102 protein-coding genes, 3 rRNA genes and 4 riboswitches (1 of these 109 running past the window's edge) are annotated in these 112,805 nt (G+C 72.5%); of the genes, 65 read left to right on the top strand and 40 right to left on the bottom strand.

Going from position 1 to position 112,805, the window contains the following annotated elements:
* Positions 1 to 760: the 3' portion of an SDR family NAD(P)-dependent oxidoreductase gene (locus NBW76_RS00525; RefSeq protein ID WP_162237317.1), read on the top strand. It extends 137 nt beyond the left edge of the window; 760 of the gene's 897 nt are visible here — the last part of the coding sequence; its start codon lies off the left edge, out of view; its stop codon occupies positions 758 to 760.
* Positions 761 to 812: 52 nt separating this feature from the next.
* Here the strand turns inward: NBW76_RS00525 and NBW76_RS00520 are convergent, their stop codons facing one another.
* Positions 813 to 2,510, bottom strand: coding sequence for an endo-1,4-beta-xylanase (locus NBW76_RS00520; RefSeq protein WP_056551933.1), 1,698 nt, complete (start codon positions 2,508 to 2,510; stop codon positions 813 to 815).
* A 217-nt stretch (positions 2,511 to 2,727) separates the two neighbouring features.
* Between NBW76_RS00520 and NBW76_RS00515 the strand changes: the two genes are divergently transcribed.
* The gene (locus NBW76_RS00515; protein WP_156364622.1) at positions 2,728 to 3,801 is read left to right on the top strand and encodes a hypothetical protein; all 1,074 of its coding nucleotides are present in this window, start codon (positions 2,728 to 2,730) and stop codon (positions 3,799 to 3,801) included.
* Between the two features lie 8 nt (positions 3,802 to 3,809).
* Here NBW76_RS00515 and NBW76_RS00510 read toward each other — a convergent pair whose 3' ends face one another.
* Positions 3,810 to 4,814 carry a hypothetical protein gene (locus NBW76_RS00510; RefSeq protein ID WP_056551931.1) on the bottom strand — a complete coding sequence of 335 codons (1,005 nt, stop codon included), beginning with the start codon at positions 4,812 to 4,814 and terminating at the stop codon, positions 3,810 to 3,812.
* Between the two features lie 33 nt (positions 4,815 to 4,847).
* Here NBW76_RS00510 and NBW76_RS00505 point away from each other — a divergent pair, with 33 nt between their 5' ends.
* Positions 4,848 to 6,014 (top strand): DUF4185 domain-containing protein, encoded by a 1,167-nt coding sequence (locus tag NBW76_RS00505; RefSeq protein ID WP_056551929.1) that lies wholly within the window; start codon positions 4,848 to 4,850, stop codon positions 6,012 to 6,014.
* On the opposite strand, the gene NBW76_RS00500 is transcribed toward NBW76_RS00505, so the two are convergent.
* The gene (locus tag NBW76_RS00500) at positions 5,978 to 6,742 is read right to left on the bottom strand and encodes a hypothetical protein (RefSeq protein ID WP_055961242.1); all 765 of its coding nucleotides are present in this window, start codon (positions 6,740 to 6,742) and stop codon (positions 5,978 to 5,980) included. The genes NBW76_RS00505 and NBW76_RS00500 overlap by 37 nt on opposite strands.
* 75 nt (positions 6,743 to 6,817) lie before the next feature.
* Between NBW76_RS00500 and NBW76_RS00495 the strand changes: the two genes are divergently transcribed.
* The gene (locus tag NBW76_RS00495) at positions 6,818 to 8,509 is read left to right on the top strand and encodes an acyl-CoA dehydrogenase family protein (protein ID WP_082480864.1); all 1,692 of its coding nucleotides are present in this window, start codon (positions 6,818 to 6,820) and stop codon (positions 8,507 to 8,509) included.
* Between the two features lie 36 nt (positions 8,510 to 8,545).
* Here the strand turns inward: NBW76_RS00495 and NBW76_RS00490 are convergent, their stop codons facing one another.
* Together NBW76_RS00490 and NBW76_RS00485 are read right to left on the bottom strand one after the other, a co-directional pair.
* On the bottom strand, positions 8,546 to 9,940 hold the full coding sequence (locus NBW76_RS00490; RefSeq protein WP_235492839.1) for an FAD-binding oxidoreductase: 1,395 nt from the start codon (positions 9,938 to 9,940) through the stop codon (positions 8,546 to 8,548).
* Positions 9,907 to 10,293: a universal stress protein gene (locus tag NBW76_RS00485; protein WP_056551926.1), complete on the bottom strand. Its 387-nt coding sequence runs from the start codon at positions 10,291 to 10,293 to the stop codon at positions 9,907 to 9,909. The genes NBW76_RS00490 and NBW76_RS00485 overlap by 34 nt, the downstream gene beginning before the upstream one ends.
* Positions 10,294 to 10,487: 194 nt before the next feature.
* Here NBW76_RS00485 and NBW76_RS00480 point away from each other — a divergent pair, with 194 nt between their 5' ends.
* The 4 genes from NBW76_RS00480 to NBW76_RS00465 all read left to right on the top strand — a co-directional run bounded on the left by NBW76_RS00480 (position 10,488) and on the right by NBW76_RS00465 (position 13,949).
* Positions 10,488 to 11,837: a family 16 glycosylhydrolase gene (locus NBW76_RS00480; RefSeq protein ID WP_250246807.1), complete on the top strand. Its 1,350-nt coding sequence runs from the start codon at positions 10,488 to 10,490 to the stop codon at positions 11,835 to 11,837.
* A gap of 28 nt (positions 11,838 to 11,865) precedes the next feature.
* Positions 11,866 to 12,321: a type II 3-dehydroquinate dehydratase gene (gene aroQ / locus NBW76_RS00475; protein ID WP_082480578.1), complete on the top strand. Its 456-nt coding sequence runs from the start codon at positions 11,866 to 11,868 to the stop codon at positions 12,319 to 12,321.
* The gene (locus NBW76_RS00470) at positions 12,318 to 12,695 is read left to right on the top strand and encodes a hypothetical protein (protein ID WP_056551921.1); all 378 of its coding nucleotides are present in this window, start codon (positions 12,318 to 12,320) and stop codon (positions 12,693 to 12,695) included. Before aroQ ends, NBW76_RS00470 begins: the two co-directional genes overlap by 4 nt.
* Positions 12,696 to 13,352: 657 nt before the next feature.
* On the top strand, positions 13,353 to 13,949 hold the full coding sequence (locus NBW76_RS00465; protein WP_055961231.1) for a hypothetical protein: 597 nt from the start codon (positions 13,353 to 13,355) through the stop codon (positions 13,947 to 13,949).
* Here NBW76_RS00465 and NBW76_RS00460 read toward each other — a convergent pair.
* Positions 13,891 to 14,754 carry a S9 family peptidase gene (locus NBW76_RS00460; RefSeq protein ID WP_055961228.1) on the bottom strand — a complete coding sequence of 288 codons (864 nt, stop codon included), beginning with the start codon at positions 14,752 to 14,754 and terminating at the stop codon, positions 13,891 to 13,893. The two genes, NBW76_RS00465 and NBW76_RS00460, sit on opposite strands and share 59 nt — an antisense overlap.
* Before the next feature lie 94 nt (positions 14,755 to 14,848).
* Here NBW76_RS00460 and NBW76_RS00455 point away from each other — a divergent pair, with 94 nt between their 5' ends.
* Positions 14,849 to 16,339 carry a potassium/proton antiporter gene (locus NBW76_RS00455; protein WP_056551918.1) on the top strand — a complete coding sequence of 497 codons (1,491 nt, stop codon included), beginning with the start codon at positions 14,849 to 14,851 and terminating at the stop codon, positions 16,337 to 16,339.
* Between the two features lie 43 nt (positions 16,340 to 16,382).
* On the opposite strand, the gene NBW76_RS00450 is transcribed toward NBW76_RS00455, so the two are convergent.
* Together NBW76_RS00450 and NBW76_RS00445 are read right to left on the bottom strand one after the other, a co-directional pair.
* Positions 16,383 to 16,907, bottom strand: coding sequence for a LytR C-terminal domain-containing protein (locus tag NBW76_RS00450; RefSeq protein ID WP_056551915.1), 525 nt, complete (start codon positions 16,905 to 16,907; stop codon positions 16,383 to 16,385).
* Positions 16,904 to 17,206 carry a type II toxin-antitoxin system VapB family antitoxin gene (locus tag NBW76_RS00445; RefSeq protein ID WP_055961218.1) on the bottom strand — a complete coding sequence of 101 codons (303 nt, stop codon included), beginning with the start codon at positions 17,204 to 17,206 and terminating at the stop codon, positions 16,904 to 16,906. The genes NBW76_RS00450 and NBW76_RS00445 overlap by 4 nt, the downstream gene beginning before the upstream one ends.
* Before the next feature lie 49 nt (positions 17,207 to 17,255).
* On the opposite strand from NBW76_RS00445, the gene NBW76_RS00440 reads away from it, so the two are divergent.
* From NBW76_RS00440 to NBW76_RS00430, 3 genes are all read left to right on the top strand, one after another.
* A complete protein-coding gene (locus tag NBW76_RS00440; RefSeq protein ID WP_056551912.1) occupies positions 17,256 to 19,025 on the top strand; it encodes a helicase HerA-like domain-containing protein in 1,770 nt (589 codons plus the stop codon).
* A gap of 125 nt (positions 19,026 to 19,150) precedes the next feature.
* Positions 19,151 to 19,921, top strand: a complete 771-nt coding sequence (locus NBW76_RS00435) for a phosphatase PAP2 family protein (protein WP_156364620.1) — start codon at positions 19,151 to 19,153, stop codon at positions 19,919 to 19,921.
* Between the two features lie 10 nt (positions 19,922 to 19,931).
* Entirely contained in the window at positions 19,932 to 20,489 is a 558-nt protein-coding gene (locus NBW76_RS00430; RefSeq protein ID WP_055961209.1) for an antibiotic biosynthesis monooxygenase, read from the top strand.
* Between the two features lie 4 nt (positions 20,490 to 20,493).
* On the opposite strand, the gene NBW76_RS00425 is transcribed toward NBW76_RS00430, so the two are convergent.
* From NBW76_RS00425 to NBW76_RS00405, 5 genes are all read right to left on the bottom strand, one after another.
* A complete protein-coding gene (locus tag NBW76_RS00425; protein ID WP_055961205.1) occupies positions 20,494 to 20,958 on the bottom strand; it encodes a universal stress protein in 465 nt (154 codons plus the stop codon).
* 31 nt (positions 20,959 to 20,989) lie between these two features.
* Positions 20,990 to 22,378: an APC family permease gene (locus tag NBW76_RS00420; protein ID WP_082480862.1), complete on the bottom strand. Its 1,389-nt coding sequence runs from the start codon at positions 22,376 to 22,378 to the stop codon at positions 20,990 to 20,992.
* Positions 22,379 to 22,454: 76 nt separating this feature from the next.
* Positions 22,455 to 22,640, bottom strand: a complete 186-nt coding sequence (locus NBW76_RS00415; protein ID WP_055961200.1) for a CstA-like transporter-associated (seleno)protein — start codon at positions 22,638 to 22,640, stop codon at positions 22,455 to 22,457.
* Positions 22,637 to 24,829 carry a carbon starvation CstA family protein gene (locus NBW76_RS00410; RefSeq protein WP_056552116.1) on the bottom strand — a complete coding sequence of 731 codons (2,193 nt, stop codon included), beginning with the start codon at positions 24,827 to 24,829 and terminating at the stop codon, positions 22,637 to 22,639. The genes NBW76_RS00415 and NBW76_RS00410 overlap by 4 nt, the downstream gene beginning before the upstream one ends.
* Before the next feature lie 173 nt (positions 24,830 to 25,002).
* Positions 25,003 to 26,667 (bottom strand): LPXTG cell wall anchor domain-containing protein, encoded by a 1,665-nt coding sequence (locus tag NBW76_RS00405; protein ID WP_056551909.1) that lies wholly within the window; start codon positions 26,665 to 26,667, stop codon positions 25,003 to 25,005.
* 140 nt (positions 26,668 to 26,807) lie between these two features.
* Between NBW76_RS00405 and cobU the strand changes: the two genes are divergently transcribed.
* Genes cobU through NBW76_RS00390 form a run of 3 tightly spaced genes read left to right on the top strand, consistent with a single transcriptional unit; the run spans position 26,808 to position 30,287 of the window.
* Positions 26,808 to 27,350, top strand: coding sequence for a bifunctional adenosylcobinamide kinase/adenosylcobinamide-phosphate guanylyltransferase (gene cobU, locus NBW76_RS00400; RefSeq protein ID WP_055961195.1), 543 nt, complete (start codon positions 26,808 to 26,810; stop codon positions 27,348 to 27,350).
* Positions 27,351 to 27,402: 52 nt separating this feature from the next.
* Positions 27,403 to 28,755: a M20/M25/M40 family metallo-hydrolase gene (locus NBW76_RS00395; protein ID WP_056551906.1), complete on the top strand. Its 1,353-nt coding sequence runs from the start codon at positions 27,403 to 27,405 to the stop codon at positions 28,753 to 28,755.
* Positions 28,752 to 30,287: an MFS transporter gene (locus NBW76_RS00390; RefSeq protein ID WP_235492837.1), complete on the top strand. Its 1,536-nt coding sequence runs from the start codon at positions 28,752 to 28,754 to the stop codon at positions 30,285 to 30,287. Before NBW76_RS00395 ends, NBW76_RS00390 begins: the two co-directional genes overlap by 4 nt.
* Here the strand turns inward: NBW76_RS00390 and NBW76_RS00385 are convergent, their stop codons facing one another.
* The gene (locus NBW76_RS00385; RefSeq protein WP_056551903.1) at positions 30,288 to 31,124 is read right to left on the bottom strand and encodes a hypothetical protein; all 837 of its coding nucleotides are present in this window, start codon (positions 31,122 to 31,124) and stop codon (positions 30,288 to 30,290) included.
* A 105-nt stretch (positions 31,125 to 31,229) separates the two neighbouring features.
* Between NBW76_RS00385 and NBW76_RS00380 the strand changes: the two genes are divergently transcribed.
* The 6 genes from NBW76_RS00380 (at position 31,230) to NBW76_RS00355 (ending at position 38,989) form a co-directional block, all read left to right on the top strand.
* Positions 31,230 to 32,711, top strand: coding sequence for an aspartate aminotransferase family protein (locus NBW76_RS00380; protein WP_056551900.1), 1,482 nt, complete (start codon positions 31,230 to 31,232; stop codon positions 32,709 to 32,711).
* Complete coding sequence (locus tag NBW76_RS00375; RefSeq protein WP_082480859.1) at positions 32,708 to 34,072, top strand: lysine N(6)-hydroxylase/L-ornithine N(5)-oxygenase family protein; 1,365 nt, start codon at positions 32,708 to 32,710, stop codon at positions 34,070 to 34,072. The genes NBW76_RS00380 and NBW76_RS00375 overlap by 4 nt, the downstream gene beginning before the upstream one ends.
* 41 nt (positions 34,073 to 34,113) lie before the next feature.
* Positions 34,114 to 34,716 (top strand): GNAT family N-acetyltransferase, encoded by a 603-nt coding sequence (locus NBW76_RS00370; protein ID WP_056551895.1) that lies wholly within the window; start codon positions 34,114 to 34,116, stop codon positions 34,714 to 34,716.
* Positions 34,713 to 36,560, top strand: coding sequence for an IucA/IucC family siderophore biosynthesis protein (locus tag NBW76_RS00365; RefSeq protein WP_056551889.1), 1,848 nt, complete (start codon positions 34,713 to 34,715; stop codon positions 36,558 to 36,560). Before NBW76_RS00370 ends, NBW76_RS00365 begins: the two co-directional genes overlap by 4 nt.
* A gap of 94 nt (positions 36,561 to 36,654) precedes the next feature.
* Complete coding sequence (locus NBW76_RS00360; RefSeq protein ID WP_056551886.1) at positions 36,655 to 38,454, top strand: penicillin acylase family protein; 1,800 nt, start codon at positions 36,655 to 36,657, stop codon at positions 38,452 to 38,454.
* A 1-nt stretch (position 38,455) separates the two neighbouring features.
* Positions 38,456 to 38,989 (top strand): GNAT family N-acetyltransferase, encoded by a 534-nt coding sequence (locus NBW76_RS00355; protein ID WP_056551884.1) that lies wholly within the window; start codon positions 38,456 to 38,458, stop codon positions 38,987 to 38,989.
* Here the strand turns inward: NBW76_RS00355 and NBW76_RS00350 are convergent.
* The 5 genes from NBW76_RS00350 to NBW76_RS00330 all read right to left on the bottom strand — a co-directional run bounded on the left by NBW76_RS00350 (position 38,986) and on the right by NBW76_RS00330 (position 44,796).
* Entirely contained in the window at positions 38,986 to 39,576 is a 591-nt protein-coding gene (locus NBW76_RS00350; RefSeq protein ID WP_056551881.1) for a hypothetical protein, read from the bottom strand. The genes NBW76_RS00355 and NBW76_RS00350 overlap by 4 nt on opposite strands.
* Positions 39,573 to 40,532, bottom strand: a complete 960-nt coding sequence (locus NBW76_RS00345) for an NADPH:quinone oxidoreductase family protein (RefSeq protein ID WP_055961164.1) — start codon at positions 40,530 to 40,532, stop codon at positions 39,573 to 39,575. The genes NBW76_RS00350 and NBW76_RS00345 overlap by 4 nt, the downstream gene beginning before the upstream one ends.
* An 80-nt stretch (positions 40,533 to 40,612) precedes the next feature.
* Positions 40,613 to 41,872, bottom strand: a complete 1,260-nt coding sequence (locus tag NBW76_RS00340) for an NADH:flavin oxidoreductase/NADH oxidase family protein (protein ID WP_056551879.1) — start codon at positions 41,870 to 41,872, stop codon at positions 40,613 to 40,615.
* Between the two features lie 58 nt (positions 41,873 to 41,930).
* Positions 41,931 to 43,328, bottom strand: coding sequence for a cytochrome P450 (locus tag NBW76_RS00335; RefSeq protein ID WP_235492836.1), 1,398 nt, complete (start codon positions 43,326 to 43,328; stop codon positions 41,931 to 41,933).
* Between the two features lies 1 nt (position 43,329).
* On the bottom strand, positions 43,330 to 44,796 hold the full coding sequence (locus NBW76_RS00330; protein ID WP_056551876.1) for an NAD(P)/FAD-dependent oxidoreductase: 1,467 nt from the start codon (positions 44,794 to 44,796) through the stop codon (positions 43,330 to 43,332).
* 67 nt (positions 44,797 to 44,863) lie between these two features.
* Here NBW76_RS00330 and NBW76_RS00325 point away from each other — a divergent pair, with 67 nt between their 5' ends.
* Complete coding sequence (locus NBW76_RS00325) at positions 44,864 to 45,478, top strand: TetR/AcrR family transcriptional regulator (protein WP_055961153.1); 615 nt, start codon at positions 44,864 to 44,866, stop codon at positions 45,476 to 45,478.
* Positions 45,479 to 45,677: 199 nt separating this feature from the next.
* Here NBW76_RS00325 and NBW76_RS00320 read toward each other — a convergent pair whose 3' ends face one another.
* Entirely contained in the window at positions 45,678 to 46,169 is a 492-nt protein-coding gene (locus NBW76_RS00320; RefSeq protein WP_055961150.1) for an inorganic diphosphatase, read from the bottom strand.
* Positions 46,170 to 46,268: 99 nt separating this feature from the next.
* On the opposite strand from NBW76_RS00320, the gene dacB reads away from it, so the two are divergent.
* The 6 genes from dacB (at position 46,269) to NBW76_RS00290 (ending at position 52,221) form a co-directional block, all read left to right on the top strand.
* The gene (dacB, locus tag NBW76_RS00315) at positions 46,269 to 47,702 is read left to right on the top strand and encodes a D-alanyl-D-alanine carboxypeptidase/D-alanyl-D-alanine-endopeptidase (protein ID WP_056551872.1); all 1,434 of its coding nucleotides are present in this window, start codon (positions 46,269 to 46,271) and stop codon (positions 47,700 to 47,702) included.
* Positions 47,703 to 47,836: 134 nt separating this feature from the next.
* Positions 47,837 to 48,988, top strand: coding sequence for a peptidoglycan-binding protein (locus NBW76_RS00310; protein ID WP_056551869.1), 1,152 nt, complete (start codon positions 47,837 to 47,839; stop codon positions 48,986 to 48,988).
* Positions 48,989 to 49,049: 61 nt separating this feature from the next.
* Positions 49,050 to 49,736, top strand: a complete 687-nt coding sequence (locus NBW76_RS00305; RefSeq protein ID WP_056551866.1) for a hypothetical protein — start codon at positions 49,050 to 49,052, stop codon at positions 49,734 to 49,736.
* Between the two features lie 79 nt (positions 49,737 to 49,815).
* Positions 49,816 to 50,058: a hypothetical protein gene (locus NBW76_RS00300; protein ID WP_055961137.1), complete on the top strand. Its 243-nt coding sequence runs from the start codon at positions 49,816 to 49,818 to the stop codon at positions 50,056 to 50,058.
* A 3-nt stretch (positions 50,059 to 50,061) separates the two neighbouring features.
* Positions 50,062 to 51,285, top strand: a complete 1,224-nt coding sequence (locus NBW76_RS00295; RefSeq protein ID WP_082480858.1) for a cupin domain-containing protein — start codon at positions 50,062 to 50,064, stop codon at positions 51,283 to 51,285.
* A 27-nt stretch (positions 51,286 to 51,312) separates the two neighbouring features.
* Positions 51,313 to 52,221, top strand: coding sequence for a sucrase ferredoxin (locus NBW76_RS00290; RefSeq protein ID WP_055961134.1), 909 nt, complete (start codon positions 51,313 to 51,315; stop codon positions 52,219 to 52,221).
* Between the two features lie 6 nt (positions 52,222 to 52,227).
* Here the strand turns inward: NBW76_RS00290 and NBW76_RS00285 are convergent, their stop codons facing one another.
* Complete coding sequence (locus NBW76_RS00285) at positions 52,228 to 53,106, bottom strand: SDR family oxidoreductase (RefSeq protein WP_055961131.1); 879 nt, start codon at positions 53,104 to 53,106, stop codon at positions 52,228 to 52,230.
* 301 nt (positions 53,107 to 53,407) lie between these two features.
* Between NBW76_RS00285 and NBW76_RS00280 the strand changes: the two genes are divergently transcribed.
* Positions 53,408 to 54,262 (top strand): exonuclease domain-containing protein, encoded by an 855-nt coding sequence (locus NBW76_RS00280; protein ID WP_056551865.1) that lies wholly within the window; start codon positions 53,408 to 53,410, stop codon positions 54,260 to 54,262.
* Between the two features lie 7 nt (positions 54,263 to 54,269).
* Here NBW76_RS00280 and NBW76_RS00275 read toward each other — a convergent pair whose 3' ends face one another.
* From NBW76_RS00275 to NBW76_RS00260, 4 genes are read right to left on the bottom strand one after another with little or no spacing between them, the layout of a single operon-like run.
* The gene (locus tag NBW76_RS00275) at positions 54,270 to 55,121 is read right to left on the bottom strand and encodes an alpha/beta fold hydrolase (protein ID WP_055961125.1); all 852 of its coding nucleotides are present in this window, start codon (positions 55,119 to 55,121) and stop codon (positions 54,270 to 54,272) included.
* A 32-nt stretch (positions 55,122 to 55,153) separates the two neighbouring features.
* Positions 55,154 to 55,954 (bottom strand): 1-acyl-sn-glycerol-3-phosphate acyltransferase, encoded by an 801-nt coding sequence (locus tag NBW76_RS00270; protein ID WP_055961122.1) that lies wholly within the window; start codon positions 55,952 to 55,954, stop codon positions 55,154 to 55,156.
* A gap of 1 nt (position 55,955) precedes the next feature.
* Positions 55,956 to 56,666, bottom strand: coding sequence for a lysoplasmalogenase family protein (locus tag NBW76_RS00265; protein ID WP_055961120.1), 711 nt, complete (start codon positions 56,664 to 56,666; stop codon positions 55,956 to 55,958).
* Positions 56,667 to 56,675: 9 nt separating this feature from the next.
* On the bottom strand, positions 56,676 to 57,662 hold the full coding sequence (locus NBW76_RS00260) for a GGDEF domain-containing protein (protein WP_055961117.1): 987 nt from the start codon (positions 57,660 to 57,662) through the stop codon (positions 56,676 to 56,678).
* 128 nt (positions 57,663 to 57,790) lie between these two features.
* On the opposite strand from NBW76_RS00260, the gene NBW76_RS00255 reads away from it, so the two are divergent.
* The 3 genes from NBW76_RS00255 to NBW76_RS00245 are packed head-to-tail and all read left to right on the top strand — an operon-like array spanning position 57,791 to position 60,489.
* On the top strand, positions 57,791 to 58,930 hold the full coding sequence (locus NBW76_RS00255; RefSeq protein ID WP_055965965.1) for an acyl-CoA dehydrogenase family protein: 1,140 nt from the start codon (positions 57,791 to 57,793) through the stop codon (positions 58,928 to 58,930).
* Between the two features lie 18 nt (positions 58,931 to 58,948).
* Positions 58,949 to 59,710 (top strand): SDR family NAD(P)-dependent oxidoreductase, encoded by a 762-nt coding sequence (locus NBW76_RS00250; RefSeq protein WP_055961114.1) that lies wholly within the window; start codon positions 58,949 to 58,951, stop codon positions 59,708 to 59,710.
* Entirely contained in the window at positions 59,707 to 60,489 is a 783-nt protein-coding gene (locus NBW76_RS00245) for an enoyl-CoA hydratase/isomerase family protein (RefSeq protein WP_056551861.1), read from the top strand. The genes NBW76_RS00250 and NBW76_RS00245 overlap by 4 nt, the downstream gene beginning before the upstream one ends.
* On the opposite strand, the gene NBW76_RS00240 is transcribed toward NBW76_RS00245, so the two are convergent.
* Positions 60,461 to 61,135: a TetR/AcrR family transcriptional regulator gene (locus tag NBW76_RS00240; RefSeq protein ID WP_056551858.1), complete on the bottom strand. Its 675-nt coding sequence runs from the start codon at positions 61,133 to 61,135 to the stop codon at positions 60,461 to 60,463. The two genes, NBW76_RS00245 and NBW76_RS00240, sit on opposite strands and share 29 nt — an antisense overlap.
* 76 nt (positions 61,136 to 61,211) lie before the next feature.
* Between NBW76_RS00240 and NBW76_RS00235 the strand changes: the two genes are divergently transcribed.
* Positions 61,212 to 61,847: a hypothetical protein gene (locus tag NBW76_RS00235; protein WP_156364618.1), complete on the top strand. Its 636-nt coding sequence runs from the start codon at positions 61,212 to 61,214 to the stop codon at positions 61,845 to 61,847.
* Positions 61,848 to 61,939: 92 nt separating this feature from the next.
* Here the strand turns inward: NBW76_RS00235 and NBW76_RS00230 are convergent, their stop codons facing one another.
* A complete protein-coding gene (locus NBW76_RS00230) occupies positions 61,940 to 62,518 on the bottom strand; it encodes a TetR/AcrR family transcriptional regulator (RefSeq protein ID WP_055961103.1) in 579 nt (192 codons plus the stop codon).
* Positions 62,519 to 62,643: 125 nt separating this feature from the next.
* Between NBW76_RS00230 and NBW76_RS00225 the strand changes: the two genes are divergently transcribed.
* Together NBW76_RS00225 and NBW76_RS00220 are read left to right on the top strand one after the other, a co-directional pair.
* Complete coding sequence (locus NBW76_RS00225; protein ID WP_162239192.1) at positions 62,644 to 65,661, top strand: BTAD domain-containing putative transcriptional regulator; 3,018 nt, start codon at positions 62,644 to 62,646, stop codon at positions 65,659 to 65,661.
* 133 nt (positions 65,662 to 65,794) lie between these two features.
* Positions 65,795 to 66,376: a M23 family metallopeptidase gene (locus tag NBW76_RS00220; RefSeq protein WP_056551850.1), complete on the top strand. Its 582-nt coding sequence runs from the start codon at positions 65,795 to 65,797 to the stop codon at positions 66,374 to 66,376.
* 61 nt (positions 66,377 to 66,437) lie between these two features.
* Here NBW76_RS00220 and NBW76_RS00215 read toward each other — a convergent pair whose 3' ends face one another.
* Positions 66,438 to 67,277 carry an NAD(P)H-binding protein gene (locus NBW76_RS00215; RefSeq protein ID WP_056551847.1) on the bottom strand — a complete coding sequence of 280 codons (840 nt, stop codon included), beginning with the start codon at positions 67,275 to 67,277 and terminating at the stop codon, positions 66,438 to 66,440.
* 81 nt (positions 67,278 to 67,358) lie between these two features.
* Here NBW76_RS00215 and NBW76_RS00210 point away from each other — a divergent pair, with 81 nt between their 5' ends.
* Complete coding sequence (locus tag NBW76_RS00210) at positions 67,359 to 67,790, top strand: Rrf2 family transcriptional regulator (RefSeq protein ID WP_056551844.1); 432 nt, start codon at positions 67,359 to 67,361, stop codon at positions 67,788 to 67,790.
* Here the strand turns inward: NBW76_RS00210 and NBW76_RS00205 are convergent.
* Positions 67,787 to 68,497: a TetR/AcrR family transcriptional regulator gene (locus NBW76_RS00205; RefSeq protein ID WP_056551842.1), complete on the bottom strand. Its 711-nt coding sequence runs from the start codon at positions 68,495 to 68,497 to the stop codon at positions 67,787 to 67,789. The genes NBW76_RS00210 and NBW76_RS00205 overlap by 4 nt on opposite strands.
* 101 nt (positions 68,498 to 68,598) lie before the next feature.
* On the opposite strand from NBW76_RS00205, the gene NBW76_RS00200 reads away from it, so the two are divergent.
* Positions 68,599 to 70,062: an MFS transporter gene (locus NBW76_RS00200; RefSeq protein WP_056551838.1), complete on the top strand. Its 1,464-nt coding sequence runs from the start codon at positions 68,599 to 68,601 to the stop codon at positions 70,060 to 70,062.
* Positions 70,063 to 70,108: 46 nt separating this feature from the next.
* On the opposite strand, the gene cobF is transcribed toward NBW76_RS00200, so the two are convergent.
* The 4 genes from cobF to NBW76_RS00180 form a co-directional block, all read right to left on the bottom strand.
* Entirely contained in the window at positions 70,109 to 70,831 is a 723-nt protein-coding gene (gene cobF / locus NBW76_RS00195) for a precorrin-6A synthase (deacetylating) (RefSeq protein WP_235492834.1), read from the bottom strand.
* A 44-nt stretch (positions 70,832 to 70,875) separates the two neighbouring features.
* Positions 70,876 to 74,469, bottom strand: coding sequence for a cobaltochelatase subunit CobN (gene cobN, locus NBW76_RS00190; RefSeq protein WP_056551834.1), 3,594 nt, complete (start codon positions 74,467 to 74,469; stop codon positions 70,876 to 70,878).
* Positions 74,470 to 74,498: 29 nt separating this feature from the next.
* Positions 74,499 to 74,611, bottom strand: a riboswitch (cobalamin riboswitch).
* 4 nt (positions 74,612 to 74,615) lie between these two features.
* Positions 74,616 to 75,254 (bottom strand): (2Fe-2S)-binding protein, encoded by a 639-nt coding sequence (locus NBW76_RS00185; RefSeq protein WP_056551832.1) that lies wholly within the window; start codon positions 75,252 to 75,254, stop codon positions 74,616 to 74,618.
* The gene (locus NBW76_RS00180; protein ID WP_055961072.1) at positions 75,251 to 75,778 is read right to left on the bottom strand and encodes an SRPBCC family protein; all 528 of its coding nucleotides are present in this window, start codon (positions 75,776 to 75,778) and stop codon (positions 75,251 to 75,253) included. The genes NBW76_RS00185 and NBW76_RS00180 overlap by 4 nt, the downstream gene beginning before the upstream one ends.
* A gap of 80 nt (positions 75,779 to 75,858) precedes the next feature.
* On the opposite strand from NBW76_RS00180, the gene NBW76_RS00175 reads away from it, so the two are divergent.
* From NBW76_RS00175 to NBW76_RS00130, 10 genes are all read left to right on the top strand, one after another.
* Positions 75,859 to 76,365 (top strand): hypothetical protein, encoded by a 507-nt coding sequence (locus NBW76_RS00175; protein ID WP_156364616.1) that lies wholly within the window; start codon positions 75,859 to 75,861, stop codon positions 76,363 to 76,365.
* Positions 76,366 to 76,398: 33 nt separating this feature from the next.
* Positions 76,399 to 77,478: a nicotinate-nucleotide--dimethylbenzimidazole phosphoribosyltransferase gene (gene cobT / locus NBW76_RS00170; RefSeq protein WP_235492832.1), complete on the top strand. Its 1,080-nt coding sequence runs from the start codon at positions 76,399 to 76,401 to the stop codon at positions 77,476 to 77,478.
* 11 nt (positions 77,479 to 77,489) lie between these two features.
* A riboswitch (cobalamin riboswitch) is annotated at positions 77,490 to 77,613 on the top strand.
* A gap of 52 nt (positions 77,614 to 77,665) precedes the next feature.
* On the top strand, positions 77,666 to 78,700 hold the full coding sequence (locus tag NBW76_RS00165; RefSeq protein ID WP_056551825.1) for an ABC transporter substrate-binding protein: 1,035 nt from the start codon (positions 77,666 to 77,668) through the stop codon (positions 78,698 to 78,700).
* Positions 78,697 to 79,782, top strand: a complete 1,086-nt coding sequence (locus NBW76_RS00160; protein WP_235492831.1) for an iron ABC transporter permease — start codon at positions 78,697 to 78,699, stop codon at positions 79,780 to 79,782. Before NBW76_RS00165 ends, NBW76_RS00160 begins: the two co-directional genes overlap by 4 nt.
* A complete protein-coding gene (locus tag NBW76_RS00155) occupies positions 79,779 to 80,546 on the top strand; it encodes an ABC transporter ATP-binding protein (protein ID WP_056551822.1) in 768 nt (255 codons plus the stop codon). The genes NBW76_RS00160 and NBW76_RS00155 overlap by 4 nt, the downstream gene beginning before the upstream one ends.
* Positions 80,547 to 80,784: 238 nt before the next feature.
* Positions 80,785 to 81,687, top strand: coding sequence for a hypothetical protein (locus NBW76_RS00150; protein WP_056551819.1), 903 nt, complete (start codon positions 80,785 to 80,787; stop codon positions 81,685 to 81,687).
* The gene (locus tag NBW76_RS00145) at positions 81,684 to 82,340 is read left to right on the top strand and encodes a precorrin-8X methylmutase (protein WP_055961054.1); all 657 of its coding nucleotides are present in this window, start codon (positions 81,684 to 81,686) and stop codon (positions 82,338 to 82,340) included. The genes NBW76_RS00150 and NBW76_RS00145 overlap by 4 nt, the downstream gene beginning before the upstream one ends.
* Positions 82,341 to 82,343: 3 nt before the next feature.
* A complete protein-coding gene (locus tag NBW76_RS00140) occupies positions 82,344 to 83,849 on the top strand; it encodes a precorrin-2 C(20)-methyltransferase (RefSeq protein WP_056551817.1) in 1,506 nt (501 codons plus the stop codon).
* A gap of 272 nt (positions 83,850 to 84,121) precedes the next feature.
* Positions 84,122 to 85,528, top strand: a complete 1,407-nt coding sequence (locus NBW76_RS00135; RefSeq protein WP_055965960.1) for a hemolysin family protein — start codon at positions 84,122 to 84,124, stop codon at positions 85,526 to 85,528.
* Complete coding sequence (locus NBW76_RS00130; RefSeq protein ID WP_055961047.1) at positions 85,528 to 86,532, top strand: hemolysin family protein; 1,005 nt, start codon at positions 85,528 to 85,530, stop codon at positions 86,530 to 86,532. The genes NBW76_RS00135 and NBW76_RS00130 overlap by 1 nt, the downstream gene beginning before the upstream one ends.
* 24 nt (positions 86,533 to 86,556) lie before the next feature.
* On the opposite strand, the gene NBW76_RS00125 is transcribed toward NBW76_RS00130, so the two are convergent.
* Together NBW76_RS00125 and cbiE are read right to left on the bottom strand one after the other, a co-directional pair.
* Complete coding sequence (locus NBW76_RS00125) at positions 86,557 to 87,309, bottom strand: cobalt-precorrin-4/precorrin-4 C(11)-methyltransferase (RefSeq protein WP_055961043.1); 753 nt, start codon at positions 87,307 to 87,309, stop codon at positions 86,557 to 86,559.
* Complete coding sequence (gene cbiE, locus NBW76_RS00120) at positions 87,306 to 88,529, bottom strand: precorrin-6y C5,15-methyltransferase (decarboxylating) subunit CbiE (RefSeq protein WP_056551814.1); 1,224 nt, start codon at positions 88,527 to 88,529, stop codon at positions 87,306 to 87,308. The genes NBW76_RS00125 and cbiE overlap by 4 nt, the downstream gene beginning before the upstream one ends.
* A gap of 61 nt (positions 88,530 to 88,590) precedes the next feature.
* Positions 88,591 to 88,723, top strand: a riboswitch (cobalamin riboswitch).
* 21 nt (positions 88,724 to 88,744) lie between these two features.
* On the opposite strand from cbiE, the gene NBW76_RS00115 reads away from it, so the two are divergent.
* The 9 genes from NBW76_RS00115 to NBW76_RS00075 all read left to right on the top strand — a co-directional run bounded on the left by NBW76_RS00115 (position 88,745) and on the right by NBW76_RS00075 (position 98,470).
* Entirely contained in the window at positions 88,745 to 90,808 is a 2,064-nt protein-coding gene (locus NBW76_RS00115; RefSeq protein ID WP_056551812.1) for a VWA domain-containing protein, read from the top strand.
* On the top strand, positions 90,808 to 91,422 hold the full coding sequence (gene cobO / locus NBW76_RS00110; RefSeq protein WP_055961035.1) for a cob(I)yrinic acid a,c-diamide adenosyltransferase: 615 nt from the start codon (positions 90,808 to 90,810) through the stop codon (positions 91,420 to 91,422). Before NBW76_RS00115 ends, cobO begins: the two co-directional genes overlap by 1 nt.
* Positions 91,419 to 93,878, top strand: a complete 2,460-nt coding sequence (locus NBW76_RS00105; RefSeq protein WP_056552103.1) for a cobyrinate a,c-diamide synthase — start codon at positions 91,419 to 91,421, stop codon at positions 93,876 to 93,878. Before cobO ends, NBW76_RS00105 begins: the two co-directional genes overlap by 4 nt.
* Positions 93,875 to 94,876, top strand: a complete 1,002-nt coding sequence (gene cobA, locus NBW76_RS00100; RefSeq protein WP_055961033.1) for a uroporphyrinogen-III C-methyltransferase — start codon at positions 93,875 to 93,877, stop codon at positions 94,874 to 94,876. Before NBW76_RS00105 ends, cobA begins: the two co-directional genes overlap by 4 nt.
* A gap of 4 nt (positions 94,877 to 94,880) precedes the next feature.
* Complete coding sequence (locus NBW76_RS00095) at positions 94,881 to 95,312, top strand: histidine phosphatase family protein (protein WP_056551809.1); 432 nt, start codon at positions 94,881 to 94,883, stop codon at positions 95,310 to 95,312.
* Between the two features lie 69 nt (positions 95,313 to 95,381).
* A riboswitch (cobalamin riboswitch) is annotated at positions 95,382 to 95,449 on the top strand.
* Between the two features lie 59 nt (positions 95,450 to 95,508).
* On the top strand, positions 95,509 to 95,730 hold the full coding sequence (locus tag NBW76_RS00090) for a CbtB-domain containing protein (protein WP_055961027.1): 222 nt from the start codon (positions 95,509 to 95,511) through the stop codon (positions 95,728 to 95,730).
* Positions 95,731 to 95,860: 130 nt separating this feature from the next.
* A complete protein-coding gene (locus tag NBW76_RS00085; protein WP_056551805.1) occupies positions 95,861 to 96,694 on the top strand; it encodes a CbtA family protein in 834 nt (277 codons plus the stop codon).
* Between the two features lie 28 nt (positions 96,695 to 96,722).
* The gene (locus NBW76_RS00080) at positions 96,723 to 97,490 is read left to right on the top strand and encodes an adenosylcobinamide-GDP ribazoletransferase (protein WP_056551801.1); all 768 of its coding nucleotides are present in this window, start codon (positions 96,723 to 96,725) and stop codon (positions 97,488 to 97,490) included.
* The gene (locus NBW76_RS00075) at positions 97,487 to 98,470 is read left to right on the top strand and encodes a cobalamin biosynthesis protein (RefSeq protein ID WP_055961014.1); all 984 of its coding nucleotides are present in this window, start codon (positions 97,487 to 97,489) and stop codon (positions 98,468 to 98,470) included. The genes NBW76_RS00080 and NBW76_RS00075 overlap by 4 nt, the downstream gene beginning before the upstream one ends.
* Here NBW76_RS00075 and NBW76_RS00070 read toward each other — a convergent pair.
* Together NBW76_RS00070 and NBW76_RS00065 are read right to left on the bottom strand one after the other, a co-directional pair.
* Positions 98,412 to 99,161, bottom strand: coding sequence for a cobalt-precorrin-6A reductase (locus NBW76_RS00070; protein WP_056551798.1), 750 nt, complete (start codon positions 99,159 to 99,161; stop codon positions 98,412 to 98,414). The genes NBW76_RS00075 and NBW76_RS00070 overlap by 59 nt on opposite strands.
* Positions 99,158 to 100,666 carry a cobyric acid synthase gene (locus tag NBW76_RS00065; RefSeq protein ID WP_056551794.1) on the bottom strand — a complete coding sequence of 503 codons (1,509 nt, stop codon included), beginning with the start codon at positions 100,664 to 100,666 and terminating at the stop codon, positions 99,158 to 99,160. The genes NBW76_RS00070 and NBW76_RS00065 overlap by 4 nt, the downstream gene beginning before the upstream one ends.
* Before the next feature lie 39 nt (positions 100,667 to 100,705).
* Between NBW76_RS00065 and NBW76_RS00060 the strand changes: the two genes are divergently transcribed.
* Positions 100,706 to 101,245: a GNAT family N-acetyltransferase gene (locus NBW76_RS00060; RefSeq protein WP_056551791.1), complete on the top strand. Its 540-nt coding sequence runs from the start codon at positions 100,706 to 100,708 to the stop codon at positions 101,243 to 101,245.
* A gap of 7 nt (positions 101,246 to 101,252) precedes the next feature.
* Here NBW76_RS00060 and NBW76_RS00055 read toward each other — a convergent pair whose 3' ends face one another.
* Positions 101,253 to 101,648: a pyridoxamine 5'-phosphate oxidase family protein gene (locus tag NBW76_RS00055; RefSeq protein ID WP_055961001.1), complete on the bottom strand. Its 396-nt coding sequence runs from the start codon at positions 101,646 to 101,648 to the stop codon at positions 101,253 to 101,255.
* A gap of 101 nt (positions 101,649 to 101,749) precedes the next feature.
* Here NBW76_RS00055 and NBW76_RS00050 point away from each other — a divergent pair, with 101 nt between their 5' ends.
* Positions 101,750 to 102,898, top strand: coding sequence for a zinc-binding dehydrogenase (locus tag NBW76_RS00050; RefSeq protein ID WP_055965957.1), 1,149 nt, complete (start codon positions 101,750 to 101,752; stop codon positions 102,896 to 102,898).
* A 14-nt stretch (positions 102,899 to 102,912) separates the two neighbouring features.
* On the opposite strand, the gene NBW76_RS00045 is transcribed toward NBW76_RS00050, so the two are convergent.
* Both NBW76_RS00045 and NBW76_RS00040 read right to left on the bottom strand, forming a co-directional pair.
* Entirely contained in the window at positions 102,913 to 103,506 is a 594-nt protein-coding gene (locus NBW76_RS00045) for a flavin reductase family protein (protein WP_235492830.1), read from the bottom strand.
* Positions 103,503 to 104,552: an NAD(P)-dependent alcohol dehydrogenase gene (locus NBW76_RS00040; RefSeq protein ID WP_055960999.1), complete on the bottom strand. Its 1,050-nt coding sequence runs from the start codon at positions 104,550 to 104,552 to the stop codon at positions 103,503 to 103,505. Before NBW76_RS00040 ends, NBW76_RS00045 begins: the two co-directional genes overlap by 4 nt.
* A 139-nt stretch (positions 104,553 to 104,691) precedes the next feature.
* Between NBW76_RS00040 and NBW76_RS00035 the strand changes: the two genes are divergently transcribed.
* The 7 genes from NBW76_RS00035 to rrf all read left to right on the top strand — a co-directional run bounded on the left by NBW76_RS00035 (position 104,692) and on the right by rrf (position 112,771).
* On the top strand, positions 104,692 to 105,225 hold the full coding sequence (locus NBW76_RS00035) for a DinB family protein (protein WP_056551788.1): 534 nt from the start codon (positions 104,692 to 104,694) through the stop codon (positions 105,223 to 105,225).
* Between the two features lie 49 nt (positions 105,226 to 105,274).
* On the top strand, positions 105,275 to 105,454 hold the full coding sequence (locus tag NBW76_RS00030) for a hypothetical protein (protein WP_055960993.1): 180 nt from the start codon (positions 105,275 to 105,277) through the stop codon (positions 105,452 to 105,454).
* A 73-nt stretch (positions 105,455 to 105,527) separates the two neighbouring features.
* Positions 105,528 to 106,007: a hypothetical protein gene (locus NBW76_RS00025; protein WP_056551786.1), complete on the top strand. Its 480-nt coding sequence runs from the start codon at positions 105,528 to 105,530 to the stop codon at positions 106,005 to 106,007.
* Positions 106,008 to 106,080: 73 nt separating this feature from the next.
* Entirely contained in the window at positions 106,081 to 107,046 is a 966-nt protein-coding gene (locus NBW76_RS00020; protein ID WP_056551783.1) for an NAD(P)-dependent oxidoreductase, read from the top strand.
* Positions 107,047 to 107,580: 534 nt separating this feature from the next.
* Positions 107,581 to 109,099: ribosomal RNA gene (locus tag NBW76_RS00015) — 16S ribosomal RNA — on the top strand.
* Positions 109,100 to 109,433: 334 nt separating this feature from the next.
* Positions 109,434 to 112,541 (top strand): 23S ribosomal RNA (locus NBW76_RS00010).
* 113 nt (positions 112,542 to 112,654) lie between these two features.
* Positions 112,655 to 112,771, top strand: a 5S ribosomal RNA gene (rrf, locus tag NBW76_RS00005).
* The 16S, 23S and 5S rRNA genes sit together here, the layout of an rRNA operon.
* Positions 112,772 to 112,805: the final 34 nt, after the last annotated feature.

Below are 112,805 nucleotides of genomic sequence, written 5' to 3'. Positions count from 1 at the left end.
CGTGGCAGCGGGGCAGGCAGCGGCGGACGAGATCGGCCGCGGTGCCCTCGTGGAGCATCTCGACCTGGCGTCGCTGGACTCCGTGCGTGCGCTCGTCGACCGATGGGGCGGGCCGCTCGACCTCCTGGTGAACAACGCCGGGGTCATGGCCCCGCCGACGCGGCGGTCGACCCAGGACGGCTTCGAGCTGCAGTACGGCACGAACCACCTGGGCCACGTCGCGCTCACGGCCGGACTGCTCCCCGTGCTGCTGGAGTCCGAGCGGGCACGCGTGGTCACGGTCGCGTCACTGGCGCACCACGCAGGAGACGGCTCCATCCTCGAGGCCGGCCATCCCGCGTCCTACGACGCGCGGCGCGCGTACGGCAACAGCAAGCTGGGCAACGTGTTCCTCGGCCGCGAGCTGCACCGCCTCGCCGCGGAGGCCGGGGCGCCGCTCGCGTCGGTGGTGTGCCACCCGGGCGTCTCCTCGACGCGGCTGTTCTCCAGTCGCGACGGCATGGGGGCGCGGGCCGCCGTGCGCATCGCCGCCCGCCTGGCCGGACCGGTCTTCCTGCAGTCGTCGGCGCAGGGGGCGACGGCGATCCTCGACGCCGCCACGACGGCGCCCTCGGGCGCCTACCGCGGTCCGCAGCGGCTCAAGGAGACCCGCGGCCCGATCGGCGACGCCAGGCTCAGCGACCACGCGCTCGACCTCGACCTCCAGCGGCGGGCGATCGCACTGGCGCTGGAGCAGACCGGGTCGACTCTCGCGCTGTAGACGGCCGGCGCCGTGCGGTCCCCCCGCCGAGACAGCCCGCACTGCTCGACGGTCAGTCGGCGAGGACGCTCATGACCGCGTCGTACGCGGGCGTCGGCTCTCCGTCGTCGAACAGGAGGTCGTGGCCCTGCTGCACGCCGTCGTCGTCGAGGTACCAGTCGTACCGATCGTCCACCCCCCATGTCGTGTAGGAGACGCAGGCGTCCGATCGGAGGCAGGAGGCGAGGACCGTGGCGTACTGCTCCGCCTGGGCGTCCTGCCCCTCGCTGTCCGTGACGTCGTTCTCGGAGATCCGGACGTCCAGCCCGGCATCGTCGAAGCTGTCGAACGTCGTGGCGAGGTCATCGGCCGAGATCGCATCGGTGTCGAGGTCGTAGACGTGAGCCTGGAGGCCCACGCCGTCGATGTGTCCACCCCGAGCGTTCGTGTCGAGAGCCAGCTGGAGGAGGGCGTCCTGGCGGGGACCCGGCACGTCGGCGCCGTTCTCGTTGATGAACTGCCTGACGTCCGGGTCGGCGTCGTGAACCGCCTGCGAGACGACCACCGGGTAGGTCGGCCCGAAGACACGGTGCCAGACGTTCTCCTGCAGGAAGGTTCCCTGGTCGACGTCGAACGGTTCGTTGACGACGTCGAGCGACTCGAGCCGACCCTTGAAGTGCGTGACGACGGTGGTCACGTAGTCGAGCAGGACCTCGGCACTGGCCTGGCGCTCCTCCTCGGAGCCGGTGGGGAGCTCCCGCATCCACCGGGGCATCGCCTCGGTGAAGGCGATCGTGTGGCCGTGCACGGCGATTCCCTTGCTCTCCGCGAGGTCGAGGAGGGCATCGGCCTCCTCGAAGCGGTACTCCCCCTGCCGCGGGGAGAGCGCCTGCGGCTTCATCGCGTTCTCCGGGGTGAGGGCGCCGAAGTTGCCCACGAAGCTGCTCGCGTAGTCCTCGTCCGAGGCGAGCGGACCCAGTGCCACGGCCGCGCCGATCAGGAAGTCCGGACGAGAACGGGCGGCACGAGCCTGCAGCCCGTCGGGAGCCACGCTCGCGTCGGCCGCCACGGGAGCTGCGGTGCTCAGGGAGGCGCCACCCGGCGCCGCGGCCGTGAGCGAACGGACCGCGAAGGACCCCTTCTCGCTCGACAGGCCCAACCACAGCGCGCCAGAGTCGAAGACGTCGCCGAGGGGCAGGGAGGACACCGTGTCCCCACCGCTCGCGATGTCGAGCCGGTCGCCGTAACGGTGCACGGAGAGCTCCGCCTCGGGGTCGGGAACCGTGGCGCGCACGTCCCGCACAGGCTGAGGGTCGGCCACGTCCTGCTGGGGGGAGCCGTCGAAGAGTGCGATCCGCAGGTCGTCGCCGCGGAGCGTGAGGTGAAGTCCCGCGGGCTCGATCCGGAACTCGTCGGCGATCACCGGTGGGCTGTCGTAGAGCGACAGGGTGGCATCGGCGGTCACCTCCGCGAACGACACCCCGAGCGTGAAGTCGTCCGCGGTCGCCAGATGCGTTCCCAGGTCGACCGGCGGGTTCGCCTGCCTCCTCCCGCCGTCCTGCTCGACGATGCTCCTCCCCGTCGCCGTCACCTGGAGACCGTCGGTGTCCTCGACGATCCCGGGCACGTGCCGCCAGTCCTCCTGCAGCAGGTCGATGACGGTGCCCGGTCTGGTCGCCATGTCCGGCGAGCTGCCGCCGGCCAGGGCGAGGACCAGGCTCGCCGACGCCAGGCTCGCGACGCGCCATCGCCGAGCGGTCAGGACCGTCATCGACGAACACCGTCATGGGAAGCCGGAGACGTCGCGTCAGTCGACGTGCAGCGCCGCGTCCTCATCGGTGGTGAACACGCACCGACACCACGAAGGCGAGCCACGAGGAGAACCTAGCAAGCCTCGATCGTGCGATCGCCCGGGTCGCGTCTGGTGGTCAGCACGTCGACCGTGACCCCGGACGCATCGCGGGCCGACGGCGGGGAACGTCCGTGACATGAGCAGCTCTCCCGCTGGACGAAGCCGACTGGCCGCGCAGGTCCGCGACGGCGTCGCGCGCCACCCCCGCGTACCGAGAGCGGCCAAGGCGGCGGTGGCCGCCGTGCTGGCGTGGCTCGCGGTCCAGCCCCTCGGCGGTGCTGCCGACGAGTACCCGTACTACGCCCCGCTGGGCGCGGTCATCGCCGTCTCCGCGACGGTGGCCGACTCCGTCAAGGCGTCCGTGCAGGGGGTGATGGCCATCCTGCTCGGGGCCGCGCTCGCCGTCGTGGCTGCCGCCGTGGTGCCGACGGTGCCGGGCCTGGCCGTCGTGGTGCTCCTCGGCACGCTCGCGGCAGGGTGGTGGCGCTTCGGCGAGATGGGCGACTGGGTGCCGATCGCAGCCCTGTTCGTCCTCATCATCGGCAGCAGCGGCCTGGTCGACTACCTCATCGGCTACGTGCTGCTCACCGGGCTGGGCGCGGCCGTCGGGGTCGCGGTGAACGCAGCCCTTCCGCCGATGCCGCTGGCGCCGGGGGACCGTCAGATCATCGTCGCCCGCGAGGCGCTCGCCGCGCAGCTCGACGACCTCGCCGACGCACTGCGCAGCGACCCGCCGCTGGACCGCGAGCAGTGGCTCGCCCGGCACCACGACATCCGTCCGCGCGCGCAGGCCATGGGACGGCTCGTCACCCAGGCCACGCAGGTGCGTCGGGTGAACTGGCGCGCCCGCCGGTGGCAGGAGTGGGCCGACCGCCAGGTCGAGCACGCACGGGCGCTCGAGCGCCTCTCGCTGGTGGTCGACGACCTCGCCGGCCTGCTGGCGATGACCGAGCACGCCGACCGCGAGGACGTCGCGCTCGGTCCGCGTCTGCGGCAGCCCGCGGCCGAGGCCATGGAGGCGGTCGCCGTGATGCTGCGTGAGGAGAAGGACGAGGACGGTCCGCCGTCCCAGGACGTGCGCGACCGCGCCGACGCCGCCGTCGAGGTGCTGGCCGACTCCGTGACGGAGCGGGTGCGGGCCGGGGTCACCGGGGTGCTCGCGGCCGGGGCCGTGGTCACCGCCCTCCGGCAGCTGGTCGCATCGGTGTGACGGTGCGGCTACCGGGTCCGGCGGTGCTCGACGCGGCCGTCCCCGCGGTCGTCGGACCCGGACGACTCCTCGTCCCGCCGACGCTCCCGCCGCGCCAGGGCCGACGTGGCGAATGAGGCCGCCACCCAGGCGACGAGCACGCCGAGCGACGTCGCGACCCCCGATCCCTGGCGGAAGGCCACGGCGCGGGCAGCGTCGAGGCCGGCCGCGTGCGGCAGCCACGACGTCACCGAGCGCCAGGCGACGGGTTGCTGCCACGGGTCGGTACCGGCCAGTGCGGGCAGCGCGGTCAGGAGCAGCACGGCGACCGCGAGGGCCAGGCCCCAGACGTCGAGCACGCTGAGCAGGGCCTGCGTCACTGCGCAGGCTGCCAGCGTCGTGGCACCCAGCACCAGCCACCATCCGAGCCAAGGGCTGGACGTGGCCGTGGCCGCGGCGATGGCGAGCGCGAGCCCGACCACGGCGCTGAGCACCACCGAGGCCGCGGCCCGACGGACCCCGTCCTGCGCGGTGCGCGCCTGCGGTCCGCGCCACCAGGCGAGGGCCGCGACGCCGAGCATCCCCGCCGCCACCGCCGCCAGCGGGGCGAGGTCGACCACGCGTCGATCGAGCACGGAGGCCCTCGGTGGCACCTCCTCGACGTCGAGGGTTCGACCCAGGGACGCGGAGAGGGCTCGCACGTGCGCCACCACGGCAGCGGTCAGCTGAGGATCCTGCGACCCAGGGACCAGCACGAGGTCGCGCTCGGTCGCCAGGTCCACGACCACCACGGCCGTGGCTGCACCCGACTCCAGTCGGTCCACGCCCTCGCGACGGTCCTGCGTGGTGGACGCGTCGAGGGTGCCCGCGGCGTCGGCGCGGTCGGCGAGGGCCTGCCCCACGACGGCCGGCGCGACGATCGTCACCGGCGCCTCGTGGGGGGCGTCGCCGACCACGAGCGTCGAGACGAGGACCAGGCCGACCACCTGGGTCACCACGACGAGGACGAGCGGCACCCAGCGTCGTCCGGACATGGCTGGACCCTACCGACGTGAGATCGTGACGGCATGGTCCTGCCGCGTGCCCCGTGGCGCGTACGGGTCCTCGCCGTCACGGTTCCCGCCCTGGTGGCCATGCTGGCCCTCGCCTCGCTCGCCGCCCCCGACGTCGAGGAACCGCCGCGCGTGGGCGCGGCCGAGCAGACCCGGTGCCTGCCGATCGAGCCGATCCGCTCGGTCGCGGACCTCAACGACCTGGTCACGAAGGTGCGGGGACGCGGGGAGTTCGAGGGCGCCGACGTCGGCGCGGACGTCACGCTGCAGGACGGCCGACGGCTCTGGGTCTTCGGCGACACCCTCCGGTCGGCCGACTTCGTCGGACAACGCTTCGTGCGCAACTCCATGCTGGTCTTCGACGACGAGTGCGCCGAGGTGGTGCTGCCGCCTGACAAGGGCGCGCTGATCCCGGACCGCGCCGACGGCGTGGGCTACTGGCCGATGTCGATCGCGAAGGTCGAGCGCACCGGCTACGACCTGGTCGGCGTGAGCGCCCAACGGGTCCAGGGCGCCTCCGCCCCGGACGGTGAGCTCGCGTTCGACAACCTCGGCCCCGCGATCGCCCTGTTCATCGTGCCGCGCGGCCGCACGCCGCAGCTGCTGTCGGTCCGCGACGTCGGCGCGGACCGGTCCGGAACCGAGCGGCCCACGTGGGGTGCCGCCGCGACGGTCCACGACGGCTGGGTCTACCTCTACGGCACCGCGAACCCGGGCGAGCGGCTGGTGTTCGGCTTCGACCTCCGCGTGGCGAGGGTGCGTCCCGACGACATCCTCGACGTCGGTCGGTGGCGCTACTGGGACGGCGAGTCGTGGAGCCGCAGGGCCGAGGACGCCGCGGTGCTGGTTCCTGCGCAGGGTGGGGTGTCGCAGACGTTGAGCGTGTTCGAGCGCGCCGGCCGGTGGTACGCCGTGAGCAAGCGCGACGAGTTCCTGGGCACCGACCTCGTGATCTGGTCCGCGCCCTCGCCGACCGGTCCCTTCACGGCGGGGCCGCCGCTGGCGTCGATCCCGTCGTCGTCGAAGGGGCGGCTGCGCTACATGCCGTTGGCGCACCCGGACCTGCTGCCCGAGGAGGGCAGCGTGGTCGTCTCCTACAGCCAGAACGACACCGATCCCGCGGTCGTGGCCGAGGACCCGTTCCTCTACCGGCCGCGGTTCCTGCGGGTTCCGCTGCCCTGACGCGTGGCGGGAGGCTCGCTGACCGGGGCCAGCACCGCTGCCAGCTCCGCCTGGTAGGCGGCGTAGGCGGTCGCCAGGGCCGGACCGTTCCAGGTCTTCGGTCGCAGCGACGGGGGCAGGGCGGGGTCAGTCCGCAGGTGCCGAACCAGCGCGGCAGCGACGGCGAGCCGGTCGGCGGGCGAGAGGTCCTCTGCGAGCGCCGCGAGCAGTGCATCGCCGGTGCGCGTCCAGGAGTCGAGGTCCCACAGCCGGCCGACGAGCGCGCGGACGTCGGACGGGTTCGACGTCGCGACCACGGCCAGGTCCGCCGACCAGTCGGGCAGGGGGCGGTCCAGGTTCGCCGGCCGCGTCCACACGCCCTCGCGCAGCTCCGCCAGCCGCAGCTGCTCCATCTCCAGGCGGAACGCCACCCGGTCGCTGGCCGCGCGGCCCGTGGCCACCACGACGACGGTCTCCCAGGTGCCGTCCCACGAGCGGTAGGGCGGGTCGAGCGCGGCGTCCTGGAACCGTTGGCGCGCCCGGAGCCGTTCGCCGATCCTGTGCACCCCGTCGGTGCGCTCGAGGTCGCCGGCCGCCACCAGCCGGGTGAGTGCCGCCCGCACCGTGGACTCGGGGACGTCGAAGACCTCGCCGAGGGCGACGAGCTGGGCGGCCGTCAGCTCGGGAGGGTGTACGGCGAGCAGCAGGCTGAGCACGATCGACCGCGCGCTGAGGGGGCGGACCTCCATCGGTCTCCCCCCTCGGTCGAGCGACTGGACATTGCACTTTCTTGACAACTGTAGCGATGATGCAATGCTTGGTGCATGACCACCACGCCGTACCCCGCCGCCGACGGCCACGCTACTGCTCCGACCGGTGTGCAGGACGCCAACCAGGCCCCGCCCCTCGCGCCCTACGACGCCTCCGCCGACGTGGCACTCCTGGAGACCCTGCACCGCGAGGGAGCCGGCTGGAACGAGGCCGACGTCCGGCGCGTCGGGCAGCTGGCGGGCGGGGTCGAGGCCCAGCAGTGGGCCGAGGACGCCAACCGGTTCGACCCGGAGCTGCGCACCGTCGACCGCTACGGGAACCGCGTGGACGAGGTCGAGTTCCACCCGGCCTGGCACCACCTCATGCGCACCTCGATCGCCGAGGGGATGGGCGGCGCGGCCTGGGTCGACGACCGGCCCGGCGCCCACGCGGCCCGCACCGCGAGGGGGCTCGTGTGGGGTCACACGGAGGCGGGGCACGGCTGCCCCGTGACCATGACGTACGCGGTCGTGCCGGCGCTGCGCCACCAGCCCGAGCTCGCCGCCGTGTACGAGCCGCTGCTCACGTCGCGCATCTACGACCCGGGGCTGCGGACCCCCTCGACGAAGCGCGGCCTGCTCGCCGGCATGGGCATGACGGAGCGCCAGGGCGGGTCCGACGTGCGCACCAACTCCACGGTCGCCCGACCCACCGGCGAGCCGGGTGTCTTCACGCTGCACGGCGCCAAGTGGTTCACGTCGGCCCCGATGTGCGACGTCTTCCTCGTGCTCGCGCAGTCGCCCGGCGGCCTGTCCTGCTTCCTGGTGCCGCGGATCCTGCCCGACGGCACGCGCAACCCGTTCCACATCGTCCGCCTCAAGGACAAGCTGGGCAACCGGTCCAACGCGTCGTCGGAGCCGGAGTTCGACGGCACGGTCGCCTGGCTCGTGGGCGACGAGGGGCGTGGTGTCCGCACCATCATCGACATGGTCGGCTGCACCCGTCTGGACTGCGCGGCCGGCACCAGCACCCTCATGCGCAAGGCGCTGGTGGAGGCCGGGCACCACGTGTCGCACCGCTCCGCCTTCGGCGCGCTGCTCGTCGACCAGCCCCTCATGCGCAACGTCCTGGCCGACCTCGCCGTCGAGTCCGAGGCTGCGACGTCGCTGACCATGCGGCTGGCGGGTGCCACCGACCGGGCGCTCCGGGGCGACGAGCAGGAGCAGGCGTTCCGGCGCATCGGCACCGCCCTCGGCAAGTACTGGATCACCAAGCGTGGCCCGGCCTTCACCGCCGAGGCCATGGAGTGCCTCGGAGGCAACGGGTACGTCGAGGAGTCGGGCATGCCGCGGCTCTACCGCGAGGCCCCGCTCAACTCCATCTGGGAGGGCTCGGGCAACGTGAACGCGCTCGACGTCCTGCGCGCGCTCGGACGGGAGCCGGTCGTGGCCGACGTGCTCATGCACGAGATCGGGCTCGGGAAGGGTGCGAACCGCCACCTCGATGCCGCGGCCGACCGACTGGGCGCCGACCTCACCGCGGCAACGGCCGACCTCTCGAGCATCGAGTTCCGTGCGCGTCGGCTCGTGGAGCAGATGGCACTGGCACTCCAGGGCTCGCTGCTCGTGCGGCACTCCACGCCGGCCGTGGCCGACGCCTTCTGCTCGTCGCGCCTCGGCGGGCAGGGCGGGCTGGCCTTCGGGACGCTCGACGTCGGGGTCGACACGGCCGCGATCCTCGAGCGCGCGCTCCCCGACGCCTCCTGAGCCCTCCCACGTCGGCCGGGCGGCGGTGGCCGCGGCTCAGCCCTCTGGGCGTGGCGACAGGACGTTGCCGGGGTTGAGGCGCCCGGCGGGGTCGAACGCGGCCTTCACGGCGTGGTGCACGTCGAGGGCCACGGGGTCGAGCTCGCGCGTGAGCCAGCCGGACTTGAGCCGGCCCACGCCGTGCTCGCCGGTGACCGTCCCACCCAGCTCGAGGGCCAGGGCGGTGATCGCGTCGAAGGCGCGGTGCGCCGCCGCCACGTCGGCCGGGTCGCGCCGGTCGAAGATGATCGTGGGGTGCATGTTGCCGTCGCCGGCGTGCCCGAACACCCCGATCCTCAGGTCCTCGTCCGCGGCGACCCGCTGGATGCCGGTGACCAGGTCGACGACGGCCCGCCGCGGGACGCACACGTCGTCGAGCAGCCAGTCGCCCAGGCGCTCGAGAGCAGGAAGCGCCTGGCGTCTGGCCTCGAGCAGCTGCGCGCCCTCGGCGGCATCCGTGGTGAGCGCCACGTCGACCGCTCCGGAGGCGTCGCAGATGCGGCGCACGGCCTCCACGGTGGTCTGCGCCTCGGGCAGGTCGGTCTGCACCAGCAGCATCGCGGCGGCGTCGATGCCCATGTGGGTGTGTGCGTCGACGGCCGCGAGCGTGGTGGCGTCGAGGAGCTCGAGCATCGAGAGGTCGATGGCGTCGGCGGAGAGCCGTTCCACCGCCCGGCCGGCGTCCTCCAGGTCGGCGAAGGTCGCGACGACGGTCGAGGGTGGAGGGGGAGCGGGTCGCAGGCGGAGCGTGACCTCGGTGATCACGCCCAGCGTGCCCTCGGAGCCGACGAGCAGGCTGGTCAGGTCGTAGCCGGCGACCCCCTTCACGGTGCGTCGCCCGGTGCGCATCACGCGTCCGTCGGCGAGGACCGCCTCCAGGCCGAGCACGTAGTCACCGGTCACCCCGTACTTCACGCAGCACATGCCGCCGGCGTTCGTGGCCACGTTGCCGCCGATGGTGGAGATCGCGACGCTGCCCGGGTCGGGTGGGTAGAACAGCCCGACGTCGGCCACGGCCGTGCGCAGGTCGGCGGTGATCACGCCGGGCTGCACCACCGCGACACGCTCCTCGACGTCGATCGAGAGGATCCGGTCGAGCCGACGGGTGCTGAGGACCACCGACCCGGCGGGAGCGTTGGCGCCGCCGGCCAGTCCGGTGCCGGCCCCGCGGGTGACGACCGCCAGGCCTGCCTCGTCGGCCGCGACCACGCAGGCCGCGACCTCGCGGGTCGTGCGTGGCGACAGCACCGCCACCGGCAGCGCGCGCTTCACCAGCTGGGCCTCGTCGTGCGCGAACCCGGCCACGACGTCGGGGTCGGTCTGCACCACCTCGGCGGGCAGGCGGCCGAGCGCGGAGGTCAGCGTGGTGCCTTGACCGCCACGACGGGGCACTCGGCCTCGAGGAGGATCCGCTGCGACGTGGAGCCGAGCACGAGCTTGCCCACGGGCGAGCGGCGTCGCTGACCGATCACGACGAGCGAGGCGTCGTGGCGGTGGGCGTTGTCGAGGATCGAGTCCGCGGCACCGCTGGAGCCCACGAAGTGCACCACCTCGTGCTCGACGCCGGCGTCGGCCAGGCGCGACTCGAGCTGCTCGACGACCGACTCGGGCGTGACGTCGGGGTGGGGCGTGTCCGAGGCGATCACCACCACCTTCGCGCCCACGGCGGCAGCGTGCTCGACACCCCAGCTCCAGGCGGCCTCACCCTCGGGCGTGGCGACGTATCCGACGACGATCGTGGTCATTCGCTCCTCCTTCGCGCTGCCTCCACGGTACCGGTCGAACGTCTTCCGCGATCGGGATGCGAGATGGGGCCGAAAAGGACTAAAGTCCCGATTGAAACCGGGACAACGTCCGCATGTGGTGGTTGGGAGGCCGCCATAGGGCACGAGTGACGCGCAGAGCGTTGGGCGTTGTTCCGCAACAGAGGGAGAACACCATGCAGACCGCCGTCAGGCGGCGCTGCGCGGGCGGGGCGACACGTGTCGTCCTGCTCGTCGTCGGCGCCTTGTTGATGTCCACGCTCGTGGCGCCGAGTGCCGACGCCGCCCGTCGGTACACGGTGACGGCGAAGAAGAGCGCCACCGCCACCTCGACCGTGACCCGGTCGGCCGTCCACGACGGGTACCGGGGCACGGCGACGATCCGACGGACCGCCCGCGCGGTCGCAGCCGCCAAGGCGACCAGCACGAGCAAGAAGAAGGCCACGTCCTTGGCCCGGTCGCGGGCTCTCTCGCGGGCACGGGCCACGGCCAGGAAGCGGGCCACCGCCAGCGCCAGTGCAGCGGCCACCTCGCTCGCGCGGTCGCGCGCCGTGGCCGCTGCGAAGGCCAAGCCCGCGCCGAAGCCTTCTGCCTCGCCGACCCCCACTCCGACGCCGACCCCCACGCCGACCCCGACCCCGACGCCGACCCCGACCCCGACGCCGACCCCGACCCCGACGCCGACCCCGACCCCGACGCCGACCCCGACGCCGACGCCGACGCCTGTCCCGACCACCGGGTCCGACGCGTCCGCCGATGCCTGCGGCCCCACGCGGCTCAAGACCGACGGCTCGGCCTGGAGCTGCACCTTCAGCGACGACTTCGACGGCGACGCCCTCGACAGCAGCAAGTGGCTCGTCGCCACGAGCGAGGCCACCGGCCTCACCTACGGCGACTGCTGGGTCGACCGCCCGGAGAACCTGAGCGTCGCGGACGGCAGCCTGCGCCTGACCACGCGGATGGAGGACGAGCCGGTCACGTGCACCGCCGAGGGCAAGACCGTGACCACCCGCTACACGTCGGGCTCGGTCACCACCTGGGGCCGGTACACGCTCGACCGCGGACGCGTCGAGATCCGGGCCAAGATGCCCACCACCACGCAGCCCGGCGTGCAGAGCGCGCTCTGGCTCTTCCCGGAGACGATGAAGTACTGGGACGTCGCCGGCTCGGGCGAGATGGACATCGCCGAGTTCTACTCGCAGTACCCGGACCGGCTCATCCCGACCATGCACTACGCCACGACGTCGCCCGGCTTCACGAACTACTACTGCATGGTCCAGGACCCCACCCAGTGGCACACCTACTCGCTGGAGTGGGACCGCGACCGGATCCGGGTCGAGTACGACGGCGCGGTCTGCCTCGACCACAAGATCACGCTCGTGGGCCAGCTCCTCCAGGGCCAGCCCTTCGACCAGGACTACACGATCAACCTCACCCAGATGCTGGGCTCGGGAGCCAATGCGCCCACGTCGGACACGCAGCTCCCTGCGACGATGGAGGTCGACCACGTGCGGGTCTGGCAGTGAGGTGAGCAGGGCCCGATAGCGTGACCACGTGAACGACGTGTCTGCGCGCCGCCTGCTCCTGGTCAACGGTCCCAACCTCAACCTGCTCGGCACCCGCGAGCCCGAGGTCTACGGCAGCGCCACGCTCGCGGACGTCGTCGCGCTCGTGGAGCGCACGGCCGACGAGCTCGGGTACGCGGTGAGCGCGCTGCAGAGCAACCACGAGGGTGTGCTCATCGACGCCGTCCACGACGCGCGAGGCACCTGCGCCGGCATCGTCATCAACCCCGGTGGCCTGACGCACACGTCGGTGGCGCTGCGTGACGCGCTCACCGGAGTGGCGCTCCCGTTCGCCGAGGTGCACGTGTCCGACGTGCACGCCCGCGAGGAGTTCCGCCACTTCTCGTACCTGACCGACGTCGCCGCCCTGACCGTGGTGGGCGAAGGGGTCGACGGCTACGCCCGCGCCGTGCGCGAGCTCGTGGCGCAGCTGGAGTCCCGGTGAGCGGCCCGCGCAACGTCCCGCACAAGAAGCAGCTGGCGGTCTCGCGGCGGGTGCGGGTGCCCGGCCCCGACGCGGACTGGTCGGCGCTGCACGGGTTCGCCCAGACCTTCGACGCGGCGTTCTTCCTGTCCTCCTCGACCGCGACGATCGTGCAGACCGCGTACCGGCCCGCCTTCGACGCGGTGGAGCGCGGCGAGGACCTCGACGGCTCCCTGGGCATCGCGCTGCTGCGTGCGGCGCTGTGGTTCCAGGCCCGATCCGACACCTTCTCCGGGGCCACGGACTTCTCCGGCCCCGAGGTCGAGCGCTTCTACCGGGCGGTCTGCGCGGAGCTGCACTCCCGCACCCACGGCTGGGTCGACGACCAGTCCTGACCGGCGACGCTCCCGCGCCGGGTCTGCGCTGCGCCCGAGGTCACCGCTCGCGGGTGCATCGGTGGATCGTCAACCGCAGAAGCCGTCCTGAGGTTGAGGATCCACCGATGGCGGGTGGGCGGCGTGCTCGGTCGGGCCGGGCGTCGTGGGTCGGGGCTGCGCAGCTGCGGTTCGTCGTCAGGTCGGTCTCCGAAAAGGCCTCGACCGGGCGGCACCTCGCGCAGCGGGCAGGGTTCGCGGGCTGCCGCCGCGCTGTCCCGCCCCGGGCGGTGACTTCTCCACCGAATGACGGCGATGCCGCGGGCCGCCGGTGACTTCTCCACCGTCTGAGCGCTGAGACGGTGGAGGACGCGCCGCTCGGGCGGGGATTCGGTGGAGAAGTCACCGCTCGGGGGAGTCATCGGTCGATCGTCAACCGCAGAAGCCGTCCTGAGGTTGAGGATCCACCGATGGACGGCGTGCTCGGCCGCACCAGGCGCCCCTGTTCCGTCGAGGCCTCTCGGGGACCGAGCCCGCACGGAGCGGAGGCAGCGCAGCCGCAGGTCCAGCCCTAGGGGAGCCAGCGCAGCTGCAGGTCGAGCCCGAGTGGAGGCGGCGCAGCCGCAGGTCCGGCCCGCTCGTCCGGCGGGAGGGGCCGATCCTGCCTACCGTGGGCGGATGAGCCGCTACCTGATGATCGTCGCCGTGGCCGTGCCGCCGTTGTTCACGGCGGTCCTGGGGCTGACCCACCCGGCCGTGCTCACCGTCGAGGACGCCGGGCACTGGCAGATGATGCACACCGTGCTGCTGCCGGTCTTCCCGCTGCTCGCCCTCGGACCATGGCTGGTGGCGCGCACCCACGATCGCGTGGTCGGGGTGGTCGTGGGCGTGCTCGCCTACGTCTACGCCTGCTTCTACACGAGCCTCGACGTGCTGGCCGGCATCGCCGGCGGTGCCATCAAGGACGCGGAGGCCGGCGGACTGGGCATCGTGTTCCCGGTGGCGGGTGACCTGGGGGCCATCGGGTCCTACGCCTACATCGGCGCCACCGCGCTGGCCGTCGGGGTGGCCAGCCGGGCCGGGGTCGTGCGGGCGCTGCCCGGTGCCGTCCTGGTGCTCGTCGGGTCGGTCATGTTCTGGCAGGAGCACGTCTACCGTCCGTGGGGCGTGCTCTCCATGGTGCTGCTCGCCGCGGGCTGGACGTGGCTCGTGGTCGCTACAGCCCCTCGAGCACGGTCAGCGTCGACGCCCACGCCTCGCTCTGCGGGTCGATGACGACGAAGTGGTCGCCGTCGACCGGCGCGAGGTTCGCGTCGGCACCGGCGGCCCGCGCCGCGTCGACGTAGGTGCGCGACTGCGAGTACGGCACGTTCGTGTCGGCGCGACCGTGCACGCACCACACCGGCACGTCGAGAGGGACCTGCTGCAGGGGATCGGCGTCGGGGACGTCGGCGACCGGTGCACCGAGGAAGGCCTCGACCGCTCCGGCCCCCAGGTCCTCGCGGACCGCTCCCACGAGGTCGAGCACGCCCGCCTGCGAGACGGCCGCCGTCACCGGCACGCGCGCGTCGCGCCAGCGGTCGAGGCGCTGACGTCCCGCGGCCCACACCGCGAGGTGCCCGCCGGCCGAGTGCCCGAGGGTGACCACCCGGCTGAGGTCGAGGTCCTCGACGTCGGCCAGCGCGTCGATGCCGGCGCTCACGTCGTCGGGCGTCTGCGGCCAGCCACCGCCGGAACCCTTCCCGCTCCCGACCCGTCGGTACTCCAGGTTCCACGCCGTCCACCCCTGCGCCGCCAGCGACGCGGCGAGCGGACGTCCGAGGGACAGGTCGTACTCCGCCCGCCAGAAGCCGCCGTGGATCACGACGACGACGCCTCGTGACTCGCCGGTCGGCCGGGTCAGCTCCGCGAACTGCGCGGGGTCGGTGCCGTAGGTGATGCGCTCCACGGAGCCCATCGTCGCACCGCCGTCCCCACCGCTGGGGCCGCCTCCGGACGAGCAGGCCGCGAGCACGCCTCCGCCCAGCACCGTCGAGCCGACGACCGCGGAGCCGAGGGACAGGAACCGACGTCGACGCATCCGTCCATCCCACCGCACGCAGCTCGTCCCTGCAGGTCAACGGGCGGTCGGCGGCCGATAGGATCAGCACTCGGCGAGCGCGGGAGGCCCGGAGATGGACATCCACGACCTCGACGCGTTCCTGCTCGTCGGGTCGGCCGTCCTCATCGCCGCGATCCTCGCCGTGCGGCTCTCGGTCACCGCCGGCCTCCCCTCGCTCCTGGTGTACCTGGGCATCGGCCTGCTCATCGGCGAGGAAGGTCTCGGCGTGCAGTTCGACGACGCCGACCTGGCCCTGGCCATGGGCTTCGGCGCGCTCGTCCTGATCCTCGCCGAGGGCGGTCTCACCACCCGCTGGGAGCACGTGCGCCCGTCGATCGGCCTGGGCCTGCTGCTGGCCACGCTCGGCTCCGTGGTCAGCGTGCTGGTGGTCGCCCTGGCGGCCCACTACGTGCTCGACCTGCGCTGGGAGATCGCGGTGCTCCTCGCCGCCGTCCTCACCCCCACCGACGCGGCCGCGGTCTTCTCGGTGCTGCGAGCCGTGCCGCTCACCCCGCGCGTCAAGGGGGTGCTGGAGGCGGAGTCCGGCCTCAACGACGCTCCCATCGTCGTGCTCGTCACCGCGATCAGTGCAGGCCAGATCGCCGACGGGGGCATCGCGTCGTTCGCGGGACTGATCGCGTTCGAGATCGTCGTCGGCGGCATCGTCGGCCTGGTCGTCGGCTTCGGCGCGGGCCGGCTGCTGCGCAGCATGGCGCTGCCCGCCTCGGGCCTCTACCCGCTCATCGTGCTCGCGTTCACCGTCCTGGCGTACGGGCTCGCGGTGCTGGGCCACGCCAGCGGCTTCGCGGCGGTCTACCTGTGTGCCCTCGTGCTCGGCAACACCGAGCTGCCGCACCGCGTGGCGACCCGCTCCTTCGTGGAGGGCGTCGGCTGGCTCGCCCAGATCGGGCTGTTCGTCATGCTCGGCCTGCTCGCTAGCCCCTCGGAGTTCACCCTGTGGCACATCTGGACCGGTCTGGTCGTCGGCGCCGTGCTCACCTTCGTGGCCCGGCCGCTCTCGGTCGCCAGCTGTGCGGTCTGGTTCCGCGTGGGCTGGCGCGAGCAGCTGTTCGTGGGGTGGGCCGGCCTGCGTGGCGCGGTGCCGATCATCCTGGCCACCATCCCGCTCGCCGCCGACGTGCCCGGCTCGCGCGACCTGTTCGACATCGTGTTCGTGGCCGTCGTGGTCTACACGCTCGTCCAGGCCGCACCCCTGTCGCGGCTGGCCCGCTGGTGCGGGGTGCTCCACGACGAGGTGCGCGACGTCGAGGTGGAGGCGGCACCGCTCGAACGGATCTCGGCCGACCTGCTGCAGGTGCACGTCCCGAGGAAGTCGCGGCTCGCCGGCGTCGAGGTGGGCGAGCTGCGGCTGCCGCAGGGCGCGTCGGTCTCGCTCGTCGTCCGCGACGGTGAGCCGTTCGTGCCGCACCGCACCACCCGCCTGGTCCGGGGCGACGACCTGCTGGTCGTTGCCACGCGTGACGTGCGCGAGGCCACGGAGCAGCGGCTGCTCGCCGTCGGGCGCCACGGTCGGCTCGCGGGCTGGGACCGCGAGGAACCCTGACCGGGTCGGGCGGCGGGTACGACGGCTGGGTCAGACGGCTGGGTCAGACAGCTGGGACGGTGGGCAGGCAGACCGTGAAGCGGCGGTCGTTCTTCGTCGTGCGCACGTCCTTGCCGAGCTTCTTGAAGTCGTCGCCGACGATCACCGTCACGGAGTCGCCGTCGACCTCGATGTCGGGCTCGGCGTACTGGACCTTGGAGCCGAACTGCGCGGCCACCAGCCGGACCCGCGGGTCGTCGCGGTCGTTGGTGAGCACCACGGCGACGTCGGCGTCGACCTTGCTCGTGGAGTTGCCGATCTGGCCGGCCAGGAACCCGCGACGCTGGAGGTTGATGCTGACCCGGTTGGCCAGGCCCGCGCGGGAGCTGGCGTTGTAGACGTCGACGGTGATCAGGTTGCTCGTGACCTCGTCCTCGGCCGCGACCACGCGCGTCTCGCACGTGGGCCCGGCGTCGATCGTCTCGGCCGACGCGGTCAGCAGGCGGAAGCCCACGAAGAGCCCGGCGACGAGCACCACGACGCTGCCGAGCAGCACGAGCGGTCCGGCGGCACCGCTGCGGGCGTTCATCGGGACCCGCTCAGGGTGTAGACGCGGGCGTGGAGCATGGCGCGCTGCTGGAGCGCTGCGCGGACCGCACGGTGCAGGCCGTCCTCGAGGAACAGCTCGCCCTTCCAGGCCACGACGTGCGCGAACAGGTCGCCGAAGTAGGTGGAGTCCTCGTCGAGCAGGTTCTCGAGGTCGAGCTGCGTCTTGGTGGTGGTGAGGTCGGCGAGCCGGACCTGGCTGGGCGAGACGTCGGCCCACTCACGCTGCGACAGGCCGTGGTCGGGGTACGGCCGCCCGTCGTTCACCCTCCGGAAGATCACCCCGTCAGTGTAGACAGGTGTGCCGTCGCCGAGCGGTAGCCTGACCGGCATGAGCAGCCCGGACGAGGTCGGAGCCCCGAAGTCGGCGCAGCAGGCCGCCGAGGAGGCCGCGCAGGCCGCTGCCGCCGCCGAGACCGCAGCCGCGGAGGCCAGGCGCCGCGCCGACGAGCTCGCTCGCGCCGCCGCGGAGCAGGAGCAGCAGCGGGCCCAGACCGAGCCGACCCAGACCGCGCCGGCCGTCGCCGGCGACCTGAGCGAGCACGCGGAGCTCGTGCGCAGCGGCTACGCCTTCGAGGGCTCGGTGCTGGAGATCGGCGCCCTCGTGGAGGCCGACGTCGCCGTGCCGGGAGCCCAGGTCCGGATCCCGCTCGGCATGCTCAACCGGCACGGCCTGGTCGCCGGAGCCACCGGCACCGGCAAGACCAAGACCCTCCAGGTGCTCGCCGAGCAGGTGGCCGCCCAGGGCGTGCCGGTGTTCGCCGCCGACATCAAGGGCGACCTCTCGGGCATCGCCGTCCCGGGCACGCCGAACGAGAAGCTGGCCGCACGGTGCGAGAGCATCGGTCAGACCTGGCAGCCGACCGCCTCGGCCACCGAGTTCTTCACCCTCGGCGGCCTCGGCACGGGGGTCCCGATCCGCGCGAGCATCGACTCGTTCGGGCCGCTGCTGCTGTCGAAGGTGCTGGGCCTGAACGCCACCCAGGAGTCGTCGCTGGCGCTCGTCTTCCACTACGCCAGGAACAAGGGGCACGCCCTGGTCGATCTCGGCGACCTCCGGTCGGTGCTCACCTGGCTCACCGGCGACGGCAAGCCGGAGCTCAAGGAGCTGGGAGGGCTCTCGGCCTCCACCGCCGGGGTGATCCTCCGCGAGCTCATCGCCTTCTCCGACCAGGGCGCCGACGTGTTCTTCGGTCGACCCGAGATCGACGTGTCCGACTTCCTGCGCACCGCGCCCGACGGCAGGGGGATCGTCTCGCTGCTCGAGGTCCCGTCGGTCCAGGACAAGCCGGCCCTGTTCTCGACCTTCCTGCTGTACCTGCTGAGCACGCTGTTCGAGACCCTGCCCGAGGTCGGCGACGCCGACAAGCCGCGCCTGGTGTTCTTCTTCGACGAGGCCCACCTGCTGTTCAAGGACGCCTCGAAGGACTTCCTCGACCAGGTCACGCAGACCGTGCGGCTGATCCGGTCCAAGGGCGTCGGCGTGGTGTTCGTGACCCAGACCCCGAAGGACGTCCCGTCCGACGTGCTCGCCCAGCTCGGATCGCGCATCCAGCACCAGCTGCGGGCGCACACCCCCGACGACGCCAAGGCCCTGCGCTCCACCGTGTCGACCTACCCGACGTCGACGTACGACCTGGAGGAGGTGCTCACCCAGCTCGCCATCGGCGAGGCCATCGTCACGGTCATGAACGAGAAGGGGGCACCCACGCCGGTCGCGTGGACCCGGGTGCGGGCACCGCAGGGCTCGATGGATCCGGCGCCGGCCGCTCACGTCGCCGCCGCGGTGCAGGCCTCCTCGCTCATGGCCCGCTACCGCACGCCCGTCGACCCACCGTCCGCGTCGGAGTCCATCGACGCCGCCCGCGCCGCCGCAGGAGCCCAGGCCGATGCCGACGCCCGGGCCGAGCAGGCGTCGAAGGAGGCCGAGCGGGTCGCGCGCGAGGCCGACCGGATCGCACGGGAGTCGGGAGGTCGTGCACCGCGGTCCCGGCGCACGACCCGCTCGAGGCGGTCCGAGCCCGGTCAGTCCGCCCTCGACGAGGCGTCCCGCGTGATCGCCCGCGAGATCGGCAAGCGGATCTTCGGTCGTCGGCGCTGACCTCCCTGCGCCGTTGCTGCGGCCTCGACCCCGACGGACCCTGAGGCGTCCCGGGGTCGGTGTCGGTGGTGGATCGGGGGTCGTCCCCGAGGTGCGATCGTGGACGGTCGCGCCATGCTGGAGCGGTGAACAGGACGCGACTCGCCCGTGGATCGCGGGTGACGCCACGCTTCGTGGTGCTCGAGGTGTCCCTGCTGGCCGTGCTCTACGTCGGCTACAGCGCGTCGCGGCTGCTGGCGTCGGACGACCGGGCCGAGGCGCTCGACCGGGCGCGCGCCCTGCTGGGGCTCGAGCAGACGTGGCACCTCGACCTCGAGCGGGAGCTCAACACCTGGCTCGCGCAGCACGACCTCCTCGCCGTCGCCTCGAGCTACTGGTACGCCACGGCGCACTACGTGGTCACCGCGGCCGTGCTCGTGTGGTTGTTCGTGCGTCGCCCGGGGCTCTATCCGCGCGCCCGGACGGCCCTGGTCGTGGCCTCGCTGGCCGGCCTGGCGTGCTACCTCACCATGCCGATGGCGCCGCCGCGGTTCGTCGAGGGCTACTCCGACGTGCTCGCGCTGCACTCCCAGGCCGGGTGGTGGGGCGGCGACGCATCGGCGCCCAAGGGCCTGGGCGACATCACCAACCAGCTCGCCGCGTTCCCGTCGCTGCACGCGGGCTGGGCGCTGTGGGTGGCGATCGTGGTCGCGAACGCCGGGGTGCACCGCGCCTGGCGGGCCGTCGGCGTGGTCTACGCCCTCGTCACGGCGTTCGTGGTGGTCGCCACCGGCAACCACTGGGTGCTCGACGTCGTGGCGGGCTGGGCGGTCGTCGCCGTGGCCTGGGTCGTCGTGGAGATCGTGGTGCTTCGGCGCGGGGCGGTCGGCGAACGCGTGGAGTCAGCGACTTCCTAGGCTGGGGTGCATGAGCGTCCCCGTCACCGTGTCCGTCACGCGCCACGTCGACCCGGCGCACGAGGACCAGATGCTCGCCTGGCTGCGCGCCGGCTCGGAGCTGGCCGAGCGCTTCGACGGGTTCCTGGGCTCGGGCTGGGTGCGGCCGGCGCCCACGTCGAGCGAGTGGCACATGCTGTTCCGCTTCGCCAGCGCCGACGACCTGGAGGTGTGGATGTCGTCGAGCCAGCGTCGCTGGTGGCTCGACAGCGCCCAGGGCATCGTCGACGAGTCGCGCCTGGAGAAGCGCACCGGCATCGAGGGCTGGTTCGACGAGCCGTCGGGGGTCGACGTGGAGGACCTGCGTCCGCCCGTCTCGGCACCGCCGCGCTGGAAGCAGATGGTCTCCATCTTCCTGGTCTTCTTCCCGCTGAGCCTGGCGGCCAACGCGCTGGGCGCGCACTTCGTGCCGGACCTGTGGCTGCCGTGGCGCGTGCTGCTCACCGTGTGCGTCATGACGCCGCTCATGACCTACGTGCTGCTGCCGTGGATCACCCGGCTGCTGGCGCCCTGGCTGCACCGGACCTGAGGCGCTACGCCTTCTTCTTGGTGCGTCGGGCGGGCTTGGGTCCGGGACGGTGCACGAGCACCGGGCAGGTGGCCTGGTTGAGCACCTTGTGCGACACCGAGCCCATGAGCACGGCCTGGGTGCGGGTGCTCTGGCTGGCCAGCACGATCAGGCCGGAGTCGAAGCGCTTGGCGGCCTTGATGATCTCGTTGGCCGGGGAGCCGCTGTAGACGTGGGTGGTGACCGTCGGGCCCCAGCCGTCGAGCGCCTCGGCGACCTTGAGAGTGGCCTGCTCGGCCTCGCGGCGGAACGACATCTCCACGCCGCCGCCGTCCTTGCTGCCCTCGGTGGCGAACGGGACGGCCGCGAGCGGGCTCACGACCGCGACCACGCTGACCTTCGTGACGGCCTCGTGGTCGACGAGGTTGCGCAGGTACTTGGCGGACTCGAGGGACTGCTTCGAGCCGTCGGTGGCGACGAGCACGTGCATGGCTACTCCTGAGTGGGTCGGTGCGGGGAGACTATCCGGCGAGGTCGCTGGGGTCGAGGGGCTCGGGATCGACAGAACGTGGATCGGCCTTCATGGCGAAGGCGTTGACGAAGTACATGGCCACGCCGATCGCGAGGATGGCGGCGCACCACACGATCGACCCGGGGTCGTCGATCATCGTGTGGATCAGGATGCCGAGGTTGGCGACGACGCCGGCGTACAGGATCAGGGTCGGCGCGGAGTAGTGGTCGTGGTCGACGGCGGTGCCGCGGAGCTTGAGCGCCGCGAGGCACACCATGCCGTAGACGACGATGAGGAACAGCACCGTCACCGTGGCCAGGCGGTCGACGTCGGCGATGGCCAGCAGCAGGCAGACCAGCGCGGCGGTGAAGATGATCGAGACCCACGGGGTGCGCCGCGTGGCGTGCGTGCGGGCGAAGACGCGCGGCACGATGCCCTGGCGGGCCATGCCGTACATGATGCGGGACTGCGCTACCAGCGAGACGAGCGTCGTGTTGGTGACCGCCACCAGGGCGATGGCCGAGAACACCATCTCGGGCACGGGGATCGGCCCGGCCTGCACGACGGTGAGAAGGCTGCCGTCCTCGCCTCCGTTGGCGGCCAGCTCGTCGATCGGCGCCACCATCGAGGCGATGAACGCGATGACCATGTAGAGGACGCCGGCGAGCGTCATGCCGCCGAGGAGCGCCTTGGGGAACGTCCGGCTCGGGTCCTGAGTCTCCTCGGCGATGTTGGCGGCGTTCTCGAAGCCGGTCATCGCGAAGAAGGCCAGGGCCACGCCGCTGAGCACCACGATCGCGGGGTTGCCGTCGTTGAGCTGGAACGGCTGCTCGAGGTTCGCGTCGCCCTCGGCCACCACGACGGCACCGACGGCCAGGATGATGAGCAGGCCGGCGGTCTCGATGATCGTCATGATCATGTTGGTCCACACGGACTCGGTGATGCCGCGGAAGTTCAGCAGCGACAGCGCGACGATGAACAGGATGGCCACGAGCGTGACCGGCACGCCCTCGACGAACGACGTGAAGTAGGTCCCGCCGAACACCCGCGCGAGGGTGCCCGCCGCGGCGATCGTGGCCGCGAGCAGCGAGAACGTGACCATGAAGGTGAGGAACCGGTTGCCGAACGCCTTGTGCGTGTAGAGAGCGGCGCCGGCGGCCTGCGGGTACTTGGTGATCAGCTCCGCGTAGGCGAACCCCGTCAGCAGGGCGACGGTGACGCCGACGACGAACGAGAGCCAGAACGCACCACCGACGGTGAACGCCATGACGCCGATGAGCGCGTAGATCCCGGAGCCGAGCACGTCGCCCAGCACGTAGAAGAACAGCAGGCGGCCGGAGATGGAGCGCTTGAGCTCCTCCTGCTGGCCCCCCGGCGTGGTGTCGGTCCGCTCGGACATGACGCCCCTCCCGCATCGCGTGTTCCGATGATCGTGGCCCCACCCGTGCGGGTCCGCAACCCCAGCCGCGGCCGAATCAGCAGCAGCGCGCCATGGGGGCGTGCTCCACCTGGTCGGCACGGTGCCGCTCGAACGCCCGCCGGGTGGTGGGCTCGACCCCGTCGCGCTCGCACGCGTCGAGGTAGTCGTCCCACGCCGCCTCGCCGGTGAACTCGCGGACGAGGCGGCGCAGGCCCGCGAGCCGCTCGCCCAGGCGGCTCATCGTCGGCCTCCCACGCGGGAGGGGTCGCGCTCCTTCTCCCAGGCGGCCACGGCCTCCTTCTCCTCGCGGGTGGCGATGAAGTCGGCCGGTGCGACGATCTGCGACGGGGTGTGCGGCACCTCCGTCGTGGGCAGCGACCCGGCCTTGATCGCCCGCACCCAGATGACCACCGCGTTGGCCACGATCACGATCACCAGCAGGGCGAAGGTGGCCTGGATGACGCCGTTGGTCGTGGAGTTGCGGATGATCTGGTCCATCTGGCTCGCGTCGGCGGCCGGGGCCAGCACCTCGCCGGAGTCGCGTGCGGTGCGGTAGCGGTCGGCCTGGGCGAAGTAGCCGATGGCGGGGTTGTCGCTGAACACCTTCTGCCAGCTGGCCGTCATCGTCACGATCAGGTCCCACGCGAGCGGGATGCCCGGGACCCAGGCGTACTTCACCTTGCCGTGCTTGATGAACAGCGTGACGCACAGCGTGAGCGCGATCGCGGCGAGCAGCTGGTTGGCGATGCCGAACAGCGGGAACAGCTGGTTGATGCCGCCGAGGGGGTCGCTGATGCCGATCCAGAGGAAGTAGCCCCAGGCGCCCACCGTGACCGCGCTGGCCGCCCAGGCGGCGGGACGCCAGGAGACGTCGCCGAAGCGGGTCCACACGTTGCCGATCGTGTCCTGCAGCATGAACCGACCCACGCGGGTGCCGGCGTCGACCGCGGTGAGGATGAACAGCGCCTCGAACATGATCGCGAAGTGGTACCAGAACGCCCGGAGCCCGCCGCCGAACGCGTCGGAGAAGATCTGCGAGAGACCGAAGGCGAGGGTCGGGGCGCCGCCGGTGCGCGAGATGATGGTCGACTCCTCGATCGAGGCCGCGGCCGCGGTGAGGTCGCCCGGGGAGAGCGTGAAGCCGAGCTGGCTGACGAACGCCGCGGCCCCCTCGGGCGTGCCGCCGGTCGCGCCGGCGGGGGCGTTCATGGCGTAGTAGAAGCCCTGGTCGATGACGACCGCGGCGATGAGCGCGCTGATGGCGACGAACGACTCCATCAGCATGCCGCCGTAGCCGATCATCCGGACGTGGCTCTCCTTCTGGATCATCTTCGGCGTCGTGCCGGAGGCGATCAGCGCGTGGAAGCCTGACAGTGCGCCGCAGGCGATCGTGATGAACACGAACGGGAACACCTTGCCCGCGAACACCGGGCCGTCGCCGTCGGTGGCGAAGCTCGTGACCGCGTCGGCCTGCAGGGTGGGCGCGGCGATGACGAGGCCGACGGCCAGCAGGACGATGACGCCGATCTTCATGAACGTCGACAGGTAGTCGCGGGGCGTCAGGAGCATCCACACCGGCAGGATCGAGGCGACGAAGCCGTACACGACCAGCGCGACGACGAGGCTCTCCTTGCTCAGGGTCAGCGTGTCCGCCAGGCCGGTCTGGTCGATCCAGCCGCCGCCGATGATCGCGAGCAGGAGCAGGACGACACCGATGACCGTGACCTCGAGGACGCGCCCGGGCCGGATGTAGCGCAGGTAGAAGCCCATGAACAGGGCGATCGGGATGGTCAGGCCGATGGAGAACACGCCCCACGGCGACTCGGCGAGCGCGTTGACCACCACCAGGGCGAGGACCGCGAGGATGATGATCATGATCGCGAAGACGGCGATGAGCGCGGCCGTTCCGCCGATCACGCCGATCTCCTCGCGCACCATCTGGCCGAGGCTCTTGCCGTCGCGGCGCATCGAGAGGAACAGGACGACCATGTCCTGGACGGCGCCGGCCAGGATCACGCCGACGATGATCCAGATCGTGCCGGGCAGGTAGCCCATCTGCGCGGCGAGCACGGGCCCGACGAGCGGCCCGGCGCCGGCGATGGCCGCGAAGTGGTGGCCGAACAGCACGCGTCGGTCGGTGACCTCGTAGTCGACGCCGTTGTCGAGGCGCTCCGCCGGCGTGGCGCGGGTGTCGTCGACCTCGAGCACCTTCCTCGCGATGAAGCGGGAGTAGAAGCGGTAGGCGATGGCGTACGACGACAGGGCGGCGAACAGGATCCACAGGGCCGACACGTCCTCGCCGCGCGAGAGCGCGAGGACGGCCCAGCAGACCGCTCCCACGAGGGCGACGGCCGACCAGACGACGATCGTGCGGACCCGGCTGCCGCCGGTGTCGGCGGGGCTCGGTGCGGACGGAGCTCGGGTGCTCATGGGTTCCCCCTCAGGACGCGTGACGGCGCGCAGGACCACCGCGCCGACCCATCCGACCACGGGTGACGCCGCTCACGCCAGTTGCGTACGTTGCGTCGCGCCGAGCGGCACCGTCCCCGCGGCGAGCGGCCCCCATCGGTGGATCCGCAACAGCTGGCGTCGGGGGCGCAGGGTCAGGCGCTGCGGCGTCGACGCGCGACGAAGGTGGCACCGCCGGCGAGGAGCAGGCCGCCGCCGAGGGCGAGGAGTGCCGGCTGCACGGGCGCGCCGGTGTCCGGCAGGGCCGAGCCGGACCCACCCGGGCCGGACCCGTCCGAGCCCGCGGCGACGACGTCGAAGGGCTGCCAGGCCGTCACGATGCCGGTGGACGGGTCGATCGCTCCGACGTGATGCCGACCCGAGAAGCCGGTGGGCACGTCGACGCTGACGGCGCCGGACGGCAGCGGGCCGGTGAAGACGACCTCGATCGTCGAGGCGCGGACGATCACGCGGAGCTGGTCCTGCTGGGCTTGCTGCATCTCCGTGATGAAGCCGATGATCTGCCGCATCATCTCCTCCAGCGCCTGCTGCTGCTCCTTGGTCGCGTCCCCCAGCTGCTGCTCGTAGGCGGCCTTGGCCTCCTCGAGCTGCGCGTCACGTTCATCCTCCACGGGCCGGGGATCGAAGCCGATCGAGCCGCCGGCGCGCGAGCCGATCGGCGCCCGGGTGGGCATCTTCGCGCCGACGACCTGCTCGGTGAGCTCGAGCTGCGCGTCGATGGACTTCTTGAGCTCGTCTGCCAGCCGGGGGCCGGGACTCGCCGCCAGTCTCGCGAGCTGCTCCTGCACGTCCTGCGCCGCCTGCTTGGCGTCCTGGGTGGCCTGCCCCACCTGCTCGAGGCGGCGCACCTGCGACTCGCTGAGGCCCGGCCCCGCGGGATCGGTGCCGCCGGATCCCCCGGGGTCGAGGGTGCGGGTGATGCTGCCTGCCGTGCCGGTGAGGGTGAGGGCACGGCTGCCCGCCAGGGCGCTGAACTCGACCCGACCCGAGCTGTCGGACTGCGCGCCGCGCCGGGTGCTGCCGTCGACCAGCGTCACGTCGGTGCCCGGCTCGAACCCGGTGCCCACCACGGCGCCACCACCCTCGCGCACGGTCAGGCCGAGCACGGTGGTGCGCACCTCGGTCGATCCCACGGCGCCGTTCTCGAGCTCGAGGATCGCGCGGTTCACGCCGGGCTGGGCGAGGAACTCGTCGCCGTCGTTGCGGACCGTGACGTCGACCCGTCCATCGCCACCGGCCGTCCCTCGGGCGACGTTGTCACCCAGGTAGCCGCTCGCGCCGATCGCGGCCGGCAGGCCCTGGGCCGAGAGGCGGACCCCGTCGGCGGCGAGCTTGTCGGCGGTGACCCAGGCCGGGGAGGCCGTCACGACGAAGGGGTCGGGCAGCACCTCGATGGTCTGCGCCGCCAGCTGCGCGTCGCCGTCGTGGAGGGTCAGGCGGTGGGTTCCGACGCTGATGGTCGGGAAGGTGACGTACTCGTCGAACTCGCCTCCCGTGACGCCGAACGTCTCGACCGCGGTGCCGTCGAGCCTCAGCTCCACGGACTCCGCCCGGACGTCGGAGGCCGACACCGGGACGCCGAGGTACCGGTAGCGGGTGAGGCCGTCCGGCGTGCGCGCGTCCAGGCTCGCCTGTGCGGGCAGGGGTGCCGTCGTGGTGGGGGACGAGCTCGCCGACGCGACGGCCGCCCTCGGGGCGGACCCGTCGTCGGGAGCGGTGGCGGCCGAGGTCACGGCCGGGACGGCGACCATCACGAGACCGGTCAGGACGACGAGGACGAGGGCACGCAGGAACGACACGGAGTCTCCAGGGACGAGGCAGACGCCGGCCGGGTGCTCGACCGGTCGCTCGAAGCCTAGGGAACCGAGGCTCCCGGCGTCCGCCGAACGCACGAAGAACTTCCAGGTTCGGCGGGACCGCGCGGGAGTAGGGTCGCGGCATGAAGGCTCTGGTCACAGGTGGGGTGCGGTCGGGCAAGTCGTTCCACGCGGAGTCGCTGGTGGTCGCGCACGAACGGGTCGTCTACGTGGCGCCCGGCCCGGCGGCCGACCCCGACGAGGACCCCGAGTGGGCGCAGCGGGTGGCTCGGCACCAGGAGCGACGGCCCTCGCACTGGACGACCGTCGAGACCACCGAGCTCGTCGGCGCGATCGAGGGCGGTGACGCCGACGCCGACACGGCGGTGCTCATCGACTGCCTCGGCACCTGGCTCACGAGCCAGATCGACGAGCTCGACGGCTGGGACGCCATCCGCGAGGAGTGGGAGCAGGTGCTGCTCGACCGCGTCGACGCCGCGGTCGAGGCCCTCGCCCGGACGCAGCGCACGGTGGTGCTCGTGACGAACGAGGTGGGGCTCGGCGTGGTGCCCGAGCACCGGTCCGGCCGGATCTTCCGCGACCTGCTCGGTGTCGTGAACCAGCGCTTCGCCGCCGAGTGCGACGAGGTGCTGCTCGTCGTGGCCGGCCGGGTCATCACCCTCTGACGCCGTCCGGCTCGCGGGGCGGGTGACCCCGGCCGCGGGCTAGCGTCGGGGAGTGCATCCTGACGTCGAGGTCCTGCGCGCGACGATCCGCGTGCCCACCGTCGCCGAGCGTGACCCTGACCTGACCGACCCGGCGCCCTTCGACCAGCTGCACGCGCTCCTCGCCGAGCACTTCCCGCTGCTGCACGAGCGGCTCGAGCGGGTCGACCCGGGCGAGGCCGCACCGCGCGCGCTGCTGTGGCGGTGGGCCGGGACGTCCTCGGACCGTCCGGTCGTGCTCATGGCCCACCAGGACGTGGTGCCGGTGACGCCCGACGACCCGTGGACGCACCCCGCCTTCGCCGCCGACGTCGTCGAGACCCCCGAGGGACCAGCGATCTGGGGCCGAGGCACCCTCGACGACAAGGGGCAGCTGGTGGCGATCTGCACCGCCGTCGAGCGTCTGCTCGCCGACGGTCTCACGCCGGCGCAGGACGTGTGGCTGTCCTTCGGTGCCGACGAGGAGGTGTCCGGACCGTCGGCACCCGCGGCGGTCGACGAGCTGCGGCGACGCGGCGTCGAGCCATGGTTCGTCCTCGACGAGGGCGGTGCCGTGGCGGGCCAGGCCTTTCCCGGCGTGGGTGCGCCGGTCGCCGTCGTCGGCGCCACGGAGAAGGGCACCACCACGCTCTCGCTCACCGTCACCGGCCGCGGGGGTCACTCGTCCACGCCCGCGCCCAAGGGCCCGACCGCCCGCCTCGGACGCGCGCTGTGGCGCCTCGACCAGAAGCAGTTCCCGATCAACGTCCCGGGCCCCACGGTCGACCTGCTGCGTCGGCTGGCCGGCCACCTGCCGCTGCCGCTGCGTGCGCTCCTGACCGGCGCCACCCGGACCCCGCCCGGCGTGCTCGGTCGTGCGCTCGTCGCGGCCGGGCCCGAGACCGCCGCCATGGTGCGGACGACCATGGTGGCCACCACGCTGTCCGGTGCGCCCGCCCACAACGTCATCGCCGCCCGGGCGCGGGCCGAGGTGAACCTGCGGATCATGCCGGGGGAGAGCGTGGCGTCGGCGCTCGACCACGTGCGCGACGCCGTCGGCGACCGGCAGGTGGCGGTCGACGTGGTCGAGGCCAACGAGCCGAGTCCCCTCTCGCCCACGACCGAGCCCGAGGCCCTGGGTGCATTCGCGCTGCTGGAGCGCACGATCGCCGACGTCTTCCCCGACGCGATCGTGACGCCCTACGTGATGATGGCCGGCACCGACAGCCGCTTCTTCTGCGACATCTGCCCCCGCGTCTACCGGTTCGCCCCGCTGCGGATGAGCAAGGAGCAACGCGCCTCCATCCACTCCTTCGACGAGCACGTGCACGTGGCCGCCTGGCTCGAGGGCGTCGACTGGTACGTCGCGCTGCTGAGGTCGCTGTGAGCACCCCGGCGGGGGTGCCGGGCCGTGGGCGGCAGAGCACCCCGGCGGGAGTGCCGGGCCGTGGGCGGCAGAGCACTCCGGCGGGAGCGCCGGGCCGCGGGCGGCAGGTCAACACCGGCCTGTGGGCGGTGGTCGGCTTCCTCGTGGCCGTCGAGGTCGTGAGCGGCATCCTGCAGGGCTTCTACACGCCGATCTTCTCCGACATCGCGCGTCACCTGGGCATCCGCGACGCCGACGTGAACTGGTTCGAGGCCGCGCAGCTGGTGCTGTCGGCGCTCGCGGTGCCGCTGCTGTCGCGGCTGGGCGACCTGTGGGGCCACCGCAACGTCCTGCTCGTGTCGACGGCGGTCACGGCGGTCGGCTCCTGGGCCCTGGCCTTCGCGCCCGGCTTCTCCACGTTCCTCGTCGGCTGGGCGCTGCAGGGTGCGTACGTGGTGTGGCTGCCCGTGGAGGTGGCGATCATCCACCGCCGCACGGCCGGCTCGCCCGACCAGCACCGCCTCACCCGTCGGTCGGCCGCCTTCCTGGTGGCGGCGCTCGAGACCGGCGTGATCGTCGGTGCGCTCACGTCGGGCGCCCTGGTGGAGTCGACGTCGATGACGGTGCTGCTGTCGCTGCCCGCCGTGGCCGTGACGGTGTGCCTCGCGATCGTGTGGTTCGGCATCGAGCGTGACCGCGGACAGGCGTCGGGCGGGTACGACTACGGCGGGCTCGCGTGGCTCACGGTGACCCTCGGGCTGCTCATGGGCGGGCTCATCGCCATCCGGCTGATGGGCGTCGGCTCCCCGGTCCCGTGGTCGCTCGTCCTGCTCTCGTTCGCGGCGCTCTCCGTGCTCGTCCGGTACGAGCAAGGGCTGGCCGCCCGACCCGAGGACGGGGTCGCTCCGCTCATCGACGTTCACACGTTCGTCCGCGCGGCCCAGTGGCCGGTGCAGCTGACCGCGTTCCTGTTCGGCATGTCGGTGCTGGGCGCGCAGATCCCGCTGTCCACCTTCGCGCGGACCGATCCCGACGTCGCGGGCTTCGGCCTCGGTGCGTCCGCGGCCTTCGTGTCCACGCTCATCGGCGTCTACGTCGTGACGATGGTGGTGGGTGCCCTGCTCCTGCCGGTGCTCTCGCGCACGCTCGGCCCGCGCGGGGCGATGGTGGCGGGCTGCACCGTCGTCGGTGTCGGCTACGGGCTGTTCCTGCCGCTGCACGACACGACCACCCAGACGCTCACCAACATGGGCGTCGCCGGCGTCGGGTCCGGGCTGCTCGTGGCGGCGCTCCCGGCCGCGGCCGCTGCAGCCGCGCCGCCGGAGGCCACCGGCTTCGCGACCGGCATGACCAACGCGACCAAGACGGTGGGTGGCGCGATCGCGTCGGCCGTGTTCGCCATCGCCCTGGCGTCGACCGGGTCGATCGACGACCCGACGCTCGGCACCGCGCCCCTCTCGGGCTACCTGACCGTGTGGGCCGTGTGCTCGGTGAGCGCCTTCGCGGCCGCCGTCGTGCTGACCCTGACCCGCAGGACGTCCGAGACGCGGTGACTAGGGGGCCTGGGCGCCGATGGGGTTGGGGTAGGTGATGGCACCGGCGGCGACCACGGCGCGGGCGGCGGCGACCAGGTCGGACTCCACCGACACCGCGTGCGCCGTGGCCTCGGTGTCGAGGGCGGCGTCGACGGCACGGTCCGTGGCGTCCTCGAGGCGCTCGCGGGCGGCCCGGCCGGTGTCGGTGGGTGCGCCGTCGGCGTCGACCCAGCCGCGACGGCGCAGGTCCTCCAGCGCCTCGGCCCACTCGTCCTCGGTCCAGCCTCGGACCGAGCGCTGACGCTCCGGAGCCCGGCCGAGCGCCACCTGCAGGGCGTTCGAGGCGGCCCCGCCGAGACCGGCGGTGACGAGCACCGACACGTGGGCGTCGCCGCGCAGCTCGCGCAGCACGCTCGCGTGGCGCCACAGGGCACCGACCGCGTCGTCGGGCACGGCCAGCGACGACTCGGCCGCGGCCAGCGGCTTCCCCGCGAGGTCGGCGCGACCGACCACCTGCGCGAGGCGCGCGGCCAGACGCTCGACGTCGTGCCCGGCGAGGGCGGGACCGAGCACGTCACGGGCGATCGCGAGCCGCTCCGCCAGCACCGCCTGCGGGTCGGCCATCCGCCACGCGTCGGGGACGGCCCGCTCGACGAGTCGCGGGGCGAAGCCGTGGAAGGTGGCCACGACCACTGCGGCGGCGGGAGTGCCGAGGGCGCCGGCGCGCGAGGCGGCGTAGCCCATCCAGTAGCCCTTCAGCCCCAGGGACTCGTAGCGGGACTGGGCATCGGGGGCGAAGTAGACCACGGAGTGCAGGGCCTCGATCGAGCGCCAGAAACCGGTGAGCGGGTGCACGGGCGTCTCCGAGGGGTGAGGTGTGACGTGGCTCCCAGCAGGTTGCCGGGGCGGTCCGGGTTTGCTTAGGTAAGGCTTGCCTACACGATCTTCGGGGGAAGGAGCATGGTGGACGACCACCTGTTCAGCCCGGCCAACGCCGAGCACTATGCCACGACCATGCGCGCCGGGCTCGACGTGCTCACCGAGCACCTCGGCAGCGTCCGGACGCCCTTCAGCGGTCGCTCGGTCACCGACGTCGCACGCGCCGTCGACGCCGTCGACCTGGACCGGCCCGTCGACGTCGACGCCGCGCTCGCCGAGCTCCGCGACGTGTACCTCGACGACGCCGTCTGGTTCCACGACCCCGGATACGCCGCCCACCTGAACTGCCCCGTGGTCGTCCCGGCGCTGCTGGCCGAGCTCTTCGTCTCGGCCGTGAACTCCTCGCTCGACACCTGGGACCAGAGCGCGGGCGGCACGCTCATCGAGCGCCGGCTGGTGGACTGGACCGCCGGACGCATCGGGTTCGCCGTCCCCGCCGAGGGCGGGACCGCCGATGGCGTGTTCACGTCGGGCGGCACGCAGTCGAACCTGCAGGCGCTGCTCATGGCACGCGGCGAGACCTTCCTGCGCGGCCACGTCGACCCGGGGCTCGCCTACGCCGACTCGCTCGCTCGCTTCCGGGTGTTCTGCTCGGCCGACGCGCACTTCAGCGTGCAGAAGTCGGCCACGATCCTCGGCCTCGACGCCGACGCGGTGGTGCCCGTCGACGTCGACGCCCGGCATCGGATGGACCCCGTCGCCCTGGAGCGGGCGCTGCACGACTGCCTCGCCCGCGGCCTCGTCCCCATGGCCGTGGTCGCCACGGCCGGCACGACCGACCTGGGTGCGATCGACCCGCTCGGTGCCGTCGCAGACCTGTGCACCGAGCACGGCGTGTGGATGCACGTCGACGCCGCGTACGGGGGTGGTCTGCTCGCGTCGCCTCGACGTCGGCACCGGCTCGACGGCATCGAGCGGGCCGACTCGGTCACCGTCGACTTCCACAAGACGTTCTTCCAGCCCGTGAGCGCGAGCGCCGTCCTGGTGCGCGACACGGGGGTCCTGCGGCACGTGACCTACCACGCCGAGTACCTCAACCCGCGGACGGCCGACCTGCCGAACCAGGTCGACAAGAGCCTGCAGACCACCCGCCGGTTCGACGCGCTCAAGCTCTGGCTCACGCTGCGCGTCATGGGTGCCGACGCGATCGGGCAGGGCTTCGACACCGCGATCGACCTCGCCCACGCGACGGCGGACTGGGTCCGCGAGCAGGACGACCTGCAGCTGCGGGCCGAGCCCGAGCTGAGCACCGTCGTGTTCCGCTACCGGCCCGACGGCCTCGCCGACGACCTCGCCGACGACCTCAACCCCCGGATCCGGCGCACCCTCTGGGGCGACGGTCGCGCGGTCGTCGCCGGCACGAAGGTCGACGGGCGGGCGTGGCTCAAGCTCACCCTGCTCAACCCGGCGGCCACGCTCGACGACGTCGTGGCCGTGCTCGAGCGGGTGCGCTCGACCGGTGAGGACCTGCTCGAGCTCGACCGCGAGGAGGTCGACGCATGACTGTGCCGGATCGCCGCCCACGGCCCGGCACCCCCGCCGGGCGGGGCCGGCAGGAGGTCCTCGACTTCGTGGCTGTCGGCGCCGGACCGTTCAACCTCGGACTGGCCGCCCTCGCCGAGCCCACCGGCCTGCGGGGCGTGGTGCTGGAGTCCCGCGACGACGTGTCGTGGCACGCGGGCATGATGCTGCCCGAGGCCACGCTGCAGGTGCCGTTCATGGCCGACCTCGTGACCATGGCCGACCCGACGTCGCCCTACTCGTTCCTGGCCTACCTCAAGCAGGTCGGGCGGCTGTACCCGTTCTACATCCGCGAGAGCTTCTACCCGCTCCGCCGCGAGTACGACCGCTACCTGCGCTGGGCCGCCGAGCGGCTGCCCGTGCGCCTGGGTCACCACGTCCAGTCGGTCCGCCGCGACGGCGAGCTGTTCACGGTGACCGCCTTGACGGCCGACGGCCCCACCACGCTGACGGCCCGCCACGTGGTGCTCGGCGTGGGCACGCGTCCGCACGTGCCCGACGCGGCGCGCGCGCTGCTCGAGGGTGGGCACGGTGGGACCGTCGTCCACACCGCCGACTACCTGCCGCGCAAGGAGGCGCTCCAGGCCACCGACTCCATCACGGTCGTCGGCAGCGGGCAGAGCGCCGCCGAGGTGTACCGCGACCTGCTGGAGGACGCCGGGCGGTGCGGCTACCACCTCACGTGGGTGACCAGGTCGCCGCGCTTCTTCCCGATGGAGTACACGAAGCTGACGCTGGAGATGACGTCGCCGGAGTACACGGCGTACTTCCAGGCGCTGCCGACGCAGGTCCGCGACCGGCTGGTCGGCGAGCACAAGCCGCTCTACAAGGGCATCAGCGGCGACCTCGTCGACGACATCTACGACACGCTCTACCGGTTGAGCGTCGACGGCCCGGTCACGACCGACCTGCTGGCCGGCACCACGCTCACGTCGGCGTCGTGGGACACGCAGGCGGGTCGGGTCGGCCTGGAGCTGCGCCACGACGAGACCGACGTGCCGTTCCGCACCACCACGGCGTCGCTCGTGCTGGCCACCGGGTATCGGGCCGGCCTGCCCGACCTGGTGGAACCGCTGCACGACCACGTCAGGTGGGACGAGCGCGGCCGGTACGCCGTCGCGTCGGACTACACGATTGACGCCGACCACCGGGTCTTCGTGCAGAACGCCGAGGAGCACACGCACGGCTTCGTCGCCCCCGACCTGGGCATGGGGGCCTTCCGGTCGTCGGTGATCGTCAACGCGATGGCGGGCCGGGAGGTGTACCCGGTGGAGGAGCGCATCGCCTTCCAGACGTTCGGGGCACCCGCCGACGACCGCGCCCTGTCGGGGGTGGACCGATGAGGCCCGGGTCGATGAGGCCCGGATCAATGAGGCCCGGATCGATGAGGATCGGGCTGGAGCCGCTCGACGTCGACCGCCACGCCCCGCTGCTGCACGCGTGGGTGACCCACCCGCGGTCGGTGTTCTGGATGATGCAGGGCGCGAGCGTCGACGACGTGCGACGCGAGTACGCCGACATCGTCGCGAGCCCCCACCACGACGCCTGGCTGGGCCGGACCGGCCCCGGCGGGGGTGCCGGGGCGTGGCCGGCAGAAGGTACCCCCTCGTTCCTGGCCGAGACCTACGACCCGGCGCACTCTCCCCTGGCGTCGATCCACAGGACGCAGCCGGGCGACCTCGGCATGCACGTGCTGGTGGCGCCGACGGACACGCCGGTGCACGGCTTCACGGCGGCCGTCTTCGCGGCCGTCGTGCGGCACTGCTTCACGCTCCCGGGCCACGACGGCGTCACGACCCGCCGGGTGGTGGTGGAGCCCGACGCCCGCAACGCCGCCATCCACGACCTCAACGCCCGCGCCGGCTTCGTGGCCGAGCGCGAGATCGACCTGCCCGACAAGAGGGCGCTGCTGAGCACCTGCACGGCGGAGGGCTTCGCCGCCAGCGAGCTCGGCGCGACCGACGACCCGACGGGAGACGTCGCATGACCCCCACCGCCCTGCTGGAGACGCCACACATCCTCGACCCCCAGGCCCTGGACACCGCCGACCACCTGGAGCCGGTGACGCTCGAGCGCGCCCAGCGTCGGCTCGTCGCGAAGGCCCTGGGCGAGCTCACGCACGAGCGCCTCCTGTCGCCCGAGCCGGTGGCCGATGCGGGGGGCTGGTGGGAGGTGCGCACCACCTCCTCGACGTGGCGGTTCCACGCCCACGTGCACGAGCCGGAGCACTGGTCGGTCGACCCGTGGTCGGTGCTGCGGTCCGACGACTCCACCGAGGGGGGCGAGGCGACGCTGCCGGTCGACGTGCTCGAGCTGGTGGCCGAGCTGCACGACGAGCTCGGCATCCCCGACCACCTGGTGGCGGTGTACTTGGAGGAGCTGAGTGCCACGCTCGCGGCGGCGTGCTGGACCGACACCCACCACGCGCACACCGTCGAGGACCTGCTCGACGCGGACCTCGCCACGGTCGAGGCCGCCATGCACGAGGGGCATCCCGCGTTCCTCGCCACGAACGGTCGGATCGGGTACGGGCTCGACGACTACCGCGCGTTCGCGCCCGAGACCGGCAGCGACGTGCAGCTGGTGTGGCTGGGCGTCCGCCGCGAGCACGCCGTGCTGGCCCTGGGGGAGGGCCTCGACGAGGACGCGCTCTACGCCGACGAGCTCGACGCGGACCAGCGCGACGCCTTCGACACGCGGCTGCGCGACCTCGGCCTCGACCCCCGCGACTACCTCCTGGTGCCGGCGCACCCCTGGCAGTGGACGAACAAGCTGGCCGTGACCTTCGCGGCCGACGTCGCCCGACGTGACGTGGTGCCGCTCGGCACGAGCCGCGACGCCTACCGTGCGCAGCAGTCGGTGCGGACGTTCCTCAACGTGACCGACCCGTCGCGCATGTACGTCAAGACGGCGCTGTCGGTGCAGAACATGGGCTTCATGCGGGGGCTGTCGCCGCACTACATGCGCGGCACGCCCGCCATCAACGACTGGGTGCACGCCCTCGTCGAGGACGATGCCGAGCTGCGTCGGTGCGGGTTCACGGTGCTGCGCGAGCGGGCCGCCGTCGGCTACACCGGTGGGGTCTACCAGCGCGTGGCCGTCGCACGCCGCGGGCCGTACCAGAAGATGTTCGCCGCGCTGTGGCGCGAGACGCCGCGGCTCGGGGCAGGGGAGCGGGCCGCGACCATGGCGTCGCTCCTGCACCGCGACCGCGAGGGGCGGAGCCTGGCCGCAGCGACGATCCGGGCGTCGGGGCTGGCGCCCGCGGACTGGGTGCGCCGCTACCTCGACGCCTACCTGCGGCCGGTCGCGCACTGCCTGTGGGCGCACGACCTGGCCTTCATGCCGCACGGGGAGAACCTGATCCTCGTGCTGCGGGACCACGTGCCCGTGCGCGCGGTCATGAAGGACGTGGGCGAGGAGGTCGCGCTGCTCGCGGCCGACGGACCCGAGGCACACCCGCTCGACTCCCTGCCCGAGGCCGTGCAGCGGATCCGGGCCCGGGTGCCGGAGGGCCAGCAGGCGCTGGCCGTGCTCACCGACGTGCTCGACGGCTTCCTGAGGTTCCTCGCGGCGATCCTCGCCGACGACGGGGTGCTGTCGGGAGAGGAGTTCTGGACCGTGGCGGCCGCGTGCCTGCGCGACCTGCAGGCCGACCACCCCGAGCTGGCCGCCCAGCACGCGCGGTACGACCTGCTGGCACCCGACTTCGAGCACTCGTGCCTGAACCGGCTGCAGCTGCGCAACACCCTCGAGATGGTCGACCTCGCCGACCAGGCGCAGTCGCTGCAGCTCGTCGGACGCCTGGCCAACCCCCTCCACGGCCGATGACCCCGGCCCCCACCCCGCGTCCCGAAGGGTTGTCGACGGCTCTCTCGGGCGGGAACCGTCGGCAACCCTTCGGGACGCGGGTCGGGGGTGTGGCGTGACGGTGCTGAGGGTGGAGGCGACGTCGCTGGAGGGGCTGGCGTTCGCGCAGGGTCGGGCGACGGCCGAGGTGTCGCGGGAGCGTCTGCTCGAGGACCTCGCGCACGTGGAGTCGACCACGAGCACGCCGTGGGACGCGTTCTGCGCGCGGTCGCTGCTGGCGCGGACGGCCCGGCGCGCCCACGAGCGGCTCGACGACGAGACGCGGGCGTTCGTCGACGCCTACGCCGCGGGCGTCCGCGCGGGTGGGCTAGACGCCTGGCGTGACTGGACGTCGCTCGGTGTGATGGCCGTGCACCACGCACTGTTCGGCAGCCTCGGCCACCACCTCTGGCGTCGGCACGTCGCGCGGGTGCTCGGACCCGATGCCGTCGGGACGCTCGCGCAGGAGGTGCCGGCCCTCTCGGGCAGCAACGCCTGGGTCGTCGGTGGACGGCGATCGGCCGACGGTCTGCCGCTCGTCGGTGCCGACCCGCACCGCATCGTCACCGTGCCGGGCGTCTACCAGCAGGTGCGGCTCGTCGCCAGGAACGAGGACGTCGACGTCGTCGGCCTCACCTTCCCGGGGGTGCCGGGCGTGCAGCACTTCGGGCACACCGGCACGGTGGCGTGGGCCATCACCAACGCGATGGCCGACACCCAGCAGCTCACCGACGTGTCGGCGCAGGAGCCGCGCGACGTGGTCGACGGCGTCCCGGTGACGGCGCACGGTCCGCTGGTCCTCGAGCACCCGGACGGCTCCGGCGTTGCCGTGCGCACCGTGCCCTGGCTCGTCGACGACCTCGGCCTCGCCGCGCTGCTGCCGCTGCTGCGGGCCCGGTCGGTGGCCGACGTCGACGCCGCGCTCGACCACTGGGTGGAGCCGGTCAACGACGTGCTGGTGGCCGACGTCGAGGGTGCGGTCCTGCACCGCGTGGCCGGCCGGGTTCCTTGGCGCGCTGCCTCGGGGGAGTGGGCCGGATGGGTCGTGCCGCACCGCCGCGAGGTCGGGGCCGACGAGCACCAGGTGACGGCCAACCACCGCCAGGGCGAGCACAGCGCGGCGCTGGCCGACGAGCTCGCCCCGCCGCACCGTGCGCGCCGGCTCGAGCAGCTGATCGACGAGCGCCCCGTGCTCGACGTGGAGCAGGCCGCGGCCCTGCACGCCGACACGCTGCTGCTGCCGGCCGAGCACTGGCAGCGCCGGCTCGCCGGCCTGGACCTCGCAGGCGAGCCCGAGCAGGTGCGCGAGCTGCGTGACCGGATCGTCGCGTGGGACCGGCGCATGGACGCCGACTCGGTGGACGCCGCACTCTTCGCGGCGCTGCGCTCGGCCGCGGTGCGTCGCCTCGTCGAGCACCCGGCGCTCGCCCCGCTGCGGGAGCCGTCGGCAGACCTGTGGACCGGGCCCGGCGAGCTGTTCGCCCCCTGGCTGCGCCCCGAGCCGCGGGTGGCGCTGGCCCTGGATCGATGGCTGGAGACCGCCGGTGTTCGGGTGCCGGGAGTGGACCTGGAGGAGGTCCTGCGCCTGGCACTGCGCGAGGCGGCTCCGCAGCTGTCGGCGCCGACGGCGTGGGGGGACGTGCACACCTTCACCCCGCTCGGCGGGCCGGCCCTTCGACTGGGCGGTGACGAGGGGTGCGTGCTGTCGACGTCGTCGGTGCCGGGCGTCGACGACCGCGTGTGGCGGGGGCCGGTCGCGCGCCTCGTGTGGTGCTTGGCCGACCGGTCCCGCAGCCGGTGGACCGTCCCCGACGACCTGGAGGTGTGGGCCGCCGGGTCCACGTCGCCGATGCAGCCCGACCACGAGGAGCCCTGACATGGCGGAGACGCCCCCCTTCGCGCCCCCCTTCACGCACAGACCCGTCGACCCCGTGGGCGACCTCGACCTGCTGCACGGCTGGGTGACGCAGGAGCGTGCCCGGTTCTGGGGCATGACCGACCACACCCGCGACGAGGTCGGCGAGGTCTACGCCTACCTCGACTCCCTCGGGACGCACCACGCCTACCTGGTCCACGAGCACCGGGCCGACACCGTCCCGGTCGCCGTCTTCCAGACCTACGAGCCCGAGCACGACCCGGTGGGGGAGGCCTACGACGTGCAGCCGGGTGACCTGGGGGTGCACCTGTTCGTGGGCCCCGGGGAGCGTCGGCCGGGCTTCACCGGCTCGCTCGCGAGGTACCTGCTCGGCGTGGTGCTCGAGGATCCGTCGGTGCGGCGCATCGTCGTGGAGCCAGACGTGCTCAACGAGCGGTCGGTGGCCCGGTTCCGTCGTGAGGGCTTCGAGGTCGGTCCCGTGGTCGACCTCGGGCACAAGACGGCGCAGCTCGCGTTCCTCCCGCGTCCCCGCTAGGGCGTGTGGGCGAACGGGTCCCCGGTGGCCGCGTCGTAGAGCTCGACGTCCGACAGCGGGACGGTACGGCGGGAGACGCCGACCTTCGTCCAGGCGAAGCCCTCCGGCGGGTCCTCGCCGACGGCGACCAGGTGCACGCCGTCGACACCGTCCTCGAACGCGGCCACGTAGTCACCTCCACCCGCGTAGCGGGCCCGCAGGCCGACGTGCTGCGCGGGCCGCACGTCGCCGCGGCCGTTGCGCCAGCCGTAGGCGGGGGTGTCGTAGTACGAGACGACTCGTCGTCGACCGTCGGCCTCGAGCCGCCAGAGCTCGGTGCCCGACGGCGCGCGCGTGTCGGTGAGCACGCCGTCGCGCACCTCGACCCCCGGCAGCTCCGGGACCACGAGGAAGTCGACGAACCGACCCGCGCCCGGAGCCGGCGCGGGGTGGCCGAACGCCGCCCGTGCCGCGTCGGCGTCGGCGTAGGTGGCCTCCGCGAGCGGCACGACCGGACCGCCGACGACGTCGAGGCCCGCGAGCATGATCCCGGTGGTCTGCCCCGGGGTGAGCAGCGCGAACCAGCGGCGTCGGGCGGAGTGCGTCACGGGGTAAGCAGCACCTTGCCGGTGGCGCGTCGCTCGTCGATGGTGGCGAGTGCCTGAGCCGCCTCGTCGAGGCCGAACGTGGCGCCGATCGGCGGCGTGAGCGCACCCGACTCCAGGTGCGGGGCGATGGCCGCCCACTCCTGGGCGACGTGCCCGGGACGGGCGAGCGCGTAGGCGCCCCAGCCGACGCCCACGACGCTGAGGTTGTTGAGCAGCAGCCGGTTGACCTTCACCTCGGGGATGTCGCCGGCGGTGAAGCCGATGACGAGCAGCCGGCCGTCCTCGCGGAGGCTGCGCAGGGAGTCGGTGAAGCGGTCGCCGCCCACCGGGTCGACGACGAGGTCGACCTTGCCGGACGCCTTGACCGCGTCGAGGAAGCCGTCGGCCAGCACGAACTCGTCGGCGCCGGCGTCGATGGCCACGGCGCCCTTCTCGGCGGTCGACGTGACGGCGATGACGTGGCCGGCACCGAACGCCTTGGCCACCTGGATGGATGCCGTGCCGACGCCTCCGGCGGCCCCGTGCACGAGCACGCGCTCACCCGGTGCGATCCGCCCGCGCTCGACGAGGGCGAAGTAGGCCGTGAGGTAGTTGAGTGGCACCGACGCGCCCTGCTCGAAGGAGACGGCGTCGGGGAGGTGGAACGTCATGTCGGGCTGGGTGACGGCGTACTCGGCGAACCCGCCCAGCATGCAGAACCCGGCCACCCGGTCGCCGGGGGAGAAGCCGGACCCCTCGGGGGCGGTGACGACCTCGCCCGCGACCTCCGAGCCCGGCACGAACGGCAGCTCCGGCTTGAGCTGGTACAGCCCACGGGTCTGCAGCACCTCGGGGAACGAGACGCCGGCGGCCCGCACCCGCACGAGCACCTGCCCGTCGGCGGCGGTGGGGTCGGGGAGCTCGGTGACCTCGACGGCCGAAGGCCCGTCGAGCGTCGTGATCTGCACGGCACGCATGGCCCGACCCTAGGGCCGCGGAGCACCGCTAAGCAAGCGCTTAGTGAGAGTTCGTGGCGTCGCGCCGGAATCGCTCGGGCTCAGTGCCCGCGACGCAGACGGATGCTGTCGCGGCCGTTGGTCGCGAGGTACCGGGTGACGTTGAGCAGCGCGTGCCGGTCGGGTGCGGGCTCCTTGCCGTCGGCCATCCGCCACATCTGCACGGTGTAGTAGGTCAGCTCGGTGAGGTTGTCGAGCATGCGGATCCCGCTGCGCCGGGGGCGGACCGTGCTCGCGTCGGCCCGCCCGTCGAGCAGCCGGCCGGGGACGTCGGGCTCCACCGTGAGCGGGCGGCCGAGCCCGACGAGGTCGATGCCGCCGTCGCCGAGGGCGTCGGCCATGCCCTCGACGGTGCGGAACCCACCGGTGACCATGAGCGGGAGGTCGGGGAGCTCGGCGCGGACCTGCTCGGCGAACGCGAGGAAATAGGCCTCGCGCCGTCGGGTGGAGTCCTTGAGGCTGGGGTCGACGCCGAGCATCGCGGCCGAGGCGTACGTGCCGCCGGAGACCTCGAGCAGGTCGATGCCCTCCGCGGCGAGCGCGTGGACGACGGCGAGCGACTCGGCCTCGTCGAAGCCGCCCTTCTGGAAGTCGGCGGAGTTGAGCTTGACCGAGACCGGGACGTCGGGACCGACGGCGGCGCGCACGGCGCGGACGACCTCCAGCAGGAAGCGACGGCGCTTCTCGGGCGTCCCGCCCCACGCGTCGGTGCGGCGGTTCGACAGCGGCGACAGGAACTGGCTGACGAGGTAGCCGTGCGCGCCGTGGATCTGCACGCCGTCGAATCCGGCCTGCGTGACGACGCGGGCAGCGGTGGCGAACCGGGCGACGACGTCCTCGATCTCGGCGCTCGTCAGCGCGCGCGGCTCGGCGAAGACGCCCGCCGTGCCGGGCACCGCGACGTCGGACGGGGCGACCGGGTGCGCGGACAGCGAGCGCGGGACCTGGCGGCCGGGGTGGTTGAGCTGCACCCAGGCCGCGCTGCCGCCGGACTTCATGACCTGCGCCCACGCGGCGAGGTCGGCGGCGTCGCGGTCGTCCTCGACGACGACGTTGCCGGGCTCGCCGATCGCGCGGCGGTCGACCATGACGTTGCCGGTGATCGTGAGCCCCGTGCCGCTGTGGGCCCAGCGGGCGTAGAGGCGACGCAGCCGACTGCCCGGCGAGTGGTCGCGGCGGGCGAGCCCCTCGCTCAGGGCGGCCTTGACCAGCCGGTTGGGCAGGGTCGAGCCGCTGGGCAGCGTGAGCGGCGCAGTGAGCACCGACCGGTCGACGGTCGCGGGGGCAGGGTTCGTGGACATGGGTCCTCCGACGCAGTGGTCTGTCAGGGATGCGGGTCAGCGGGAGCGCAGCACGGTGTCATCGCGCGCGGAGCACGACGGGCGCCTTGTCGTCCGGGACGTTCGTGATGTTGCGCAGGCGCGGCCCGGTGGGCTTCTCGGTGTGCACCTCGAAGCGCTGCAGCACCTCGCGCAGCACCACCGTGCCCTCCATGAGCGAGAACGCGGCGCCGATGCAGCGCCGCACTCCACCGCCGAAGGGGATCCAGGTGCCGGCCGTGACCTCGCCGTCGAGGAACCGGTCGGGACGGAACGCGTGGGCGTCGGCGAACGAGGACTCGCGGCTGTGCGACAGCATGATCGACGGGGTGACCGTGGTGCCCCTCGGGAGCCGTCGGCCCGCGACGACCTGGTCGCTCTGCAGGGACCGCGCCACGAAGTCGATGATCGGGTGCAGGCGCATCGCCTCCTTCAGGCACGCCTCCAGGAAGGTCTCGTCGCCCTCGTCGGCGGCCCGCGTGGCCCGGGCCAGCAGCACCGGGTCCTGGCCCAGCTCGTGCAGCGTCCACGACAGCGCCGACGCCGTCGTCTCGTGCCCGGCCAGCAGGAGTGTGACGAGCTGGTCGCGCAGCTCCTCGTCGCTCAGCCCGTCGGTGCCGTCCGCCGCGCGTGGCCCGGCACCCCCGCCGGGGGCGGCCTCGGGGTCGTCACCGGCGCGCAGCAGCCGCGACAGCACGTCGTCGCGACCCTCGAGGTCGCCCCGTTCGTGCTCGGCGCGACGCTCCCGGATCTCGGCGTACAGCAGGTCGTCGACCTCGCGCAGGTTGGTGAAGAAGCCGCGCCACGGCGGGATCCTGCGCAGCCGCGGGAAGATCCACGACAGCAGGATGCCCGCGTCGATGTCGACGATCCGTGTGACCTTGGGACGCAGCACCGAGAGCCGCTCCTCGTCGGTCACGCCGAAGACCACCTGGAGGATGACCTCGAGGGTGATCGCGTTCATCGCGTCGAGCGTGACCAGCCGCTGCCCGTCGTGCCAGCCCTGGACGGCCTCCTTCGCCAGACCCTCCACGAGCGGTCGGTAGCTGCGCATCGCCGGGCCCGTGAACGCCGGCATCAACAGCTTGCGGCCGCGCTGGTGCTCGGCGTCGTCGGTGAGCAGGAGCGAGTGCTCGCCCATCACCGGCTTGAGGATCGCGTTGCCCTCGCCGGCGTGGAACTGCGCCGGGTCGGCGGCGAAGATCTCCTTCACGTCGGCGGGGTCGGAGTGGATCACGAGGGTGCGCGGTCCGGGCAGGATCTGCACCGAGAACGTGTCGCCGTACGTGGCGTGGGCGTCGCGGATCAGCGGCCCCCGCTTGCGCATGAACCGCATGGTCATGAGCAGCGGGTTCCCGCGCGGACCCGGAGGAACGTCGTAGCTCTGCTGGTCCGCCGCCCCGGCCGGTCGTGGGGTCCCGGCACCCCCGCCGGTCACGTCAGGCCGCCTTCTCCCACGCGAAGTCCTGGGCCTCGACCTTCCGGGTCACCCACCAGTAGCGGAAGGTGAAGCCCGGCCAGATGGTGCGGTTCTTGCCCTGGCTGTCGAGGTACCAGCTGGTGCAGCCACCCTGGCTCCACACGCCCTTGCTGACCTTCTCCTGCAGGGCGTCGTTGAACTGGCGCTGCGCCTGCGGCGTGGGCTCCACGGCCTGGGCGCCGCGCTCGTCCATCTCGTCGAGCATCGACAGGATCCACTTCGTCTGCTGCTCGATCATGAACACGACCGAGTTGTGGCCGAGGGCCGTGTTGGGGCCGAGCAGGAAGAAGAAGTTCGGGAAGTCGGTGACCGAGATGCCCAGGTAGGTCTCGATCCCCTTCTCCTTGAACGTCTTCGACAGGTCGCGGCCACCCTTGCCGGTGACGTGCACCCACTCGAACGCGTCGGTCACGTGGAAGCCGGTGCCGTAGATGATCACGTCGGCCTCGCGGAACGTGCCGTCCTTCGCGCGGATGCCGTCGGCGGTGATCTCCTCGATGCCGTCGGTGACGAGCTCGACGTTCTCGCGGTTGTAGACCGGGATGTAGTTGTCGGTCTTCAGCACGCGCTTGCAGCCGAGGCGGTAGTCGGGGATGAGCTTCTCGGCCACCGCGGGGTCCTTCACCGTCCTGCGGATGTAGCCGGAGACCTTCTTCTCCATGACGCTGGTGATGTTCTGCAGCGGTCCGGTGAAGCCGAGCTGCTGCGCCTCGTTGAGCCAGTACATGGCGTTGCGGTAGGCACGCGTGCCGCCGGGCAGCTTCTTGATGAAGGCCTTCTTGCGGCCCTCGATGTCGTGGTTGTGCTTCGGGACGACCCAGGGGGCGCTGCGCTGGTAGACGTCGAGCTGGGCGACGTCGCCGACGATCTGCGGGATGAACTGGATGGCGCTGGCGCCGGTGCCGACGACGGCGACCTTCTTGCCGGTCAGGTCGACGTCGTGGCGCCACTGCGCGGAGTGGAAGCGCGCACCCGCGAAGCTCTCGGCGCCCGGCAGGTCGGGGATGTTCGGGATGTGCAGGCCGCCGATGCCGGACACGACCACCCGGGCGTCGTAGGTCTCCTTGGAGGTGCTGACGGTCCAGCGCAGGCGCTCCTCGTCCCACTCGGCGCCGGTGACCTCCGTGCCGAAGTGGATGACGTCGTAGAGGTCGTGCTTCGTCGCGACGCCGCGCATGTACTGCCAGATCTCCTGCTGCCCGGAGTACTCGCGGCTCCAGCCGGGATTGAGCTCGTAGGAGAAGGAGTACATGTGGGACTGGATGTCGCACTCGGCGCCGGGGTAGGTGTTGTCGCGCCAGGTGCCGCCGACGTCGTCGGCCTTCTCGATGACGACGAAGTCGTCGCGTCCGGCCTCGCGCAGCTTCATGGCCATGCCCATGCCGCTGAAACCGGTGCCGATGACCAGGATGTCCGTGGAGATCATGTTTCGGATACTATCGGTATCTGAGTCCCGTGACCAGGTGGTGCGGGACACGTCGAGGGAGGCAGCGATGACCGTCGAGAGCGAGCGCACCGTCACACGGGCGCAACGTCAGGCGCAGACCCGCGAACGCCTCGTCGAGGTCGCCCGCGAGCTGTTCCTCGCCGACGGCTACAACGCCACGTCCCTCGACAAGGTGGCCGTCGCGGCCGGCTTCTCCAAGGGTGCGGTGTACTCCAACTTCTCCGGCAAGGAGGAGCTCTGCATGGCGGTGCTCGACACGATCCACGAGGAGCAGATCTCCGGGGTCGTCGCCGCCTTCACGGTCGACGCCGACCTCGACGGCCGCATCGACGCCTTCGCCTCCTGGGCCCGCGAGAAGCTGGGCCACCCGCGCTGGACCGCGCTCGAGGTGGAGTTCGCGGCCGTCGCGCGGCAGAGCCCCTGGGTCGCCACCGAGCTGGTCAAGCGGCACCGCATGCTCGTGGCCGCCAGCGCCGACCTCATCGAGCGGGTCATGGCCGACGCCGGACTCGCCCTCGGCATGGAGGCCCGCAAGGCCGCCACCGCCCTGCTCAGCCTCGGCATCGGTCTGGGCGCCATGCGCTCGCTCGACGGCGAGCTCGACGTCGACGTCTTCGCCGAGACCATGCGCGCCCTGCTCCGCGGCTCCACGTCGGCCTGACGCGACCAGGCTCAGTCCCTCCGTTTCGGACAGTTCCGGGGCGGTTCGGGACCCATCAGTGCCCCGGAAGTGTCCGAAACGGGAGGCGCAGCCCGGGAGCCCACCCACGTCGCTGGGCCTGCTCCGGTCGAGGCCCTTTCGGAGGCCGCCTCGAGACGTACCCGAGCCGACGCAGCCGCAGGGCCGCGCCGGAGGAAGGTCAGTAGCCGCCGTTGTCCTTGAAGCGGTCGAAGCTGCGGTTGACCTCGGCCTCGGCCTCGACGCGGCCGGTCCAGGTGGAGCCCTCGACGGACTTGCCGGGCTCGAGGTCCTTGTAGACCGTGAAGAAGTGCTCGATCTCGAGGCGGTCGAACTCGGGCACGTGGTGGATGTCGCGCAGGTGCTCCTGGCGCGGGTCCGTGGCCGGGACGCAGAGGACCTTGTCGTCGCCGCCGGCCTCGTCGGTCATGCGGAACATGCCGATCGCGCGGCAGGTGATGACGCAGCCGGGGAACGTCGGCGACGGCAGCAGCACGAGGGCGTCGAGCGGGTCGCCGTCGAGGCCGAGGGTGTCGTCGATGAAGCCGTAGTCGGCGGGGTACTGCGTGGCGGTGAACAGCGTGCGGTCGAGCCGGATGCGGTGGCTCTTGTGGTCGACCTCGTACTTGTTGCGCTCACCCTTGGGGATTTCCACGGTGACATCGAAGATCACGGGTCGGGCCTCTCGTCGCTGCTGGTTGCCTGAGCGCACCGGGCGACCGCCGTCGGGCGGGACCGCAGGGATGGGCGCTTCGTGCATAGTCTGGCCCATGTGACGCGACGAGATCGAGGCAGGGTCGCTCTGCCGTGGGCGCTGGGCGGGCTGTTCCTCGCCGTCGTGCTCGTCGCCGGAGTCGGCCTCGGCTGGACGTCGGGCCGGCTCAACCCCGTCGTGTGCGGCGGCCCGTGCGGGCCCGAGGCGGTCGCCCCGCCGGAGGCGCTCACCCTCGATGCCGCCCCGCAGCGCGTCCAGCCCGATCCCGTCATGACCGGCGCCCTCGACCCCGACGCCGTGCGTGCCGCCGTCCAGCCGCTCCTCGAGGACCCTGCCCGCCGCGCCGAGCTGGGCGACCGGCTCGGCGTCGCCGTGGTGGGGCTCGACGGCACGTCGGTGTTCGCCCGCGACGCCGCCGAGGCGTTCGTGCCGGCCTCGACGACGAAGCTGCTCACGGCGTACGCCGCGCTCTCCCTTCTCGAACCCGGATCGCGCTTCAGCACCTCGACCGTGCTCGACGGCAACGAGGTCGTGCTCGTCGGCGGCGGTGACCCGTACCTGGCGTCGAGCCGACCCGAGCGGCCCACGCGCGTGGACCGCGCCGACCTGCGCACGTTGGCCGAGCGCACCGCCGCGGCGCTCGACGACGCCGGCGTCGGTGAGGTGTCTCTCGGCTACGACGCCGGCCTCTTCACGGGTCCGTCGGCGAGTCCGGGCTGGGAGGACTCCTACGTGCCCGGGCAGGTCGTCACGCCGGTGAGTGCGCTGTGGGCCGACCAGGGGGTGCGCGACGGGCTCCGGTCCGGGGACCCGGCCCGCGCCGCGGCCGACCGGTTCGCCGGCTACCTGCAGGACGAGGGCATCGACGTCGACGGCGACCCGGACCGGGCCGACGCGCCGCCGGACCCGCAGCGGGTGCTCGCTGCCGTGCAGAGCGCCACCGTCGCCCAGATCGTCGACGCCACGCTGGTCCGCAGCGACAACGAGGCCGCCGAGGTCCTCCTGCGCCACGTGGGACTGGCGGCGGGCGGCCCGGGCAGCTTCGAGGGCGGCACCGACGCGGTGGCGGCCACGCTCACCGAGGCGGGCGTGCCCGTCCAGGGCCTGCGGCTCGACGACGGCAGCGGTCTGGCGCGGTCGAACCGGATCGCCCCCGAGACCCTGGCCGGGGTGCTGCGCGTGGCGGCGTCGCGCGCCTCCACGTCGGAGCTGCTCGCCGACCTGCCGGTCGGCGGACTCACCGGCACCCTCGAGGACCGCTTCGACGAGGACTCCGCGGGTCGGGGTCTCGTGCGCGCGAAGACCGGCACGCTCACCGGTGTGCACTCGCTGGCCGGGTACGCCACCGACGCCAGAGGGGTGCCGATCGTCTTCGCGGTCATGGTCGACGACACCGAGGGCGTGAACCCGTTCGTCACGCAGGCCGCGATCGACGACGTGGCGGCGGCGCTGGCGGCCTGCACCTGCGGTCCCGACGCGACCCAGTCCTGATCTCGGCCGCCCTGACCCCACTGCCCCGCGAAGAACAGTCCTGTAGTTCACGCGAAGCCGTGACACGTGTGACGGATGAGACGCACGATGGTCGTCCGCCGGGTGGGGAAGCCCGACGGGCGAGGGAGATCATCATGCGCAGGCTCGGGCTCGCGTGCGCCGCCGCACTCATGTGCGCGGCCACGCTCACCGCCGTCGGTGGCACGTCGGCGGCGGCCCAAGCCGCGACCGGGACGACACCGGTGCCGCTCCCCGCGAAGCCGAAGGGGCTCAAGGCCCCCGTCGCGCTGCCCAAGGCCGTCGACCCGCCGTCGGCGTACGCGCCGCAGGTCGCGTGCCAGCCCGGCACGCCGGCCGGTGTCGCGAAGACACGCGACCTCGTCATGCGGACCTACGGCGTCGGGGGGAAGGGCAACACGGCGCGAGGCTGCTCCGAGGGGGTCTCCGAGCACGCCGACGGGCGGGCCTGGGACTGGATGGTGGACGTGAAGGACGCCGAGGAGAAGAAGGCGGCTGCCGACTTCCTCGCCTGGCTGACGAGGGACGGCGGCACCAACGCCCGGCGTCTCGGCATCATGTACGTCATCTACAACGAGAAGATCTGGGCCGTCTACCGGTCCAAGGAGGGCTGGCGCTCGAGCTCGGGCCACCGCGACCACGTCCACCTGTCGTTCAGCTGGAACGGCGCCCGAGGAACCACCAGCTTCTGGACGGGGAAGGTCCACCCCGTCGACCACGGGCCGTGCTCCCGCTTCGCCGGGCAGCCGGCCGTCATGAACTCGAAGGCGCGCACCACCCGCTGCTACGCGGCCGTCCCCCTGGTCAAGAGGACGTCGTGGGCCACGATCGCGCTCGGGTCCCGCGCGGGCACCGTGAAGACCGCCCAGAAGGCGCTCGGCGTCAAGCAGACCGGGACCTTCGACGCCGTCACCCGCGAGGCCGTCAAGGCATACCAGAAGAAGCACGACCTGCCCTGGACCGGGACCATCGACCAGCCGACGTGGGCCTCGCTCGTGCCCGCGAAGGTCACCTCGGACGTGGCCAAGGGCCTCTCGGCCGCCGAGGCCGCGGCCTACGGTGCGGAGCGCTACACCTCCTCGATGCCCGAGCGGACCACCGGGAAGGCCGTGCTGGTGCTGCAGGTCGCGCTCGGCATGAAGCGCGCGGACCGCAACGGGTACTACGGACCCCTCACGGTCGCGGCGGTCCGGACCCGGCAGAAGGCGATGGGCCGCTCCCAGACCGGCACCTGGACGAAGGGCGACTGGGCGGCCCTCGCCTCGTGACGTGGCCGACAGCCCCGTCGTTGGAGTGGTGCGGCGAGGCGGTGCGCGGGATCATCGAGGCATGAGCGAAGACCAGGGACGTCAGCCAGACGAGCGCGCCGGCGAGCGCGATCGCACCCACGGCAAGGACGAGCGCCGGTACGTCCCGTCCGACGTCGACCCCCAGCGGTGGGTCAAGCGGCTCGTCTGGGCCCTCGTGCTCGTCGCCGTCGTGTACGCCGGGGCCCTGGTCGCGTCGGCGTTCTTCCCGCGGTGGTGGGCCCAGCGCATCGGCGACCAGGTGAACGGCGACCTCACGAGCGGCATCCTGTGGGGCCTGTTCTACGGGTTCGTCTTCACGATCGTCCCCCTGATGATCGTCGTGCAGCTGCGTCGCCGGTTCTTCAACTGGACGTGGCGGGGCATCCTGCTGGTCGTGGCGATCGTCCTGGCGGTGCCGAACTGGCTGACCCTCGCGGTCGTGCTGGGCACGGGCAACGCGGCGCACGCGGGCGAGCGCATCATGGACGTCGAGGCTCCTGGGTTCCGGATCGCGACGGCGATCGGTGCCGTGGGTGCTGCCGGACTGGTGGTGGTGCTGCTCGTGACGGGTGTCGTCGCGACCCACCGACGCAAGCAGGTGCGCACGCTGAAGGGCCGGCTCGACGAGCGCGAGAGCGGCCCGGTCGACGGTTCCCGCGACGGCACCGGCGCCGGCCCGGGGACTGGCACCGGGACTGGCGCCGGGCGACGCACCGACCGGTCCTGACGCCGAGTTGCGAGCCGCGGCCACGGTGCCAATGTGGGAACCGCGGCACCCGCCGCACAGTCGACCCCAGGAGGAACACATGAGCGAGCTCAACCCAGAAGGTCCCGCTGACGGTGGCGCCGAGGGCACGCCGGGCGTGCAGGACGGTGGCGCTGACGGTGGCGCCGAGGGTCCTGCCGACGGTGGCGCCGAGGGCACGCCGGGCGTGCAGGACGGTGGCGCTGACGGTGGCGCCGAGGGTCCCGCCGACGGTGGCGCCGAGGGCACCCCGGGCGTCCAGGACGGTGGCGCCGACGGTGGCGCCGACGGTTCGGCCCAGTAGGTCGTGACCACCACCGAGCAGGGAGGGGTGGCCGGTCTGCGGACCGGTCACCCTGCCCTGCGTCGTCTCGTCGTCGACCCCGTCGGCTTCGCCGCCGACACGTGGGGTCGGGCGCCGCTGCTCACCCGCGCGGCCGACCTGCCCGCGCGGTTCGACGACCTGTTCGGCGAGTCCGCCGTCGACGAGCTCGTGTCGACGCACGGGCTGCGGACACCGTTCCTGCGCGTGGCCAAGGACGGCACGACGCTGAACACGCGCGCGTTCACGTCGGGCGGTGGCGTGGGGGCCGGCATCGCCGACCAGGTCGACGACACCCGCCTCACGTCGTTGTTCGCCGACGGCGCCACGCTCGTGCTGCAGGCGCTGCACCGCACGTGGCCCGCCGTCGTCTCGTTCTCCCAGGCCCTGGTGGCCGACCTCGGGCACCCGGTCCAGGTCAACGCCTACGTCACGCCACCGCAGTCGCGCGGGTTCGACGACCACTACGACGTGCACGACGTCTTCGTGCTGCAGATCTCCGGAGCCAAGCACTGGCGGATCCACGCCCCGGTGCACGAGGCGCCGCTGCGTGACCAGCCCTGGACCGACCGTCGTGACGCGGTGCGGGTCGAGGCGGAGCGTGAGCCGCTCATCGACGCCGTGCTCGAGCCCGGCGACGTGCTCTACCTGCCGCGCGGCACGCTGCACGCTGCCACCGCGCTGGGCGACGTGAGCACGCACCTGACCTTCGGCGTCCACACCTGGCACCGGCACCACGTGGCCGAGGAGCTGGTCACGGCCGCGCTCGCGGTGGTCGCTGACGACCCCGACGTTCGTACGTCGCTGCCCCTGGGCGTCGACGTCGCCGAGGCAGGCGACCTCGAGGCGCACGCCGAGCTGGTGCGCGACCGGCTGCTGTCGGCGCTGCGCTCCGTGCCCGTCGAGACCCTGGCGGCCGCTCTCGGGGCGCGCGACGACGCATCCGGGCGCCCTGAGCCGGTGGGCCCGCTGGCCCAGCTGCGCACGGCGCAGGGCCTCCACGACACCACGCCGCTGAGGCTGCGCGAGCAGCTGGGCGCACGCCTCGACGGCACCACGCTCACCGGCCGCGCCGGAGCGGTCGACGTGTCCGCCGTCGACCCCGGGGCGGTCGCCGCCCTGCTCGACGGCCAGGCCGTCCCGGCCGGGTCGCTGGGTCTCGACGCAGCCCGCCGGCTGGTGTCGGCCGGCGTCGTCGTGCCCGCGTGACCTGCTGCGCTGCGAGAGGATCGGCTCGTGGCCGACCTCGATGACCTGTGCGCGGCGCGGGCCCGTGAGCGGTCCGACCCGCTCACCGGCACGGCCCTGCACGTCCGTCGGTTCCTGCTCGTGGAGCACCAGGGACCGTGGCCCTTCCACGCGCTCGAGTCCGAGGGTCTCGACCCGGACGTGGTCGCTCGGCTGGTGGCCGCCACGCGAGAGGTGGGCGCGCGCACGATCCTGATCCGTCGTCCGGGTCGGCGGTCCGAGGCGTCGGGCCGCCGGGCGTGGGCAGTGGCGGACGTGGAGGACGGCCGCATCCGCTGGGGCGCCTGGACCGATGCCGCGGACCTCCTCGAGGCGTGCGCGGTGCTGCGCGAGGACTCGGGCGGACCCGGCTGGAGCGACGAGGCCGCGGTGCTGGTGTGCGCGCACGGACGGCACGACACGTGCTGCGCCGTGCGCGGTCGCCCGGTGGCCGCTGCGCTGGCCGAGCGGCTCGGCGACGTCGTGTGGGAGTGCAGCCACGTCGGTGGCGACCGGTTCGCGGCCAACGTCGTGGTGGTGCCCGACGGCACCTTCTACGGCGGTCTCGACGCCGACACCGCGGTCGGCGTCGTCGAGGAGCACCTGGCCGGGCGGGTCACGACCGCGCTCCTGCGTGGCAGCAGCGCCCTGCCGCCGGCTGCGCAGGCCGCGGCCGTCGCGGTGCACGAGCGATGGGGCCCGGCGGGCCCGCGTGACGTCCGCTCGGCGCAGGTGGACGACCTCGGTGACGGACGCTGGAGGGTCCGGCTCGACTGCTCCGGTCCGTTGCCGTCGGCCGTGGTCGCCGACGTCCGCGCGGTGCACCGCGACCCTGCCGTGCTCACCTGCCAGGCGCCCCGTGCGACCTCCGCCCGTGCGTTCGTCGTCGACGCGCTGAGCCCTGCAGCGTCGGCCTGAGGCGGGTCAGCGCGGCACGAGCGGCTCGTCGCGCGTGCGACGCAGCAACGTGGAGGCCTTGCGGTTGAGCAGGCGCATGGCGGTCGTGTAGCCGAACGGCGCGAAGCGCTGCGCCAGGTGCCCGACCTGGATGTCGCGCGACGTGAAGACGAGGTAGCGCCCCTTCTCGATGCCGCGGAGCATGGCGTCGGCTGCCTCCTCGGGGGACACGGCGTGCTTCTCGAACCGTCCGACGGCCTTGGCGACCCGGGGGTCGTCGCGGTCCACGCCGACGATGTCGACGGTGCCGACGAGCGGCGTCCGGACCGCGCCGGGGCAGACCAGGGTCACGCCGATCCCGTGCTGCTCGAGGTCGAAGCGCAGGACCTCGCTCACCCCCCGCAGGCCGAACTTGGCCGCGCTGTAGGGCGCGTGCAGGGGCAGTCCGAACAGGCCCGCCGCGGACGAGACGTTGGCGACGTGCCCGCCGCGACCGGCCTCGATCATGCGGGGCACGAAGGAGCTGAGCACGTGGATGGGACCCATGAGGTCGATCTCGACGGTGCGTCGCCAGTGCTCGGGGCGCAGGTCCTCGATACGTCCCCAGGTGGAGATGCCGGCGACGTTCAGCACCACGTCGACCGCGCCGACGTGACCGTGCACCTCGTCGGCGAACGCGCTCACGGCGTCGAGGTCGCTGATGTCGAACGCCGCGTGGTGCAGCACCGAACCGCCGGCGGCGTGCACGAGTGCGACGGTCTCGTCGAGCCCGTCGGCGGCGACGTCGGTGAGCACGAGGCGCCCGCCCCTCGGGGCCAGGCGCAGCGCCGTGGCGCGACCGATGCCGCTGGCGGCACCGGTGATCACGACGGTCTTGCCCTCCAGGGAGGTGCGGGTGCGGGCCATGGTCGTTCCTCTCGACGAAAACCAGTGCGATCGTACCAGTTGATGTATCGCAGCGCGACGGCTTCACGCTCCGTCAGCGAGGTGGTCGGGACCACGTCACCCGGGCCTCCCCCTGCGGCTGCGTCGGCTGCGGTCGACGTCGCGGCGGCCTCGAATCCCGCCGCGCCGACGCAGCCGCAGGTCCACTCTTCGGACAGTTCCGGGGCGGTCACCCCGGTCCCAACGCCCCGGAAGTGTCCGAATCGGAGGGACGCGACCGGCCGCGCGTCGGTGCCGGAAAGCGTCCGCCTCGACCCCTACCGTGATCCCCGAGGACGACGGAGAGGCAGGTGGTCGGGCGATGCGGGCCAACCGGTTCGACGGCTTCTGCTCCGCGTGCGCCCAGCACGTGCACGCCGGGGCCGGGCACCTCACCGGCACGCCCGGGGCCTGGCGCACGTGGTGCGTCGCCTGCTCGCCGCGGCCTCCGCAGCGCGGCGACCACGACGGGTGGCACCGGCTGCCCCTGGCCTCGCTCGACCTCGAGACCACCGGCACCGACCCCCTGCGCGACCGGGTCGTCAGCTACGCGCTGCTCGACGAGCCCGGGTTCGAGATCACCGGGCTCGTGCAGCCCGGTGTCCCCGTGCCCGAGGCGGCGGCGCAGGTGCACGGCATCACCGACGCGATGCTGGCCGACGCGCCCACGCCCGCCGAGGCGCTGCCGGTCGTGCTCGACTGGGTGCAGACGCTCGTCGAGCGCCGGGTCGGTCTCGTGGTCTTCAACGCCTGCTACGACCTGTCCATGCTGCGCGCCGAGGCGGTGCGGCACGGGCTGACCCAGCCGGACTGGGACCGGCTGCTCGTCGTCGATCCCTATGTTGTCGACTGGGGCGTCGAGCGAGGCGGTCTCGGACGTCGGCGGCTCGGCGACGTCGCCGCCTACTACGGGGTCACGCTCGACGGTGCGCACGACGCCACGTGCGACGCGGTCGCCGCGCGGCAGGTCGCGGTCGAGCTGGCCGCCCGGCACGCGCACGTAGGCGGCCTCGACCTCGACACGCTCATGGCCAGCCAGCGATCGTGGTACGCCGAGCGTGCCGAGGACTGGAACGCCTACGCCCGCAAGGCCGGGCGCGACCTCGACGACCCCGCCGGCTGGCCGCTCGTCGGCTGACGGGCGCCTACGCCACGACGGTGCCGCGGACCCGGGCGAGGATCGCGGCGGCTGCGGCCGCCGGCTCCTCCTCGGGGATCCAGTGCGACGTGCCCTCGAGCACCGTGTAGCGGTAGTCGGCCGTCACGTGCTCGCCGCACGCGTCGGCACCGGACCGGCCGATGGCCAGGTCGTCGGTGCTCCACACGTAGGTGGTGGGCACCTCGACGTCGGGCAGGTCGCCCAGGTCGGACGTCATGGCGCGGTACCAGGCCAGCGCCGCGGTGAGCGCGCCCGGCTCCTGCAGCTGCGCGACGTAGGCGTCGACGAGCTGGTCCGGGACCGCGCCCTGGTACATCGCCCGCAGACGTCGGGCGTCGTCCTCCAGCAGGAGGGTCTCGGCCTTGCCCTCCTGGCGCAGGAGCCCGATGTAGGAGGCCTTGTCCTTCGCCTCCTCGTCGCCGCGCAGGGCGGCGTTGTAGGCGGCCAGGTGGGGGACCGAGAACGTGGTCAGGGTCCGCAGCCGGTGTCCGTGGTGGGCGGCGACGTACCAGGCCACCGCCGCACCCCAGTCGTGGCCGACGAGGTGGAAGGTCTCGAGGCCGAGCGCGTCGGCGAGGTCGACCACGTCCTGGGCGAGCGCAGCCGTCGTGTAGGCCTCGACCGCGTCGGGTCGAGCGTGGGGGGAGTAGCCCCGCTGGTCCGGCGCGACGACGCGCAGGCCGGCCTCGGCGAGCACCGGTGCCACCTCCGACCACGTCAGGGAGGTCGCGGGGAAGCCGTGCAGCAGCACCACGGGCTCGCCGGAGTCGGGGCCGGTCGTGCGCACGTCGAACGTCAGGTCGCGGACGGGGACGGGCTCGGTCTCGTCGAACGTCATGCACCCATCCTCACGCACGGCGGGGCCGCCGGTCAGGAGGGCGGGGCGCCGATGCGCTGGAGCGCCGCCGCGTCGAGCGCGGCGCCGGTGGCGACGTCGGGCGCGGTGCCGCCGCGGTCGGCGTGCACCCACCAGCGGTCCGCGTCCGAGGCTGGCTCCTGGGGGTAGTGCGCGACGGCGTCGTCGAGCAGGTCCTCGAGGGCGGTCCTCAGGCGCATCGTCAGGTCGTGGACGCTCTCACCCTCGAGGGGCAGCAGGGCCTCGCCCACGACCACGTCCACCACCACGCCGCGGCGCAGGGTGCGTCGGCCGTCGACGGTGAGCAGCCGGTGTCCGCCCCACACGACGCACGGCACGAGCGGCACCGGGGCGCCCGTCACGCGCGCCCCGTGGAGGGCGAGCCCGGCCGCGCCCGGCTTGAGCGCCTTGACCCGGAACGAGCGGCTGATCGTGGCCTCCGGGAACACGCCCACCGCCTCGCCGTCGGCCACGAGACGCCGGGCGCGTCGGTAGGCGCTCGCCCCGGCCCAGCGCTCCACCGGGACGTGGCCCATGGCCCGCATGGCCCGGCCGACCAGCGGCAGCTCGAACACCGAGGCCTTGCTCATGAAGCGGACCAGGCGGCCACGCTCGCGCGCGGCCCAGCCGACCAGCACGAAGTCGAGGAAGCCGGTGTGGTTGCTCGCCAGCACCACGGGACCCGCTGCGGGGAGGTTCTCCAGACCGCGTCCTCGCAGTCGGACGCCCCATAGGCGCAGCACGACGGCGCCCAGCCGGTTCACGACCCGGTAGGTGCGATCGGTGCGGTGGTGTCCGCCGGTGCCACGTGCCACGTCAGGGGTTCGGCGCGGACGGGGTCTCGGACGGGAAGCAGTCCGTGGCGCGCGCGACGTGACCGGTGCGCAGGCCCCCGGCCGCCAGCAGCAGGATCGCCGCGCCGTAGAGCGCCATGATCGGCACCGACACCACGGCCGACCCGGGATCGACCCGACCGGCCTCGCCGAGGGCGATGATGCCGTCGGAGACCAGGAACAGCCCGCCACCGATCCCCGCCAGTCGGTCGACGGTCGAGGCGGTCACCGCCGTGGCCAGCAGGAGCGCCGCGTAGACGGGGATCACCGGGCGCAGGTCGGCGGCGAGTCCGCCCCACGCCCACGCGACGACCACGACGCCGGCCACGAGGTACAGCGCGACCAGCGCGGCGGACGGCCGGTGCACCCGCAGGGCCCCGGCGCGCACGAAGAGCGTCACGAAGCACACGTGGGCCGCGGCGAACGAGGCCATCCCGGCGACGAACAGGTCGTCGAGCTCGAGGAGGAGGTCGCCCCCGAGGCAGAGCAGGAGTGCCAGGGCGAGCAGGCGTGGACCGCGGGAGGTCAGCACCCAGGCGACGAGGACGGGGGCGAGCAGGCACTTGGTGACGCTGTCCCAGGGGGTCACGTCGGCGGCCAGCAGCACGAGGTGCACGACGAGCACCCCGAGGAAGGCCGCGACGAACGGGGTGGCCGCGCGCCACGGCGCACGAGCGGTCTCGAGCAGGCTCATCGGCGCAGGCTACCCCGCGGGGGCGAGGTCGCGCGGGTCGTCGGTGACCCCGTTCTCGACGCGGCGGGAACGCTTGTCCTCGTACATCGAGACGTCGGCCCGCCGGAACGCGGCGTCGGCCGGTTCGTCGCCGGGGTACACGAGCGACCACCCCACGGAGACCTCCACGTCGTGCTGCGCGAAGGACGCGCGATAGCGCCGCAGCATCTCCCCGAGCGACCGTGGGGACACGTCCTCGACCAGCACGGCGAACTCGTCGCCGCCGTACCGGGCTGCGGTCTCCCCGTCGCGTCGTGCCGCGGTCAGGGCGGCGGCGACTCGTCGCAGGACGGCGTCTCCCTCGGTGTGGCCGAGGTCGTCGTTGACCGCCTTGAGACCGTCGACGTCGGCGACGACCACGGCGGCGAGATCGCCGTACGCGCTCGTGCGCACGGCCGCGTCGGCCAGCAGGGCGTCCCAGCCGCGTCGGTTGACCAGGCCGGTGAGCGCATCGGTCTGGGCCAGCGCCTCCGCGGAGCGCCGCGCGCGGTCGCCGCTCTCGAGCCGGCGCGCCAGGGACACGTGGGCGCCGAGCAGGTGGCTCAGCAGGCCCAGGAGCTCGACGTCGACGTCGGCCGACTGCTGGAGCGGTTCGACTCCGAGACCGCAGAGCATGCCGAACATCTCGCCCTCGGCGTCGATGATGGGCTGGCTCGCGTAGCTGCGCGTGGCCCCGATCGTGAGGTCGCGGTAGTCCGGGTGGGTCGTCACGTCCTCGACGACCGGGTCGGCGCCCAGGTCGACGACCCGCCGGCAGAAGCTGTCGGCCCAGTCGCGCCGGTCGCCGACGGCGATGAGGCTCTCGCCGCCGACGTGCAGGTGGACCTGCTCGCCCCCGACGACCCGGTTGACGGACCAGTCGCTGATGGGGGTGTGCTTCCGCAGGTACGCCACGACCCGGTTCGCGACGGCGCTGAACGTGTCGGAACCTTCGGGCGGGAGGTCGAGGGTGGTCATGCACCCATCCTGCCCGGGTCCCGGTGGCCGTGAGGTGCGAACCGGAACGTGGCCGGTACCAGAACGGGAGCGACGGTACTCACCCTGGTACGCTCGGGCTCGTCCAGACCATGGAGGGGAAGGCCGTCATGCCCGTCGAACGCCTCATGCCGACCGAGGAGTCGGCCGACCTCGTCGCGCTGACCCGCGAGCTCGTCGACGACAAGCTGCGACCGCGCGTGGCCGAGGCGGAGGCCACCGCCACGTTCCCGCGCGACGTGTTCGCCACCCTCGGTCGCGCCGGCCTGCTCGGGCTGCCGTACCCGGAGGAGCTGGGGGGCGGCGCCCAGCCGTACGAGGTCTACCTGCAGGTGGTCGAGGAGATCGCCTCCGCCTGGGCCAGCGTCGGCGTCGGCGTCAGCGTGCACGCCCTCTCGTGCTTCGGGCTGTTCGAGGCCGGCACGGACGAGCAGAAGCAGCGGTGGATGCCCGACATGCTGGGCGGTGAGCTGCTCGGTGCCTACTGCCTGTCGGAGGCCCACGCCGGCTCCGACCCCGCCGCCATGCGCACGAAGGCCGTGCGTGAGGGGGACGACTACGTCATCAGCGGCGCCAAGGCCTGGACCACCCACGGCGGGCAGGCCGACTTCTACAAGGTCATGGCCCGCACCTCCGACGACGGCGGGAGGGGCATCTCCTGCTTCCTCGTCCCGGCCGACGCCGAGGGCCTCACGGCCGACGTCCCCGAGCAGAAGATGGGCCTCATGGGCTCCACCACCGCCACGATGCTGTTCGACGGGGTGCGCGTGCCGGCCGAGCGACGCCTCGGGGCGGAGGGCCAGGGGCTGGCGATCGCGCTGGCGGGGCTCGACGCCGGACGCCTCGGGATCGCCGCCGTGGCCGTCGGGGTGGCCCAGGGCGCGCTCGACGCCGCCGTCGCGTACGCCAAGGAGCGCGAGACCTTCGGGAAGGCGATCATCGACCACCAGGGCCTCGGGTTCGTGCTGGCCGACATGGCCGCGGCCGTCGACTCGGCCCGTGCCACCTACCTGCACGCCGCCCGCCTCAAGGACGCCGGCCGTCCCTACGGTCGCGCGGCGTCGGTGGCCAAGCTCGTGGCCACCGACAACGCCATGAAGGTCACCACCGACGCCGTCCAGGTGCTTGGCGGCGCCGGCTACACGAAGGACTTCCCGGTCGAGCGCTACATGCGCGAGACCAAGGTCATGCAGATCTTCGAGGGCACCAACCAGATCCAGCGGCTCGTCATCAGTCGTCACCTGAAGTAGAGAGAGAAGGACACCCCCATGCAGCTCACCGGAACGTCTGCCGTCGTCACCGGCGGTGCCTCGGGCCTCGGCGCGGCCACCGCCGCCGAGCTGGCCGCCGCCGGCGCCACCGTCGTCGCGATCGACCTGGCGCAGTCCATCGAGAAGGCGCCCGACGTGGACGGCGTCGTCTACGTCGAGGCCGACGTGACCGACGAGGGCCAGGTGCGCAACGCCGTGGCCGCCGCCGGTGAGCACGGTCCGCTGCGCGTGGCCGTCAACTGCGCCGGCATCGGCACCGCCGGGCGCGTGCTCGGCAAGGGCGGTCAGGGCATCCACGACCTCGCCGCGTTCGCGCGGACGATCAACGTCAACCTCGTCGGGTCGTTCACCGTGCTGGCCGTCGCCGCCGAGGCGATGGCCGCCACCGAGCCCCTCGAGCACGGCCAGCGTGGCGTGGTGGTGAACACCGCGTCGATCGCGGCCTTCGACGGCCAGATCGGGCAGGCCGCCTACTCCGCCAGCAAGGGCGGCGTCGTGGGCATGACCCTGCCGGTCGCGCGCGACCTCGCGCAGTACGGGATCCGCGTCAACACCATCGCCCCCGGCATCATCGACACCCCCATGCTCGCCTCGGTGGGCGACGACATCCGCGCGGCGCTGGCCAAGGGCGTCCCCTTCCCGCAGCGACTCGGTCGTCCCGAGGAGTACGCCCAGCTGGTGCGCATGATCGTGGAGCACGACTACCTGAACGGCGAGACCATCCGCATGGACGGCTCACTGCGGATGGCGCCGCGATGAGTGGGGCCGTGGACGGTGGGGCCCCCGTCCTGCTGAGCGTCGCCGACGGCGTCGCGCACGTCGAGCTGAACCGGCCCGACGCCTCGAACACGATCGACCTGCCGTGGACCGAGGCGTTCACGAGCGCGCTGCAGCAGGTGGGCGACGACGACACCGTGCGTGTCGTGCTGCTCACCGGTCGGGGCCGCATGTTCTGCGCCGGGGGCGACCTCGGCGCCATGGACGCGGCGCCCGACCGGTCGGCGTACCTGCAGGAGCTGGCCGACGCTCTGCACGTGGGGGTGCGTCTGCTCGACGGCCTCGACAAGCCGGTGGTCGTCGGCGTGCACGGCGCTGCGGCGGGCGCGGGCCTGTCGCTCGTGCTCGGCGGCGACCTGGTCGTGGCCGGTCGGTCGGCGTCCTTCGTCACCGCCTACACGTCGGTCGGCCTGACGCCCGACGGAGGGCAGTCGTGGCTGCTGCCCCGGGTGGTCGGGCTCCAGCGTGCGCTCGAGCTCACCCTCACGCCGCGTCGGCTCTCGGCCGACGAGGCCCAGGAGTGGGGCATCGTCGGGCGCGTCGTGGAGGACGAGGCGGTGGCCGACGAGGCGCACGCGCTCGCTCGACGTCTGGCCGACGGTCCGGCCGCGGCGTTCGGCCGGGCGCGACGCCTGCTGCGCAGCTCCTACGACACCGGGCTGTCGGACCGGCTCGACGTCGAGGCGCGCACCATCGCGGCCTCGGTGGCCGAGCCCGAGAGCGCTGCGCTGATCACGCGGTTCCTGTCACCCCGTCGCTGACGACCCCGCCGGCGGCGGCCCCGCCGAGCACGGGCTCGATGCACAGCTGGAGCACGTCGACCAGGGCGTCGACCAGGTCCTCGCGGGAGCGCGCGCCCGGGTCGGCGAGCCAGCGCGACACGACAGCGTCGGCGAGTCCCACGAGCCCGGTGGCGTAGACGTCGCGCAGGGGCAGCCGGCCGGAGGCGTCGGGACCGAGGAGCTCGCCGGCGATGGACGCCACGACGGTGACGACCACGTCGGTGATGCGATCGACCGGGCTGCCGGACCCGGGAGCCGACGGGAGCGCGCGCACGAAGTCGTAGAGCGGGCGGTGGTCGAGGACGAAGTCGAGGTAGGCGTCGAGCGTCCCCCGCAGGCCCGCCTCGATGCCGTGGTCCGCGGTCATGCGGGCGATCACGTGCTCGAGCAGCATCGACACCACGCGGTCGGCGATCGCGACGTCGAGGTCGTGCCGGTTCTCGAACTGGCGGTAGAGCACCTGCCGCGTCACGCCGCAGGCGCGGGCGATGGACTCCACGGGGGCGTCGGGGCCTTCGCGGTCGAGCACCTCGATCGCCGTCCCGGTGATCTCCTCGCGCCGGCGCTCCCGGTGCCCGACCCAGCGGCTCGCGCGGCCGTCGGGCGGGCCGGGTGGCGTGGTCATGGACACACCCTATTCGCGATGCTGTGACGACGTGTAACTGTTACGTTCTGTAGCAGTCACTCTCCCGGAGGTCGTCGTGTCCCCTCTCGCCGCCATGCCCACCTGGGCCGCCCGCGTCATCGCCGTGCAGATCATCGCGGTGCTGACGATGATCGCGATCGGCCTGGTCGTCCTGCTGCCCTACCTCCCGCGGCTCGCGGCTGCCGGCGCGGCGCTGCCCCAGATCACCGAGTCGGCCGAGCGGTCGCCGACGACCCTCGACCAGGTGGAGCGCATCGACGGCAACGTCGAGAAGGTGGTGCCCCCGGTGCTCGAGGCCGTGGCGGTGCTTCCGGAGGTCGGGGAGCAGCTCACCGAGCTGCTCGGGGTCGCACGCTCCCTCGGGTCCGCCGCCGACGGCGTCGTCGCCGCGGCCGAACCGTTGGCCGCCGTCGGCACCGACATCCGCGCGCTGCAGGAGCGGCTCGACGGCCTGGAGACGCAGCTGGGCAAGCTCGAGGCGCTCGGTGAGCCGCTCGACTCCCTCGCGGCGTCGGCCGAGCCGCTCCCCGGCCAGCTCGGGCAGCTCACCACGGCGGCGACGGCCATCGCGTCGCTCGTGGACGTCGTCGACCAGCTGGTCGCCTCGATCGGCCGCATCGAGCAGCACGCGGCCAACCTCGACCGCAAGACCGGCCCCGTCCTGCTCCCGGACCTCACCGGCGTCCGCTGACGACCCGGCTCGTCTCTCCGTTTCGGACACTTCCGGGGCGGTTCGGGGCGTCGAGGTGCCCCGGAAGTGTCCGAAACGCGGGGACGGGCGGGTCAGTCGGAGCGGGTGGCGTGGTCGACCAGCACGGCCAGCTGGTGGAAGGCGGCCGCGTCGTCGAGGCCCGTGTCGGCCTCCACGGCCCCGCGGTGGATCGCCTCCAGCACGAGCCCGGCGACCGCGCCGACGAAGCGTGGGTCGAGGCGTCGCCGCCCCGAGGCCTCGACGAGCTCCTTGACCCGCTGTGCCGCCAGGCGCACGTTGGTGCGGTAGACGTCGCGGGCGGGCTCGTAGGCGTCGAGGTCGGCGAAGTAGGTGGGACCGGCGGGGGCGAGCTCCTCGGCGATCGCGTCGAGGTACACGCTGATGCGCCGGCCGGTGTCGGGCTCGGCGGCCACGCGACGCTCGACCGCCTCGGTGGAGCGGCGGAACGACTCGCGCACGGTCGCCTGGATGATCTGCTCCTTGCTCGCGGCGACCACGTAGAGCGTGGACTTGGAGCAGCCGAGACGGCGGGCGAGGTCCTCGAGGCTGAAGGCCAGGAAGCCCTCGGCGTGGAACAGTGGGATGAGCTCGTCGAGGAGGGCGCCGCGGCGTGCGTCGTCGCGGGCGGCGACGCTCGTCGGACGGACCATCGCACCAGGATACCCGGCGCAGTACCACAGGGGCTGTGTCGGTACTGGGAGCGTCGTGTCCACCGACTGGACGACGGCCCGGGCGAGGTCTGCCGGGTCCCGGGACAGGCACTACTGTCGGCAGCGTGGCACGGGGGCGTCGGGTCGAGGTGGCCGTGCTCGCGACCGTTGTCCTGCACGTCGACGACGAACCCGTCCGGCTGTCCGGTCTCGAGCGAGCGGTCCTGGCGCGCATCGCCCTGACGAGGTCGGCCACCGCCGCCTCCCTGCTGACGTGGCTGTACGGCGAGGACCCGCCGGCGTCGGCGCCGAACCGCGTGCAGGCGTTGATCTCGGGGATCCGACGCAAGTGCTCTGCCCCGGTGATCGAGACCACGCCGGGCGGGTACCGCCTCGTCCCCGACGTGCAGGTCGACGTCGAGCGGCTGGCGGTGCTGCGGGACCGCGCCCGTGAGCTGGCGGCGGTCGCGGACCTGGCCTGCCTGCGGTCCTTCCGCGAGGCGTCGACGCTCCTGGGTGACGAGTCGTTGCAGGACGTGCCGTCCACGGCCGCCGTCGAGATCGAGCGGTCCCGGCTCGACGCCGAGCGGCTCGCCCTGTGGGCGGAGCACGCCGCGGCCGCGCTCGCGCTGGGCCGCGCCGACCAGGTGGTCGCCGACCTCGCCACGCTGACGGCCCGGCACCCGTTCCACGAGGCGTTGCTCGCCCAGTACGTGCTCGTCCTGGCGTCGACGGGGCAGCAGGAGCGTGCTCTCGGGGTCTACCGCGAGGCCTACGACCGGCTCGACAGCGAGCTCGGGGTCGAGCCCTCGGCGCGCCTCAGGGAGGCGCACGCCGAGGTGCTGCGCGGGCCCCAGGTTCCCGCGCCGGTCGGTCGGGTCGCCCACGTTCCGCGCACCCTGCCGCGGCGGGCGCCCGGCTTCGTCGGTCGCGACGAGGAGATCGACCGCATCGTCGGGGCCGTCGCCCAGGTCGACGACGCGCCCCTCGTCGTCCACCTCACCGGTCTGGCCGGCATGGGCAAGAGCGCGCTGGCCGTGGAGGTCGGCCAGCGCCTGCGCGACGACTTCCCGGACGGCTCTCTGCACCTCGAGGCCGGCAGCGCGCCCGCGCTCGAGGTCGGTGCGGTCCTCGCCACCTTCCTGCGCCTGCTCGGGGTGCACCCCGACGCCGTCCCTGGCGGCACCGCCGAACGGGCCGCCCTCTACCGGTCGCTGCTCGACGAGCGGCGCGTCCTCGTGGTGCTCGACGGCGTCGACGCACACGCCGGGGCGACGTCGAGCGAGCTGTCGCTCCTGCTTCCGGCGTCGCCGGGGTCGATGGCGATCGTGTGCTCGCGCTACGACCTCGCCTGGTTGCAGCCGGACCTCCACGTGCAGGTGGGGCCGCTGTCCGGCACCTCCGGCCGAGCGCTCCTGGCCGGGGTGCTGGGGGACGACCGGGTCCGTGCGGACCATGACGGTGCCGACCGGCTCGTCTCCACGCTGGGCGGCATGCCGCTCGCGCTGCGCCTCGCCGCCGGACGCGCGCGGCAGCGTCCGGACGTGGGGCTCTCGCGCCTGGCCGAACGGCTGTCGTCCGGGGGACTGGGCACCGAGGACGTGGCCGCCGCACTGGCGACGAGCCTCTCCGACGTGTGGGAGCGCGTGCCCGAGAGCGTGCAGGAGGTGGCCCGACGGGTCGCGCGACTGCCGGTGGCGACCTTCAGCGCCTGGGTCCCTGGCGCGCTGCTCGGCGACGACGCGGCAGGGGAGCACGCGATCGACGCGCTGTGCGCGGCGCACCTCGTGGAGCCGGTGCGCCGCAGCGGCCAGACCCCCCAGTTCCGGCTCCACGACGTCGTGGCCCGGTTCCTCGTGGGCTCGCACGACGACGTGGCCGACGTGGCCGACGTGGCACTCGTCGCCGAGCAGCTGCTGGCGCGTGCGGTGGTGCCGTACCGGGACCATCCGACGCAGCTCGTCCCCGTCCCGCCGGCACCGGGTCGGGCCGTCGGCGACGGTCCTCGGCGGGGCACGCCGGCCCTCCAGGAGCGCGAGTCGGCCGTGGCGTTCTTCGCGACGGAGAACGCCACGGCGCGGACCCTCGCGAGGAAGCTCGCGCCGGTGCGGGCCGACCTCGCGTGGAGGCTGCTGGCGATCACGGCCCCGGCGCACCACATGTCGCCGTCCGAGGGCGACTGGCTCGACGCCCTCGACGTGGTCGAGAAGCACCTCGACGCCATGGACGGCGACCGTCGACTCGGTGCGGCCCACCTCGACCTGTGCCGTGCGTGGCACCTGCAGTCCCGGGCCTCCTCCTCGGAGCCGGCGCGGGCACTCGCCGACGCCGCACGTCGGCGGCTCGTCGAGCAGGGGGCGCACGCACCTGCGACCGCCGCAGCCGTCGTGGCGGCGTCGTCGGCGCTCTCCGTGGGTCGGCGCGACCTGGCGGAGGCCGACCTCGCCGGGGCCGACGAGTCGCTGGACCACCTCGACGACGCGGTGCTCGCAGGCTGGGTCGAGATCATGCGTGGCACCGTCCACCACGACTACGACGAGCTCGACGCCGCAGCGGGTGCCTTCACCCGCGCCCGCGAGCTCCTGGCCGCCACCGCGGCGCGCGGCGCGTTCCGCCAGGCCACTCTCGAGCTGTCGCGCACCTGCCGGCGGCGGGGCTCGATCGACGCCGCCGAGGCGCTGATCGTCGAGGCGCTGGAGCTCTTCGACGGCGGGGTCGACGACCACGTCCACGGCTACGTCGTCGACGCCCGCGCCGAGGTCGCCGTCGCCCACGGCCAGGCGACGGAGGCGTTCGAGCGGGCGCAGGAGGCGCGGGCGTGGGCCCGGCGTGCTCGCGACGCCTTCCTGGCGGCCCGGTCGCGCCGCTCGCTCGCCGGCGCGCTGCGCCTGCTCGGCCGCCTCGAGGAGGCCGAGTCCGAGCTGGTGGCCAGCGTGGAGGAGCTCACCGCCCTCGGCCGGACGCTCAGCGCCGCTGCGTCGCTGCGCGACCTCGCCGTGCTGCTGGAGCTGATGGGCAGACCCGACGACGCCGGGGAGGCGTCGCGGCGCGAGCGTGAGGCGCGCGCCGCGGCGCGCCTGCACCGTTCACGGGTGGATCCCACGGGACCGACCCCTCGTGCGGTCCCGTCCGGCTCCTCCTAGGTCGTCCACGTCGTCGATCGTCGCGGACGCCGCTGCGAGGACGCTGCGAACGACGCGGAGCAGGATCGCAGCGCCGGTCGACAGCCTGGTGGGGTTGGCGCGGCAGAGGCTGCGCCCCGACATCGGAGGACCCATGAACACACGACGCACCCTCGTGGCCGCCGCGGCCGGCTCGATGGCCTCGGCCGCCCTGCTCGCCGGATCACTGGCCACCGGAACGGCCACCGCCTCCACGGTCTCGACGGAGGCCGAGGCGTCGGCCCAGGCCCGTCCGGCCTTCAAGGTGCCGTTCCGCTGCGGCCAGACCTGGCGAGCCGACACCCGCGACGGCCACAGCCCGTCGAGGTACGCGATCGACTTCAACCGAGGTGGCGGCAACGACGACCTCGGGCTGCCCGCGGTTGCGAGCGCGGCCGGCACCGTGACGAAGGTGCGTCGGCTGACGACCAGCTACGGCCACTACGTCGAGATCTCCCACGGCGGCGGCTGGTCGACGCTCTACGCGCACCTGCAGGAGGGCAGCATCAACGTCTCGGAGGGTCAGCGCGTCACGGCGACCACGCTGGTGGGCAAGGTGGGCAGCTCCGGCGGGGACTTCACGTCCCACCTGCACTACGAGCAGAAGCTCAACGGTGCGGTGCAGCCGGCGGTCATGGGCGGTCGCGCCGCCACGTACCCGGCCACCCCCGGACCGAGCTTCACCCGCCCCTGCTGATCGGGGTCGCACGACGTCGGGGTCCGCACCTCAGCGGGCCCCGACGTCGTCGTGCGGGCGCTCAGGCCAGCGCGGTCGCCAGCGGGGTGGCCGGCCGGCCGGTGAGGTCCTCCACCGCGGAGGTGACCTCCGCGAGGCGGCCCTCCCGGATGGCGGTGCCGAACGAGGCGAGCAGCTCGGCCACGAAGGTGGGCAGGCCGGCCTGCTCCAGTCCTGCGACGTAGGCGGCGTCGTCGACCTGGACGACCTGGACCGGCTCACCGCGGCGCTCGGCCGCGAGGGCGGCGATGTCGGCGGCGGTGACCGACGAGGGCCCCGTGACGTCGAGCGCGGTGTCGTCGACGTCGGTGCTCAGGAGGGCGCCCACCGCGGCGGCCGCGCAGTCGGCGCGCGTCACGTACGCGGCGCCGGCCTCGCCGGTGTTGGTCACGTAGGTGCCGGACGCCGCGGCCTGCGCCACCACGTCGGACTGCATGTCGGCGTAGAGGTTGTTGCGCAGGAAGGTCCAGCGCAGGCCGCTGTCACGCAGTGCCTGCTCGGTGCCGAGGTGGTCGGGCGTCACGAGCGCGGGGTTGTCCTCGCTCGGGTCGGGCACGGACGTGTAGAGCACGCGGCGGACGCCGGCCTTCGTGGCGGCCTCCACGGCGGCGCGCTGGCCCTCCAGTCGGGAGCCGACGACGTCGGTGGAGACGAGGAGGAGCTCATCGATGCCGGTGAACGCCTCCACGAGGCCCTCGGGGCTGTCGAAGTCGGCCGCGCGGGTGGTGGCGCCGGCGGCGGCGATCTTCTCGGGGGAGCGGCTGAGGAGGACGACGTCGGCGGGGGCGACCTTCTGGAGGAGGAGCTCCGCAGCGAGCGAGCCGAGCTGTCCGGTCGCGCCGGTGATGCCGTAGGTGGTCATGAAGGTTCCTTACTGTCATCAGTCTGGTTGCTGTTGGTCACAACTATAACCACACTGGTGGCGGTATGGCATCATGGGGGCATGGCCAGCCCGCAGAGCACCCAGTTCGCCGTGGCCGTGCACGTCCTCACCTACCTCGCAGGAAGCGGGGCGGGGCCGTCGTCGCCGCATCCTCGCACCGTGGGTGCGACGGAGCTCGCGGCCAGCACGCAGGTGACGCCCGTGCACGTGCGACGTGTGCTCGCTCCCCTGAGGGAGGCCGGCATCCTGGCGTCCACGCCCGGCGCCCGCGGCGGCTGGCGCCTGCTCGTGGAGCCCGAGCGGATCACGCTCGACGCCGTGTGGCGCCTCGTCCGCGGGGACGAGCCGGTGCTGGCGATCCACCTGCCGAGCCCGAGGTGCCCCGTCGGACGCAGCATCCAGGACGGCCTGCACGACGTCGACGCGGCGGTCGCGCGCGCCACCGAGGCGACCTTGGCGGAGACGACCGTCGCCGACCTCGTCCCGGCCTAGTCGCCCGCCTGCAGGCGCAGGCCTGCGAGCAGGAGGTCCAGGCCGGCGACGAACTGTGCGCTGTCGTCGTGGTCGGCGAACACGTCCAGGATCGTGTGGAGAAACGGCCACGTCGCAGGATCGAGGCCTCTCCACTCGTCCACCGTGCGGCTCATGTACTCCGCGCGGGTGGTGCTGCCGTCGATGACCTCCTCGGGCGGCTGCTGTCCGAGGTCGGCGGCGATCCCGACGACATAGCCGACCACGGCCGACGCCGCGTTGAAGGTCTCGAGGGGACCCAGTCCGAGCCGCAGGACCTGCTGGCCCACGCGCTCGTAGTAGCGGAGCGAGTTGGGCTGGGACCCGGTGTTGCGCATGAAGTAGGCGCCGAGCCACGGCCGGTCGACCACGGCCTCGAAGAGCGCGATGGCCGTGCTGCGCAGGTCGTCGATCGGGTCGCCGTCGACGAAGTCCTCGGTGGCCTCGAGGACGCCCTCGAGGACGAAGTCGGCGGCCCGCTCGAGCAGCTCGTCGCGACTCGAGACGTACCAGTAGATGCTGCCCACGCCGCCGCCCATGCGTGCGGCGAGGGCGCGGAACGTGAGGGCGGAGTCGCCGGCCTCGTCGAGCAGTCGCACGGCCTCGGTCATGACCGACTCCATGGAGTGCGAGGCGCGGCGGCGCTGCTTGAGGCGGTCGTCCGGACCTCGGGTGCGCGGCGGCGTCATGATCGGCGTCTCCTCATGCCTTGCATCGTACCGAACGTTGTTCTATCGTATCGAACGTCGTTCGAGAACCGAACGGCGTTCGATGCCCCCGGAGGTGCGCCATGAGCCACGACACCGCGTCCCCGACGACCCGCACCTACACCTCGCTGCGTGCCGCCTGGATTCCCCTGACCGCCCTCTGTCTCGCCTTCTTCGTCGAGATGGTCGACAACACGCTGCTGTCGATCGCGCTGCCCACGATCGGCCGCGACCTGCACGGCACCACCACGTCCCTGCAGTGGGTCACCGGCGCCTACGCGCTCGCCTTCGGCGGGCTCATGCTCACCGCGGGCTCGGTGGCCGACCGCTTCGGTCGACGCCGCGTCCTGCTCGTCGGCCTCGTCGCCTTCGGCACCATCAGCCTCGGCGCCCTCCTCGTCGAGTCGACGGCCGAGCTGATCGCCCTGCGTGCCGCGCTCGGCCTGTGCGCCGCCGCGATGGCGCCGATCACCAACTCGCTCGTGTTCCGGCTGTTCGACGACGAGGACCTGCGGCGGCGCGCGTTCCCGCTCATGATGATGGTCGGCATGGCCGGGTTCGTCCTCGGACCGGTGCTGGGCGGCTCCGCGCTCGAGCACGTCGGGTGGGAGTGGCTGCTGGCCGTCAACGCCCCCATCGCCCTCGTCGCATGGATCGGTGTCCGGATCGGAGTCTCGGCCGACCACCCCGACGACCTCACCGACGACGCCCTCGACCTGCCCGGCGCGTTCCTCAGCGTGATGACCATCGGCCTCGGGGCCTACGCCCTGACGAGCGGGGTGGAGCGCGGCTGGCTCTCGGCCGTCACCCTCGCCTGCGTCCTGGGATCGCTCGCCGCCGCGGCCACGTTCGTCCGGCACGAGCGCCGTACCACGTCACCGATGCTCGATCTGCGGGTCTTCTCGCGTGGCACGGTGCGGGGCGCGACGATCGCGCAGGTGGGCACGTCGGTCGCGATGACGGGCGTCCTGTTCGCGCTCGTGCTGCACTTCCAGTACGCCTACGGCTGGAGCCCGGTGCGCGCCGGTCTGGCGAACCTGCCGATGATCGCCACCATGCTCGCGTCCAACCCGCTCACCGAGGTGATGGTCCGGCGGCTCGGCCACCGCATCGCCTGCCTCGTGGGTGCCGGCCTGCTCGCCGCCGGCCTCGTGTGGATGGCGTTCGCCGTGGAGCACGGCTACCTGGCGATCGTCGTCGGCATGGTCGTGATGTTCGTCGGCCTGCGCACGGTGATGATGACCTGCGCCGTCGCGCTCATCGGGGCCATGCCCGGCAACCGCACCTCGCTCGGCGCCGCGTTGAACGACACCGCGCAGGAGGTCGGCACCAGTCTCGGCACCGCCCTCGTCGGCACGCTGCTCGCCACCCTGGTGGTGCAGGTCCTGCCGACCGGGAGGTGGAGCGCCGAGCTCGTGCAGTCGTTCTTCGACGGGGAGCGGGTCGTCTTCCTGGTGCTCGCGGTGCTGGCCGGCGGGATCGCGGCCTACGGGGCGAGCACGTTGACGGACTCCCGAGCCACCGAGGAGGAGCCGGCGACCGCATGACCGGGGTCGCTGCGCCGGTGGACGAGGATCGCTCAGCACTGATGGATCAGAGCTGGCGGAGCAGGAAGAGGTCCATCACCCAGCCGGCCTCGGCCTTCGCTGCGACACGCTTCGCGGTGATCTCGGCCGCGACGTCCTTGACGGCACCGGAGACGAGGTGTTCGGACGGCGATCCGAGGTTCGCGCCCCACCAGACGTGCCAGTCGTCGAGGCCGCTCAGGTCGGTTCCCGACGTCAGGAAGACGACGACGTTGTCCTGCCCCTGCTCGAGGGCCTCGCGAAGCCGGCGCTCGGTGGTCACGTGGATCGGCTGCCCGACCTCGTGCAGCACGATCCGGTGCCGGGCGGCGAGCAGCTGCAGCGCGGAGATGCCGGGCAGCACGTCCCAGTCGAACGTCAGGTTGTCGCGCGCCAGCACCCGCTCGACGACGCGGATCGTCGAGTCGTAGAAGGCGGGGTCGCCCCACACGAGCAGGACGGCGTCGCCCGGATGTGCGATGAGCGCCGACTCCCAGGCCTCGGCCCGTGCCTCGTGCCAGTCGCCGACCGCGGACTCGTAGTCGAGGGCTGTCCTGTCCCGCGGTGGATCGACGACCTCGACCACCCGCAGGTCGGGCGCGTGGTGGGCCAGCAGCTCCCGGCGCGCGGCGGCGAGCGGGTCACCGGCCCGCTTCACCGTCACCAGCGCGACCGACGCCGACCGCAGCGCCGCGACCGCCTCGACGGTCAGGTGGTCGGGGTGGCCGAGACCGATCCCGACCAGGGTCACTCGCCGCCCAGGGCCCGGCACCCCTGCCGGCGTCACTCGCCGCGTCACGCGTGGCGGTCCTCGAGGTCTCCCTCGAGGTCGAGGTAGACCTGCTGCATCGCGGCGACGACCTCCGGGTCGGGCTCGGCCCAGAGGCCGCGCTCGGCCGCCTCGCCCAGCCGCTCGACGATGCCGCGCAGCGCCCAGGGGTTCGACTTCCGCATGAACTCCTGGTTGGTCTCGTCGAGGACGTACTCCTTGGCGAGCGACTCGTACATCCAGTCGTGCACGACGCCGGCGGTGGCGTCGAATCCGAACAGGTAGTCCACCGTGGCGGCCAGCTCGAACGCGCCCTTGTAGCCGTGGCGCTGCATAGCGCCGATCCAGCGCGGGTTGACCACGCGGGCACGGAACACCCGGTTGGTCTCCTCCTGCAGCGTGCGCGTGCGCACCGCGTCGGGCGACGTCGAGTCGCCGACGTACGCCTTCGGCTCGGCGCCGGTCAGCGCGCGGACCGTCGCGATCATGCCGCCGTGGTACTGGAAGTAGTCGTCGGAGTCGGCGATGTCGTGCTCGCGGGTGTCGATGTTCTTCGCCGCCACCGCGATGCGGCGGTAGTTGGCGCGCATGTCCTCCGAGGCTGGGGCGCCGTCGAGGTCGCGTCCGTAGGCGAAGCCGCCCCACGCCGTGTAGACCTCGGCGAGGTCGTCGTCGGTCTTCCAGTTCCCGGCCTCGATGACCTGCAGGATCCCGGCACCGTACGAGCCCGGCTTCGAGCCGTAGATGCGCGTCGTGGCCCGGCGCTCGTCGCCGTGCTCGGCGAGGTCGGCCTGGGCGTGGGCACGAACGAAGTTCTGCTCGAGCGGCTCGTCGAGCTCGGCCACCTGGCGGATGGCGTCGTCGAGGATGCCGATGACGTGCGGGAACGCGTCGCGGAAGAAGCCGGAGATGCGGACCGTGACGTCGATGCGCGGACGACCGAGCTCCTCCAGCGGGACGACCCGCAGGCCGTTGACCCGGCGCGAGGCCGGGTCCCACTCGGGCTCGACGCCGATGAGGGCCAGCACCTCGGCGATGTCGTCGCCCGACGTGCGCATGGCCGACGTGCCCCAGACCGACAGGCCCACGGAGCGCGGGTACTCGTCGGTGTCGGCGAGGTGCCGCTCCACGAGCGACTCGGCCATCGAGCGGCCGGTCTCCCAGGCCAGTCGCGACGGGACGGCCTTCGGGTCGACGGTGTAGAAGTTGCGACCGGTCGGCAGCACGTTGACGAGTCCGCGCAGCGGGGAGCCGGACGGACCGGCGGGGATGAAGCCGCCGTCGAGCGCGTGCAGCACGTGGTCGAGCTCGTCGGTGGTCTGCGCGAGGCGCGGGACCACCTGCGTGGCGGCGAAGTGCAGGACGTCGCGGACGACGGGGTCGTCGTGCAGGCCGTCGACGGCGGAGGGGTCCCAACCGGCCTCCTCCATGCCCTGCACCAGGGCGTGCGCCTGCTGCTCGATCTCGTCGATGGCGCGCAGGGCGTCCTCCCCCTCCTTGAGCCCCAGGGCCGACCGCAGGCCGGGCACGGCCCCGGTCTCGCCGCCCCAGATCTGGCTGGCGCGCAGGATCGAGAGCACGAGGTTCACGCGCGCCTCGCCCGCCGGAGCCTGGCCGAGGACGTGCAGGCCGTCGCGGATCTGGGCGTCCTTGATCTCGCAGAGCCAGCCGTCGACGTTGAAGATGAAGTCGTCGAAGTCGTCCTCGTCCGGGATGTCGTCCAGGCCGAGGTCGCGGTGCATCTCGGCCGCGCGCATGTGCGTCCAGATCTGCGAGCGGATGGCCGGCAGCTTGGCCGGGTCCATCGCGGCGATGTTGGCGTACTCGTCGAGCAGCTGCTCCAGCTTGGCGATGTCGCCGTAGCTCTCGGCCCGCGCCATCGGCGGGATGAGGTGGTCGACGATCGTGGCGTGGGCGCGACGCTTGGCCTGCGCGCCCTCGCCCGGGTCGTTGACGAGGAACGGGTAGATCAGGGGCAGGTTGCCGATCGCGGCATCGGTGCCGCACGACGCCGACAGCGCCGCGTTCTTGCCCGGCAGCCACTCCATCGAGCCGTGCTTGCCCAGGTGCACGACGGCGTGCGCACCGAATTCCTCCTCCACCCAGCGGTAGGCGGCGAGGTAGTGGTGCGAGGGCGCCATGTCGGGGTCGTGGTAGATCGCGACCGGGTTCTCGCCGTAGCCGCGGGGCGGCTGGATCATCAGCACGACGTTGCCGGCGCGGATCGTGGCGAGCACGATCTCCTGCTCGTCGTTGACGAACAGCTTGCCCGGTGCCGGGCCCCACGCCTCGAGCATGCCGTCGCGCAGGTCGGGGTGGAAGCCGTCGAACCACTCGCGGTACCGGGCGGCGGGGATGCGCACGTGGCTCTCGGTGAGCTGGGTGTGCGTGAGCCACTCCTCGTCCTGGCCGCCGGCGTCGATGAGCGCGTGGATGAGGGCGTCGCCGGCCTCGGTGAGGTCGTCGCGCTCCAGACCGGGGATCTGTCCGGGCTCGCCGAGGTCGTAGCCGGCGTCGCGCATCGCGCGCAGCAGCCGGATGGTGGAGGCGGGGGTGTCGAGGCCGACGGCGTTGCCCACCCGGCTGTGCTTCGTCGGGTAGGCCGACAGCATGAGCACGACCTTGCGCTCGGCCGGCGGGGTGTGGCGCAGGCGGGCGTGGGCGGCGGCGATGCCGGCCACGCGCGCGCTGCGCTCGGGGTCGGCCACGTAGCGGGGGAGACCGTCCTCGTCGACCTCCTTGAAGGAGAACGGGGCGGTGATGATCCGACCGTCGAACTCCGGGATCGCGATCTGGTTGGCCGAGTCGAGCGGCGAGACGCCGTCGTCGGAGGCCTCCCACTCGGCGCGGCTCGAGGTGAGGCTGAGGCCCTGGAGGATCGGGATGTCGAGGGCCTTGAGACGCGCGACGTCCCACGACTCGTCGTCGCCGCCGGCGCTGACGGTGCCCGGCTTCGTGCCGCCGGCCGCGAGCACCGTGACGATGAGGGCGTCGAGGTTCGCCATCTCCTCGAACAGCGCGTCGGGGGCGGCGCGCAGCGACGAGCTGAAGATCGGGACGCCGACGGCGTCGCCGGTGTCGTCGATCGCGTCGGCCAGCGCGTGCGCGAAGCCGGCGTTGCCGCTGGCCTCGTGGGCGCGGTAGTACAGGACGCCGATCCTGGCCTTGCCCGTCTCGTCGTCGCCCTGCGGGCGAGGAGCAAGACCCCATTCCGGCAGGACCTTCGGGGGCTCGAAGCCCTCGCCGGTCAGCATCACGGTGTCGGAGAGGAAGGCGTGCAGCTGGGCGAGGTTCTGGGGGCCGCCCTCGGCGAGGTACACGTGGGCGTCGGCGCAGACGCCGATCGGGACGGTCGACTGCTCCATCAGCTCGGCGCTGGGCGACTGCTCGCCGCCGAGCACCACCATCGGCTTGCCCGTGGCGCGGATGCGCGCGAAGCCCGAGCAGAGGTCCTGCGGCGAGCCGAGGATGCGCGCGACCACGAGGTCGGCCGCCTCGATCGCGGCGGCCATGTCCTGGTGGCCGGGCTTCGCCGGGTTGGCGTAGACGTAGTCGGCGCCGCTCGCGCGGGCCGAGAGCAGGTCGGTGTCGGACGTCGAGAGCAGCGCGATACGCGTCATCAGGGTTCCTCCTCGGGGTTCTCGCCCCGTGCGGTGGGAGTCGCCGCGGAAGGTGTCTGGCTGGCCTGCAGGCAGGCGTCACAGTGGCGGAACCGCGCCGGACTCGCACCGGCTTCCCTGATCCGCGGCGACGGATCGCGGTCAGCCTAGCGGCCTCGCGCCGGGATCACGCAGTCGCCGCAGTACCCGCCGCCGGGGATCCGGTAGTAGAGGCAGCAGGAGCGGCGCACGTACGGCGGTCCCACGTCGCCGGTGCCCGCGAGGTAGGGGTGGGTGAGCGCGTCGGCGCCGACGTCGAGCGCGGCGTCGCGCAGGTCGGGCCGGGCGAGCGTGGCCATCTTCAGCGCACCGAACGCCGCGGACGACGCGTTGCCCGCCAGCACCTGCTCCGACAGGCCATGGGCGGCGTGCAGACGACGGGCGAGGGGCTCGACCACGTCGGACAGGACGGCGTGCAGGTCGGCCGGACCCCAGGCGCCGGCCGCGAGAGGGAAGGTCCCGGTGGGCTGCTCACGCCAGTGGAGGTCGGCCGGGGCGTCGACGTCGAGCAGCAGCGCCCCGATCGTCGGCGACAGCAGCCGGGCGAAGAGACCGAGCGATGCGATCGAGGCGGCCACACGGGGTTCCACCTCCGCGTTCGAGCGCGACCGGAGGACCAGGTGCGCCGCGACGACGCGGTGGTCCGGGAACGGGCCGTCGAGCAGCTCCGCGAGGGGGTGCCAGCCCTCGCCCGTCACGGTCTGCTCGACGGTGAAGAACTCGCCCAGCCGGGCGAGCGCGGTCACTCGGGTGACCCGGGCTCACGCTCCCGGTCCGCCTCCAGCTCGCGCTTGAGCCGGTCGAGCGTGCGCCGGATGTTGCCGCGCTGGAACGTGGCGAAGGAGTCCCGCCCGGTGGCCACGCGGTCGAACACCGAGGCCGTCCAGTCGGGCCAGCCCTTGCGGCCGTCGACCCAGGTCTCCGTGACGAGCGTGCCTCCCACGGCCGGCTCGAAGGCGTACTCCCACGTGGCGACGCGCACCGGCAGCAGCCGCTCGCCCAGGCCCCACGCACGCACGTCGAAGGCGAACCGTCGGCCGGGCTCGGCGATGGTCACGACGCAGCGGGTCCGCCACCGACCGCGACCGCGCTTGTTGTCGCCGACGAACACCGTGCCCTTGACCACGGGAGCGTCGGGATCGGCCAGCGTCGCGCCGGTGTTCTCGGGGCTCCAGCGCCCCATCTGCCGCACGTCGCTGACCGCGGCGTAGGCGGTCTCCGGGTCGACGCCGACGACCACGGTGTCGCTGACGGTGAGGGCTCGGGACATGCAGGGGAGGCTACTCGCGTGCACGTGCTCGCACCGAGGGAAGGTGCGACGTCGTGACGCGGCTCGCACCCCGTGCCAGCATGACCGCCATGGACCTGCGCGAGGTGACCGACCGCACCAGCTGGCGCGACCCTTCCCCGCCGAGCCTGCCCCCCGTCGAGGTGCCGACGTGCACGCACCCGCCGGACGCCGAGATCGGTGCCGGCCGGGTGGACCTGTTCGGCATCGACCACGACGACGTCGCCCGGTTCCACCGCACGAGTCGCGGTCTCACCCACGCCTACACGGCCGGCCGCCCGCACGACGGGGCCGTCCTGAAGCACGTCCCGATGGGCTACACCCAGCTCTACGACCACGAGAAGGTCGCCGTGGTCCTCGACGGACGGGTGCTGCGGCTCTGGGCCGCTCGCGGCACCGTCCAGGCCTTCGACCTCGTGGTGCCGCCGTCGTCGGGGCAGGACCTGCTGGTGCTGGGAGCGTCGCACCCCGTGCGGTACGCGGTGGGGGAGGCCTGCAACCTCTCGGCGCGGCTGCCCGGAGTCCCTGTGCTGGTCGCGCGACGTCTCGCCGAGCACGGCTGGCACTGATGAGGTCCGCTGGGCACTCGGTACGGTTCCCCCGTGCCTGACCACACTGCGCCCGACCACAGCGTGCCTGACCTGACGTCCCCCACCTCCGTGCGCCCGCCCGACGCCGCGGCCCACGCCGCTGCCGCCGCCCGACTGGCCGACCTCGCCACGCCCCCCGGCGCGCTCGGACGTCTCGGCGACCTGGCCTGCTGGATCGCCGCCACGCAGGGCGAGGTGCCGCCGCGTCCGGTCGAGAACGTTCGGGCCGTCGTGCTCGCCGGCGACCACGGCGTGGTCGGCTCGGGCGTCTCCGCGTTCCCGAGCGCCGTGACCCCCGCCATGGTCCGGACCTTCGCGTCCGGCCGGGCCGGCGTGAGCGTGCTCGCCGCCCAGCACGGCGTGAGCCTGCGCGTGCTCGACCTCGGCGTCGACGACGACCTCGACGGCCTGCCCGACGAGGTCCGCGTCTTCAAGGTGCGGCGCGGCTGCGGCTCCATCGACGTCGAGGACGCGCTCACGTCCGAGGAGACGGGTCTGGCGATCGAGCACGGTCGCACGATCGCGGCGCAGGAGATCGCGTCGGGTGCGCAGCTGCTGGTCACCGGCGACATGGGCATCGGCAACACGACCCCGTCGGCCGCGCTCGTGGCCGCGTCGCTCGGCCTCCCCGGCGTCGAGGTCGTGGGTCGCGGGACCGGCATCGACGACGCAGGTCTGGCCCGCAAGGCCGAGGTCGTCCAGACCGCGCTGGACCGTGCCGGCGAGCGTGTGGCCGACCCCGTCGACCGGCTCACCGCGCTCGGCAGTGCCGACCTCGCCGCGACCGTCGGCTTCCTCGTCGCCGCGGCCGAGGCGGGTGTCCCCGTGCTGCTCGACGGACTCATCTCCGTGGCCTGCGCCCTGACCGCCGACGACCTCGCACCCGGTGCAGCCGCCTGGTTCGCCGCCGGCCACCGCTCCACCGAGCCGGCGCAGGGCTTCGCCCTCGAGAAGCTCGGCCTGGAGCCCCTGCTCGACCTCGGCATGCGGCTCGGTGAGGGCAGCGGCGCCGTCGCCGCCGTGCCGCTGGTGCGCTCCGCGGCGCTGCTCCTGCGCGACGTCGCGCTGCTGTCGGAGGTCCTGGGCGGCTGAGTCGGCCGGGCGTCGAACGGGAGTGCTACGGTGCGGCTGCCACGCGAGGGAACCCGGTGAGAGTCCGGGACTGACGCGCAACGGTATGGGCGGCGACGCCTGAGTCCGACACCCGCTGGCGACCCGCGGCACTCGCCGTGGGGCTCCACCGGGTCTCGCGCAACGGACCCCCGAGCGAAGGATCGCGATGCGACCACGCTTCAGCCCCTCCCTCTCCGCCGCCCTGCTGGCGGCCACGCTCCTCGCGGCGTGCGGCTCGTCGACCGACTCAGGGTCCTCGACGTCGGCCGCGTCCACGAGCGGCTTCCCGGTCACGGTCGAACGCTGCGACCGTGACGTCACCGTCGAGAGCCCGCCGCAGCGCATCGTGTCCCTGAACCAGGGCACCACCGAGATCCTGCTGAGCCTCGGCGTGGCCGACCGCATGGCGGGTGCCGCGGGCTGGACCGACCCGATCCTGCCGTCGCTGGCCGAGGAGAACGCGACGGTCGAGCGGCTCGCGGACCAGGCGCCGTCGTACGAGGACCTGCTCGCGACCGAGCCCGACCTCGTGACCGCGTCGTTCGCGAACACCCTCAGCGAGGGCGGCGTGACCACGCCCGAGAAGCTGGCCGGCCTGGGCGTCCCCGCCTACCTGTCGGCCGTCGAGTGCGAGAAGTCCGACTTCGGCGCCGGTGACGGCACCCGTGACGAGCCGCTCGAGATGGAGTCGATCTACACGGAGGTCCGCGACCTCGCCGCGCTCGTGGGCGAGGAGCAGGCCGGCGAGGACCTCGTCGCCTCGCTCGAGGAGCGCATGGCCGCCGCCGCCGCGGCCGACTTCGACGGCACGTCGGTCTTCTACTGGTTCGCCAACTCCGAGGCGCCCTACGCCGCGGGCTGCTGCGGGGGGCCGGGCATCATCACGCGAGCGCTGGGCCTGGACAACGTGTTCGAGGGCGAGCAGGACGAGTGGCCGCAGATCGGGTGGGAGTCGATCGCGGCCACCGATCCCGACGTCCTCGTCATCGGGGACCTGACCCGCAGGAGCCAGACCGCGGAGAGCGGCAAGGCCAAGATCGCGTTCCTGGAGTCCAACCCGGTCACGCGGGAGATGACCGCGGTCAAGGAGAAGCGCTACGTGCTGCTGGCCGGCGCCGAGCTCAACCCGTCGATCCGCACGGTCGACGCCGTCGAGAAGGTCGCCGCGGGCCTGCGCGACCTGGGGATCTCGCCGTCGTGACCTCCCTGCTGGTCGACGAGCGCGAGGCGCCGGGCGACGCCGAGACACCGCCCGACCGGGGGGCTCGGGGCTCCCGACGCGGTCTGGTGCTGGGCGTGGTGACCCTCGCCGCGCTCGCGGTGTCGATCGCGGTCGCCACCACGATCGGGCCGTCGGACCTCGGCCCGCGCGACGCCGTGGCGGTCGCGCTGGCCAAGGTCGGGCTCGGGTCGTCGGGCCTCACCGGCATCCAGGAGGCGATCGTGTGGGACCTGCGCCTCCCGCGGGCGGTGCTGGCCGCAGCCTGCGGCGCCGGGCTGGCCCTGTGCGGCGTGGTGCTTCAGTCGCTGCTGCGCAACCCGCTGGCCGACCCGTTCGTGCTCGGCATCTCCTCGGGCGCATCCACCGGTGCCGTGGCCATCGTGGTGCTGGGTGTCGGAGCCGGCTCGGCCACGCTGGCCTCCGGGGCGTTCGTCGGGGCGCTGCTGGCCTTCGGGCTCGTGCTCGTCCTGGGCATGGCCTCCGGCGGGACGACCGACCGGATGATCCTCGCGGGCGTCGCGGCCACCCAGCTGTTCGCCGCGCTCACGTCGTTCATCGTGTTCACCGCCGCCGACGCCGAGCAGACCCGGGGCGTGCTGTTCTGGCTGCTCGGGTCGCTCGGCACCGCCTCGTGGCGCGACGTCCTGGTGTGCGGGGGGCTGGTGCTGGCGGGCCTGGTGGTCTGCTGGCTCGCGGCCGGGGCGCTCGACGCGTTCACCTTCGGCGAGGACGCGGCGGCCGCGCTGGGGGTCTCCGTGCTGCGCATCCGGCTGCTGCTCCTCGTGGTCACGGCCCTGATGACCGCCGTCATCGTGTCGACGTCCGGCGCCATCGGGTTCGTCGGGCTCGTGCTGCCGCACGCCGCACGAGCCGTGGTGGGGGCGCGGCACCGGGTGCTCGTGCCCGTCTCCGCCGTGCTGGGCGCGATCTTCCTGGTGTGGGTCGACGTCGGCGCGCGCACGGTCATCGCTCCGCAGGAGCTGCCGGTCGGCGTGGCCACGGCGCTCGTGGGCGTGCCGGCGTTCGTCGTGATCCTCCTGCGGCGGAGGCAGCGCTCATGAGCATCAGCGCCCGCACCGTCTCGTGGGGGGTGCGCGACCGGCTGATCGTCGACGGCGTGGACCTCGACGTCCGGCCCGGCAGCACCGTCGGCCTGCTCGGTCCCAACGGGTCCGGCAAGTCGTCGCTGCTGCGACTCCTCGCCGGTCTGCGACCGGCCTCCTCGGGGGTCGTGCGTCTGGGTGAGGACGACGTGACGCAGCTGAGCCGACGGCAGGTGGCGCGTCGTCTCGCCGTGGTCGACCAGGACGTCACCACCGACACCCAGCCGACCGTGCGCGACGTCATCGGTCTCGGACGGCTGCCGCATCGCTCGACGTGGGCTCCCACGTCCGCCGCGGACCGGGCCGTCGTCGAGCGGGCCGCCCGCACCACGCGCACGTCGCACGTGCTCGACCGCGCCTACTCGACGCTCTCCGGGGGCGAGCGCCAGCGGGTGCAGATCGCCAGGGCGCTGGCCCAGGAGCCGACCGAGCTGCTGCTCGACGAGCCCACCAACCACCTCGACGTCCGCCACCAGCTGGAGCTCCTGGAGCTGGTGCGGGCGGCACGCACCACCACCGTGATGGCGCTGCACGACCTCAACCTGGCGGCCACGTACTGCGACACCCTCGTCGTGCTGGCCGACGGTCGGGTCCGGGTCGCGGGGCCACCCGCCGAGGTGCTCACCGCCGAGCTCGTGGCCGACGTCTACGACGTGCAGGCGGTCGTGACCGTCGTGGACGAGGTGCCGCACGTGAGGTTCACCGGGGTGACCGGCGCATGACGTCCGGGGAGCTTCCCTGTGGGGCCGGGTCGTACCGCCCTGGGAGAAGGCGTCGACCCGGCCCACCCGGCACGCGGCGTTGGGAGTGGTGCACGCGCGCCGTCACTGCGTACAACGTGGTTGAAGACGAAACGACACCCCTGGTGTGGGGTGATCCACGTCGCGGTCGTCGCGACCCGTCCGTCCACGCATCGGCGACGAACGTCACTCCCCGCCATCGTCGAACGAGGACGGAGCCATGAGCCCCGGCCCTGACGGCAGCGCTCGCGACCGCGCCGACCGATGCCCCGGTGTGCTGCGTCCCTGGATCGCCGACGACGGCGCGCTCGTGCGGCTCAGGCTGGTCGGCGGGCGGCTGCCGTCGCGTGCGCTCGCGCGGCTCGTCGACGTGGCCGAGCGGCACGGCGACGGGACGGTCGCGCTGACCCGGCGGGCGAACCTGCAGGTCCGTGGGCTGGCTGCCCCCGACGGTCTCGTCCCCCCGGTCGTGGTGGCCGAACTCGAGTCCACCGGCCTCCTGCCGAGCCGCACCCACGAGCTGGTGCGCAACGTCATGGTGTCCCCGCTGTCGGGACGCAGCGGCGGGCTCGCCGACCTTCGCCCCGTCGCCGAGCGGTACGACGCGCTGCTGCGCGGTGACGACGCCCTGGCCGAGCTGTCCGCGCGGTTCCTCGTCGTCCTCGACGACGGCCGCGGCGACCTCGTCGACCGGACCCTCGACCTCGGAGCCGTGGCGGTCGACGCAGGCCACGCGCAGGTCCGGGCCGGTCGGCACTGGGGCGAGGTCGTGCCGCTCGACGTCCTGCCGGACGTGCTCATGGCACTGGCCCACCGGTTCCGGCGGGTCCGTCCGGACGTCGGCACCTGGCACGTCGACGACCTGCCGGAGCACGGCGCCGCGGTCATGGGCGACCTGCACGCCCGCGACCTGCGCACCCAGGTGCGCGCCCTGCCCCTGCCCGAGGGCGTCGGCCGCCAGGACGACGGGCTCGCCTACGAGCACGTCACCGTGCCCGGCGGCGTGCTGCGCCGTCCCGACGTCGACGCGCTGCTCGCCCGCGCCGGCGCCGAGCTGGTGGTCACGCCGTGGCGCAGCGTCGTCCTGCCCGATCTGCCCGCACGACCTCCGGAGACCGCATGAGAGCCCCCACCCGACGCTTCGACTACGAGGGCAGCGGCGCTGCCATCTACGTCGACTCCTTCGCGACGATCCGGCGGGAGACCGACCTGTCGCGCATCCCCGCCGACGCCGAGAAGGTGGCGGTGCGGATGATCCACGGCACCGGGCAGACGGACCTGGTCGACGACCTCGTGGTCCACCCGCGGCTGGTGTCGTCGGCGCGAGCGGCGCTGCGGTCGGGCGCACCGATCCTGTGCGACGCGACGATGGTGGCCTCCGGAGTCACCCGGGCGCGGCTCCCGCAGGACAACGACGTGCTGTGCCTGCTGCGCGACGAGCGGGTGCCGGACCTGGCGCGGGAGTGGGGGACCACCCGGTCGGCGGCCGCGCTCTCGTTGTGGGGCGACCGGCTCGACGGTGCGGTCGTGGCGATCGGCAACGCGCCCACGGCCCTGTTCCACCTGCTGGAGCTGCTGGCCGACGGTGCGCCCAGACCGGCGGCCGTCGTGGGGGTGCCAGTGGGCTTCATCGGTGCTGCCGAGTCGAAGGACGCGCTCGCGTCGTTCGCCGACACCCACGGCATCGACGTGCCGTTCGTGACCGTGCGCGGGCGTCGGGGTGGCTCGGCCATGGCGGCGTCGGCCCTCAACGCGCTGGCGCAGGAGGAGGAGTAGCCCATGTCTGGACGACTGTTCGGCGTCGGGGTCGGTCCCGGCGACCCGGAGCTGGTGACGCTCAAGACCGCTCGGCTCATCCGCGACGCGGACGTCGTCGCCTACCACCAGGGCGTCGGCAAGCGCTCGAACGCGCGGCGGATCGTCGACGACCTGGTGCCCGAGGGCGTCACCGAGGAGGTGCTGCAGTACCCGGTCACCACGGGAGAGGTGCAGCACCCCGGTGGCTACGCGGGCGCGATGGCCGACTTCTACGAGGAGTGCGCCGAGCGCCTGCGTGCCCACCTGGCTGCGGGCCGCGACGTCGTGGTGCTCGCCGAGGGCGACCCGATGTTCTACGGCTCGTTCATGTACCTGCACGACCGGCTGTCCGGCGACTTCGAGACGGAGGTGGTGGCCGGGGTCCCGGCGTTCGCCGCCGCCACGGCGCTGGCCGCCACCCCGTTGGTGCGCCAGACCGACGTGCTGACCGTGCTGCCCGGGACGCTCCCGGAGGCCGAGCTGGCCCGACGGCTCGCCGACACCGACGGCGCGATCATCATGAAGCTCGGCCGCACGTTCCCGGCCGTCCGCTCCGCGCTGGAGCAGGCCGGACGGCTCGACGCGGCGCTCTACGTCGAGCGCGCCTCCATGCCCGAGCAGCGGTGGATGCCCGTCGCCGACGTCGACCCGTCGTCGGTGCCGTACTTCTCGCTCGTCGTGGTCCCGGGCGACGGCCACGGCCGGCGCTACGACGCCCCGGAGCCGTCCGCGGGTGCGGCCGAGGCCGCTCAGGGAGAGGTCGTCGTGGTCGGGCTGGGACCCGGGCCCGACGGCTGGCTCACGCCCGAGGCGTCCGACGAGCTGTCGCGCGTGGGGCACGTGGTGGGCTACGCGCCGTACGTGGCGAGGGTGCCGCAGCGGGTCGGGCTCGTCCGGCACGCGTCGGGGAACACGGTCGAGATCGACCGCGCCACCCACGCGCTGGAGCTCGCTCGGGCGGGTGAGCGGGTGGCCGTCGTGTCGGGCGGCGACGCGGGCGTGTTCGGCATGGCCACCGCGGTGCTGGAGGCGCAGGAGGCGCGCTCGGACCTGCACGACGTCGTGGTCCGGGTGGTGCCGGGCGTCTCCGCCGTCCAGGCCGTGGCGGCGCGGGCGGGGGCACCGATCGGCGGTGACTTCGCGGTCATGAGCCTGTCGGACCGGCTGAAGCCGTGGTCGGTCGTCGAGAGGCGGCTGCGCGCCGTGGCCGACGCCGACCTCGTGCTGGCCGTCTACAACCCGCGGTCCCGCTCGCGCACCACCCAGGTCGCGGACATGCGGCGCATCCTGCTCGAGCACCGCGATCCCGGCACCGTGGTGGTCGTGGGCCGCGACGTCGGCCGCGCCGAGGAGTCCCTCGTCGTGACCACCCTGCACGAGCTGGACCCGGAGTCGATCGACATGAAGTGCCTGCTGGTCGTCGGCTCCTCGACCACCCGCGTCAGCCCCACCGGCGCCGTCTGGACCCCCCGCTCCGTCGAGCCCTGACCGCCTGATCCCCACGTTTCGGACACTTCCGGGGCACTCGGGACGTCTCCAGTGCCCCGGAACTGTCCACAACGGACGGCCTAGCGGCGCTTGGTGGACCGGTCGCGGGTGGGGGAGCAGAGGGTGGGACTCCACGGCCGACGATGAACGGCGTGGAACTCTCCGTACCCGTGGCACGTTGACCTGACGTTCCCCACCCTCGACGAGAGAGCCATGGACCCCAGTCGAAGTCCCCAGACCGTGACCACCCGTGACCCGGAAGGGTGCGTGCGGTGATCACGGTCCTCTCCCTCCTCCTCGGCCTCCTGGTGGTGCTCGCCATCACCGCCGCGACGGGCTACTTCGTCGCCCAGGAGTTCGCGTACATGACCGTCGACCGGTCGCGGCTCAACGCCCGCGCGGCGCAGGGCGACAAGGGCGCGCAACGTGCCCTCGCGGTCACCGACCGGACGTCGTTCATGCTGTCCGGCGCCCAGCTGGGCATCACGATCACGGGACTGCTCGTGGGCTACGTCGCCGAACCACTCATCGGACGGGCGTTCGGGGACATCCTCGGCGGGGTCGGCGTCCCGACCGCCGTCGGCATCGGCATCGGCACGGTGCTCGCGCTCGTGTTCGCCACCTTCGTGCAGATGATCTTCGGCGAGCTGTTCCCGAAGAACCTGGCCATCGCCCGCCCGGAGCCCGTGGCCCGCTGGCTCGCCGTCTCCACCACCCTGTACCTCAAGCTCTTCGGCTGGCTCATCTGGTTCTTCGACCAGTCGGCCAACGTGCTGCTGCGCGCGCTGCGCATCGAGCCCGTCCACGACGTCGACAGCACCGCCACCGCCCGCGACCTCGAGCACATCGTGGCCGAGTCGCGCGACAGCGGCGACCTGCCGCGTGACCTGTCGTTCCTGCTCGACCGGGCGATCGACTTCCCGCGGCGCGACGTCGAGCACGCGATGATCCCGCGCAGCCGTGTCGACGTCGTGCGCTCCGACGACACGGTCGCGCGCCTGCGCGAAGAGATGGCCACCGGCCACTCGCGTTACCCGGTGCTCGACGACGACGAGCGCCTCGTCGGCGTGGTGCACCTCATCGACGTCATGACCGCCACGAGCGGCCCGACCAGCAGCACCGCCGCCGACCTCGCCCGGGACGCCGTCGTGGTGCCCGACATCATGCTGCTGCCGGCCGCCCGCCGGACGTTGGAGGAGACGCGGTCGCAGCTGGCGTGCGTCATCGACGAGCACGGTGGCCTGGCCGGGGTCCTCACCCTCGAGGACCTGGCCGAGGAGCTGGTCGGCGAGATCACCGACGAGCACGACGACGAACGTCCCCTCGCCGTGCCCCAGGGCGACGACGCGTGGCTGTTCTCCGGCGACGCGCATCTCGACGAGGTGGAGCGCGTGCTCGAGCACGACCTGCCCGAGCTCGACGATGTCGAGACCCTGGCGGGCCTCGTCATCGCGGAGGCCGGGGCCCTGCCCGAGGTGGGCGCGAGCATCGAGGTCGACCTGCCGCCCGACGCCGCCACGCTCGTGCTCGACGACCAGCCCGACGCTCCACGCCTGCGGCTCGAGGTGCTCGAGGTCGAGCACTACGTGCCGTCGTCGGTGCGGGTGAGCTGGGTGGTCAGGCCCTACGAGCCCGAGCCCTCCCGCGACGAGTCCACGCACGACGGAGAGGTGAAGTGATGAGCAACCCCTGGGTGGTCCTCGCGGTCACCGTCCTCATCATCGCGGCGAGCGCCTTCTTCGTCGCCGTCGAGTTCGCGCTGCTCGCGGCCAAGCGACACCGCCTCGAGGACGCTGCACCCCACAGCCGGGCCGCGCGCGCCGCCCTGCGCTCGTCGTCGGAGCTCACCGTGCTGCTGGCTGGTTCCCAGCTGGGCATCACGCTCTGCGTTCTCGCGCTCGGCGCCACCGCCAAGCCCGCGGTGCACTACGCCCTCACGCCCGTCTTCGAGGACTGGGGCATGCCGTACTGGGTGGCCGACGCCACGGGCTTCGTGCTCGCGCTCGTCGTCATGACGTTCCTGCACCTCGTGGTCGGCGAGATGATGCCGAAGTCGTGGGCGATCGCCCACCCCGAGCGCTCCGCCACCCTGCTCGCCATCCCGATGCGCGCCTTCATGTGGTTCACGCGTCCGGTGCTCACGTTGCTCAACAACGCGGCGAACCGGTGCCTGGTGATCGTCGGCGTCGATCCGGTCGACACCGTGGCCGCCGGCTCCGACCCCGACGACCTGCGTCACCTCGTGAAGCACTCTGCCGAGGCCGGGGCGCTCGAGGCCGGGTACTCCAGGTCGCTGTCGCGGGTGCTCGCGCTGCGCGACCTCACCGTCGGCGACCTGCTGCGACCCGGGGCCGGGCCGACGTCAGTGGCTCCGGGGGTCACCGTGGCCGACGTGCAGGCCGCGGCCGAGCGCAGCGGGCACCTGCGGATCCTCGTGGTCGACGGAGACGAGGTGCACGGGGTGGTGCACGTGCGCGAGACGCTCGTGCGCGACCGTGACGAGGGCGTGGCCGACCTGGTGCGCGATCCGTTCTTCCTCGACGCAGCCACCCCGGTGCACGAGGCGTTGACCGCGATGCGGGACACCAGCCAGCATCTCGCGGTGGTCCGCACGGCGCGGGGTGTCGGTGTGGTGACCCTCGCCGACGTGCTGACCCGTCTGCTCGACGAGGTTCCCGCCTAGTCCCCACTGTCCGAAACGGAGTGACTAGCCGCGCTTGGTGGACCGGTCGCGGGTGGGGGAGTAGAGGTAGGACTCAGCGCCCTCCGGTCGCGAGACCGCCGGCCCGACGAGGATGACGGCGGCCTGGCGCAGGCCCGCGGCCTCCACCTGGTCCGCCACGTCGGCGAGGGTGCCGCGCAGCACCACCTCGGCGTCCTGCGACGCGTTCGCGACGACCGCCACGGGCGTCTCGGCACCGAGCACGGCCGCGAGCCGGTCGGCCAGGTCACGGGTGCGGGTGATGGCCAGGTGCAGGCACAACGTGGCACCCGTCGCCGCGAAGGTCTCCAGCTCCTCGCTCGACGGCATCGCGGTGGAGCGCGCCTGGGTGCGGGTGAGAACCACCGACTGCACCACCTCGGGCACGGTCAGCTCGACCCCCAAGCGGGCCGCGGCCGCGGCGTAGGCGGGTACTCCAGGGGTGACGTCCCACGGCACGCCGGCGGCGTCGAGCCGACGCGTCAGCTCGTGCAGCGCCGAGTACACCGACGGGTCGCCCGACGACAGCCGCACCACCTCGAGTCCCGCCGCGTGCCCGTCGACGCACGTGGCCGTGATCGCGTCGAGGTCGAGGTCCTGGGTGTCGACGAGGCGTGCGTCGGGTCGGCAGTGCTCGAGCACGGCGTCGACGTAGGTGCCGGCGTACAGCACGACGTCGGCGTGCTCGAGGAGCCGGACGGCCCGCACCGTCAGGAGGTCCGCGGCACCGGGTCCGGCGCCCACCACGTGCACGGTCATGCGCGTCCTTCCTTCACGACCGACCACTGCGTCACCGCACGGGCCGGGGTCCACGACGTGAACGACCCGAGGGGTGCGGCCGTCTCGACGAGCAGCCGCACCAGCTCGCCGCCGTGCTCGGTGTGCCACGCGACGAGCAGCTGCTCGGTCTCGAGCGTGACGCCGTGCACCACCAGGCGTCCACCCGGGCGCAGCGCCCCCCAGCAGGCGTCGAGCACGCCGCGGCCCGTCGCACCGCCACCGACGAACACCGCGTCGGGGGTGTCCAGGTCGGCGAGCGCATCGGGCGCCGCGCCCGTGACCACCTGCACCTCGGGCACGCCGAGGGTGCGGGTGTTTCGGACGATCCGCTCGGCACGCTCGGCGTCCCGCTCGACGGCGACGGCCCGGCACCTCGGGTGGGTGCGCGCCCACTCCACTGACACCGACCCGGCGCCCGCGCCGACGTCCCACAGCAGGGCGCCGGGCGTCGGGGCCAGGCGCGCGAGGGCGCTGGCCCGCACGTCGCGCTTGGTGACCTGGCCGTCGTGCTCGAAGGCGTCGTCGGGCAGGCCGGGCACGAGCGGCAGCGCACGCGCACCCGCGTCGCGGACCTCGACGGCCAGCACGGTCAGCGCGCCGACGTCGTCCGTCCAGGTGGTCGCGACACCCTCGGTGCGGGACTCGGTCTTCGCACCCAGGTCGGTGAGTGCGGTCAGCGTGCTCGTGCCGTAGCCGTGCGACGCGAGCAGCGCGGCCACGGCCGCGGGCGTCGACGCGTCCGAGCACAGCACCAGCAGACGGGCCCCCGGGGCGAAGGCGGTCACGAGTCGGTGCACGTCGCGGCCCACCACGGTCACGACGTCCGACGACTCCGCGGACCAGCGCATCCGTGCCCGCGCCAGGGCGACGGACGAGACGCCCGGCAGCACCTCGACGGCGTCGGCACCGAGCAGGCCGACGAGCGTGGTGCCGATGCCGGAGACCAGCGGGTCGCCCGACGCGAGCGCGACCACGCGCCGCCCCTCGAACCCGGAGACCAGGTCCGGAAGCCCGTCGCGCAGGGGCGAAGGCCACGGCACGCGCTCGGCCGGCACGTCCACGGGGACCATCGCCAGGTGCCGCTCGCCCCCCAGGAGGACGTCGGCCGACTCGACCACGGCCCGGCGGGCGGCATCGAGCCCGGGCCAGCCATCGGCACCGATCCCGACGACGAGGAGGGGGGAGCGAGCGGAGGTCATGTCTCGCGAGGCTAGTGGGTTGCCGCGCCACGGCGACGCCCCGGTAGCCTGGCGCCCGACCAAACTTCACATGACGCGAGGTGCCCCAGAACCTGGGGAGAATCGGGAAGCCGGTGCAAGTCCGGCACAGGGTCCGCTGCGGTGACCACCTGAGGGTGGAAGTCCGAAGACCGGCCTCGCGCTCAACCAGCCATGGCGATCGAGCGGGAGCCCTCATGCCACAGCACTACCCCTTCACGGCCGTCGTCGGAGCCGAGCCCGACCAGCTCGACGACATGGCCCTCGCCCTCGTCCTCACGACGATCTCGCCCGCCATCGGCGGCGTGCTCGTACGAGGGGAGAAGGGCACGGCCAAGTCGACCCTCGTGCGTGCCCTCGCGGCCGTGCTGCCGCCGATCGAGGTGGTCGCGGGCGACCGGTTCTCCAGCGATCCTGCCGACTCCGCCCTGTCGCCCGACGGTCCGTTCGGGCCGGACGCACCGGTCGAGTCCCGGCCCGTGCGGCTCGTCGAGCTGCCCGTCGGCGCCACCGAGGACCGCGTGCTCGGCTCCCTCGACCTCGAGCAGGCCCTCGGCAGTGGCGTCACCCGCTACGAGCCCGGCCTGCTGGCTCGCGCGCACCGCGGCGTGCTCTACGTCGACGAGGTCAACCTGCTGCACGACCACCTGGTCGACCTCCTGCTCGACGCGGCCGCGATGGGCCGCTCCACGGTGGAGCGCGACGGCGTGTCCGTGGAGCACGCCGCCCGGTTCGTCCTCATCGGCACGATGAACCCCGAGGAGGGCGAGCTGCGGCCCCAGCTGCTGGACCGCTTCGGCCTCGCCGTGGAGGTGGCCGCGCCGCGCGACCCGGCCACCCGCGCCGAGGTCGTGCGTCGCCGGCTGGCCTTCGACGCCGACCCGACCGGCTTCGCGGCGCGCTTCGCCGACGCCGAGGCCGCGCTCACCGCCAGGATCAGTGCCGCCCAGGACCTCGTGACCCAGGTGCCGCTCGACGACGCGACCCTGGTCGCCATCGCGGAGCTGTGCTCGGCGTTCGGGGTCGACGGCCTGCGTGCTGACATCGTGACCGCCCGTACCGCTGCCGCCCACGCGGCGTGGCACGGTCGCACCACCATCACCCGCGACGACGTGCGCGCGGCAGCCCGCCTGGCGCTGCCGCACCGACGTCGGCGCAACCCCTTCGACGAGACCGGGCTCGACGAGTCCGAGCTCGACGACCTGCTCGGCCCGGACGAGCCGCCCGCGGGCGGCCCCGACGACGGGGGCTCCGACGGTCCTGACGACGAGGGCCCTGACGACGGGGGACCCGACGGCGGTGGCCCCGGCGGCGGCAGCGACACCTCGGCCGACGCGCCCGCGCCCGGCGAGGCGCCCGCCCCGTCCGGCGGCGACGCCGGCGAGGGCTCCGGCCAGGCCGCGGAGTCCACGGTCGGCGCCGGGCAGCCGGTGCGGGCCCGCTTGCTGCAGGTCGACGGCGTGGGTGCCGGCGTCTCGGGTCGTCGTTCGCGCGCGGTGACCGACGACGGCCGGCGCATCGGCGCGCGCACCCCGGCCGGCCGCAGCGGCTCGCTGCACCTCGTCGAGACGGTCCGCGCGGCCGCGCCGCACCAGCACGCCCGCGGACGCGGCGAGGGTGGCCGCGTGCTGCTGCGACCCGCCGACCTGCGCGTCGCCGTGCGCGAGGGGCGCGAGTCCAACCTGGTGCTGCTCTGCGTCGACGCCTCGGGCTCCATGGCCGCGCGCCGCCGCATGGAGCAGGTCAAGACCGCCGTGCTCTCGCTGCTGCTCGACGCCTACCAGCGCCGCGACAAGGTCGGACTCGTCACCTTCCGCGGCGCCGACGCCACGCTCGACCTGCCACCCACGTCGTCGGTCGACGTCGCCGCGCGCCGGCTCGAGGAGCTGCCGGCGGGCGGCCGCACCCCGCTGGCCGAGGGCCTCGCCGCTGCCGCAGACGCTCTGCGTCTCGAGCGCATCCGCGACCCGCTGCGCCGGCCGCTGCTCGTGGTCGTCACCGACGGTCGTGCCACGTCGGGCCCGGACGCCCTGGCCCGCGCCCACCGGGCGGCCGACCACCTCCACCGCTCCGGCGTGGCGTCGGTGGTCGTCGACTGCGAGACCGGCGGGTTCCGGCTGGGGCTCGCCGCCGTGCTGGCCGACCGTCTGGGTGCTCAGCACCTGCCGCTGGGCGAGGTCAGCGCGGAGGCGCTCACCAACGCTGTTCGATCTGTCCGCCCGGGGCCCGGAACCCCCGCCGGGGCGAGAGAGGTGGCCTGATGCCGCAGGGTCAGCCGCTGGTCGTCCCCGACGACGGCCTCACCACCCGCCAGCGCCGCAACCGTCCGCTCGTCATGGTGCACACCGGCCCCGGCAAGGGGAAGTCCACCGCCGCGTTCGGCCTGGCCATGCGCGCCTGGAACCAGGGCTGGAAGGTCGGCGTGTTCCAGTTCGTCAAGTCCGCCAAGTGGCGCGTCGGCGAGCAGTCCGTGCTCGAGCACCTGGGCCGCCTGCACGAGACCGAGGGCCTCGGCGGGCCCGTCGAGTGGCACAAGATGGGCTCGGGCTGGTCGTGGTCGCGCAAGTCCGGCACCGATGACGACCACGCCGTCGCGGCCGCCGAGGGCTGGGCCGAGATCAAGCGCCGTCTCGCCGCCGAGACCCACGACCTCTACGTGCTCGACGAGTTCACCTACCCCATGAAGTGGGGCTGGGTCGACGTCGACGACGTCGCCGACACCCTCGCGTCGCGGCCCGGTCGCCAGCACGTGGTGATCACCGGACGCGACGCCGCCCCCCGGCTCCTGGAGGTGGCCGACCTCGTCACGGAGATGACGAAGGTCAAGCACCCCATGGACGCCGGCCAGAAGGGTCAGCGAGGCATCGAGTGGTGACCATCCCGCGTCTGGTCGTCGCAGCGCCCGCGTCGGGCCACGGCAAGACGACGATCGCCACGGGCCTCATGGCGGCGCTCGCCCGCACCGGGCTGCGGGTCTCGGGCCACAAGGTGGGACCGGACTACATCGACCCCGGCTACCACGCGCTGGCCACCGGTCTGCCCGGCCGCAACCTCGACCCCCACCTGGTGGGGGAGGAGCGTCTCGTCCCGCTGCTGCTGCACGGTTCCGCCGGTGCGGACCTCGCGGTCGTCGAGGGCGTCATGGGTCTGCACGACGGCATGCTCGGCACCGACGGCTACGCCTCCACCGCCCACGTGGCCCGCGTGACCGACAGCCCGGTGGTGCTCGTGGTCGACGTGTCCTCGGCGTCGCGCTCCATCGCGGCGCTCGTCCAGGGCATGGTCGCCTTCGACACGTCGGTGCGGGTGGCCGGCGTCGTCCTCAACAAGGTCGGGTCCACGCGGCACGCCGACGAGGTGGTGCGCGCGCTCGAGAGCACCGGGGTGCCGGTGCTCGGCATCGTGCACCGCGACGACGGCGTCGTGGCCCCGTCGCGCCACCTGGGCCTGGTGCCCGCAGCCGAGCGGGAGGACGCGGCGGCCGCGCTCGACCGGCTCGCCACCCGGGTCGCGAAGGCCGTCGACCTGGAGGAGGTCGTGCGCATCGCCCGGTCGGCGCCGACCCTGCAGGGCGCGGCGTGGGACGCGGCCTCCGAGGTCGGCCCTCCGCCCGCCGGGCCGCGGCGGGTGGTCGCCGTGGCCGGCGGCCGCTCGTTCACGTTCCGCTACGCCGAGACGGTCGAGCTGCTCGACGCCCTCGGCTGCGACGTGCGGGTGTTCGACCCCCTGCACGACGAGTCCCTGCCGGAGGGCACGTCGGGGCTCTACCTGGGTGGCGGCTTCCCCGAGGTGCACGCGGCGACGATCTCGGCCAACGAGCCCCTGCGCCACGCCATCGCGGACGCCGTGGCCGCCGGGGTGCCGACCGTGGCCGAGTGCGCGGGCCTGCTGTACCTCTGCCGCTCGCTCGACGGCGCGCCCATGGTGGGTGCGCTCCCGGCCGACGCCGCCATGACACCGCGCCTGACCCTCGGCTACCGCACGGCGGTGGCCCCGGTCGAGCACCTGCTCGCCCCCGTCGGCGGCCGCGTGACCGGCCACGAGTTCCACCGCACCCACGTCACGCCGTCGGCCGGCGCCGACGACGCGCTCGGTGTCGCCTGGACGAGCGCCCACGGCGAGGCCGGCTTCGCGAGCGCGACGCTCCACGCCTCGTACCTGCACACGCACTGGGCGGGTCACCCCCGCATGGCGGCGCGCTTCGCCGCGGCGGTCCACGCCGCGCCCGAGCGGTCTCGATCCGCCCCCGAGAGCTCCTTCGTCGCCTCGGCGGCCACGCGACCAGCGGCGGGTGACAACCGCCGGCCGCGTGTCGAGGCCGTCTCCCCGCCCGACCCGCTCCGCCACCACGGCGACGCGGAGGCCACCGACGGGCTCGTCGACCTCGCGGTCAACGTGCACGACGGGCCGCGTCCGACGTGGCTCGACCATGCCCTGAGCTCCGCGCTCGACGACGTCGGCCGCTACCCCGACGCCCGCGAGGCCGAGGCGGCCGTGGCTCGTCGTCACCTGCGCGCCGACGACGAGGTCCTCGCGACCGCCGGTGCGGCGGAGGCGTTCACGCTGCTGGCCCGCGCCCGCGACTGGCAGCACCCCGTGGTGGTGCACCCGCAGTTCACCGAGCCCGACGTCGCGCTGCGCCAGGCCGGCCACGACCCGCAGCACGTGCGGCTCGGCCACGACTTCGCGCTCGAGCCCGACCGCGTCCCCGACGACGCCGACCTCGTGGTCGTCGGCAACCCCACCAACCCCACCGGTGTGCTGCACCCCGCCTGGGCGATCCGTGCCCTCGCGCGGCCCGGCCGCGTGGTCGTGGTCGACGAGGCGTTCATGGACGCCGTGCCCGGGGAGCAGCACTCGTTCGCAGGCTCGCCCCTTCCCGGGGTGCTGGTCGTGCGCAGCCTGACGAAGCTCTGGAGCATCCCCGGCGTGCGCGCGGGCTACGTCCTCGGCGACCCCGACCTGCTGGCCGACCTGCGCGCCCAGCAGCCGCCGTGGTCGGTGTCGACCCACGCCGCCGCCGCCATCGTCGCGTGCACGTCCGACGACGCCCGTGCCGAGGCGACCCGTCGTGCCGCCGACGTGGGCCGGCACCGCGCCGTGCTCACCGACGGCCTCGACGAGCTGGGCGTCCACCACCTGCCGTCGTCCGCGCCGTTCGTCCTGGCTCGGGTGGGGCCAGGGGTCCACGGTGCGCTGCGCGACGCCGGGTGGGCGGTGCGGCGCGCCGACACCTTCCCGGGACTCGACGACGCCTGGATCCGCGTCGCCGTGCGCGCCCCTGACGTCACCCGTCGCTTCCTCGCCGCGCTCGCGCAGGTGCGGTCGTGAGTCGGCGCGTGCTCGTGGCCGGCGGCGGCCTGCGCGCCGCAGCGGCAGCGTCGTCGGCCCTGGCCGAGGGCGACACCGTCACGGTCGTGGCTCCCGACCTCGTGGCCACGCTCGAGGACCTCGTCCACCGCGGCCTCGTCTCCTGGCGGCGCGGCGAGCTGTCGCTCGACGACGTGCTCGCGGCCGACGTGGTGCTGCGGGTGCCGGCCGACGGTGCCCATCGCCGCCCGTCGCCCGGCACCCCCGCCGGTGCCCCGGGTGACGTCGTCCTCGTCGGCGCCGGGCCGGGCGACCCCGACCTCATGACCGTGGGTGGCCTGCGCGCCCTGGCCGAGGCCGACGTCGTGGTGACCGATCGGCTCGTCCCGCTCGCCGCGCTCGACGCGGTGCGGCCCGACGCACAGGTCGTCGACGTCGCGAAGATCCCGGGCGGCCGGTCCACCGGACAGGACGCGATCGACGCGCTGCTCGTGGAGCACGCCCTGGCCGGCCGGCGCGTGGTCCGGCTGAAGGGAGGCGACCCGTTCGTGTTCGGCCGCGGCGGCGAGGAGGCGATCGCCTGCGCCCGCGCGGGTGTGCCGGTGCGGGTGCTGCCCGGCGTCACGTCGTCGGTCTCCGGCCCGGCCCTCGCGGGCATCCCGGTCACCCACCGGGGGCTCACGCAGGGCTTCACCGTGGTCTCGGGCCACGTGCCGCCCGACCACCCCGACTCCACGGTCGACTGGAAGGCGCTCGCGTCGACGGGCACCACGATCGTCGTGCTCATGGGCGTGCGCACCCTCGCCGCCATCGCCGAGGCGCTGGTGGGCGGTGGCCTCGACCCCGACACGCCGGCCGCGGTGGTCGCCGACGCGGGCCTGCCCAGCCAGCGTCGGGTCGACGGCACCGTCGCCACGATCGCGCGCGTCGCTGCCGACGCCGGCATCGGCGCTCCGGCGGTCACGGTCGTCGGCCGCGTGGTCGAGGCGCTGCCGCTCGAGCCGGCACCAGTGGTGTGAGCCGGTGACCCGCCTGCTGTGGATGCGCCACGGAGAGTCCACCTGGAACGTCGCCGGCCGCGAGCAGGGCCGCACGGCCCACCCGCCGCTCACGGACCTGGGGCGGCGCCAGGTGCTCGCTGCCGCCGATCAGCTGGTCGACGCCGACGTCGCCGCCGTGGTGTGCTCGCCCCTGGTCCGTGCCCGCCAGAGTGCCGACCTGGTGGCGGCGCGGCTCGGGCTCGAGGTCGTGGAGGACCCGCGTCTGGTCGAGCGCGGCCACGACGAGACGCTCGACGACGTGCTCGGGCGCCTCGCGGACTTCCTGGCGTCGGGCCCGGCCGACGACACGCTCGTGGTGACCCACGGCGACGTGATCGCCTACGTGGTCGCGGCTCTCGACGGCACGGCACCGTCCCTGCCCGCCAACGCCGAGGTCCGCGTGACGCAGTCGTAGGAATCGATCGTGGGAGACCCTCGCGCAGGACCCCTCGACTGCCCTACGATGACGAACGATCGACGGTGCGGAAGCCGGTGGGAATCCGGCGCAGTAGCGCTACTGTGACGCCTCAGCACGACGGGGCGGAGCCAGACCCAAGCCGACGACAGCCATCCATCCACGGGACGCACTCATCCCTCAGGAAAGGCCTGCCATGTCGCAGCTCTCCCCAGCCCGCTCCGTCGACCTCGTCGGTGTGGCCACGCCCATCTCCGTGCGCGAGCTCGCCCCCTGGGCGCTGTTCGTCGCCCTGTTCGCCGTCCTGGCGCTGTACTTCGTCGGTGCCGAGCAGGGAGCGACCTCCCTGCTCGCGGGCGACACCGTGCACGAGTGGGTCCACGACGGACGCCACCTGCTCGGCTTCCCCTGCCACTGATCAGCACTGTCACTGATCAGCCCTGTCGCTGACCAGCCCGACGTCTGACGGCGCCGCACCGAGCCCCGGTGCGCGACCCGTCCTCCCTGCCTGCGCCCGGCGCGGCCCCCACGCGAGAACGGAACCCTGCATGTCCACGTCCCTGACCCCCCGCACCTTCCTGGTCCACGGCCTCGTCGCCGGCCTCGTCGGCGGCATCCTGGCCTTCGTCGTCGCGTTCGCCGTCGGCGAGCCGCCCGTCGACGACGCGATCGCCCTCGAGGAGTCCGCGTCCGCCCCGGCCGAGGCCGGCGCGCACTCCCACGAGGAAGGCGCGGCGCACTCGCACGGCGAGGAGGAAGGCGCGGCGCACTCGCACGGTGACGACGAGGCGGGCGGCATCACCCGAGGCCAGCAGGCCGGGCCCGGCCTGCTCACGGCGACGGTCCTGTTCGGCCTCGTGGCCGGTGGCGTCGCCGGCATCGCCTCGGCCTTCGCGGTCGGGCGGCTCGGCGGGCTGCGCCCCGTCGCGTCGACCGGTGTCGTCGTGGCCTTGGCCTACCTCGCCTACACCGTCGTCCCGTGGGTGAAGTACCCGCCGAACCCGCCCGCGGTCGGCTCGGGCGACACGATCGGGGAGCGGACCGCGCTCTACTTCGGCTTCGTGGCCGTGTCGTTGCTCGCCGTGGTGGCGGCCGTCCTGCTGGTGCGGGCTCTCCTGGCGCGCGGACCGTGGCTCGCCGTGGTCTCCGGCGTCGCGATCTACCTCGTGGTCATCGGCGTGGCGGCCGTGGTGCTCGCGCCGATCGACGAGGTGCCCGACAGCTTCCCGGCGAACACGCTCTACTCCTTCCGGGTCGGCGCGCTCGCCACGTCGACGGCGATGTGGGCGGGGGTGGCGCTCGTGCTCACCGGCCTCACCGCTCGCACGTGGCGGGCCCGCCAGGCCGACGAGCTGCGTCGAGCTCGGGCCGCGGCGCTCTGAGCCGGTCCCGATCCGCGATGATGCGTCCATGACCGCCGCCTCGACCGTCGACGCCTGGCGGCTCGCCGTGGGCACGCTCACCGCGTGGCCGGTGCGGCCGCCCCGGACGGTCGACCACCTGACGGCCGGCCGGGCCATGGTGCTCGCTCCCGTCGCCGTGCTGCCGCTCGCGATCGGGGCGACCGCCCTTGCGCTGGGGGGCCAGGAGCTGGGGCTCTCGCCGCTGGCCACGGGCCTGCTCGTCGTCGGCCTGCTCGCGCTCGGCACCCGGGCCTTCCACCTCGACGGCCTGGCCGACACCGCGGACGGACTCACCTCCTCCTACGACCGCGACCGCACGCTGGCAGTCATGCGATCGGGTGACGTGGGGCCGGCCGGCGCGGCGGCCCTCGTGCTCGTGCTCGGCCTCCAGGCCGCGGGGGCGGCCTCGCTCGTGGCCGCGGGCGACGCGGTGCTGCTCGGTGCCGCGGTCCTGCTGTCGCGGTCCGGCCTGGTGGTCGTGTGCTCACGAGCGGTGCCTGCCGGGGACGGCTCGGGCCTGGGCGCCACCGTGGCGCGGAGCGTCCCGCTGCCCGTCGCGGTCGTCGCCCACGCGGGCTGGTGCGTGCTGCTCGTCGGGGCCTGCGTGCTCGCGGACGTGCCGTGGTGGCACGGGCTGGCCGCAGCGGCGGCCGCCCTGGTCGTCCTCGGCCTGCTGCTGCGTCGCGCCCACCGTCGCATCGGGGGCGTGACGGGCGACGTGATGGGCGCCGGCATCGAGCTCACCCTCGCCACCGTGCTCGTGGTCCTCTCGTGAGACCGGCCTCTGCAGGTCTGGTGCTCGGGTTCGTGGCCGACCGCCTCCTCGGTGACCCCCGCCGGCTGCACCCGGTGGCGGGCTTCGGGCAGGTGGCCGCGGCGCTCGAGCGCCGCACGTACGCCGACCGACGTGGTGCGGGCGTGCTCCACGTGGGCGCGCTCGTCGGGGGCGCGGGCGCGGTCGGTGTGGTCGCCCGCTCCGTCGCGCGCCGCCGAGGACCCGTGGCCGAGGCGGTGCTGACCGCGGCATGCACGTGGGCCGTGCTCGGGGGGCGTTCGCTGGAGCGCGAGGCGCTCGCCGTGCACGCCCTGCTCGACGCCGACGACCTGGACGGCGCCCGACGCCGCGTGACCCATCTCGTGGGCCGCGACCCCAGCACCCTCGACGTCGAGGGCGTGGCCCGTGCGACGGTCGAGTCCGTCGCCGAGAACACGTCCGACGCCGTCGTCGCGCCCCTGGTGGCCGGTGCCGTCGCGGGGGTTCCCGGGCTCCTGGCCTACCGCGCCGCCAACACCCTCGACGCCATGGTGGGCCATCGCACCCCTCGACTCGAACGCTTCGGCTGGGCCGCCGCCCGCCTCGACGACGTGCTCAACCTCGTCCCCGCGCGACTTTCCGCGACCCTGGCCGTCGTCACCGCCCCGCTCGTCGACGGCAGCCCCGTCGCGGCCGCTCGCGCGTGGCGCCGCGACGCCCGCCACCACCCCAGCCCCAACGCCGGGCCCGTCGAGGCCGCCTTCGCCGGTGCGCTCGGGGTGCGGCTCGGCGGCGTGAACGTCTACGCCGGACGCACCGAGGACCGTCACACGCTCGGTGACGGCCGACCCGTCCACCCCGACGACGTCGCCCGCGCGACGAGGCTGGCGCGTGCGGTCGACGTGGGCGCGCTGCTCGTCTGCGTGCTGGGACCCAGGTCCCTCACGCCCGGTCGGCGGCGCGGTCGGCTGCCCACTCGGCGGCAGTGCGGACGTCGCTGACCGTCTCCACCCCGGGCGGGCTCGGGGGCCGGCGCACGACCACCACGGCCGCGCCCCGCTCGCCCGCCGCGTCGAGCTTGGCGACCGTGTGGCTGCCGCCGGAGTCCTTCGTGACCACCACGTCCACACCGTGCTCGGACAGCAGCGCCCGCTCCGACGCCAGGTCGTAGGGGCCGCGGCTGTGCAGCAGCGTCCAGGCCGGCGGCAGCTCGAGCTCCGGCTCGTCGACCACCCGCACGAGCGCCGCGACGTCCTGCAGCGGCTCCACGAACGGCGCGAGCCCCTGCCGCCCGATGCTGAGGAAGGGGCGGCTGCCGAGTCCGACGGTCAGCGCCGCGGCGTCCGCGTGGGAGTCCACCCAGTGCCACCGGTCGGCGTCGGGGTGCTCGCCCCAGCCCGGCCGCGCGAGCCGCAGCAGCGGGACGCCCTCGGCGTCGCACGCCGCCGCCGCGTTCGCGCTGATGCCCGCCGCGAAGGGGTGGGTCGCGTCGACGACCGCCCTCACCCGCTCCTCGCGCAGGTAGGACCGGAGGCCGGTCACGCCACCGAACCCGCCGATCCGTGTCTCGCCGACGGGCAGCCGTGGTCGGGCCACCCGCCCGGCCAGCGACGACGTGAGTGCGACGCCGGCGTCGTCGAGCCGTGCGGCGAGGGCGCGCGCCTCCGCGGTGCCGCCGAGCAGCAGGATCATGCTCCCGCCCCCGGTGGGAGCAGGGGCAGGTCGGCCGGGGCGCCGTCGCGGGCCAGCCGCTCCAGGGCGTCGACGTCGAGGTGGGTCTCGACCAGGTCGCCCAGCCGGTCGAGCCGTGCCTCGCGCAGGCCCCCGAACGACACGTCCGACGGCGGCAGCACCGTGTCCGCTGCGGCCGCAACGTCGGCCAGCAGCGCCCGGCGGAACGCGTCGCCCTCCAGGCTGCCGTGCCACATCGTGCCCATCACCGCGCCGCTGCGTGCGCCGCCCAGGAACTCCTCGCCCGACCCCCGGGCGATCCGTCCGTGGTGGATCTCGTAGCCCGACGTCGGCGCCCCCAGCGCCTCGCCGATCGGCAGGCGCAGCACCTTCTCGGCACCGAACGTCGTCTCGACGTCGAGCAGGCCCAGCCCCTCGACGCTGCGCGGCGCCGACGCCTCCACCGCGTCGGGGTCGTGGACGTGGCGGCCCAGCATCTGGAAGCCACCGCAGATGCCGAGCACGGGCCGGCCCGCGCGGGCGTGCGCCACGACGGCCCGGTCGAGCCCGCGGGACCGCAGCCACACCAGGTCGTCGATCGTGGCCCGGGTGCCGGGCAGGACGACCAGGTCGGCGTCGGCGACGTCGCGCGGGTCGGAGACGAACACGACGTCGACGCCGGGCTCGACCCCCAGTGCGTCGACATCGGTGAAGTTGCTGATGCGGGGCAGGCGCACCACGGCCACGCGCAGCGCCCCCGCGGCTCCTGATCGCCGTCCGTCCAGGTCGAGCGCGTCCTCGGAGTCGAGCCACAGCGACGGGTCCCAGGGCAGGACGCCGTAGAACGGGCGCCCGGTCAGCGAGGTCAGCCGCTCGAGGCCCGGATCGAGCAGCGAGACCTCGCCGCGGAACTTGTTGACGACGTAGCCGGCCACCAGCCGCTGGTCGTCGGCGTCGAGCAGTGCGACGGTGCCGTGCAGGGCGGCGAACAGGCCGCCGCGGTCGATGTCGCCCACGACCACGACCGGCAGCTCGGCGTGCTGCGCGAGCCCCAGGTTCACGTAGTCCGACGACCGGAGGTTGATCTCGGTGGGGGAGCCCGCACCCTCGGCCACCACGACGTCGAACCGTCCCGCCAGGTCGTCGAACGCCGCGTGCGCGGCCGCAGCGAGGTGCCGCCGCCCCTCCACGAAGTCCGTCGCGTCGACGGTGCCGCCCGGACGCCCCATGACCACGGCGTGGCTGCGCCGGTCGCTGCCCGGCTTCAGCAGCACCGGGTTCATCGCGACCTCGGGCGTCGCGCGGGCCGCGAGCGCCTGCACCCACTGCGCGCGACCGATCTCCCCGAAGCCGTCGGTGGGCTCGCTGCCCAGCGGCACGACCATCGAGTTGTTCGACATGTTCTGCGCCTTGTAGGGCGCCACGCGCAGACCGCGCCGCGCGAAGGCCCGGCAGATCCCCGTCGTCACCACGCTCTTGCCGGCGTCGGACGTCGTGCCGGCGACCAGCAGCCCAGGAGTGCGCATCGCAGCACAGCCTAGAGGCGCACGCCCTAGGGTCGGGCCATGCAGGTCACGTTCCGCAGGCTCCAGGCGGGCGACCTGCCGGTCCTCGCGCGCTGGCTCGCTGCCCCGCACGTGCACCGGTGGTGGTTTCAGGAGGCCGACCCCGAGGCGCTGGAGCGCGACTTCGGTGCGGTCATGCGCGGCGAGGAGCCGGCCGAGGACCTCGTGGCCACCGTCGACGGACGCGACGTCGGCCTCTGCCAGCGCGCCCGCTGGGACGACTACCCCGACGACGAGGCCGAGCTCGCGCCGTTCCTCGACCTCCCGTCCGGCGCCGTGACCGTCGACTACCTCATCGGCGACCCCGCCGACACCGGACGCGGCATCGGGCCTGCCGTGATCGCGGCGCTCGTCGCCGACACGTGGGCCTCGTACGCGGACTGCCCCGCCGTGGTCGTGCCGGTCGCCGCGGGCAACCGGCCGTCGTGGCGGGCACTGGAGAAGGCCGGTTTCCGCCACGTGGGCACGGCGCGGCTCGAGCCCGACAACCCGGTGGACCCGCCCGACCACGTGGTGCTGCGGATCGACCGACCCCGCTGACCGCGGCTCAGTGCAGGTGCACCCGGCGGCCGGACACGTGCTCGGGGTGCAGCCGCACCAGCACGTCGCGCACGCCGCCGGCCCAGGTGCGTGGCGGCGCGCCCACCAGGTCGGTGGCGTCCTGCGGGCTCGTGCGGCCCCGCACGGTCACGTTCCAGCCGTGCTGGTCCAGCTCGGCCTGGTGCGACGTGGCGAACGCGACGTCCTCGTGACCGTCGGCCAGCTGGGCGAGGAAGCTGTCGGCGGACGTGCGGAAGATGACGTCACCGTCGCGCACCACGTAGTTGACGGGCACCAGCTGCTGCCCGTCGTCGTCCACGAACGCGACCATGCCCACCGTGCGCACCGCCAGCAGCTCGAGGCACTCCGCCGCGTCGATCGGCCTCAGGTCTCCGTGCTGCATGCTCTCCACTCCTCCCGGTTTCACTGATCCCCCTGTGTCTACTCAGTGTGCGCCTGTCGTGGGTGCACACGTCGACCCCGTCGAGGCAGCACACTGTGCTCATGCGTGCCGTCGTCTGCCACCAGCAGCAGCTCCAGCTCACCGACGTCCCCGATCCCGTCCCCGGTCCCGGCCAGGTGCTCCTGAAGGTGCTCCGGTCCGGCATCTGCGGTTCCGACCTGCACGCCCGCGTGCACGGCGACGCGACCGCCGACATGGCCGGGGAGGTGGGGTACGACCACTTCATGCGGTCCACGTCGTCGGTGGTCATGGGCCACGAGTTCGTCGGCGAGGTCGTCTCGTACGGCCCGCGCACCCACGGGCGCTGGAAGCCCGGGACGCGCGTCGTCGCGCTGCCACTGCTGGAGACCGTCGACGGCCTGCACATGACCGGCCTGAGCGAGCACGCCCCGGGAGGCTACGCCGAGCAGATCCTCGTGTCCGAGGCCGTCACCTTCGAGGTGCCCGACGGTGTCGACGTCGAGCACGCCGCCACGACCGAGCCGCTCGCCGTGGCCTGGCACGCCGTGCGCAAGGGCCAGGTCGGCCGCAAGGACGTGGCCGTCGTCATCGGCTGCGGGCCCATCGGCCTCGCGGTCATCCTCATGCTCAAGGCCTCCGGCGTGCGGACCGTGGTGGCCAGCGACTTCTCCGCCGGACGCCGTGCGCTCGCCGAGCGCTGCGGCGCCGACGTGGTGGTCGACCCCGCCGTCGAGTCGCCGTGGGACCGCTTCGAGTCCGACAAGCGCTACCTCACGTCGGCCCCGGACTTCATGGACCTCGGCCTGAGCACCATGAAGAAGCTGCGCGCTGTCCCGTTCCTGCCCTGGCCCCGGGTGTTCCAGGCCGCCGAGAAGCTGGGTGCCCTGCCCACGGGACCGGTGGTGTTCGAGTGCGTGGGCGTCCCCGGGATCCTCGAGCAGATCATCACCGCGGCGCCGCTGCAGTCGCGCATCGTCGTCGTCGGCGTGTGCATGGAGCCCGACACCTTCCGCCCCTCGATGGCGATCAACAAGGAGGTCGAGCTGCGGTTCGCCTTCTGCTACGACCCGGCCGAGTTCCACGCCACGCTGCAGATGATCGCCGACGGGAAGGTCGACCCCTCACCCCTGATCACCGGGACGGTCGGGCTCGACGAGGTCGCCGACGCGTTCGGCTGGCTCGCCGACCCCGAGCAGCACGCGAAGATCCTCGTCGACCCGAGCCGCTAGGCGATCGTCGGTCGCTACGGCGCCTCGGTCGGCCGGGGCAGGGTGAACGGCACGCTGGGCGGCGCCCACTCCTCCTTGCCGAGTCGGGTCATGGGCGCCAGCAGGTCGAAGGCGGGGTGGCCCTCGACGAGCACGTGGTCGGCGACGCTGAACAGCAGCACCTCCGCCAGCACGAGGGTCGAGTCACCCAGCTCGGTGGTCGAGTGCAGGCGGCACTCGATCGCCGCGGGCGAGTCGCGGACCCGACGCGGCGTCACGAGCTCGCTCGGCTCCGTCTCCAGGCCCAGCGCCTCGGCCTCGTCGACACCGTGCTCGTAGGGCGCACTGCTGCCGTTGACCGCCTCGGTGAGCGGCTGGGTGGCCAGGTTGACCACCAGCTCCTTCGTCTCCAGGACGTTGCGCAGCGTGTCCTTGCGGCCGACGGAGGTGAACGCCAGGATCGGCGGGTTCGCGCACGCGACGGTGAAGAACGAGTGCGGGGCCAGGTTCCCCCGGCCCTCGCCGTCGACGGTGCTGATCCACGCGATCGGTCGGGGCACGACGAGCGCGGTCATGAGCGGGTAGGGCTGGACGCCCTCGTCACCGACCCGCAGGCTGGTGCGGTTCACCGGGCGATCGAGGCGACGTCGATGACGGCGCGGTAGCGCACCTTGCCGTCGACGACCTTGTCGTAGTAGTCGCCCACCTGGTCGGCGTCGATGACCTCGACGGTGGCGGTGATCCCGTGCTCGGCGCAGAAGTCGAGCATCTCCTGGGTCTGGGGGAGTCCGCCGACCATCGAGCCCTCGAGCGCACGGCGGAACGAGAGCAGCGAGAACGCGCCCATCTCCAGGCTCTCGGTCGGGGCGCCGAGGTTGACCATGCGGCCACCGCGGTCGAGCAGACCCAGGTACTGATCGAGCGGGACCGCCGCGCCGACGGTGTTGAGGATGACGTCGAAGGAGCCGCGCAGCTTCCGCAGCGCGCCCTTCTCCTCGGTGGCGACGTAGGCCTTGGCGCCGAACTCGAGGCCGTCGTCCTTCTTCGCGTCGGTGCGGCTGAGGACGGTCACGTCGGCACCGAGGGCGGCGGCGATCTTGACGGCCACGTGGCCGAGACCGCCCATGCCGATCACGCCGACGCGGGTGCCCTCGGTGACACCGTGCCGCACGAGCGGCGCGTAGGTGGTGATGCCCGCGCACAGCAGCGGGGTGGTGGCGGCGAGGTCGACGCCGTCGGGGATCTTCACGGCGAAGTGGTCGCGCACGACGACCTGCTCGCTGTAGCCGCCGTACGTGATGGCGCCGTCGTAGTCCTTCGCGGAGTACGTCTGCACGACGCCGCGGCTGCAGAACTGCTCCTCGCCGTCGCGGCAGGCGTCGCAGTCGAGGCAGGAGTCGACGAAGCAGCCGACGCCCACGGTGTCGCCGACGGCGTGCGCGGTGACGTCGGAGCCGGTCTCCTCGACGGTGCCGATGATCTCGTGCCCGGGCGTCATGGGGAAGATCCCGCCGCCCCACTCGTCGCGGGCCTGGTGGATGTCGGAGTGGCAGATGCCGGCGTAGCGGATCTTGATCCGGACGTCGTTCGGCTTGAGGTCGCGGCGCTCGAGGTCGACGGTCTCGAACGGCTTCCCGGCCTCGGGGACGGACAGTGCGGCAACGGTGGTGGTCATGGAGTCCACGCTAGGCAGGCGCGGGAAGGTCCGCAGGGCGAGGGCACGTGAGATGCCCGACGGAGCTCGTTCCCCGAGCCTGTCGAGGGGCCGACTCGAACCGCTCCGAAGTGTCGGCACGCAGCCCTAGCGTGGTGCCATGGACGCACTCGTGGGCGAACGCGCCGACCTGCTCGACTCGCTGCGCAAGCACCGGGCACTGTTCCTCGGCACCGTCACCGGGCTGTCCGACGAGCAGGCCCGCCTCACGCCCACGGCCAGCGAGCTGTGCCTCGGCGGGCTGGTCAAGCACGTGGCCGCCACGGAGGGGGAGTGGGCGCGCTTCGTGGTCGACGGCCCCGCGCCCCAGCCCGACGTCGACTGGGACAGCATCGACTGGAGCGACCCGCCGCAGGCCGTGCTCGACCGGCAGGACGAGTTCCGACTGCTCGAGCACGAGACCCTGGCCGGCGTCGTCGCGCTCTACGAGCGCACGGCGCTCGCCACCGACGAGCTGGTCGCCTCCGTCGACCTCGACGCGCGGCAGCCCTTGCCCGACGCCCCGTGGTTCGAGGCGGGCGCGTCGTGGACGGCACGCCGGGTGTTCCTGCACCTGGTCGCCGAGATCTCCCAGCACGCCGGTCACGCCGACGTCCTGCGCGAGAGCATCGACGGGCGCAGGTCGATGGGCTGACCGTGCTCGTCGGCACCGCGGCGCAGGGCGCCGCGGCTAGGCTTCGGGCATGTCCTCGCAGCTGACCGTCGCCGAGGCCGCCGGCCTGCTCGAGGTCTCGACGGCCGAGGTCCACCGGCTCATCGCCACCGGGCGCCTCGATCACCAGCTGGCCTGCTCAGGGCGGTGCGAGCTGCTCGTCAGCCACGAGTCGGTGGTCGCGGTGAGGAGCGCCCGACAGCCCGGCTGAGCCGCGACCTTCGGCCGAGGGGTCGAGCCTTTCGGCCGACGTGGCAGCCTCTGCCCGCGCCTAGCGTGCAGTCATGACCGATCCGTCCGTCACCGAGCTGCGCATGACCGACACCGACCGCGTGTGGACGTTCGTGCTGCTCGGGGGTGGCGGCGGGGCGCTCCTGCTCGTGCTGCCGTGGCTGCTGGACCTGGTCAGCGGGTTCCCCCTCGTGCCGTTCGAGGCGGTGGCGGAGTGGGTGGCCGGCTTCGACGAGCCCTGGGCGTGGGCGGCGCGGCTCGTCGTCGGCGGTCTGCTCGGCTCGGCATTGGCGGCGTTCGCGATCGCCGACGAGCACCGGATCCTCCTGGGCGACGACCAGCTCGTCGTCGTGCACCGCAGCGACGAGCGCATCCTGCGCCGCGAGCAGGTCGTCGGCGTCCACCGCGACGGCAAGCGCCTCGTGATCGACGGCGACCACGGTCGGGTGCTGTTCGACGAGACCCTCGAGGCGCCGCGGGACCAGGTGCGCGAGGCCTTCCTCGCGCACGCCTACCCGTGGGAGTCCGCGTAGCGCTGCCGATCGACCTCCCGATGTGCGAGGGTGCGAACGCCCTGGGTCACCGATCGCGGAGGAGCACGTACCGATGGCCGACTACGTCATCACCGGCGCGTCCGGCTTCATCGGCCGTTCCCTCGCGGAGCGACTGCGTGCCCGGGGCGACTCCGTGCGTGGCATGGACCTGCACGCCGACCCCGCGCACGACGTGGTCGCCGGGGACGTCACCGACCCGGAGTCGTGGAGCGACGTGATCACCCCGGGGGCGACGGTCGTGCACACGGCCGCGCTCGTCTCCAACCTGCCGACGCTGGCGGAGGCGTGGCGGGTCAACACGCTCGGCACGCGGCGGGTCCTCGACGCGGCGGTCTCGCGTGGGGCCGCGCGCGTCGTCTACCTCTCGTCGGTCCGCGCGTTCTCGGACCTCGGCTTCCCCGACGGCGTCACCGAGGACCATCCCCTGAGGCCCGACGGCAACCCGTACGTCGACACGCGCATCGCCGCGGAGCAGGCAGCGATGCAGGCGCACGCGGCCGGCGAGATCGACGTGACGGTCGTGCGCCCCGGCGACGTCTACGGCCCGGGATCGCGCCCGTGGACCCTGCTGCCCGTGCGGATGATCAAGGCCAACCGCTTCCTGCTTCCCGCGATGGGGCGGGGGATCTTCAGCCCGGTCTTCGTCGACGACCTGGTCTCGGGGCTGGTGCTGGCCGCCGACCGCGAGGAGGCGGCCGGCCAGGTGTTCACGCTCAGCGGCGGGGTGGGCGTGGAGTGCCGGGAGTTCTTCGGGCACTACTACCGGATGCTGGGCAGGCGGGGCCCCGTCGTGATGCCCACGGCTGCGGCCCTGGCGCTGGCGACCGCCGCGGCGGGGGTGAACCGGGTGCGTGGCGCCGACGACGAGACCAACACGACCGCGGTCCGCTACTTCTGCCGGACGGGCACGTACTCGATCGACAAGGCTCGGTCGATGCTCGGCTACGACCCCGCCGTCGACCTGGACGAGGGGATGCGCCGGACAGAGGTGTGGTTGCGCGACGTCGGCGAGCTCTGAGAAGCCCCCGACGGGCGCCGGATCGAGTGCCCCGACGTGCCGAGCCCTGCAATTGCAGGGAACTGGCCCGCGGTCGAGACGTCACGAGGGGGGCGGTTTGACCGGACCGGGGAGGGGTCTGTAATGTTCTTCTTGTTGCGCCGCTCGCCGGAGCACGAGGCCGAAAGGCCGCGTGATCGGAGCGCGCAGAGCTTGTACCGAAACGGTCAACGCCAGGGCTTTCGCCCGGAGACGGACCGCTGACAACGGCAGGCGTCGGATGGAGACAGCAGCAGCATCGCTTCTCCGTCCACCAGGAAGCCTCTGGCTGGCCCACCTCACGGTGTGGTCGTGACAGATGTGCGTCTGATCCTTGAGAACTCAACAGTGTGCCAAAAGTCGACGAGATAATCAGTAGTAACCCTCGTCTGTGGTGTCGGGGCCCTTGTGGTCTTGATGCTGTGGCGAGTTTTGAAATTCCGACAATTGACTGTCAGCAGTCAGTTCTCAGGAATCAAACCAAGTAGTGATGTAGCTCCCTTTGGGGGTGCATTTTCAACGGAGAGTTTGATCCTGGCTCAGGACGAACGCTGGCGGCGTGCTTAACACATGCAAGTCGAGCGGTAAGGCCACTTCGGTGGTACACGAGCGGCGAACGGGTGAGTAACACGTGAGCAACCTGCCCTTCTCTTCGGAATAAGCGTTGGAAACGACGTCTAATGCCGAATATGACTTCCTTTTGCATGATTGGAAGTGGAAGACTCCGGCGGAGAGGGATGGGCTCGCGGCCTATCAGCTAGTTGGTGTGGGTAATGGCCCACCAAGGCGACGACGGGTAGCCGGCCTGAGAGGGTGACCGGCCACACTGGGACTGAGACACGGCCCAGACTCCTACGGGAGGCAGCAGTGGGGAATATTGGACAATGGGCGAAAGCCTGATCCAGCAACGCCGCGTGAGGGATGACGGCCTTCGGGTTGTAAACCTCTTTCAGCGGGGACGAAGCGAAAGTGACGGTACCCGCAGAAGAAGGACCGGCCAACTACGTGCCAGCAGCCGCGGTAATACGTAGGGTCCGAGCGTTGTCCGGAATTATTGGGCGTAAAGGGCTCGTAGGCGGTCTGTCGCGTCGGGAGTGAAAACTCAGGGCTCAACCCTGAGCGTGCTTCCGATACGGGCAGACTAGAGGTATGCAGGGGAGAACGGAATTCCTGGTGTAGCGGTGGAATGCGCAGATATCAGGAGGAACACCGGTGGCGAAGGCGGTTCTCTGGGCATTACCTGACGCTGAGGAGCGAAAGCATGGGGAGCGAACAGGATTAGATACCCTGGTAGTCCATGCCGTAAACGTTGGGCGCTAGGTGTGGGGACCTTCCACGGTCTCCGTGCCGCAGCTAACGCATTAAGCGCCCCGCCTGGGGAGTACGGCCGCAAGGCTAAAACTCAAAGGAATTGACGGGGGCCCGCACAAGCGGCGGAGCATGCTGATTAATTCGATGCAACGCGAAGAACCTTACCTGGGTTTGACATATACCGGAAAGCTGCAGAGATGTAGCCCCCCTTGTGGTCGGTATACAGGTGGTGCATGGCTGTCGTCAGCTCGTGTCGTGAGATGTTGGGTTAAGTCCCGCAACGAGCGCAACCCTCGTCCTATGTTGCCAGCACGTCATGGTGGGGACTCATAGGAGACTGCCGGGGTCAACTCGGAGGAAGGTGGGGATGACGTCAAGTCTTCATGCCCCTTATGTCCAGGGCTTCAAGCATGCTACAATGGCCGGTACAAAGGGCTGCGAAACCGTAAGGTGGAGCGAATCCCAAAAAGCCGGTCTCAGTTCGGATTGGGGTCTGCAACTCGACCCCATGAAGTCGGAGTCGCTAGTAATCGCAGATCAGCAACGCTGCGGTGAATACGTTCCCGGGCCTTGTACACACCGCCCGTCACGTCATGAAAGTCGGCAACACCCGAAGCCGGTGGCCCAACCCTTGTGGAGGGAGCCGTCGAAGGTGGGGCTGGCGATTGGGACGAAGTCGTAACAAGGTAGCCGTACCGGAAGGTGCGGCTGGATCACCTCCTTTCTAAGGAGCACTTGGCTGTCCGGCTTGTCCGGGGAGTCCATTGCACTGTTCGCAGGCGAATGTTCTGCGCAGTGCAGCTCACTAGTGGACGTCGACTATTTGGCCGGCTGTGGATCGATCGTCGTCAGTACATCTCCCTTGGGAGAACGGAACCTCGACGTGAGGACGCAGTTTGGCTTGGCGCACTGTTGGGTCCTGAGGGATCAGCTTCGGCTGTATTCCTCGGACCGTACCTACCGACGAACCGCTCGCTGTTGGTGAGCAGGCGTCGATTCGGGTGCGGGACCGAACGTATCTTGAGAACTTCACAGTGGACGCGAGCATCTTGTAGCAACAACAAGCTACTAAGTGCACATGGTGGATGCCTTGGCATCGAGAGCCGATGAAGGACGTTGGAGTCTGCGAAAAGCCCCGGGAAGGTGACAACCGACCTGTGATCCGGGGATGTCCGAATGGGGAAACCCACCTGGAGGAAAGTCCAGGTACCTCTGCCTGAACACATAGGGCAGCTGGAGGGAACGCGGGGAAGTGAAACATCTCAGTACCCGCAGGAAGAGAAAACAACCGTGATTCCGGAAGTAGTGGCGAGCGAAACCGGAAGAGGCTAAACCTCAGTGATGTGATAGCCGGCAGGCGTTGTCACTGGGGGGTCGTGGGGCCGCAATGCTGGTTCTGCCGAATCAGCGAAGAGTCACAAACCATGAGTGAAGTGGAAACCGACTGGAAAGTCGTGGCGTAGAGGGTGAGACCCCCGTACACGTAAGCTCATGGCTCTTTTGCGTTACCCCGAGTAACACCGAACCCCTGAAATTCGGTGTGAATCTAGCGGGACCACCCGTTAAGCCTAAATACTCCTCGATGACCGATAGCGGACTAGTACCGTGAGGGAAAGGTGAAAAGTACCCCGGGAGGGGAGTGAAAGAGTACCTGAAACCATGTGCATACAATCCGTTGGAGCTCTTCCTTGTGAAGGGTGACAGCGTGCCTTTTGAAGAATGAGCCTGCGAGTTAGCGTGGTGTAGCGAGGTTAAGGCGAGGGCCGTAGCCGTAGCGAAAGCGAGTCCGAATAGGGCGTTTGAGTTGCACCATCTAGACCCGAAGCGGAGTGATCTATCCATGGGCAGGTTGAAGCGCGGGTAAGACCGCGTGGAGGACCGAACCCACCTAGGTTAAAAACTGGGGGGATGACCTGTGGATAGGGGTGAAAGGCCAATCAAACTCCGTGATAGCTGGTTCTCCCCGAAATGCATTTAGGTGCAGCGTTGCGTGTTTCTTGCCGGAGGTAGAGCACTGGATGGGCTAGGGGGCCTACAAGCTTACTGAACTCAGCCAAACTCCGAATGCCGGTAAGTGAGAGCGCAGCAGTGAGACTGCGGGGGATAAGCTCCGTAGTCGAGAGGGAAACAGCCCAGACCATCAGCTAAGGTCCCAAAGAGATTGCTAAGTGGAAAAGGATGTGAAGTCGCAGAGACAACCAGGAGGTTGGCTTAGAAGCAGCCACCCTTGAAAGAGTGCGTAATAGCTCACTGGTCAAGTGATTTCGCGCCGACAATTTAGCGGGGCTCAAGCAATCCACCGAAGCTATGGCATTCGTACATGTACCCGGCCCTTTGGGGTCCAGGTGTGCGGATGGGTAGGGGAGCGTCGTGTGGCGAGCGAAGCGGCGGGGTGACCCAGCCGTGGACGCCACACGAGTGAGAATGCAGGCATGAGTAGCGAATGAGGAGTGAGAAACTCCTCCACCGAATGACCAAGGGTTCCAGGGTCAGCTTAATCTTCCCTGGGTAAGTCGGGACCTAAGGCGAGGCCGACAGGCGTAGTCGATGGACAACGGGCTGATATTCCCGTACCGGCACTGAAGCGACCCTGCTGAATCCAGTGATGCTAAGTGCCCGAAACTAGCCTCCAGCTCCTTCGGGAGCATTGGCTAGCAGAGCGCATGACCCGAACTGGTACTAGGCAAGCAATGGTGTGACGCAGGAAGGTAGCTCAACCGCGGCGATGGTAGACCGCGGCCAAGGTCGTAGGGCGAACGGTAGGCAAATCCGCCGTTCATGTGCCTGAGAGCTGATGGGGAGACGATTTAGTCGAAGTGAGTGATCCTATGCTGCCGAGAAAAGCATCTAGCGATGTTTCAGAGCCGCCCGTACCCCAAACCGACTCAGGTGGTCAGGTAGAGAATACTAAGGTGATCGAGTGAATCATGGTTAAGGAACTCGGCAAAATGCCCCCGTAACTTCGGGAGAAGGGGGGCCGGATTCGTGAGTGGACTTGCTCCACGAAGCGTTGAAGGCCGCAGAGACCAGGCCCAAGCGACTGTTTACTAAAAACACAGGTCCGTGCTAAGTCGAAAGACGCCGTATACGGACTGACTCCTGCCCGGTGCTGGAAGGTTAAGGGGACGTGTTAGCGCAAGCGAAGCACAGAACTTAAGCCCCAGTAAACGGCGGTGGTAACTATAACCATCCTAAGGTAGCGAAATTCCTTGTCGGGTAAGTTCCGACCTGCACGAATGGAGTAACGACTTGGGCGCTGTCTCAACCATGAACTCGGCGAAATTGCACTACGAGTAAAGATGCTCGTTACGCGCGGCAGGACGGAAAGACCCCGGGACCTTTACTATAGTTTGGTATTGGTGTTTGGTTCAATTTGTGTAGGATAGGTGGGAGACTGTGAAGCCCGGACGCCAGTTCGGGTGGAGTCATCGTTGAAATACCACTCTGATTGAACTAGATATCTAACCTAGGTCCATTATCTGGATCAGGGACAGTGCCTGATGGGTAGTTTAACTGGGGCGGTTGCCTCCTAAAATGTAACGGAGGCGCCCAAAGGTTCCCTCAGCCTGGTTGGCAATCAGGTTTCGAGTGTAAGTGCACAAGGGAGCTTGACTGTGAGACTGACAAGTCGAGCAGGGACGAAAGTCGGGACTAGTGATCCGGCGCTGGCATGTGGAAGCGGCGTCGCTCAACGGATAAAAGGTACCCCGGGGATAACAGGCTGATCTTCCCCAAGAGTCCATATCGACGGGATGGTTTGGCACCTCGATGTCGGCTCGTCGCATCCTGGGGCCGTAGCAGGTCCCAAGGGTTGGGCTGTTCGCCCATTAAAGCGGCACGCGAGCTGGGTTTAGAACGTCGTGAGACAGTTCGGTCCCTATCCGCCGCGCGCGTAGGAAACTTGAGAAAGGCTGTCCCTAGTACGAGAGGACCGGGATGGACGAACCTCTGGTGTGCCAGTTGTTCTGCCAAGAGCACGGCTGGTTGGCTACGTTCGGAAGTGATAACCGCTGAAAGCATCTAAGCGGGAAGCACGTTTCAAGATGAGGTTTCCCACTGGTTTATCCAGGTAAGGCCCCCAGCAGACCACTGGGTTGATAGGCCGGAAGTAGAAGTGCAGCAATGCATGGAGCTGACCGGTACTAATAGGCCGAGGGCTTGTTTCTTACAAGATTACTGCGCGTCCACTGTGAGGTTCCCGAGATATGAGTCGGGAACATGCTCGATCAGGTCCCCGCCGGGGCTTGTTCGGGTAGATCGATTGATATCTCCATAGAGTTTCGGCGGCCATGGCGAAGGGGAAATACCCGGTGACATTCCGAACCCGGAAGTCAAGCCCTTCAGCGCCGATGGTACTGCGTGGGAGACTGCGTGGGAGAGTAGGACGCCGCCGGACAATCATTAGCGCGAGGCCGCTCCCTTCAGGGAGC

Origin of the sequence: Aeromicrobium sp. Leaf245 (assembly GCF_942548115.1) — a bacterium.
GTDB lineage: Bacteria > Actinomycetota > Actinomycetes > Propionibacteriales > Nocardioidaceae > Aeromicrobium.
Note: the sequence above shows the minus strand (reverse complement) of the source record. Positions and strands in the feature narration are given on the sequence as shown.

Coding starts and splice junctions, on each gene's coding strand:
- NBW76_RS00285 (WP_055961131.1), bottom strand. CDS start 53,106: ATGGCCCGCACCCGCACCTCCCTGGAGGGCAAGACCGTCGTGATCACC.
- NBW76_RS00330 (WP_056551876.1), bottom strand. CDS start 44,796: ATGATCTCCACGGACATCCTGGTCATCGGCACCGGTTTCAGCGGCATG.
- NBW76_RS00165 (WP_056551825.1), top strand. CDS start 77,666: ATGCGACCACGCTTCAGCCCCTCCCTCTCCGCCGCCCTGCTGGCGGCC.
- cobO (WP_055961035.1), top strand. CDS start 90,808: ATGCCGCAGGGTCAGCCGCTGGTCGTCCCCGACGACGGCCTCACCACC.
- NBW76_RS00250 (WP_055961114.1), top strand. CDS start 58,949: ATGCAGCTCACCGGAACGTCTGCCGTCGTCACCGGCGGTGCCTCGGGC.
- NBW76_RS00205 (WP_056551842.1), bottom strand. CDS start 68,497: ATGACGCCGCCGCGCACCCGAGGTCCGGACGACCGCCTCAAGCAGCGC.
- NBW76_RS00040 (WP_055960999.1), bottom strand. CDS start 104,552: ATGACCACCACCGTTGCCGCACTGTCCGTCCCCGAGGCCGGGAAGCCG.
- NBW76_RS00175 (WP_156364616.1), top strand. CDS start 75,859: ATGACCGCCATGGACCTGCGCGAGGTGACCGACCGCACCAGCTGGCGC.
- NBW76_RS00245 (WP_056551861.1), top strand. CDS start 59,707: ATGAGTGGGGCCGTGGACGGTGGGGCCCCCGTCCTGCTGAGCGTCGCC.
- NBW76_RS00145 (WP_055961054.1), top strand. CDS start 81,684: ATGAGAGCCCCCACCCGACGCTTCGACTACGAGGGCAGCGGCGCTGCC.
- NBW76_RS00440 (WP_056551912.1), top strand. CDS start 17,256: ATGAGCAGCCCGGACGAGGTCGGAGCCCCGAAGTCGGCGCAGCAGGCC.
- NBW76_RS00030 (WP_055960993.1), top strand. CDS start 105,275: ATGTCCTCGCAGCTGACCGTCGCCGAGGCCGCCGGCCTGCTCGAGGTC.
- NBW76_RS00380 (WP_056551900.1), top strand. CDS start 31,230: ATGGTGGACGACCACCTGTTCAGCCCGGCCAACGCCGAGCACTATGCC.
- NBW76_RS00200 (WP_056551838.1), top strand. CDS start 68,599: ATGAGCCACGACACCGCGTCCCCGACGACCCGCACCTACACCTCGCTG.
- cobN (WP_056551834.1), bottom strand. CDS start 74,469: ATGACGCGTATCGCGCTGCTCTCGACGTCCGACACCGACCTGCTCTCG.
- NBW76_RS00255 (WP_055965965.1), top strand. CDS start 57,791: ATGCCCGTCGAACGCCTCATGCCGACCGAGGAGTCGGCCGACCTCGTC.
- NBW76_RS00020 (WP_056551783.1), top strand. CDS start 106,081: ATGGCCGACTACGTCATCACCGGCGCGTCCGGCTTCATCGGCCGTTCC.
- NBW76_RS00495 (WP_082480864.1), top strand. CDS start 6,818: ATGACCACCACGCCGTACCCCGCCGCCGACGGCCACGCTACTGCTCCG.
- NBW76_RS00140 (WP_056551817.1), top strand. CDS start 82,344: ATGTCTGGACGACTGTTCGGCGTCGGGGTCGGTCCCGGCGACCCGGAG.
- NBW76_RS00080 (WP_056551801.1), top strand. CDS start 96,723: ATGACCGCCGCCTCGACCGTCGACGCCTGGCGGCTCGCCGTGGGCACG.
- NBW76_RS00275 (WP_055961125.1), bottom strand. CDS start 55,121: ATGACGTTCGACGAGACCGAGCCCGTCCCCGTCCGCGACCTGACGTTC.
- NBW76_RS00375 (WP_082480859.1), top strand. CDS start 32,708: ATGACTGTGCCGGATCGCCGCCCACGGCCCGGCACCCCCGCCGGGCGG.
- cbiE (WP_056551814.1), bottom strand. CDS start 88,529: ATGACCTCCGCTCGCTCCCCCCTCCTCGTCGTCGGGATCGGTGCCGAT.
- NBW76_RS00305 (WP_056551866.1), top strand. CDS start 49,050: ATGAGCGAAGACCAGGGACGTCAGCCAGACGAGCGCGCCGGCGAGCGC.
- NBW76_RS00025 (WP_056551786.1), top strand. CDS start 105,528: ATGACCGATCCGTCCGTCACCGAGCTGCGCATGACCGACACCGACCGC.
- NBW76_RS00090 (WP_055961027.1), top strand. CDS start 95,509: ATGTCGCAGCTCTCCCCAGCCCGCTCCGTCGACCTCGTCGGTGTGGCC.
- NBW76_RS00430 (WP_055961209.1), top strand. CDS start 19,932: ATGAGCGTCCCCGTCACCGTGTCCGTCACGCGCCACGTCGACCCGGCG.
- NBW76_RS00055 (WP_055961001.1), bottom strand. CDS start 101,648: ATGCAGCACGGAGACCTGAGGCCGATCGACGCGGCGGAGTGCCTCGAG.
- NBW76_RS00180 (WP_055961072.1), bottom strand. CDS start 75,778: ATGTCCCGAGCCCTCACCGTCAGCGACACCGTGGTCGTCGGCGTCGAC.
- cobU (WP_055961195.1), top strand. CDS start 26,808: ATGAAGGCTCTGGTCACAGGTGGGGTGCGGTCGGGCAAGTCGTTCCAC.
- NBW76_RS00515 (WP_156364622.1), top strand. CDS start 2,728: ATGAGCAGCTCTCCCGCTGGACGAAGCCGACTGGCCGCGCAGGTCCGC.
- NBW76_RS00155 (WP_056551822.1), top strand. CDS start 79,779: ATGAGCATCAGCGCCCGCACCGTCTCGTGGGGGGTGCGCGACCGGCTG.
- NBW76_RS00520 (WP_056551933.1), bottom strand. CDS start 2,510: ATGACGGTCCTGACCGCTCGGCGATGGCGCGTCGCGAGCCTGGCGTCG.
- NBW76_RS00485 (WP_056551926.1), bottom strand. CDS start 10,293: ATGACCACGATCGTCGTCGGATACGTCGCCACGCCCGAGGGTGAGGCC.
- NBW76_RS00065 (WP_056551794.1), bottom strand. CDS start 100,666: ATGCGCACTCCTGGGCTGCTGGTCGCCGGCACGACGTCCGACGCCGGC.
- NBW76_RS00300 (WP_055961137.1), top strand. CDS start 49,816: ATGAGCGAGCTCAACCCAGAAGGTCCCGCTGACGGTGGCGCCGAGGGC.
- NBW76_RS00310 (WP_056551869.1), top strand. CDS start 47,837: ATGCGCAGGCTCGGGCTCGCGTGCGCCGCCGCACTCATGTGCGCGGCC.
- NBW76_RS00035 (WP_056551788.1), top strand. CDS start 104,692: ATGGACGCACTCGTGGGCGAACGCGCCGACCTGCTCGACTCGCTGCGC.
- NBW76_RS00215 (WP_056551847.1), bottom strand. CDS start 67,277: ATGACCACCTACGGCATCACCGGCGCGACCGGACAGCTCGGCTCGCTC.
- NBW76_RS00260 (WP_055961117.1), bottom strand. CDS start 57,662: ATGACCACCCTCGACCTCCCGCCCGAAGGTTCCGACACGTTCAGCGCC.
- NBW76_RS00240 (WP_056551858.1), bottom strand. CDS start 61,135: ATGACCACGCCACCCGGCCCGCCCGACGGCCGCGCGAGCCGCTGGGTC.
- NBW76_RS00340 (WP_056551879.1), bottom strand. CDS start 41,872: ATGTCCACGAACCCTGCCCCCGCGACCGTCGACCGGTCGGTGCTCACT.
- NBW76_RS00070 (WP_056551798.1), bottom strand. CDS start 99,161: ATGATCCTGCTGCTCGGCGGCACCGCGGAGGCGCGCGCCCTCGCCGCA.
- NBW76_RS00115 (WP_056551812.1), top strand. CDS start 88,745: ATGCCACAGCACTACCCCTTCACGGCCGTCGTCGGAGCCGAGCCCGAC.
- NBW76_RS00500 (WP_055961242.1), bottom strand. CDS start 6,742: ATGGAGGTCCGCCCCCTCAGCGCGCGGTCGATCGTGCTCAGCCTGCTG.
- NBW76_RS00510 (WP_056551931.1), bottom strand. CDS start 4,814: ATGTCCGGACGACGCTGGGTGCCGCTCGTCCTCGTCGTGGTGACCCAG.
- NBW76_RS00125 (WP_055961043.1), bottom strand. CDS start 87,309: ATGACCGTGCACGTGGTGGGCGCCGGACCCGGTGCCGCGGACCTCCTG.
- NBW76_RS00460 (WP_055961228.1), bottom strand. CDS start 14,754: ATGCGTCGACGTCGGTTCCTGTCCCTCGGCTCCGCGGTCGTCGGCTCG.
- NBW76_RS00455 (WP_056551918.1), top strand. CDS start 14,849: ATGGACATCCACGACCTCGACGCGTTCCTGCTCGTCGGGTCGGCCGTC.
- NBW76_RS00345 (WP_055961164.1), bottom strand. CDS start 40,532: ATGCGTGCCGTGCAGATCACGACGCTCGACGGGCCTTCGGCCGTCGAG.
- NBW76_RS00150 (WP_056551819.1), top strand. CDS start 80,785: ATGAGCCCCGGCCCTGACGGCAGCGCTCGCGACCGCGCCGACCGATGC.
- NBW76_RS00365 (WP_056551889.1), top strand. CDS start 34,713: ATGACCCCCACCGCCCTGCTGGAGACGCCACACATCCTCGACCCCCAG.
- NBW76_RS00220 (WP_056551850.1), top strand. CDS start 65,795: ATGAACACACGACGCACCCTCGTGGCCGCCGCGGCCGGCTCGATGGCC.
- NBW76_RS00230 (WP_055961103.1), bottom strand. CDS start 62,518: ATGGTCCGTCCGACGAGCGTCGCCGCCCGCGACGACGCACGCCGCGGC.
- NBW76_RS00370 (WP_056551895.1), top strand. CDS start 34,114: ATGAGGATCGGGCTGGAGCCGCTCGACGTCGACCGCCACGCCCCGCTG.
- NBW76_RS00480 (WP_250246807.1), top strand. CDS start 10,488: ATGCAGACCGCCGTCAGGCGGCGCTGCGCGGGCGGGGCGACACGTGTC.
- NBW76_RS00050 (WP_055965957.1), top strand. CDS start 101,750: ATGCGTGCCGTCGTCTGCCACCAGCAGCAGCTCCAGCTCACCGACGTC.
- NBW76_RS00210 (WP_056551844.1), top strand. CDS start 67,359: ATGGCCAGCCCGCAGAGCACCCAGTTCGCCGTGGCCGTGCACGTCCTC.
- NBW76_RS00415 (WP_055961200.1), bottom strand. CDS start 22,640: ATGAGCCGCCTGGGCGAGCGGCTCGCGGGCCTGCGCCGCCTCGTCCGC.
- NBW76_RS00130 (WP_055961047.1), top strand. CDS start 85,528: ATGAGCAACCCCTGGGTGGTCCTCGCGGTCACCGTCCTCATCATCGCG.
- NBW76_RS00420 (WP_082480862.1), bottom strand. CDS start 22,378: ATGTCCGAGCGGACCGACACCACGCCGGGGGGCCAGCAGGAGGAGCTC.
- NBW76_RS00450 (WP_056551915.1), bottom strand. CDS start 16,907: ATGAACGCCCGCAGCGGTGCCGCCGGACCGCTCGTGCTGCTCGGCAGC.
- NBW76_RS00465 (WP_055961231.1), top strand. CDS start 13,353: ATGAGCCGCTACCTGATGATCGTCGCCGTGGCCGTGCCGCCGTTGTTC.
- NBW76_RS00410 (WP_056552116.1), bottom strand. CDS start 24,829: ATGAGCACCCGAGCTCCGTCCGCACCGAGCCCCGCCGACACCGGCGGC.
- NBW76_RS00085 (WP_056551805.1), top strand. CDS start 95,861: ATGTCCACGTCCCTGACCCCCCGCACCTTCCTGGTCCACGGCCTCGTC.
- NBW76_RS00505 (WP_056551929.1), top strand. CDS start 4,848: ATGGTCCTGCCGCGTGCCCCGTGGCGCGTACGGGTCCTCGCCGTCACG.
- NBW76_RS00060 (WP_056551791.1), top strand. CDS start 100,706: ATGCAGGTCACGTTCCGCAGGCTCCAGGCGGGCGACCTGCCGGTCCTC.
- NBW76_RS00425 (WP_055961205.1), bottom strand. CDS start 20,958: ATGCACGTGCTCGTCGCCACCGACGGCTCGAAGCAGTCCCTCGAGTCC.
- NBW76_RS00325 (WP_055961153.1), top strand. CDS start 44,864: ATGACCGTCGAGAGCGAGCGCACCGTCACACGGGCGCAACGTCAGGCG.
- NBW76_RS00265 (WP_055961120.1), bottom strand. CDS start 56,666: ATGAGCCTGCTCGAGACCGCTCGTGCGCCGTGGCGCGCGGCCACCCCG.
- NBW76_RS00355 (WP_056551884.1), top strand. CDS start 38,456: ATGGCGGAGACGCCCCCCTTCGCGCCCCCCTTCACGCACAGACCCGTC.